A 97330-nucleotide genomic window follows, 5' to 3' on the forward strand; every position below is an offset into this window, starting at 1 on the left:
GTCGTGGTTGATCTTGCCCACCAGCGCCTTCTGTGCCGACACCGGAAACACCTGGCGCGGCTCCAGCGACAGCATGTGCGCCACATTGGCCTGCTGGCGGGCGATCTCGGCGTTGATGTCATCCTCGCTGCGCAGCTCGTCCCACATGCTGTCGATCTTGTTCAGCACCACCAGCCTGCCGGCGCCGGCACCGATATGGTTGCGCCACACTTCGATATCGCTCTTGGTCACGCCGGTGTCGGCGGCCAGGATGAACAGCACCGCGTGCGCGTTCGGGATCAGGTTCAGCGTCAGTTCCGGCTCGGTGCCGATGGCGTTGAGGCCGGGCGTGTCGAGGATCACCAGCCCCTGCTTGAGCAGCGGATGCGGGAAGTTGATGATGGCGTGGCGCCACAGCGAAATCTCCACCCAGCCGTTCTCGTCCAGCGTGGCCGGCATGTCCGGGTCGTCCTCGTCGTACAGGCCGTAGCGCTTGGCTTCTTCCACCGGCACGTAGCGCGTCTTGCTGACCTGCTTGAAGGCTTCGTGCATTTCCGCGCCTTCGTCCAGGTTCAGCGGCAGCACGGTCCAGGCCGCAGGCTGCTCGCGGTAATCGCTGGTCGACAGGTTGTCGGCCCGGGTCTCGATCGGCAGCAGGCGGATCGACGGCGCCAGGCTGGGATTCCACAGCAGCTCGGTCGGGCACATGGTGGTGCGGCCGGCCGCCGACGGCAGGATACGCTGGCCATACTCGGCAAAGAAGATGGCGTTGATCAGCTCCGACTTGCCGCGCGAAAATTCGGCGACGAAGGCCACCGACAGCTGGTCGTCGGCCAGCCGCGCCAGCGTGCGGCTGACGCGCTGGTCGGTAGCGGCGTCGCTCAGGGACGCGCCGGCCACCCACGCCTGATAATTCTTCAGTGCGGTAACCACGCCTTGCCGCCAGGCGCTGTACTGTTCGAAATCCCTGACCATCATTGGTGTGCCCTTATTTATTTTTGGCAATTCACACAATAGAACGTGGAACGCTGGCCCTGCTTGATCTGGCGGATCGGCGCCGCGCAGATGCGGCACGGCACGCCAGTCCGATCATAGACGAAATAGGTCTGCTGAAAATACCCGGACTGCCCGTTGACGCTGATGAAGTCGCGCAGCGTGCTGCCGCCCTGGACGATGGCTTCGGCCAGGATCTCGCGCACCGTCTGCGCCAGCTTCTCGTAGCGCGCCAGGCTGATGCGCCTGGCCGGCGTCTTCGGATTGATGCCGGCACGGAACAAGCTTTCCGACGCATAAATATTGCCGACACCCACCACGATATCGCCGGCCAGCAGCACCTGCTTGACCGGCGCACTGCGCTGCCGGGTCTGATCGTACAGCAATTTGCCGCTGAAGCCCGCTTCCAGCGGCTCCACGCCCAGTTCGCGCAGCAGCACATGGTGTTCCAGCTCGCCGTCGGCGGCGTCGTGCCACAGCACCGCGCCGAAGCGGCGCGGGTCTTTCATACGCAGCACCTGCGGGCCGTTCGGGCCTTCCACCTGCAAATCGAAGTGATCGTGCTTCTCCGGCTCGATGCCGGGGGCCATGATCCGCAGGTGGCCGGACATGCCAAGGTGGATGATCAGCGTGCCATGCTCGAAGTGGATCAGCAAATACTTGCCGCGGCGTCCCGTGCGCAGCACCTTGCGGCCGGCCAGCAGCTGGGGCAGGGCTGCCGGGAACGGCCAGCGCAAACCTTCGCGGCGCAGCACCACCTCGCGCACCACCCGGTCTTCGATATGGGGCGCGACGCCGCGCCGTGTCACTTCGACTTCTGGTAATTCTGGCATCTATCTCAACTGGCTGAGGAAATAATGGGAGGCAACGTCTGGCTGTAACGGAATATTTGGTTACACTAGTCAAACTCCGCCCGTACTGCGAACGGCGTAAAATCTGACCGTACTTTGCTGACTTGCCAGGATCTGCCCTTGAAAAACGCTTTCGCCATTGTAACCCTGTCCGCCTTGCTGTCGGCGTGCGCTGTCGCGCCGCACCAGCAGGACCAGCCCGCCGCCAGGCCGCAGCCCGCCGGGCCCGCTGCTGCGGACGCCGCCGCGCCGGCCGAGGCCGAAGCACCGGCACCAGCGCCGGAAGCGTTGCCCAATAACGATCTGACCAGCGACCTGCTGTTCCGCATCACCAAGGCCGAGCTGGAATTCAAGAAAGGGCAGTGGCAAGGCCCGTACATCACCATGATGGCGCTGGCCCAGCAGACCCGCGATCCGCGCCTGGCGCGCCGCGCGGTGGAAATGGCACTGACCGCCAAGCAGAACGGCGAGGCGATGTCGGCCATCCGCCTGTGGCGCAGCCTGGCGCCGGATTCGGATGAAGCGGCGCAATTCTTCCTCGGCTTTGCCGTCGCCGGCGACGATCTGGGCGAAGCGGAAGCCGTGTTCGAGGAACGCCTGAAAAAAGCCAAGCCGGCCGCGCGCCCGCTGGTGATGTTCCAGATGCAGCAATACCTGCTGCGCGCCAAGGACAAGACCGCCGCCTTCTCCCTGCAGGAACGCGTGCTGCTGCCCTACGACGACACGCTGGAGTCGCACCTGATCCTGTCGCAGGGCGCGTTTGGCCTCAACGACATGGCGCGCGCCCGCGCCGAATCGGCCAAGGCGCTGGCGATCAAGCCGGATTCCGAACTGGCCATCCTGACCAGCGCTCAGGTGTCGGGCGATATCGACACCGCCATGAAAACGCTGACCGGCTTCCTCGACAAGTATCCGAAATCGGCCGAGGTGCGCGCCGCCTACGCCCGCATTCTGGTCGACAACAAACAGTACGACGAGGCGCGCAAGCAATTCCTGATGCTGCTGAAAGACCAGCCGGACAACATCGCCACGCTGTACGCGCTGGGCGTGATGTCGATGCAGGCCGACAATCTGCCGGACGCGGAGAAATACTTCACCCGCTTCGTCAACACCCTGGCCGAGCACCCGAATGACGAGCGCGACCCATCCAAGGTGCTGGTGATCCTGTCCCAGATCGCCGAGCAGCGTGGCGACTTCGACCTCGCCTACAGCTGGCTGGAGAAGGTCGAGGGCAGCGACGAAAAAGTCTACCTGGCCGCGCGCATGAAAATGGCGGTGCTGACCGCCCGCAAAGGCAATATCGACGAGGCCCGCAAGCAACTGGCCGAGCTGACGCCGGCCGACCCCAACGACCAGGCGCAAGTGTTCCAGACCGACGCCCAGCTGCTGCGCGACGCCGGCGACCACCGCGCCGCCTACCAGGTGCTGGAAAACGCCCTCAAGCGCTATCCCGATAATCCCGACCTGCTGTACGACTTTGCGCTGGTGGCGGAAAAAGTCGGCAATACCGTGCTGATGGAAAAAGCGCTGCGCCAGGTGATGATCGCCGCGCCCGACAACCAGCACGCCTACAACGCACTGGGCTATTCGCTGGCCGAGCGCAACGAGCGCCTGCCGGAAGCCTACGCACTGGTCGACAAGGCAATGAAGATGGCGCCGGGCGATCCGTTCATCATGGACAGCATGGGCTGGGTGCAGTTCCGCATGGGTAACCTGGACGAGGCGGAAGCGCTGCTGCGCCGCGCCTACGCGCTGCGCAACGATCCGGAAATCGCCGTCCACCTGGGCGAAGTGCTGTTCGCCAAGGGCGACGTCGGCGCCGCCCAGAAGATGTGGAAAGAAGCGCAAGCCAAAGATCCGAAAAACGACGCGCTCAAGAGTACGCTGGCGCGCCTCAACCAAAGTTTATAAATGACTACACCATCGTTCCTCCGGCCGCTGCTGCTGGCCGTGGCCCTGTCAGCGGCCGTCGCCGGCTGCGCCACCACCGGCCCGCGTTCCACCTCGGTAGTTGCGCCTTACAGCGACAAGACCGAGCTGACCGGCCGCCTGACCATCAACTTCAGCCGTGACGGCAAGAAGGAATCGATGACCGGCAAGTACGACTGGCAGCAGGACAAGGAAAACGTCAACGTCAGCCTGACCTCGCCGCTGGGGCAGATGATCGCCGTGATCAAGGTCACGCCGCACTCGGCCACGCTGACCCAGGGTGACAAGGCGCCGCCGCAGACCGCGCCCAACGTCGATGCGCTGACCCAGAAAGCGCTGGGCTGGACGCTGCCGGTCTCCGGCCTGCGCTACTGGCTGCAAGGCTACGCCACCGACAGCGACGGCAAGCCGTTCACCGCCTCGCCGGCCAACGATACCGTCATCACGCGCGACGGCTGGAAGCTGGAATACGTCGACTGGCAGGATGAAAAGGCCGCCGTGCCCAAGCCCAAGCTGATCTACGCCACCCGCCTCGCCCTGGGGCAGGCGGTGGATGACATGAACATCCGCATTTTCATCGATGCGCCCGACCGGTAAAATGCCGGCATGACCGAATTAAGAAACTGCCCGGCGCCGGCCAAGCTCAATCTGTTCTTGCACGTCAATGGCCGCCGCGCCGACGGCTACCACCTGCTGCAAACCGTGTTTCAGCTGATCGACCACGGCGACACGCTGCACTTCACGCTGCGCGACGACACGGCGCTGCACCGCGTGACCGACTTGCCCGGCGTGCCGGAACAGAGCGATCTGATCATCCGCGCCGCCAGGCTGCTGCAGGCCGAAGTGCTGCGCCGCAGCGGCGCCTTGCCGCGCGGCGTCGATATCGCCATCGACAAGGTGCTGCCGATGGGCGGCGGCGTCGGCGGCGGCTCGTCTGATGCGGCCACCACGTTGATGGCGCTGAACAAGCTGTGGAGCGCCGGCCTGAGCAAGCAGGAACTGATGGATCTGGGCCTGCCGCTGGGCGCTGACATTCCGTTCTTTATCTTTGGAGAAACCGCGTTCGCCGAGGGCGTGGGCGAGGCCTTGCAGCCGGTGGCGGCGCCGCAATGTTGGTATGTGGTTATCGAACCGGGCGTGATGGTGCCGACCGCTGCAATTTTTGGTTCAGAACATTTGACAAGGGACACGCCGCTCGTTAATATATCGGACTTTTCCAGCCACTCCAGAACAGCGGGGTTTGGAAGGAACGACTTGCAACAGGTAGCAACGAAGTTATTCCCGCCGGTAGCAGAAGCGGTAGAATGGCTCGGTGCTTACGGTGATGCCAGGATGACTGGCTCCGGTGCATGTGTGTTCAGTGCGGTAGCAACCGAGGCGGACGCCGACGCGGTACTTGCAAAAGTGCCTGCCAAGTGGAGAGCCTGGAAAGCGCAAGCGCTGCAACAGCATCCAATCATCGCGAAGTTGTGAAGCGGAAAAAAGATTTTGCGAAGCGCGAAAATGGCTGTATAATACTGGCCTGTAGCGACAAGCAGCAAGTTGCGTAGGGGAATCGCCAAGCTGGTTAAGGCACTGGATTTTGATTCCAGCATACCAAGGTTCGAATCCTTGTTCCCCTGCCATTCGTTTGTATCTGGATCCGTCGAGGCACTAGTCTCCGGCCAGGTAGAGCAAAAAGTGAGGCGCACGATGCGCCTCATTCCTTTTAGTTCAGTGCGGCGCGGCTCGCGCTGGCTCTTCAAAGAATCTTCTACAACTTCTCTGGAATCCCAATGGCTTACGAAAACCTGATGGTTTTTACCGGCAACGCTAATCCTGCGTTGGCAGAGGGAGTCGCAAAAAATCTCGGCATCCCCCTCGGCAAAGCAAACGTCTCGAAATTCTCGGACGGTGAAGTCATGGTTGAAATTAACGAGAACGTCCGCGGTAAAGACGTCTTCGTGCTGCAATCGACTTGCCAGCCAACCAACGACAACCTGATGGAACTGATCCTGATGGTTGACGCGTTGAAGCGCGCATCGGCCGGCCGCATCACCGCCGCCATTCCTTACTTTGGTTACGCCCGTCAAGATCGCCGCCCACGTTCGGCGCGCGTGGCGATTTCGGCCAAAGTGGTAGCCAACATGCTGGAAGAAGCCGGCGTCGAGCGCGTCCTGATCATGGATCTGCATGCAGACCAGATCCAGGGCTTCTTCGATATCCCGGTTGACAATATTTACGCTTCGCCAATCCTGCTGGGCGACCTGCAGAAGAAGAACAACGAAGACTTGCTGGTCGTGTCGCCGGACGTCGGCGGTGTGGTCCGTGCCCGCGCCCTGGCCAAACGCCTGGGCTGCGACCTGGCCATCATCGACAAGCGCCGTCCGAAAGCCAACGTGTCCGAAGTGATGAACATCATCGGTGACGTCGAAGGCCGTAACTGCGTGATCATGGATGACATGGTCGATACCGCCGGTACCCTGGTCAAGGCTGCGGAAGTGCTGAAAGAGCGCGGCGCCAAAAAAGTCGTGGCGTATTGCACCCACGCCGTGCTGTCCGGTCCTGCCATCGACCGCATCAACAATTCGTCGCTGGACGAACTGGTGGTGACCGACACGATTCCGCTGTCGGAAGCGGCCAAGCAATGCACCAAGATTCGTCAACTGACCTGCGCACCACTGCTGGCAGAGACCTTCAAACGCATCATCAAGGGCGATTCCGTGATCTCCCTGTTCGTCGACTAAGCGAACAATACAGTATCAGTTTTGAGGCGGCGCCCCCGGTTTTCTACCGGGGGCGCCGTTTTTCCCGAAGCGCGCCTGGTCGCGGGGCGCTTCATCACACAGGGCGCAAGTCCTGGTTATTATTGGAGTTACACATGAAAGTTGTTGCATTCAAACGCGAATTGCAAGGTTCCGGAGCGAGCCGCCGCCTGCGCAATTCGGGCCAAACCCCTGGCATCATCTACGGTGGCACCGAAGCCCCGATCGCTATCTCGCTGGACCACAACGCGCTGTACCACGCGCTGAAAAAAGAAGTGTTCCACTCGTCGATCCTGGACCTGGAAATCGACGGCAAAGCACAAAAAGTGCTGCTGCGCGACTTCCAGATGCACGCGTTCAAACAACTGGTGCTGCACGCTGACTTCCAGCGCGTTGATTCCAGCAAAAAAATCCACGTGAAAGTGGCGCTGCACTTCGCTAACGCTGACGTATCGCCAGCAGTCAAACTGCACGGCGCGACCATCAGCCACGTTGCTAACGAGCTGGACATCGAATGCCTGCCAGGCGACCTGCCAGAGTTCATCACCGTTGACCTGTCGAACGTGGACGTTGGCCACTCGGTTCACGTTGCTGACCTGACCCTGCCAAAAGGCGTGACCGCTGTCACCCACGGCAACAACCTGACCATCGCTACCGCATCGGTACCAGCTGGCCACGTTGCTGCTGAAGCTGCTGCTACCACCGAAGAAGCCAAGAAGTAATTTAGACCGCTTCGCGGAAAAACCCTGTAGCCTGAACGCGCTCAAGATCGCGTTCGGCGCTACAGGGTTTTTTTTCGTCCATAATCACGTATTACCTTTAACGCTACACGTCATGCCTATCCGTCTTATCGTTGGTCTCGGCAATCCCGGCCCTGAATACGAACAAACCCGCCACAACGCCGGCTTCTGGCTGGTGGACAATCTCGCCAACGACGTCGGCGCGCGCCTGCAGCGCGAGAGCAAGTACAACGCCATGGTCGCCAAGGCAGTCATCGCCGGCCAGGAAGTCTATCTGCTGGAACCGCTGACCTATATGAACCGCTCCGGCCAGTCGGTTGGCGCGCTGTGCCGCTTCTTCAAGATCAATGCCGACGAAGTGCTGGTGGTCCACGACGAGCTGGACCTGATGCCCGGCATCGCCCGCTTGAAAAAAGGCGGCTCGGCCGGCGGCCACAACGGCCTGAAAGACATCACCGCCGCCCTCGGTACCCAGGAATACTGGCGGCTGCGCCTCGGCATCGGCCATCCGCGCACGCTGAATCTGGCGCAGCAGGTGGCCGACTTTGTGCTGCACCGCCCGCGCCGCGAAGACCAGGACCTGATCGAACGCGCCATCGACAAATCGCTGCTGGTGATGCCGCTGATCGTCAAAGGGGAATTCCCCAACGCCACCATGAAGTTGCACACCGACTAAAAGGAACCGATGAAACTCTTACCGATCGTTGCACTGCTGGCCGCTGCGGCCGCCCAAGTTCAAGCTCAAACGCAGGATGCCGGCACCCTGATCAATGGCATGTATCCGCAACTGGATGCGATTTACAAGGACTTGCACGCGCATCCGGAGATCGCCTTCCACGAAGAGCGCACCGCCGCCAAGCTGGCGGCCGAAATGCGCAAGATCGGTTTTGAGGTCACGGAAAAAGTCGGCAAGACCGGCGTGGTGGCGATCTACAAGAACGGCCCCGGCCCGATGGTGCTGGTGCGCACCGAGCTGGACGGCTTGCCGATGGATGAGAAATCCGGTCTGCCATACGCCAGCACCAACGGCGCGGCCCACAGCTGCGGCCACGATGTCCACATGACGGCCTGGCTGGGCGCCGCGCGCACGCTGGTGGCGCTCAAGTCGCAGTGGAAGGGCACGCTGATGTTCATCGGCCAGCCGGCCGAGGAAACCGTGGCCGGCGCCAAGGCCATGCTGGACGACGGCCTGTTCAAGCGCTTCGGCAAGCCGGACTATGCGTTCGCGCTGCACAGCTGGCCGCTGGCCTACGGCACCATCGGCTACAACAGCGGCGCGGTGTCGTCGAATTCGGATGCGATCGAGATTACCTTCAAGGGTCGCGGCGGCCACGGCTCGGCGCCGGACAAGGCGCTCGATCCGATCACCATCGCCGCCCGCTTCGTGGTGGACGTGCAGACCGTCATCAGCCGCGAAAAAGATCCGAAGGAATTCGGTGTGGTCACCATCGGCGCCATCAACGGCGGCACGGTCGGCAACATCATTCCGGATACGGTGAAAGTGCGCGGCACCATTCGCAGCTACAGCCCGGCGGTGCGCGAGAAAATCCTGGCCGGCGTGCGGCGCGTCGCCAACGCCTCGTCCGCCATGGCCGACGCGCCGGCGCCGGATGTGCAACTGATCCCCGGCGGCATTGCCATCGACAACAACGACGCGCTGGTAACGCGCACCGAAGGCGTGCTGAAGAAAGCCTTCGGCGACGCCAATGTCTCGCGCATGCCGGCCATGACGGCCAGCGAGGACTTCTCGCAATACGTCAACCAGGGCGTGCCGAGCATGTTCTTCTTCACCGGCGTGTATGACCCGAAAGTCGTAGCTGAAGCCGAGCACGGCGGCAAGCCGGTCGCCTTCAACCATTCGCCGTACTACGCGCCGGTGCCGGAGCCGTCGATCAAGACGGCCGCCCAGGCTATGACGCTGGCGGTGTTGAACGTGATGAGCGCACCAGCCGCCAAACCATAAAGCCCAGCACGCCAACGCCCAGCAGCAGCACGCCCCACAGCACGATCAGGCGGCGCTGGGCGGCGGTGGCCGCTTCCAATGCGCTGCTGGCGTCCTGCACGCCGCTGCCTTGCTGCTGCACGGCCGGGCCGGCGCTGACTTGTTCCAGTTTCTGAACTTCCGCATCCGAGAAACCGGGCGCGACTTGTGACAGGTCGCGCGCCACCGGCGTGGCGCTCGCTCGTCCGACCGCCAGCGTGTACGGTCCGTTGCCGCTGGCGAGGAACACCAGCGTGGCCGGCTGCCAGTTCAGGCGCAGCGCCGGCTTGAGCGGCGACGGTACGCTGGTGCGCAGCACCCATTGCGTGGCATGCACCGGCGGCACGTCGACGTCGCCCGAGCTGCGCACCTGGTCGCCTTGCAGGATGCGATAGAAGGTGGCGCTGACCAGCGGATCGAAACGCCAGGTGGCGCCTTGTCCGGCCTGGCGCGCCGGCAATTCGCGATAGACGCCCAGCGTGCCGGCCAGCACCGCGTTGTTGTCGCTGAACTGCAAGCCGGCCTTGAGCGGGGCGATGGCCGGCGGCGTGGCATACAGCAGGTCCTGCGGCTGCCTGCCGGCGGTCGGCTGGATCAGCAATTGCTCGGCCGGCAGCGTGGTGATGGTCTGCGTCGGCTGCTCGGCGGTGATGCTGGCGAACTGCACCGGCGTGCCGCTGCGCCAGCTCAGGCGCGCGTAGCGGAAGTTGCGGGCGTCGAAGGCCAGGCGGTCGTTGGACAGCGTTTGCGCATCCTTGTTCACCAGCCAGTTCAGTTCGGCCGCGCCGACGGTGTCCCATTGCTTCATGTCGTTGCTGGTTTCCAGCCAGACCTGGGCGCTGTATTCCTGCGTGCCGGCGGGCAGCGTGAAGCGCAGCGCGTCGACTGGCAGGTTGGCGGCATCCTTGCCCAGGTCCAGCACCAGCGCGGCCAATTGCGGCGCGTTCGTCGTGGCGGCGCCAGCTTCGGGCTTCAGCTTGACCGAGACCAGCCGGCCATCGGTGGTGGTGCTGACGTCCAGGTCCAGCCGCGAGGCCGGGCCGGCCGCACTGGTCAGCGGGAAGATCGTCAGCGGCCGGTCGCGGTGGCTGATGCGCGCTTCGGCGCCGGGCGTGCGCAGCGCGAACGGTTGCAGCGCGCCGCTGGCGTCAAACACGCGCAGGTCGTCCAGCATCGGCGAACGCGCGTGCAGGTAGACGTCCTTGGGCAGGCGCAGTTGCAGCACGCCTTGCCTGGCGCTGGTGGTCAGTGGCAGGACGTGGGTGTAGTCCTGCGGCGTGTCGCTGGCGTATGCGGCGGTCATTAGCGTGCCGGCACAGGCGGCGATCAGGATTTTCTTCATGCGGTCTCCGCTTTGGTTTCGGTTTGCGTGGGGTAGGGCGCCAGATAGCCGATGCCGACCATCAGTGCGCCGACGCCGAGGAAAGAGACGATGCGCTCGACACCGCCGACATTCGACAAGTCCACCAGGAACAGCTTGGCCACCACGAATGCCAGCAGCACCGCGCCGACGATCCAGACGCCGCGCAGGCTGCGGCGTGCCGCAAAGCGCATCAGCAGCAGCGCGGTGATGCTCCACACCAGCGACAGCATGGCCTGCACAAATTGCGACGCGAACATGGCGTTGAAATCATACGGGATGTCCATGTAGTTCGATACCGTGCGCAGCAGCGCCAGGTTGAACCAGCCGTAGGCGACCAAGGCGCCGGCCAGCGCCAGTTGCCATTTTTCCAGCAGCGGCTTGCGTTGTGCGTCGGCCGCCGGCCCTTGTTTTAGCAGGCGGTAGCAGCTCCAGGCCAGCAGCAGCGCAAAGCAGGTGGTCAGGTCCAACGGGTTGATCAGCGGGATGTAGGGCAGTGGCGCCATGGCGCCGTTCTGCGACAGATTCCATACCGCCACCAGCAATAGGGCCCACCCGCACGCCAGCGGTATCAGCCAGCGTTGATACCACGCGCTGACCGGCGCGGTGGGCCAGGCGTCGCGGCGGCTGCGCTGCATCAGCCAGCCGATCGCGGCCATCATCAGCCAGGCTGGAATGAAGCGGGCCCAGCTGGCGCTGGTTTCCCATCCGGCTTCGGCTAGCAATTGTGCTTCGGCGCTGTCGGCGCCGTGCAGCCAACGCGTGATCCAGATCGCGGCGACTGGCCAGATCATCAGCCACAGGCCGCCGGTGCGCAAGACGTGCAGCAGGCGCAGCGGCACCGCGCCGAGCGGCCAGCCGTTGGTCGGCCAGGTGCGCAGCATCCATTCGCCGGCCAGCCACAGTGCGGCGTAGGCTAGCCACAGGGAGGCGCGCGGCAGGCGCGTGTCGAGATACAACTTCACCAGCATGCCGGCCGTGATGATGGCCAGGCCGATCCAGGCCGGCGTCGCCAGCACGCGCAGCGATGGCCATTGCAGCCGCTTGGCCAGCAACGTCGGCGGGATGGCGCTGACGGCCACCAGCATGCCGTAGATGGCCATGACCAGTGCATCGGGGCGATACCAGCCAGTATTTTCGGACAGCGAGTAGTTCGCTGCCAGCCAGCCGGCCAGATAGGGCGCGGTCATGATGTACCACCACAGGCCGCCCCATAGCATGGTGATGCGCGACAACGTATGATTGACCGTGCCCGGCGTAGCGCCATCATTGCGCATCAATGCCCAACTGCTGAACAGCGCGCCGGCGCAGATCAGCAGCGCGCCAAGTACCGGCTTGTCGAACAGGTTGGGCGAGGGGTTGCCCCAGTCCCATTGCAGCACTGTCAGCGCGGCCAGCATGACGCCGGCCACGCCTTGCGCCGCCAGTGCCAGCGCGCTGGCCAGCCGCCATTGCATCTTGCGGGCGATGAAGTACAGCACCATGGCTGCCAGCAACGCACTAATCACCAGCAGGTTGGCCTGCGCCACGCCGTCTGTGCGCAGGAAGATTTCCGCCCACGCGCCGGCGATCAGCCACACCGAGGCGAAGGCCAGGAATGCGGACGCCAGAAGAGTGAACAGCTTATTGCTGCGCTCGTCCTGTGCGCGGAAGCGGGTCGCCATCAGGAAGGCAGTGATGGCGAGCAGCAGGAACCCGAGCCACACGTTGGATTCCATCGCCTTTTCCGGCGACAGGCCAGTGACGGTGCCGAAGAACGAAATCCATGCGCCGGCCTGCACCAGCAGGCCGAACATCCACGCCAGTTTCTGTTTCTGGCGCAGGCCGATCCAGACAATGCCAGCGCCTTCCAGTGCCCACGCGGCGGATGTCCAGCGGCCGTCGAGCGCGAACGGAATCGCCAGCGTGCCGAACACCACGCCCAGCGCCAGGAAGGCGTCCGACAGCAGCGCCAGCGTTGGACGGCGGCGCAGCACGGTGGTCAGGCCGATGTAGAACAGGCCGAGCGCCAGCGCCGAGAAGGCGACGCCGAATGGCATGTCCTTCACCAGGCTAAACTGCAAACCGAAGCCCAGCATCGGCGTGCCGAACACCAGTGTGCCGTCAACGTAGCTCTTCAGCTTGACCGCCTGCTGGCGCGCATATGCCTGCGGGATCGAGACGTAGAAGGCAAAGAACAGCAGCAGGAACAACTGCACCGAGAGGTAATTCTCCGGGGTGTAGCGCAGCACGCCCCACGCGGTGGCGATGGCAAAGGTAAAGAAGAAGCCCAGCAGATTGAGCGGTCGCCAAGAGCGGTACAGCGCGAGGTACAGCACGCCGGCATTCAGCAGTGCGTAGTAGCTGAACAGGCCGATGTGGCTGCCGCCGCCACTGGAGGCCATGATCGGCGCTGCAAAACCGCCGACGATGCCGAAGATGGCCAGCCACATGGCGTCTTGCAGCACGGCCAGCAGGCAGGTGAAGACGGTCAGTACCAGCAGCAGCGCGAAGGCCATGCCGCCGGGAATCAGGTGATACAGGCGGAAGGCGCCGAACGTCACCAGCATCAGCACGCCGAGCGCGGCGCCTTGGACCGGCAGGCTGATGGCGGGACGACTCAGGCGAATGCGCCAGCCCCAGGCCAGCAGCGCGATGTCGGCCAGCACGATCCCGGCCAGCCGCAATTCAATCGGCACGCTGACGCGGGCGGCGGTGTACTTGAGCAGGAAGCTGACGCCGATGAACAGGATCAGCAAGCCCAGCTTGGCAACCAGGTTGCCGCCGAATAGCCAGGCCTTGGCGGCCAGCAGCCATTTGGGCGGCTGGCTTGGTGGCGGGGGAGGGCGCGATGGTGAGGTCGAGGATGCGGATGCGTCGGCACCGACGCCGACGCTGGAGCTGGCAGCGCGCGCGGTCGTGCCAGTGTCAGCTTGCGAGTCAGGCAGCGTGGAGCGCAACACTGCCGCCGATTCGACAGTGGCAGTGTCTGTCACGTCGGCAGGTACGGCAGCCACGGCCGGTCGCGTGGCACGCAATGGCGCTGTCGGATCAAAAGCGGCGATATCGGTGGCTGTGGCAGGTGGCGCGGCACGTGGCGGCGCAACTGGCTCGGTCGCTGGCGGCGGTGTCGGCGACTTGGCAGCCCAACTCTGCGCGTAGGACGCGGCAGGCGCCGCGGCGGGCGCAACCGGCGCGCTGGTGTCCGCTCTCGTGGTCTGCGGCCGCAGCACGGACGCCACCACCGTCTCCCGCAACTCGGCCAACTGGCGCTGAAGATCGGCCGCCAGCTTTTTCGCCTGACGCGCCTCGCTGCGCGCCCGCCAGGCCACACTCAGCGTAAAGACGCCAAATACAAACAAAAGGAATTCCATCGACAGGCTCCCTCGTGACAATATTGCAATGTATCATATTGGCAATATTGTCTCAATCGAACCCGTCAATACGCGTGCGCCTATTTTGTGGTGGAAATCCAGCGGTCGACCCGCTGTTCCAGGATCGGCAGCGGCAGCGTGCCATCGCCGATCACCACCTCGTGGAATTTCTGATAGCTGAACTTGTCGCCCAGCGCCTGCTGCGCCCGCGCCCGCAGTTCCAGAATTTTCAGCGAACCGATCTTGTAGCTCAGTGCCTGGCCCGGCCACACCATGTAGCGCTCGATCTGGTTGCGCGCACGCGCCTCGGGCCAGCCCAGCGTCTCGGCCAGGTAGCTGATCGCCTGCTCGCGCGACCAGCCCTTGGCGTGCATGCCGGTATCCACCACCAGCCGCGCGGCGCGCAGCATCTCCGCATTCAGATGGCCGTAGTAGGCCACCGGATCGTCGTACAGGCCCAGCTCCTTGCCCAGCGTTTCCGAGTACAAGGCCCAGCCTTCGGTGTAAGCCGCGCTGTTCTGGTTCTCGGTGCTGAACTTGCGGAAGTCCGGCAGGTCCAACTCCTTCAGCAGCGCGGCGTGCAGATGGTGGCCAGGTATGCCTTCGTGCAGGAACAAGCTGACCATGTCGACGCGGCTGTATTTCTTCGGATCGTTGACCACCGGCCAGAACACGCCGGGATGCGAACCGTCGGCCGCCGGCGGCGTGTAGTGATCGGAGGCGGTGGCGCGCGTCAGCTCGGGCTCCAGATGCAGCTCCAGCTTCGCTTTCGGAATCAGGCTGAAGTAGTTTGGCAGCTTGGCCTGCACCTGCGCGTAGATGGCGCGGTAGGCGTCCAGCACCTGCTCGTCGGTGGTGAAGATATTGAATTTGGTCTGCGCGCCGACCCATTGCGGCAACTGCTTTTCCGGACCCTCATAGCCCAGCTTGGGGCCGAGCAAAGTGAGCTGTTGCTGGATGCGCGCCACTTCCTTCAGGCCCAGCGCGTGCACCTCGTCCGGCGTCAGCGGCAGGTTGGTGCTGTCCTTGATGTGGGCCGCGTACCAGGCTGCGCCGTTCGGCAGCGCGCTCCAGCCGGTGCTGTTGCGGCTGGCGGGTAGATATTCGTTTTGCACGAAGTTGACCAGTCGCGTCAGCGCCGGCGCAATGCCGGTGTTCACCGCCTTCAGGTATGCCGCCGTCAGTTGCTTTTTATCGGCGTCGGAGAAACTGGCCGGGAACCGCGTCACCGGCGAATAGTAGATGCTGGTTTCCGGCGTGGCGGCGCGCAGGTTCTGGAACTGCGGCAGCATGGCGACCGTGATCGCCTTCGGCTGCACCACGCCGCTGCGCATGCCTTCCTTCATGTTGGCGATGGCCTGGTCTATCCACCCCGGCAACTGGTTCAGGCGGCTCAGATACGCCTGGTATTGCTTGACCGTTTCCAGCGGCTGCGAGCCGGTGCCGCCGGCGTAGTTGGCCAGCGTGCTGGGCACGTTGTCGAACTGGTTCAGCGGCAGCAGATGGTCGGGGAACGATTCCAGCTGCAACGCGTTATTGAGCTCATAACTCAGCAGATCGTAGGTCAGCTGATCCTGCGCGCCGAGCTGATCGCGCTGCACGGCCATCAACTGCTTCTGCATCGCCCGGTACAGCGTGAACTGGGCGGCGCGCACCTTGGGCGAAATCGCCAGGCCCAGCTGATCGTCATAGCGGCTGTCGCCGTTGGCGGTGCCGAACAGCAGCGGATCGAATTTGCAGCGCGCCGTATGAAACGCCGCCGCGATCTTCGCCAGCTGCTTCTGCGCCTGGCTGGCCTTGGCCACCGCCGCCGTGCTCTTCGCCTGCACCGGCAAGGTATACACGCCCGTCAGCATCAGGCTGGCAAGCAGAACGGAAGTACGCAGACGAGACATAGTTTTTCCTGAGATGGGTGATGGCGAAAGAGTCTAGCACCAAACAAGGCTCTGCCAATAGCTCTGCGTAAGCACAACAAGGTCACGCGCCACAACAGCTATCTTATGACAGTTTAAAAGTTAAAATGAGATGCGAACTATGGAGCTGATTCTTCGAGCGAAAGCATATTGGCAGAGCTTCAAGAAGGTGCAATTATGAGCCGCAAATTGAACAACGCCGTATCCCACCACGAGCGTGAGATTGATGAATTGAGATTAGATCAGGGGCTTGCAACGGCTTATCTACAAATTGCCATGAAGGCGTTGGATGATGCCGCCGGACGAAGTGGCGGACTCATTATGTTGCGCGCAATTGCGGCAGCATATGACGACGGATTGGATGAGTTGGCCGAGCGCGCAGGCGTTAACCGCGAAGCGCTCCATTGCGCGCTTCTGCCTGAGCAGCAATCAATTAAGTGATGCTCAGATTGGCCAATACCGCACGCACCGGCTCCGGAATCGGCACCGAGCGGTTGCTGGCGCGTTCGACGTAGACGTGGACGAAGTGGCCGGCGGCGGCCGGTAGCGGGTCGTCGTTGCGATACAGCGCGATTTCGTAGCGCACGCTGGAGTTGCCCAGTTTGGCCACGCGGATACCGGCGTGCACCGCGTCCGGGAAGGCAAGCGGCGCAAAATAGGCGCAGCCGCTGTCCACCACGAAACCCACCACCTCGCCCTTGTGGATATCCAGCACGCCAGCCTCGATCAGGAACTGGTTCACCGCCGTATCAAAATAAGAATAATAAACAACGTTGTTCACATGGCCATAGATATCGTTGTCCATCCAGCGGGTCGGGATGGTGAGGAAGTGGCGGAACTGGTCCCGGCCGGCATCGCGCATCGTCATGCTGTCTCCTGTTTTTTGAAGAGTGCGGGCAAGGGAGGTACAATGGACCCTTGAACGCTGTCATCAGCTTAGAAACAGCAAGAATACCCAAAAACGCCCCCTGCGGCTGTTTTCACCAGCCGCTCGCCGGCCATATTGATAATTTAAAGGTTTTTCATGAGTCTCCAATGCGGCATCGTCGGCCTGCCTAACGTCGGCAAGTCCACCCTGTTCAACGCCCTGACCAAGGCCGGCATCCCGGCTGAAAACTATCCGTTCTGCACCATCGAGCCGAACGTCGGCGTGGTCGAAGTGCCGGATCCGCGCATGGCCGCGCTGGCCGAGATCGTCAAGCCGGAACGCATGGTCAACGCCATCGTCGAATTCGTCGACATCGCCGGCCTGGTGGCGGGCGCGTCGCAAGGCGAGGGCCTGGGCAACCAGTTCCTGTCGCACATCCGCGAAACCGACGCCATCGTCAACGTGGTGCGCTGCTTCGAAGACGACAATGTGATCCACGTGGCCGGCAAGGTCAGCCCGCTGGACGACATCGAAGTGATCCAGACCGAGCTGGCGCTGGCCGACCTGGGCACCGTGGAAAAAGCTATCCACCGCGAAAACAAGAAAGCCCGTTCGGGCGACAAGGATGCCGCCAAGCTGCTGGCCATCATGGAGCGCATCGTGCCGCACCTGAACGAAGCCAAGCCCGTCCGCGCGATGGGCCTGGACGCCGACGAGCTGGCCCTGATCAAGCCGCTGTGCCTGATCACCGCCAAGCCGGCCATGTACGTGGCCAACGTGTCCGACACCGGTTTCACCAACAACCCGCTGCTGGACCAGCTGACCGCCTACGCCGCCACCCAGAACGCGCCGATCGTCGCCATCTGCGCGTCGATCGAAGCCGAGATCGCCGATCTGGACGACGCCGACAAGAGCGCTTTCCTGGCCGACATGGGCATGGAAGAGCCGGGCCTGGACCGTCTGATCCGCGCCGCCTACAAGCTGCTGGGTCTGCAAACCTACTTCACCGCCGGTGTGAAGGAAGTGCGTGCCTGGACCATCCACGTGGGCGACACCGCGCCGCAGGCAGCCGGCGTGATCCACACCGACTTCGAACGCGGCTTCATCCGCGCGCAGACCATCGCCTACGACGACTTCATCCAGTACAAGGGTGAGGGCGGCGCCAAGGAAGCCGGCAAGATGCGCGCCGAAGGCAAGGAATATGTAGTAAAAGATGGCGACGTACTGAACTTCCTGTTCAACGTCTAACCGTTTTACTCCGCAGCGGCCGGGCCCAAGCGCCCGGCCGATCCAGACCCACTCTACCTATACTCCCTCATGGCATCCTCCAACGAAAACGTCAGCATGGCGCTGTTCTGCGATTTTGAGAACGTGGCGCTCGGCGTGCGCGACGCTAACTACGACAAGTTCGATATCAAGCCGGTGCTGGAGCGCTTGCTTCTCAAAGGCAGCATCGTGGTCAAGAAAGCTTATTGCGACTGGGACCGTTACAAGGGTTTCAAGGCGCCGATGCACGAAGCCAACTTCGAGCTGATCGAGATCCCGCACGTGCGCCAGTCCGGCAAGAATTCGGCCGACATCCGCATGGTGGTTGACGCGCTGGACTTGTGCTACACCAAGTCGCACGTCGACACCTTTGTCATCATCTCCGGTGACTCCGATTTTTCGCCGCTGGTGTCCAAGCTGCGCGAGAACGCCAAGAAGGTGATTGGCGTCGGCGTCAAGCAATCGACGTCGGACCTGCTGGTGGCCAACTGCGATGAGTTCATCTTCTACGACGACCTGGTGCGCGAGAGCCGCCGCGCCAAGCGCGAAAGCAGCGGCGCCACTGACAGCAAGCCGCAGGTCAAGCGCACGCCGGAAGAGGAGCGCGCGCGCCGCGAGGAGATGGACAAGCGCCGCAACCAGGCGGTGGAAATCGCCGTCAACACCTTCGAGGCGCTGGTGCTGGAGCGTGGCGACAGCGGCAAGATCTGGGCGTCCGTGCTGAAGGAGGCGATCAAGCGTCGCAAGCCGGATTTCAGCGAGTCGTATTACGGTTTCCGCACTTTCGGCAACCTGATCGAGGAATGCAAGGCGCGCGGTTATCTGGAGTTTGGCCGCGATGAGAAATCCGGTGCGTATGTGTATCGCGCCAATGGTGGCTCGCAGCCATCCGTCGAATCGGTGGCATCGGAAGAGGGCACGACGCCAGCCGCCGCGCCAGTCAACGACGGCGGCCAGGAATCGCGTCGCAGCCGCAATCGCGGCCGTACCGCGGCGGAGCGCTTTGCCGAACGTCAGGCCCAGCGCCAGACGCAGCAGCCGCGTCAGAACAATCCGCAGTCGCCAGCCGATGGCGAGGCGATCGTGATTGCCGCCGCGCCGGAAGTAGCGGAGCAGGCCGACATCGCGCCGGTGGTGCTGGAAGCTGCCGTTGAGCTGCCGGCGGCCGAGACTGCCGTGCCGAAGAAACGCAATGGCGCCAAGCCGCCAGCCCGCAAGGTCAAGAACGCGGCCAAAAAAGGCCAGGGCGATGCCGATGGCGACAGCGTGGTGGAAGCGGCGCGGGAAGCTGCGCCAGCGCCAGAGGCCGCACCGGCAGCGCCGGAGCCGGCGCCAGCATCGGTTGACGCCGAGCCGTCGCAGCGTCCGGCAGGCCAGCGCAACCAGGGGCGACAGAATCAGCGCAAGCCGAACCAGGGCAAGCAAAACGCCGCCAGGCCGAAGGCTGCCGCGTCGGTTGCCGTCGCTGAAGCGCCGGTGAGCGCGCCTGTCGCTGCGCCAGCACCAACGCCGGCACCTGCGCCAGCTGAAGCCGCTGGCGAGGCCGCCAAGCCGGCCAAAGCCAAGCCGAAGGCCAAGCCGGCCGCCAAACCGGCAACGGCCCGCAAACCGGCTGCACCGCGCGCACCACGTCCGCCGAAAGCGGCGCCTGCCAGCGAGGAGTAAGCCGATGCCGACGTTGTCCGCCATTACGCTGTACCCGATCAAATCCTGCGCCGGCATAGCGCTGCAGGAAGTTACGTTGACCAGCCTCGGTCTGATGACCGAGCAGATCTACGATCGTGAATGGATGGTGGTGGACAGCCACGGCGCCTGCCTGACCCAGCGCGAATATCCGCGCATGGCGTTAATTACGCCAACCATCAAGGCCACCACGCTGGAGCTGCGCGCGCCCGGCATGCTGCGGCTGGAAATCCCGCTCGGCCTGCCGGATCCTGCCAGCGCGCCGTCGCTGACCACGCACATCTGGGAAGATACCGTGCTGGCCTACGACTGCGACGCGCTGACCGCCGAATGGTTCACCAAGGCGATCGGCGTGCCGTGCCGGCTGGTGCGTTTCCACGCCAACGCCGAACGCGCGGTCAGCACCAAGTGGACCGGCGGCCTGCAGACCAGCACCATGTTCTCCGACGGCTATCCGATCCTGGTGGTCGGCTCGGCCTCGCTGGACGACCTGAACCAGAAACTGGTGGCGGCCGGACGCAACGCGCTGCCGATGAACCGCTTCCGTCCCAACCTGGTCATCGACGGTATCGACGCTTTCGAGGAAGACTACGCCGACAGCTACCAGCTCGGCGAGGTGGTGCTCAAACCGGTCAAACCATGCCCACGCTGCCCGATGCCGTCGGTCGACCAGGCCACCGGCGAATTCGGTCCCGATCCGATGGACATCATGCAAAGCTACCGCGCCAAGCCGGAACTGGAAGGCGCGCTGTGCTTCGGCATGAACGCCATTTTGATTGCCGGAGAGGATCAACTTGTGCGAGTAGGACAAGAAATTGAAGTTCCATTGGCGTTTTGACACTCTGAGGCATTCCCAAGCGCCGCAACTTGGCGTAAGGTGACGGAGTACGCAAAAAAGGCTATTTATGACGCACACCGCAACCGGGAAACTTCAGCCTCAGACAGATCATGCCGCACCGGCACACGATCTGGCGGCCGAAAACCGGGCCCTGCGCGCCCGCATGGCCTATCTGCTCGAGCAGGCTGAACGCAACCATTCGATCATGACGCGCCACCAGGCGTTCGACCTGGAAATCGTTGGCGCCGGCAATTTCCCCGAACTGGTGGGCACCATCTTCCGCGTGCTGCCCGTCATCTCCGAGCTCGACAGCGTGACCTTGACGCTGATCGACGAAGACGCCGACATCCGCACCGTGATGCTGAAGCTGGACGTGGTGTTTGAAGATTTCCCCGACCTGATTTTTGTTGAAACGCTGGACGAGCTGGGCTTCGACCTGGGCCGCCGCACCGCCTATTCGCCGACCCCCAGGCCGGTGCTGGGCATGTACGACAAGCTGCGCCATGCGCCGTCGTTCCCCAATGCGCCGGCCGGCTTGCAAAGCGTGGCGCAGGTGCCGCTGCTGCGCAACAAGCGCATCATTGGCAGCCTTAACCTGGGCAGCTGCGATCCGACCCGCTTCACGCCGAGTTTAGGTACCGACTTCATCGAGCACATGGCGTCGATTATCGCCATCTGCCTGGAAAACGTCATCAGCAACGAGATGCTGAAGTACATCGGGCTGACCGACTCGCTGACCGGCGTCTACAACCGCCGCTACATCGACCGGCGCCTGCTGGAAGAGATCGCCCGTGCGCGCCGCCAGCAGTATCCGATTTCCTTCATGTACATCGACATCGACCACTTCAAGCGCGTCAACGACACGGTCGGCCACGGCGGCGGCGACGAGGTGCTGCGCGAGGTGGCGGCGCGGATCAAGAACGAGCTGCGCACGTCGGACGCGCTGGCGCGGTTCGGCGGCGAGGAATTTGTCGTGCTGCTGATCGACGCCAATCTGGAAAGCGCCGCCTTCGTTGCCGAGCGCATCCGCGCCAGCGTGGCGGGCAGCATGATTACGCTGTCGCCGGAGTTGCAATTGTCGGTGACGGTGTCGGTTGGCGTGGCCTGCCTGGAAGCGGGCGCGGCGGAAGGCGAACCCGACGCCATCGCCCGCGCGCTGATCGAGCGCGCCGATTCGCTGCTGTACGACGCCAAGGAAGGCGGCCGCAACCGCGTGGTCAGCTACCCGGCGGAATGATTGCTAGCTTTACCCCTCACCGCTGCGCTACCGCTGGGGTCTGACCCCGTACGGGGTCAGACCCCGCCTGGCCCTGCGGGGTTTAGCGCAGCAGGCGCTGCTCGGCGCGGTTGACGGCGTCGGCGCCGCCGCGCAGCACCACCACGTCACCCGCTTGCAGCACGGTCTGCGGCGAGACTTCCAGCCCGCCTTTGCCGCGCCGGATGCTGGTCACGACAGCGCCGCAACTTTCCACATCCACCGATCCCAGCGACCGGCCTACCGCGCCGGCGCTGCCGCTCAGCGTGACCGAGTGCAAGCGCTCCGGGTCGGTTTCTTCTTCCACATCCGTCATGCCCGGGAAATAGCCGCGCAGCGACGCATAGCGCTCCTCGCGCGCCGCCTGCACCCGGTGCACCACGCGCCGCAGTGGTACGCCCAGCATCACCAGCGCGTGCGATGCCAGCATCAGGCTGCCTTCCATCACCTCCGGCACCACCTCGGCCGCGCCGGCCGCCTTCAGCCGGTCCAGATCGCTATCGTCATGCGAGCGCACGATCACCGGCAACGAGGGCGTCAGCTCGTTCACCTGGTGCAGCACGCGCAGCGCCGAGGCCGTATCTGCGTACGAAATCACCACCGCGCTGGCGCGGTAGATGCCGGCCGCCACCAGGCTCTCGCGCCGGCCGGCGTCGCCGTAGGAAACGTGGGCGCCGGCGCTCTGCGCTTCCTGCACCCGCTCCGGGTCCATGTCCAGCGCGTGGTAGTCGATTTTTTCTTCGGCCAGCAAGGTCGCCAGGCGCTGGCCGCTGCGGCCGAAGCCGCACACGATCACGTGCTTGTTGGTCGACATGGCCCGGCTGGCGATCTTGGTCAGCTGCAGCGACTGCATCATCCACTCGTTGCTGGAGAACTTCATGACGATCTTGTCGGACTGCGCGATGAGGAACGGCGCAATCAGCATCGACAATACCATCGACGCCAGCACCACCTGCACCAGGTACGAGTCCATCAGATGATGATCGGAGGCCAGGTTGAGCAGCACGAAGCCGAACTCGCCGGCCTGCGCCAGCGCCAGGCCGACCCGCATCGACACGCCATCCGACGAGCCGAACAGCTTGGCCAGGCCGGCGATCAGCGCAAATTTCAGCACCACCGGCGCGCACAGCAGCAACAGCACCAGCCACCAGTTTTCCAGCACCATGCGCAGGTTGAGCAGCATGCCGATGGTGATGAAGAACAGTCCCAGCAGCACGTCGCGGAACGGTTTGATGTCCTCTTCCACCTGGTGCTTGTATTCGGTTTCGGAAATCAGCATGCCGGCCACGAACGCGCCGAGCGCCAGCGACAGGCCGGCGCGCTCGGTGATCCAGGCCGCGCTCAGGGTCACCAGCAGCAGGTTCAGCATGAACAGCTCCTGCGAGCGGCGCTTGACCACGATGGTGAACCAGCCGCGCGTGACCTTGTGGCCGACCACGAACAGCAGGGCCAGCACCACCACCGCCTTCAGGCTGGCCCAGCCCAGCGTTTCCGCCAGCGCTTCGGGCCGCTCGCCCAGCGACGGAATCAGGATCAGCAGCGGCACCACCGCCAGATCCTGGAACAGCAGAATGCCGATGATCTTGCGGCCATGTTCGCTTTCCAGTTCCAGCCGCTCGGTCAGCATCTTGGAGACGATGGCGGTGGACGACATGGCCAGCGCGCCGCCCAGCGCGAACGAGGCCTGCCAGCTGATCTGCAGATGCGGCGGCAGTTGCGTGGCCAGCGTCCAGCCGAAAATCATGGTGGCGATAACGGTCAGCACCACCTGCGCCATGCCCAGCCCGAACACGATGCCGCGCATGGCCTTGAGTTTGGGGAGGGAGAATTCCAGGCCGATCGAGAACATCAGGAACACCACGCCGAATTCGGCCAGGCCATGGGTGGTTTCGCTTTGCTCGGCCAGCCCCAGCGCGTGGGGACCGATCAGGATGCCGACCGTCAGGTAGCCGAGCATCGGCGGCAGGTGCATCATGCGGAAAGCCACCACGCCCAGCACGGCACTTCCCAAAAGCAACAATGTTAATTCGAGGGGTGAAAACGTCATTTCAACATCGCCAGTAAATAAAGTTCGTTGTTTGCAGTGTGCTTTGCGCGTTATGTTGTGACTGGCAAGTTTTTTGCTTTCCCAATTCGGCTATACTTGGGCATGAGTGTAACCCATGAAAAAACAATGCTGAAAGTTTTTGATGCAAAAACGGCACTGCGTCTTGCCCGCGATACCCTGCAAAACGAAGCAGACGCCATCAATGCCCTGAACGCCCGCCTGGCAGATGACGACAGCGTGGTGCAGGCCATTTCCCTGCTGCTGAACTGCACCGGCCGCGTGGTGGTGTCGGGGATCGGCAAGTCCGGCCACATCGCCCGCAAGATCGCCGCCACGCTGGCCTCGACCGGCACGCCGGCGCTGTTCGTGCACCCGGCCGAAGCCGCGCACGGCGACCTCGGCATGGTTACCCGCGACGATGCCTTTATTGCCATTTCGTATTCCGGCGAGAGCTCGGAACTGATGACCATCCTGCCGGTGGTCAAACGCATGGGGAGCAAGGTCATCGCCATGACCGGCAAGCCGGGCTCCAGCCTGGCCACCATCGCCGACGTGCACCTGAACGTGGCGGTGGCCAAGGAAGCCTGCCCGATGAACCTGGCGCCGACCACCTCGACCACCGTCACGCTGGCGCTGGGCGATGCGCTGGCGGTGGCGCTGCTGGACCTGCGCGGCTTCAAGGAAGAAGATTTCGCCCGCTCGCATCCGGGGGGCGCGCTGGGCCGCCGTTTGCTGACCCACGTCAAGGACGTGATGCGCAGCGGCGAGGCCGTGCCGCGCGTGACGGCCGACGTCAAGCTGACCGAGGCGCTGCTGGAAATCACCCAGAAGGGCATGGGCATGACCGCCGTGGTCGATGCCGACGGCAAGCCGGTCGGCGTGTTCACCGACGGCGACCTGCGCCGCATGATTGAAAAAGTGCAAGATTTCACCAAGGTGGTCATCGGCGATGTGATGCACGCCAATCCGCGCAGCATCTCGCCGGAGAAAATGGCGGTGGACGCCGTCGCCGTGATGGAACAGTTCCGCATCAACCAGATGCTGGTGACCGATGCCGACGGCAAGCTGGTCGGCGCGCTGCACATCCACGACCTGACCCGCGCGAAGGTAATCTGATGACGATGACGTATCTGGAACGCGCCGCGCGCGTCAAGCTGATGATCTTCGACGTCGACGGCGTGCTGACCGACGGCAGCCTGCACTACGGCGCCGACGGCGAAGCGCTGAAGACGTTTAACGTGCATGACGGCCTCGGCATCAAGCTGATCCAGGAAGCCGGCATCGACACCGCCATCATCAGCGCGCGGATCTCCTCGCAGGTGAGCAGACGCGCGGCCGATCTCGGCATCAACCACCTGCATCAGGGCGGCCACGACAAGCTGACGCCGTTCAACGCGCTGCTGGAGAAAACCGGCCTTACCGCCGAGCAGGTCGGCTTCATCGGCGACGATGTGGTGGACTTGCCGATCCTCACGCGGGTCGGCTTTGCGGTGGCGGTGCCGAACGGCCGCCAGGAAGTGCTGGAGCGCGCGCATCACACCACCGTGGCCCCTGGCGGCCGCGGCGCGGTGCGCGAAGTGTGCGAACTGTTGATGCATGCGCAAGGCAGTTACGAGCGCGTGATGGCACAATTCCTGGTTTAGACGAGGACAGTCATGCGTAAAAGAACAGCCCATCGCTGGCAGCTGACGGTGATCATGATGGTCGGCGTGTTTGTCGCCTTCGGCAGCTTCTGGCTGGTGCAGGTGGTGGACCAGGCCGGCCAGCAGGCGCAGGCCGACAAGTTCCGCGACGAGCCGGATTACATCATCGACCGGTTCAGCATGGTGCGCATGAATGAGAAGGGCCAGCCGGCCTACATCATTTCCGGCGACAAGCTGACTCACCACCCGACCGACGACTCGTCGCTGATCGACAAGCCGTATGTGCACAGCCTGGGCGGCGAGCAGCCGCCGATGAATATCCATGCCGACACCGCCAATGTCGACCAGGGCAATACGCGCGTCAAGCTGAATGGTAATGTGGACGTGGTGCGGCCGGCCACCCAGCTGGCGCAGGAACTGCGCCTGAAGACCAGTACGCTGACCGTGTATCCGGACGAGGAACGGATGGAGACCGACGCCAAGGTGGACATGCTGTCCGGGCGCTCGACCGCCACCGGTACCGGCATGACGGCCAACAACGCGACCCGCCAGATCACGCTGGGCGGCCGCGGAACGATTACGCTGCCGCCGCGCGCGGCGCATTGAGGGAAACAGAGACATGAACGCAATCAAGATGAATAAACTGATATTGGCCGCCACGCTGCTGCTGGCCGCCGCCGGCGTGGCTCACGCCGAAAAAGCCGACTCCAGCAAGCCGACCCAGATCACCTTCGACCAGCTCGACGCCGATGACGTCAAGCAGATCAAGACCTTCACCGGCAACGTGGTGCTGACCCGCGGCACGCTGCTGATGAAATCGCCCAAGGCAGTGGTAACCGAAGATCCGGAAGGCTACCAGTACGTGGTGCTGACCAGCGGTCCCGGCGTGCAGGCGATCTTCCGCCAGAAGCTCGACGGCGCCGGCGACCAATGGGTCGAAGGCAAGGCCGATCGCATCGAATACGATGGCAAGACCGAGCTGGTCAAGCTGTTCGCCAAGGCCCAGATCAAGAAACTGGAAGGCAGCAAGGTGGCCAGCCAGGTCGATGGCGAATTCATTTCCTACGACAGCCGCAAGGAATTCTTCGCGGTCAAGAATACGCCGGGCGGCGAGGGCAAGGTCGGTGGCGGCCAGAGCACCATGGTGATCCAGCCGGCCAACAAGCAGCCGGTACCGGCTGCGGCGCCGGCGCCCACCACGCAGCCTGCGGCGGGGAAATAAGATGGAATCATCCTGCGGTAGCACCCTGATCGTCAAAGGCCTGCAAAAGACCTACGGCAAGCGCCAGGTGGTGCATGACGTGTCGTTGCAGGTCGAGTGCGGCGAAGTGGTCGGCCTGCTGGGCCCGAACGGCGCCGGCAAGACCACCTCGTTTTACATGATCGTCGGCCTGGTGCCGTCGGACGCCGGCAGCATCGATATCAGCGGTGTCGATATCTCGTCGCTGCCGATCCACCGGCGCGCGGCGATGGGCTTGTCGTACCTGCCGCAGGAAGCGTCGGTGTTCCGCAAGCTGACGGTGGAAGAAAATATTCGCGCTGTCCTCGAAATTCAAAAAGTGGACGGCAAGTCTTTATCCAAGGCTGACATTGAAGAACGGCTGAATACCCTGCTGGCCGATTTGCAAATCGAGAAGTTGCGCGAGAACCAGGCGCTGTCGCTGTCCGGTGGCGAACGCCGCCGGGTGGAGATCGCCCGCGCGCTGGCGACCAACCCGCGCTTCGTGCTGCTCGATGAACCTTTCGCCGGGGTCGACCCGATTGCCGTGATTGAGATCCAGCGCATCGTGCGCTTCCTCAAGGAACGCAATATCGGCGTCCTCATTACCGATCACAATGTGCGCGAGACGCTGGGCATCTGCGACCGCGCATATATCATCAACCAGGGCTCGGTGCTGGCATCAGGCCGTCCGGACGACATCATCGCCAACGAGTCGGTGCGTCGCGTCTACCTGGGTGAACACTTCAGAATGTAAATCCCAGCCTCATGAAACAGTCTCTGCAACTGCGCACGTCGCAGCATCTCGCGTTGACGCCCCAGTTGCAGCAGTCGATCCGGCTGCTGCAACTGTCGACGCTGGAGCTGCACCAGGAATTAGAACAGCTGCTGACCGATAACCCGCTGCTGGAGCGTCTTGACGACCCGCTGGATCACTCGCTGCGCCTGCTGGGCGATGGCGCCATCAACCAACAGGCGCCGGCCGGCGACGCGCCCGCCGAAGGCCCGCCGGGCGACGCCCCTGCGGCCGATGCCGACAATTACGAGGCGCCTGGCGCCGACACCGAAAGCACCACCCCCGACGCCGACATCGACTGGGGCGATGCGGGCCGCAGCAAGAACAGCGACGACGAGGATGCGCGGCCGCAGCTGGAAGCCCATCACTGCACGCTGCGCGACCATCTGATGGAACAGATGCGCGTGACGGTGCTGGAAATGCGCGACCGCGCACTGGTCGAACTGATCATCGACGCCCTCGACGAAAACGGCTACCTGGAAGAATCGCTGGACGACATCCATGCGCGTCTGCCGGAAGAACTGGACGTCGAGATCGAGGAATTGCAGACGGCCTTGAAGCTGCTGCAAAGCTTCGATCCGATGGGGGTCGGCGCGCGCAATGCGGCCGAGTGCCTGGCGATTCAAATCAAGCGCTTGCCCGGCGTGCCGATGGTGACGCGGCGCATGGCGCTGGCGATCGTGGAAAACCACCTGACCTGGTTTGCGCAGCGCGATTTCAACAAGCTGAAAAAAGCCCTGCTGTGCGATGACGAAGACCTGCGCGAGGCGCAGGCCGTGATCCGCCAATGCAATCCGCATCCGGGGGCGGCGTTCGCATCGGACGTGTCCGACTACGTGGTGCCGGACGTGATCGTCAAGAAGTCGCGCAACGGCTGGCAGGTCAGCCTGAACAACGACGTCATGCCGCGCCTGCGCGTCAACGCCATGTACGCCAACCTGCTCAAGCAGGGCAAGGGCGAAGGCGCGATGGGGGCGCAGCTGCAGGAAGCCAAGTGGCTGATCAAGAATATGCGCCAGCGTTTCGACACCATCCTGCGCGTGGCGCAGGCGATAGTAGAAAGACAAAAGAACTTTTTCTCGCACGGCGCGGTCGCCATGCGCCCCCTTGTGCTTCGCGAAATTGCTGATACACTGGGTTTACACGAGAGCACAATTTCTCGCGTAACAACTCAAAAATATATGCTGACCCCGCACGGCATGTTTGAGTTGAAATATTTCTTTGGTAGCCATGTCGCCACCGAAGCTGGCGGGGAAGCAAGTTCGACGGCGATACGCGCTTTGATCGTGCAATTGACAGGAGCTGAAGACCCGAAAAATCCTTTATCCGACAGTAAGATTGCGGACATGCTGGGAGAACAGGGCATGGTGATTGCGCGACGCACTGTTGCCAAATATCGCGAAGCCCTCAAGATCCCGCCAGTCAGTCTCCGCAAGTCTTTGTAGTTACTTGGTTCCTGTGCGCCCGGCAGCAAGGGGCAGCGCACTAACCGTAAGCAGCGACATTATCTTTAGGAGTGTGTATGAATCTCACCATCAGTGGACATCATCTCGAAGTGACCGCAGCGATTCGCGAGTACGTGCAGAACAAGCTGGAGCGGGTCACCCGCCACTTTGATCAAGTGATTGATATTGCTGTCATCCTGACCGTAGATAACCTTAAAGAGAAAGAGAAACGCCAGAAGGCTGAAATCAACCTGCGTATGTCCGGCAAGACCGTCTACGTGGAAAGCCTGTCGCAAGACCTGTACGCCGCCATCGATACGCTGATCGACAAGCTGGATCGGCAGGTCATGAAATACAAAGCCAAAGTCCAGGGCCATGATCGCGATGCGATCAAGCACATGCCCGATCCGGACAGCTACGAACCCGCTGCCGCCGCCTGATTAAGCGACCACAGCATAATCAACAAAGGGCGCCCAGAGCGCCCTTTATTGGAGACATATGGTTAAACGTTTAACTTCATTTTTCGTGCTGGCGCTGGCCGCTCACGCTACCGCGTGCGAGACACCGCCGCCGGCCCGCATCGACATCGATGCCAACAGCTATTACTCGGATGCGCATCACTCGGTGATCGATCCGGTGCTGCGGGCCCGCAATATCGCGAATACCAAACCGATCGAGGACTTCCTGGCGCACGTGGCCAGGGACGCCAATGCTGGCGGCGACGCGGCCTGTGCGCTGTCCTGGCTGGCCAGCTGGGGCGAACAGAAGGCCATGCTGGGCAAGCTGTCCAGCGAGCAGGCCTACTACGTGCGCAAATGGACGCTGGGCGGCCTGGCGCTGAATTACGCGCGCGTGCAGACGCAGGCGACAGCGGCGCAGCGCGCCGTGGTCGAAAGCTGGTTCAAGGCCCTGGCCGACGCTACCATGGCGCATTCGGACGCCAAGAAGGGCGGCCGCAACAATCACTACTACTGGGAAGGACTGGCGGTGACTGCGGTGGGCGGCGTCACCGGCGATACGCGTTATCTGGACTGGGGTCGCAAGGTGTTTGCGCATGCGATGTCGCAGGTGGCGGCGGACGGTTCGCTGCCGGCCGAGATGGAGCGTGCCGGCAAGGCCTTGCACTATCACGTGTTTGCCGTCACGCCGCTGGTGATGATGGCGTCGATCCTGGACCTGCACGATGCGCGGCTGGACAAGGTGGTGAGCTTTACCGTGGCGGCATCGGCCGATCCGTCCGGCATCGCGCGCATCACCGGCGTGGAGCAGGAACCGGTCGGCAGCCGCGAGGTGACGGTGGTGTATAACCGCCATGAGGGCAAGCCGCCTGTGCCCGGCAAGGCGCTGTGGCAGCCGCGCCTCGGTGGCGCGCTGGACGTGCCCAACCCGCTGGAGCATCTGAAGTAGAATAGTTCGCATGAGCGAAACTATCCACACCAGTGTTAGCAACGGCACGGGCTTGATCGTGCTGGACCGGCCCAAGGCCCTCAACTCTTTGTCGCTGGAGATGGTGCGCGCGATCACGCGTGCGCTACGCTGCTGGCGCGACGACGACAGCGTCGCCGCCGTGCTGGTGCGCAGCAGCAGCGAGAAAGCGTTTTGCGCCGGCGGCGACATCCGCTTCTTCCATGACGTCGGCCGGGCGACGCCGCAGGGCGGTAGTGCATTGCTGGAAGATTTCTTTACCGAGGAATATTCGCTAAATCATTTAGTCCATTTCTACCCCAAACCCTACATCGCGCTGATGGACGGCGTGGTGATGGGCGGCGGCATGGGCATCGCGCAGGGCGGCGTGCGCATCGTCACCGACAAGACCAAGATGGCGATGCCGGAAGTGAACATCGGCCTGTTCCCGGACGTGGGCGGCAGCTACTTCCTGTCGCGCGCACCTGGTGCGCTGGGCTACTACCTTGGCGTGACCGGCGTAACGATCACCGCCGCCGACGCGTTGTACGCCGGCCTGGCCGACCACTACGCGCCACTGGCGGACCGGGCCGCGCTGGACAACCTCCTGGCCGCCACGCCGGGCGCGCAATTGCGCGACGCCATCGCCGCCTACGCCGCCGCGCATGAGGCCGGCGCCAGCGCACTGGCTGTCGACCGCGCCGCCATCGACCGGCACTTCAGCGCCGGTTCCGTGCCCGCCATCATCGCTTCATTGCAAGCCGACGCCAGCGAATTTGCCGCGAAGACGCTGCAAGTGATCGCTACCCGCTCGCCGCTGATGATGTCCGTCACGCACGAGCTGATCAAGCGCGGCGCCGCACTGGATGTGGCCGGCTGCCTGCGCATGGAACGCACGCTGGTGCGCCACAATTTTGAAAACGGTGAAGTGATCGAAGGCGTGCGCGCACTGGTCATCGACAAGGACAATGCGCCGCAATGGCAACCCGCCACGCTGGCGGCAGTCAGCGACGAGATGGTGCAGGCGATGTTCCAGCCAGTCTGGCCCGACTACGCCCATCCGCTGCGCCATCTCGACTGAAACAGCTGCGCCGTCACTGCTTGAGTTTGAATTTTTCCTTGATCTTCTGCTCAAGATTATTTTGCTGCTGTTGCTGCCGGGCGAGTTGCTGGGCTGCGTCCTGCTGGCGCTGGGCGTCGGTCTTTCCCCGGTCTGCGCAGGCCGCGCGGAAGCGGGCGTCCGTGGTGCATTTCGCCAGCATCGCCAGTTGCGAGAGACTGTCGCCATTCCGGAAATAAAAGCCTACCATGTCCGGCCAGGTACGCGGCGCCTCGCCAAAATAAGCGTATTGCTCTTGCAGGAATTCCTTGGCAAAGCCTACCTGTTCCGGCGGGACGAGTGCTGCAGCCTGGTACTGCGCCGACCACGCGCGCTCTGGCCAGGTACGGTTGCGCAGCAGGACGGCACGCTGCTGATCCATGCCTGCCCCAGCCTGCCGCATGGCGTCCTGCAGCAACATCACCATGGAGGCATCGCCTGCGGTGGCGCCTGAAGCTGCTTTTTCAGCCAGCTTGACGGCGTCGGCGTGGCGGCCTGACGCCTGCAATTTGCCGATGTCCGCCAGCATGGCATAGTGGGCCAGAACTTCCGCCGTCTCTTTATCCTTGAGCACCGCCTGCCACGATGCCTTGCGGGCCGCAGGTCGCGGGCGCGGCATCAGTGGCAGCATCTTGGCTGTCAGCACTTCTTCCCGTTCTCGCGCCGAGGCATGGGTTTTGCGCTGGGCCTCCGGCGTCGCCGCCACCGCCGGTGCCGACGCTGGCGCGCCGGCGGCAAATGGCTGGCTGTCGAGCTGGCGCTGCTCGACGGCCGCCAGGCGTTCGAGGAAAGTCTTGAAGCCCACCGGATACGAATAGCGCTCACGCAAGGTCAGCGTGGCGGCAAACATGTCAGCCTGTTCCTCCACCTCACGTTGCCAGACCGGCAGCAGCGACTCGTGCATCACGCCATCCACCAGCGAGACGGTGTCAAATGCGCTCCAGCCAGCACTGGCGCCCGGCAGTTTTTTGCCGAAGATGCCGAGCAGTGCTGCCTTGACGCCGAACGCGGCATTTGCTGCGACCTGATGCGCCTCATAGGCGGCCTGGTGGTTGAGGTAAACATGGGCAAATTCATGCGCCATCACACCATAAATTTCATCTTCCGACTCCACTGAGCGGATCAGTCCCATATGCAGGTAGATGTTGCCAGATGCCGAAGCATGGGCGTTCAAGGTGGTGTCGGACGAGATGTACACGGCGCCGGGCCAGTCGGCCACCCCGGCGGCGGTCTTGATGTTTGCGTACAGCTGGTTGAGGTATTTACTCAGAGCCGGCGCCGACACCAGGCCGTTGCCGGCCGTGCGGTTGTCGTTCAGATCGACCGCCAGATCGGACCACTGGTGCGGCGGTACCGGCGGCAGCTCGCCAATTGCGTTCACGGGCGGGATCGGCGGCTCGTCCTTGTCTGCGGCGCGCGCCATGCCTGCGCTGGCCAGCAACGCCGCCGTCAGGACGGCGAATAGCGTTCGCCAGCGCCGTTTCATTTGCACTGGCTGGCTGATACGCCGGGCACGCCGGCGACGATGTCGGCCGCCTTGGCGGTTGCCAGCGCTTTCGGCGGGCATTCCGATTTGACGCTGCGGGCCACATTCACCTGCATGGAATCCACCCATACATCCTTGCCGCCGACGGCGACTTTGAAAAAGGAGTTTTTCTCTTCCTTGATGGACCACGGCAGGCCGCTGACTTCCACCTTGCGTCCCGGTTTGCTGTCGTCGGGAGCGTCGAACAGCTCGATCTGCTTGCTCTTGACGCCGGTGATCTGTTCAGCGGCATAGGCGGCCGGGGCCGGCAACGCCAGCGCAACCAGGGGGGCCAGTGCGATCAGGCGCGCGTTGTTAAGAATGCTCATTTGCATGTCCTTTCTTCGGGAAGAGATACTTACTGAGTTTTTCATTGAATTCAAACCATTCGGCCAGCAGCGTCAATACAATCACGTTGATGATGGACAGGAAGCCCAGGCCCAGCCAGTACTGGCCAATCCACAGCATCAGCGCACCCACCGCCAGCGAAAGCAGCAGCCGCCCCGCGCACCACAGCAGATACAGTCCGGCGCCGGCCCAATCACGACCGGGGACTGCGTCGCGCTTGAAATGATGCTGCAGTTTGTGCATGAGCTGTTTGGGCACCAGCGTCACAAACAGCATGGCCACCAGCAGGAACAGCAGCAGTTTGGGACTGCCCAGCGACAGGTGCATGGCGCGCGCATAGTCGTCACCAAACGTCATCAGATTATCGAGTGCCATCGCATGCAGATAGACGCCGGGAATGCGGCCGTGCAGAGGTGTGAGGATCAAGTCGCTGGTATCGGACAGCGCAGTGCCGATCAGCAGCACTTTTCCTTGAATCAGCTGAAGTAACTGGGCATCCTGTTCCGCCGTCGTTTCAGTCAGCTGGCCAGCCCGGATGGTTTCGTGGAATACGCACAGCGGCTTGGACCCGTCCGCATAGAGGCTGTTGCGTAAGCCCGGCGGCGCCAGCTCAGCCAGCAGGCCATGGGTATCACGGCAATAGGATTCGCCAGCCACTGCGCCTGGCGCGCCGCTGAGCCATGCCACGCCATGCGCGGCCGGCTTGCTGCCCCAGGTCAGCGCCAGCGGGTGGTGCTCCACCTCGACCGTGCGGCCCGTGGTTTCATATAGCGCCAGGGCGGCGCTCTTGATGCCGCTGCCGTGGTCGTCATGGCTGGCGTGCCCCTGGCCTGGCGCCGGCTGCGCCAGGGTGTAATTCCAGGCCAGGCGATCGATGTCGTCCGGGGTGTATTTGACGGCGACTTTCTCGAAGCATTTGCCTGCCAACTGCTCCAGCTCGGGACGCAGGGCGTAGTCATCCTGGCGGTTGCGGTTGGCTGCGAGGAATACCTTGGTACCCTGGTCGTGCAGCGCGCAAATCTGGCGCAGTAGCGACGGCAGGCTATCGTCGTCGCGTTCGGCACTGTAATAGATATCGACAAAAACAGCTTTAGGATGGTACTGGCCCACTGCGCGCAGCAGCCGAGCCGAGTAACTGTAACGCGCCGGCCATTCCTGGCCGGCGGCGGCGATGGCGGCGTCGTCGATGAGCAGCACCCGGATGTCGTCCCGCTTTCCCTCGCCATACGTGCTGCCGGCAATCGGCGCGTAGGCGCGGGCTTGTTGGCGGGTGACGAATTCCTCGCCAAACAGCCACTCGACAAACAAGGTTAGCGCCAGACCGACTGCCAAGGCAATCACGCATTCAACGGCGATACGCTTTAATTCGTCAGAAGATGCTGACATGCAACCAACCTTTCACATCGAGATTAGTTGCCATAATGCCTCATAAAGGCATTTTTGACAATTTCTTCCGAGAAGGTCAGTCGATCATTGTTCGCGGTGGCGCAGGACGACGCGTTCGTTGGCGCTGAAGTAGGCGGCCAGTTTTTCGGCCATGTAGACGGAACGGTGCTGGCCGCCGGTGCAGCCCAGCGCCACCGTCAGGTAGCTGCGGTTGTCGGTCTTGAACGACGGCAGCCATTTTTCCACGAACGCGCGGATATCGTTCAGCATTTCGCCGGCGCTCGGCTGGGCGTCGAGGAAGTCGATCACCGGTGCGTCGCGGCCGGTCAGCGGACGCAGCGCCAGGTCGTAATAGGGATTCGGCAGCGCGCGCACGTCGAAGACAAAATCCGCATCCATCGGTACGCCCAGCTTGAAGGCGAACGATTCAAAGAACAGGGTCAGCGGCGCATGTTCGGTCAGCACCAGGTCCTTGACCCAGGCGCGCAGTTTGTTGGCGCTGAGCTCGGACGTGTCGAGCACATGGCCCAGCTGTTCGATCGCCGACAGCCGCTCGCGCTCTTCCATGATGCATTCGATCAGCGTGCGGCGCGCGGTCGGGTTCTGGCCCGGCCGCAGTTCGTGCGACAGCGGATGGCTGCGGCGCGTTTCGGAAAAGCGCGCCACCAAAGAGTGGGTGTTGGCGGTCAGGAACATGACCTTGACGTCATGGCCGTCCTCGCGCAGGCGCTGCACGTCGCCCGGCAGCGAGGCCAGCGACTCGGCGCTGCGCGCGTCGACCGCCACGGCCAGCGCCTGCAAGCCCTCGTCGGTCAAGGTCTTGACCAGCTGGGACAGCAGGGCGGGCGGCAAGTTGTCGACGCAATAGTGTCCCGTGTCTTCGAGGACGTTGAGGGCCACGGACTTGCCGGAACCGGAGATACCAGTAATGAGGACGATGCGCATAGTCCCCGATGATACCATCGCAGGCTAGTCGCCGCTCATCGCCTGTCGCTGGTGAAGCAGGGAATTCGTGCAGCGCAGCTGCGCGCCTGCGGAACGGCCGCGCCTTGCAAGGCGCGGTTCCTTGGCAACATTAGGGCAATGGGTGGGGCTAGTCCCCGCTCATTGCCTGTCGTTGCCGTTCCATGAATTCTTGCAGGGTATCTATACCGCGTAGTTGCAGGATGGTGTTGCGCACCGCAGCTTCCAGCAGCACCGCGATGTTGCGGCCGGCCGCCACCGGGATCACCACCTTGCGGATCGGCAGGCCCAGCACGTCCTCGGTCGGGAACTGGAACGGCAGGCGCTCGACTTCCTCGTCGGCCGCGCCACGCCGCACCAGGTGGACGATCAGCTTCAGCCGCATCTTGCGGCGCACCGCTGTCTCGCCGAAGATGGCCTTGATGTCCAGCAGGCCCAGCCCGCGCACTTCCAGCAGGTTCTGCAGCAGCGCCGGGCAGCGGCCTTCGATCATGTTGGGTGCGATGCGCGAGAACTCGACCGCATCATCGGCCACCAAGCCGTGCGAACGCGAAATCAGCTCCAGGCCCAGCTCGCTTTTACCGAGGCCGGAATCGCCGGTGATCAGCACGCCCACGCCCAGCACGTCCATGAACACGCCGTGCATGATGATGCGCTGCGCCAGCTTCTTCGACAGGTAGACGCGCAGGAAGTCGATCACTTGCGCCGCCGGCAGCGGCGTCGAGAACAGCGGAATGTTTTTCTCGTCGCAGATGGCGAGAATGTCGGGCGGCGTTTCCAGCCCCTGGGCGATGATCAGCGCCGGCGGACCGCCCGCGATCAGCTCGCCGATAACGTGCGCGCGCGTCAGCGATTTCAGCCGCTGGTAGTAGTTGATTTCCTGGTGCCCGAAGACCTGGATGCGGCCCGGGTGAATGGTGTTCAGGTGGCCGACCTGATCGGCGGCCGAGGCGACGTCGCCGGAGATCAGGCGTTCGCCGCCGGGGAAGCCAGCGAACCAGCCGAGCTGCAAACTTTCGCGATTGTCGTCGTAAAGCCTTTGTATCGTCAGCGGAGTTTGCAGCATGGGGCGTCTTTATCGAATAGGTTGAACTGTCCTTAGTTTAACCTATTGTCCGACGTCAGCCAGCCGCTTGCAGGCTGGGCAGCCAGTTGATGATGCGCGAATGGACCGATTTCGGATCGTTGTCCGTGCTCAGCGCAACGCGGAAGGCGTCGTCCGAGAACATCTCGGCGATTTCGGACAGGATCTCCAGGTGCTGCTGGGTCACGTGATCCGGGATCAGCAGGAAGAACAGCAGGTTGACCGGCTTGCCGTCCGGCGACTCGAATGGAATCGGCTCGGCCAGGCGCACGAACGCGGCCAGCGGCGTCTTCAGGCTCTTCATGCCCTTGATGCGGCCGTGCGGCACGGCCACGCCATGGCCCAGGCCCGTCGAGCCGAGCCGCTCCCGCGCGAACAAGTTGTCCGAGACGGTGGAGCGGGCGATGCCGCAGTTGTTTTCAAAGATCAGGCCAGCTTGCTCGAAAGCGCGCTTTTTACTGGACACTTCCAAATCCAGCAGCACGTTCTCCAGAGAGAGTATTTTGCTCAGGTTATTCATAGTACGAATGTTATGTTGCACCGCACAAGGGTGGCATGCGAGCGGAATTATAGGCTGGTTTCGACGTCATGTAACATGAAATCGATTGCCGCGACGTTGCGTTTGCGCCCGTCGCAGCGCCAGCCGTCCACCGGTAAAAATGCACCAAAGAAATGAATCGCTATTTCTGCTTACAAATCCGGAAAAATGCCGGTTTTTCGCCAGAAGCGGAGGCGTTTTGCCGTTTTTTGTCGTTTTCGCGCCAGAGCAAATTAAACAGCGTGGCAACAGGCGTTGTAGATCACATCATACGCCTGATTTCGCGCCGTTTGTCTGATTACTGGCGGGCGCCGCGCAGGTTGGGCGGCTTCTGCGCGGTGCTGAAGTTGCTGCGCCATGGATTGATGTCCAGCCCGCCGCGACGGGTATAGCGCGCGTACACCGCCAGCTGCTGCGGCTGGCACTGGCGCAGGATGTCGACAAAGATGCGCTCCACGCACTGCTCGTGGAACTCGTTGTGTTCGCGGAAGCCGATCAGGTATTTCAGCAGGCTCTCCTGCTCGATCTGCGGACCGCTGTAGTGGATCTGCACGCTGGCCCAGTCCGGCTGGCCGGTAACCAGGCAGTTTGATTTGAGCAGGTGCGAGACCAGCTTTTCTTCCACCGGTTCTTCGTCCAGCGCAGCCTTCAGCAGTTCCGGCGACGGGCTGTAGTGGTCGACGTCGATGTCGAGCCGGTCCAGCAGCAGGCCGTCCAGTTCGCCCATCGCGATCATGCCGAATTCCTCCGGCTGGGTCAGCGTGACGTGGACGCTGGCGCCGGCCGCGTCCGACAGGTCTTGCTGCAGCAGCACTTTCAGCGCGGCCACGTTGTCCAGCTTGGTCTGGTTGAACGAGTTCAGGTACAGCTTGAACGATTTCGACTCGATGATGTTGGGCGAATCGGACGGGAAGGTGATGCGGGCGATCGCCACCTGCGGCTTGCCGCGCTGGTTCAGCCACGAGATTTCGTAGGCGTTCCAGATATCGACGCCGAAGAAGGGCAGGGTGCCCGACAAGCCCAGTTCGTCACGCTTGCCCTGGCGCGGAATCGGGAACAGCAGCTCCGGCGCGTAATCGGTGCGGTAGGCGGAAGTTTTCCCCAGCGGGGACTGGTCGGCGGAATTGGTCATGGTGCGTGGGATGAAGATGGAGTAAGCCGCATTGTAACGCGCTGTCGCTACGTGTGCTGCTAGGTCTGCCGCTGGCCGCACTCGGTGCAAAACTTGGTGCCGGGTTCCAGCATGGTCGAGCAGTGGCTGCACGCTACCTGCTGCGCAGTCTTGTGGCCGCACTCGGGACAAAACTTAGCGCCGTGGGTTTCGGTGTGGCACTGCGTGCATACCAGCTGCATCGCCTGCGTGACGGGCCGCTGGGCGCCGCGCGTGCGGCCTTCCACGTTGGCGGCTTCACGCGCGGCCTCCACCTCGCCCTGGGCGCGGGCCTGCGTAATGGCGACGTTGACGTTGGGGGCGCAATTGAAGCACAGGCCGTTGGCGCTGTCGAAGCAAGGGCTGCACACGTAGCGATGGCAATCGCCGCAGCGGTTGAAGTGGGCCTTGCCGTCGGCCACAGCCTTGGTGAAAGCATCGTCGCGGGCGCTGTGCCAGCCGGCTTCGGCCACGCCATTGAGCACGCTGCTGGCGCTGCCCAGCAGGCCGCCGAACAGGCCTGCGCCTTTCTGCATCCAGCCGGACGCCTGGCCGCTGCGGTAGGGATCGAATCGGGTGCGCCAGCGGTCGTTGCAGCGCTGGCAGTAAAACTCGAACTGGAAGCCGGCGTCGACGCCGGAGGAATTGCTGAGATCAGCGTAGTTGCTGGAAAACTGCATTTCGGTCGACATGGCTCCCCCGCCATAACATAATGAGATGCAATTATATTAATTTTGCGAGGGAGCCGTGTTCAACCGTGCGCGGCCTTAGCCGAGGAACAGCTGGTACACCGGGTTCGCGCTTTCATCCCAGTAACGATAGCCCAGCGTCGCCAGGAATTGGGCGAAATCGCTCATCTCGTCCGGCGGCACTTGCAGGCCGATGACGATGCGGCCGACGTCGCCGCCCTGGCTGCGGTAATGGCACAGCGAGATATTCCAGTTCGGCGCCATCGAGTCGAGGAAGCGCATCAGCGCGCCCGGACGTTCCGGGAACTCGAAGCGGTACAGCAACTCGTTGTCGGCCAGTGCACTCTTGCCGCCGACCAGGTGGCGCAAGTGGGTCTTGGCCAGCTCGTCGTGGGTCAGGTCCAGCGCCTTGAAGCCGTGCTCTTCGAAGCGGCGGGCCAGCGCACCCGACTCGTTGCGGTCGGCGATCTGCACGCCGCAGAACACGTGCGCATCATCCTTGTCGCTGATGCGGTAGGTGAACTCGGTGACGTTGCGCGCGCCGACCAGCTGGCACAGGCGCTTGAAGCTGCCGCGCTGCTCCGGCAGCGTGACGGCAAACAGCGCCTCGCGCGCTTCGCCCAGCTCGGCGCGCTCGGCGACGAAGCGCAGCCGGTCGAAGTTCATGTTGGCGCCGCAGGCGATGGTGATCAGGGTTTCGTTCTTGATCGGATCCTTGGTCAGGGCGGCGCGCTCGACATAGGCCTTGGCGCCGGCGATGGCCAGCGCGCCGGCCGGCTCCAGGATGCTGCGCGTGTCGGTGAACACATCCTTGATGGCGGCGCTGATGGCGTCGGTGTCGACAATGATGATGTCGTCGACATAGAGCTGGGTCAGGCGGAAGGTTTCCTCGCCCACCAGGCGCACCGCGGTGCCGTCCGAGAACAGGCCGACGTCGGTCAGCGTCACGCGCTCGCCGGCCTTGATGCTGCGCGCCATGGCGTCGGAATCGAGGGTTTGCACGCCGATGATCTTGATGTCTGGGCGGATCGCCTTGACGTAGGCGGCCACGCCGGAAATCAGGCCGCCGCCGCCGATGGCGACGAAGATGGCGTGGATCGGGCCGGAATGCTGGCGCAGGATTTCCATGCCGATGGTGCCCTGGCCGGCGATCACATCAGGATCGTCGAACGGATGGACGAAGGTCAGCGCCTGTTCCTTTTCCAGCGTCAGCGCGTGGTTGTAGGCGTCGGTGTACGACTCGCCGTGCAGCACCACTTCGACGTCGCCGCCGCCTCGCGCCTTGACCGCGTCGATCTTGACCTGCGGCGTGGTGGTCGGCATGACGATCAGCGCGCGGCAGCCGAGCTTGGCGGCCGACAGCGCCACGCCTTGAGCGTGGTTGCCGGCCGAGGCGCAAATCACGCCGCGCTTGCGTTGCGCGTCGCTCAAGTGGGCCATCTTGTTGTAGGCGCCGCGAATCTTGAAGCTGAACACGCTCTGCATGTCCTCGCGCTTGAAGTAAATTCGGTTCTCGAAACGCTGCGACAGGGTCGGCGCGAGTTCCAGCGGGGTTTCATCAGCCACGTCATAGACGCGGGCGGTCAGGATTTTCTTCAGATAGTCGGTCGTCATGGTCTGCAAGCAAAGTGATTCGGAGGGAGGCTGCAATGCTAACTATCCGGCGGGTGACCGGGTGAAGCAGGGGCGCGGGTCCCGGCGGGGTGGGCTGGGACCGGACTGTTCAATCGTGCGGTGTGTGGATCATTATAATGGCACCTTTCCCGTATCCCCAACAAACCGATGATCGAATCTGCAATTGCCTGGCTACTGCACGTGCTGGCCGCACCGGAAGTCGGGCTGACATCGGTGTTCATCATCAGCCTGGTCTCGGCCACGCTGGTGCCGCTGGGCTCGGAGCCGGCGGTGTTTGCCGTCATCAAGGCCAATCCGGAACTGTTCTGGAGCGTGATCGCGGTCGCCACCGTCGGCAACACGCTGGGCGGCGCCATCGATTACTACATCGGCTGGCAGGCCAAGCAGAGTTTTGCAAAAGAACGTAAAAGTCGCTGGTTCCACTGGCTGGAGCGCTACGGCGCCAAGACCATGCTGCTGGCCTGGCTGCCCGGCATCGGCGATCCGCTGTGCACGCTGGCCGGCTGGCTGCGGCTGCCGTTCTGGCCCAGCGTGGCGTATATGGCGGTCGGCAAGCTGCTGCGCTATCTCACCATGACCACGCTGCTGTTGTACGTGCCGGACGGCGTGTGGCACCGGATCGGACAAATGCTGGGCTAATTTGGTGCAAGTTATCCTCTTGCCGCATAAGCTTATGCATAAATTTGATTCAGTTTGATGGGCTGTCGAGGCATTTTATTGCTGCAATAGCGGCAATTTTTCGAATATGTGCCGGGTTTTGACGCTGCCGAGAGTCCCTCGGCCACCTAAGGCTGTTCCCGCGTGGTGCGCCGCAATAGGCTAGAATGATCCTCCCGGTTGCTGTTTACGAGTCACATCGAGCCAAATCGCATAATGAACGCCCCTGCACAAATCCAAGCTTTGCTGGCGGAGACGCCCCACGGTCCAGAGGCTAGCCGCCTCCGGGAAATTCCTTATAACTACACGTCGTTTTCCGATCGCGAGATCGTCATCCGGCTGCTGGGCGAGGAATCGTGGTCGCTGCTGGATGCGCTGCGCGGCGCGCGCCAGACCGGCCGCTCGGCGCGCATGCTGTACGAGGTGCTGGGCGATATCTGGGCGGTGCGCCGCAATCCATATCTGCAAGACGATATGCTGGATAACCCGAAGCGCCGCCAGGAGCTGATCGACGCGTTGCATCACCGCCTGGCCGAGGTCGACAAGCGCCGCCTGACGATGGACGACAGCGAAGCCCAGACCGACGAGGCCGCGCGCCTGCGCAGCGCCAACGTCGCCAGGCTGCTGCGCGCCGCCGGCAAGGCAGTGGCCGATTTCGGCGAAGAATTCAAGCAGGTCTACGATCTGCGCAAGCGTACCTACAAGGTGCTGGGCCGCTACACCGTCAAGCACAACATCTGCTTCGACGGCATGAAGCGCATCAGCCATGTGACCGATGCCACCGACTGGCGCGTCGAGTATCCGTTCGTGGTGCTGACCCCGGACACCGAAGAAGAAATGGCGGGCCTGGTCAAAGGCTGTATCGAGCTGGGGCTGACCATCATCCCGCGCGGCGGCGGCACCGGCTACACCGGCGGCGCGATTCCGCTGACGCCGATGTCGGCCGTCATCAACACCGAGAAGCTGCTCAACATCGGCGCGGTGGAAATGAAAGTGCTGCCGGGCCTGGACAAAGAGTACGCCACCATCTATACCGGCGCCGGCGTCATCACCAATAAAGTCTCCGAAGCGGCCGAGAAGGCCGGCTTTGTGTTCGCGGTCGATCCGACCTCGGCCCACGCGTCCACCATCGGCGGCAACATCGCCATGAACGCAGGCGGCAAGAAAGCCGTGCTGTGGGGGACGGCGCTGGACAATCTGGCCTCGTGGCGCATGGTCGATCCGAATGGCGACTGGCTGGAAGTCACGCGCCTGGATCACAACCTGTCCAAGATTCACGACACGCCGCTGGCCCGTTTCCAGCTGGAGTGGACCCATCCGACCGCGCGCGGCGAAGCCAAAGGCGCGCCGTTCAAGACCGAGATCCTGGAAATCAAGGGCAGCGTGTTCCGCAAGGAAGGCCTGGGCAAGGACGTTACCGACAAATTCCTGGCCGGCCTGCCGGGCATCCAGAAAGAGGGCTGCGACGGGTTGATCACCTCCGGCCGCTGGATTCTGCACAAGATGCCGAAGTTCGCGCGCACCGTCTGCCTGGAGTTCTTCGGCCAGGCGCGCGATGCGATTCCGTCGATCGTCGAAATCAAGGATTACCTGGACGGCCTGCCGGCCAAGGGCGCGGAGTTCGCGACGCTGCGCCTCGCCGGCCTGGAGCACCTGGACGAGCGCTACCTGCGCGCGGTCGGCTACGCCACCAAATCGAAACGCGGCGTGCTGCCGAAGATGGCGCTGTTCGGCGACATCGTCGGCGATGACGAAAACGCCGTGGCGCTGGCCGCGTCGGAAGTGGTGCGCCTGGCCAATACCCGCGTCGGCGAAGGCTTTGTCGCCGTCAGCCCGGAATCGCGCAAGAAGTTCTGGCTGGACCGCGCCCGCACCGCCGCGATCGCCAAGCACACCAACGCCTTCAAGATTAACGAAGACGTGGTGATTCCGCTCAACCGCATGGGCGAGTACACCGACGGCATCGAGCGCATCAACATCGAACTGTCGATCAAGAACAAGCTGCAACTGGTGGATGAACTGCAAGCCTTCTTCGCCGCCGGCAATCTGCCGATCGGCAAGAGCGACGATGCCGACGACAGCGTCGGCGACGCCGAGATGCTGGGCGACCGTCAACAGCAAGCGCAAGCGCTGCTGGCGCAAGTGCACGGACGCTGGACCTATCTGCTGGCCGAGCTGGACAAGCCGCTGGCGGCGATCACCGCCGAACTGGCCGCCCACGGCATGGACCGTCTGCTGCCGGTATTCGAACAACGCCTGACTACCCAGCCGGATGCCACGCTGTTCGACGTGGTACAGGACCGCACCATCCGCGTGACGTGGAAGCAGGAAATCCGCGCGCAGCTGCGCCAGATTTTCAACGGCGCCGCCTATAAGCTGATCCTCGACGAAGCCACCGCCATCCACAAGCGCGTGCTGCGCGGCCGCGTGTTCGTGGCGCTGCACATGCACGCCGGTGACGGCAATGTGCACACCAATTTGCCGGTCAACTCGGATCACTACGAGATGCTGCAACTGGCGCACCAGGCCGTGGCGCGCATCATGATCCTGGCCCGTTCGCTGAACGGCGTCATCTCGGGCGAGCACGGCATCGGCATCACCAAGCTGGAGTTCCTCAACGAGGAAGAAATCGGCCCGTTCCGCGACTACAAGCTGCGCGTCGATCCGGAAGGCCGCTTCAACAAGGGCAAGCTGCTGAACCTGGAAGGCATGGAAGCCGACCTGCGCAACGCCTACACGCCGTCGTTCGGCCTGATGGGCCACGAATCGCTGATCATGCAGCAGAGCGATATCGGCGAGATCGCCAGCAGCATCAAGGACTGCCTGCGCTGCGGCAAGTGCAAGCCGGTGTGCTCGACCCACGTGCCGCGCGCCAACCTGCTGTACTCGCCGCGCGACAAGATCCTGGCGACGTCGTCGCTGATCGAAGCCTTCCTGTACGAAGAGCAAACCCGTCGTGGCATCTCGATCAAGCATTGGGAAGAGTTTGAAGACGTGGCGGATCACTGCACCGTTTGCCATAAATGCGTCACGCCATGTCCGGTCGACATCGACTTCGGTGACGTGTCGATGAATATGCGCAACCTGCTGCGCAAGATGGACAAGAAGACCTTCAATCCGGGCAAGGCGGCGGCGATGTTCTACCTGAACGCCACCGATCCGGCCACCATCAACGCCACCCGCGCGGCGATGATCGGCATCGGTTACAAGGCGCAGCGGCTGGGCAATGATTTGCTGAAGAAGTTTGCCAGGAAGCAGACCAAGGCGCCGCCGCCGACCGTCGGCAAGCCGAAGGTGCGTGAGCAGGTGATCCACTTCATCAACAAGAAGATGCCGGGCAACCTGCCGAAGAAAACCGCGCGCGCGCTGCTGGACATCGAAGACGACAAGGTGATTCCGATCATCCGCAATCCGAAGGCCACCAATGCCGATACGGAAGCGGTGTTCTACTTCCCGGGCTGCGGTTCGGAGCGCCTGTTCTCGCAAGTGGGCCTGGCAACCCAGGCGATGCTGTGGGAAGTGGGCGTGCAGACTGTGCTGCCGCCGGGTTATCTGTGCTGTGGTTATCCGCAGCGCGGCTCGGGCCAGTACGACAAGGCCGACAAGATGATGACCGATAACCGCGTGCTGTTCCACCGCATGGCCAATACGCTCAACTATCTGGATATCAAGACCGTGCTGGTCTCGTGCGGCACCTGCTACGACCAGCTGGCGACCTATGAGTTCGACAAGATTTTCCCTGGCTGCCGCATCATGGACATCCACGAATATCTGAACGAGAAGGGCGTCAAGCTGGAAGGCGTCACCGGCACCCGCTATATGTACCACGAGCCATGCCACACGCCGATGAAGCTGCAGGAAGCGACCAAGACCGTCAATGCGCTGATCCAGACGCACGACAACGTCAAGATCGAGAAGAACGACCGCTGCTGCGGCGACTCGGGCACCTTGATGGTGGCGCGTCCGGATATCTCGACGCAAGTGCGCTTCCGCAAGGAAGAGGAAGTCATCAAGGGCGCCGACAAGCTGCGCGCTGACGGCTTCGACGGTGAAGTCAAGATCCTGACCAGCTGCCCGGCCTGCCTGGGCGGCGTGTCGCGCTACAGCGAAGACGCCGGCACCACTGCCGACTACATCGTGGTGGAAATCGCCAAGCACCTGCTGGGCGAGAACTGGATGGCGGACTATGTGAAACGCGCCAACGACGGCGGCATTGAGCGGGTGCTGGTGTAATGGCCTGCGATCTGTGCAACCTGCTTGCTGCCCCAGATAGCGCGCTGATCTGGGCCGACGACCGCGTATCGGTGGTCGCGGTGGACGAGCCCGAGTATCCGGGCTTTACGCGCGTGGTATGGAATGCGCACGTCAAGGAAATGACCGATCTGCCGGCGGAAGACCGCGTCCACATCATGAACGTGGTGTGGGCGGTGGAATCGGCGCAGCGGCAGGTTTTTGCGCCGGAAAAAATTAATCTGGCCAGTTTTGGTAATATGACGCCGCACGTGCATTGGCACGTTATCCCGCGTTACCGCGACGATGCGCATTTCCCCAACCCGACCTGGGCTGTGGCAGAGCGTGCTTCGCCGGCGGAGGTGCTGGCGGCGCGTCGCGCGCTGTTGCCGGCATTGCACGCGGCTATTGTTGAGAAAGTGAAAGCATCATGAGCAAACCTGTCCCTACCGGCCTGACGGTCCACAACAAATCCCGCGTGCTGGATATTGATTTTGACGATGGCAAATCGTTTGCGATTCCGTTCGAGCTGCTGCGCGTGTATTCGCCGTCGGCCGAGGTGATGGGACATGGTCCCGGCCAGGAAGTGCTGCAAGTCGGCAAACGCGAAGTGAACATCGCCGGCATCGAGCCGGTAGGCAACTACGCGGTGCAGCCGACCTTCTCGGATGGACACAACACCGGCATCTTCACCTGGGACTACCTGTACAAGCTGGGCAACGAGAAAGCCGCCTTGTGGGACGCCTACATGGACCGTCTGCACGCCTCCGGCTTTGAAGGCGACACTGGCCGCGAAACCGGCCTGTCCCTGACCGGCCCATCGAGCGCAGCGAAAAGCAGCGGCGGCGGCTGCGGCAGCGGCAGCTGCGGCTGCAAGTCCTGATCCTTACGGCGTGACCTGATCACGCATCACATACAAAATCCTCGCCCGCGCCCACGGTGACAGCAGCCGCAGCTTTTCGACCTGGAAATTTAGCGGTTTGTTTGCGTCGGGTGGAAGCGGCGCGGTTTTCGTCTTTGCGATGATGTCTGCGATAGGCGATTCCGCAAGGCGCCGCTTTCTTTGCGCTCGTTCGAGAATAATAGACTCATGCAACTCATCAAGTTCTGCCTTGCTCTCAGGGTCAATCTCGGGGATATAGATGTCAGGGGGAATTTCCACGCCACAGAGTTTCATAGCTGTTCTCCATTAATTCAAAAGGCGTTACCAGTTCTGGAAATGTATGCTCGCCGTGTTAAGCAACGTGCGCATCAGCTTAAGTTTGCGGGCGTTTGCAATGTTGGTGCAGTCCCAGGTGAGCAATATCTCGCAGTTGTAGAATGCCGCGCAAGCAACATGTTCTGCTGCTCTTCCTGCCTTTGCGGTTAGACCGCCCCCACCAACCAAAAGTTCCCAGAGACTTTCCATTCTTGCGTGAGCAGGATGTCGAACCAAATGCTGTATTGCCCGAGTTCGCTGGACCACGCGTAGTGGATCACTGGCGTTGATTTCATTGTAGATATAGTCTGAGACAAACGTGTACGCTGGATCGCAACGGGTATACCACCAGAGTCGCGTTAGCTGTTGGCACGCGCGGGTGATGGGATTGGGGCTCGGCGGGTCTGTCAGATGACAGATGATTGATGTTTCGAGATAGACGGTTTGCATGATGCCCTCGCTGGCTGAGCTGTCAGCGTAGACGGCTCAGCGGACGAGGCTTTTAGATGGATCAAACTTACTTCGGCTGCCAAGTCCAGACGCGGCTGGCGATGTTGACGGCTTTGGGGATCAGCTTCTGCTGGTAGAACAGGTCGGCCACGCGCTGCTGGTTGGCGACGATGTCCGGCGTTACCGGCATTGCGCCGAAGCGGGAGCGGCCCATCCACGTTGCTACAATATCGGCCGGCACGCCGGTCTGCTGCGTCAGCAGGGTGCTGACTTCCTTCCGGTGCTCGCTCGCCCATCTGCCGGTTGCCTTCACCTGTTCCAGCAGGGCCGACACCAGTTGCGGCGACTGCTCGGCAAATTTGCGCGAGGCTACATAGAAGCCGTTGGCCAACGGCAGGCCGGTGTAGTCGGCCAGCACGCGCGCCTGGTACGCCTTCTGCGCCGACGCCAGATACGGATCCCACACCACCCACGCATCAATCCCGCCGCCCAAAAACGCCGCCCGCGCATCGGATGGCGACAGGAAGATCGGCGTGATGTCGCTGATCTTCAAGCCTGCCTTCTGGAATGCGGAGGCCAGCAGGAAGTGCGAACCGGAGCCCTTCTGAAATGCCACGCGCTTGCCCTTTAGCTGCGCCACGGTGCGCAGCGTCGACTCCTTCGGCACGATGATCGCCTCGCTGTTGACCGGCGCCGGCTCCGCACCGACATACAGCAAATCCACGCCGCCGGCCTGCGCGAAGATCGGCGGCGGCGCGCCGGTACTGCCGAAATCGATGCTGCCGGCATTCAGCGCCTCCAGCATCTGCGGGCCGGCCGGGAATTCGATCCATTTGATCGTGTGGCCGGACAGCGCCGCGCCTTGCGTCTTCATCATGCTGAGCAAGCCGGCGCTTTTCTGAAAGCCGATCTTGATTTCCGCCGCCTGCGCAAACAGGGGAAGGGCCAGCAACAAGCAAATCCATTTCTTCATTATTTTCCTTATGCGCTCTCGCGCTCTATCAATTCGCAGGCCAGCAGATTCAGACGCGCATCCTGGGCCGAGGAGGGCAGCACGCCCAGTTGTTCCAGTATGCGCAGCGCGGCGATTTCGCCGATCTCGCGTCCCGGCGGACGAATGGTGGTCAGGCTGGGCAGCAGCAGCGGCGAGAAAGCGTAATCGCCAAAGCCGACAATTGCGCACTGCTGCGGAATCTGCAGGCCCGCCCGCTGCCCGGCCAGCAAGCCACCCGCCGCCAGGTTATCGTTGGCGAAGATGATCGCCTCGACCGGCCGCGCGCGGCGTGCCGGCGAAATCACCAGCGCCTCAATGGCTTGCTTGCCGGCGTCGAACGGCGCCTCCGCCGTTGGCGCGTAGATGATCGGCGCCAGCCCATGCTCGCGCATTACCGCCGCGTAGCCATCGCTGCGGTCCACCGCGCTCAAGTCGCCGGCAAGGCTGTTCTGCACAAAGGCGATGCGGCGATAGCCTTTGCCATACAAATAGCGCGCCGCCTGTTCGCCCACCACGTTGTTGGAGTAGCCGACCTGGATCGGCTTGCGGCGCGGCTGGTAGTCCCACGTCTCCACCACCGGAATGCCGGCCGTGGTCAGCAGCTTCTCGGTGGCGCGGTTGTGAAAGCGCCCCACCACCGCCAGCGCGGCTGGATTCCAGCCGAGGAAAGCACGCACCGCGCTCTCTTCCTGCCTGGCCGAAAAGTAGCTGGAGGCCAGCAGCAGCTGGTAGCCGTGGCGGTTCAGCGTATCGCTGAAGGTCTGGATGGTATTGGCGAAAATCGGCCCGGAGATATTCGGGATCACCATGCCGACGATGCGCGCGCGCGACGACGCCAGCCCGCCCGCTGCCAGGTTCGGTACGTAGCCCAGTTCCTTTACTGCCGCCGCAATGCGCGCGCTGCGTTCGGCCGCCACGCGTCCCGGTTCGCTGAAATAACGCGACACCGTAATTGATCCCACTTCCGCCAGCCTGGCCACATCGTGAATGGTGGCGCGGCCAGATCCCCGGCGCTTTCGTGGTGCTGTTGCTTCGCTCATGGATGCATATTCCGAAAAGACATATCGATGATTTTTTTAATTCTTTGACTTCAAGCCGGCTCGCCGTGACACTAAAAAAAGGGTACCGGTACCACTGAATTGTAGCGAAGCAGCTGTCACACACTAAGCTGGTTCTTCACCGATCAAAGCAGGTTTTCCGAATAAGACACAAGCGGCGCAAGGTGCGCTTTCAAATCAAGGGATCACAGCATGAAGAGCAATAAGAAAATTTTTGGCGCGCTGACCATCGGCGCTTTGCTGGTCGCAACGGCCTATGCAGGCGCCGAGGAGGCCGATCCAACCCCGCTCAAGGGCCGCGACGACGGCGCCTCCGTGCCCAGCGTGACGGTCAGCGCCACGCGCCGCAACGCCTCGCTGCAATCGGTGCCGGTAGCGGTCACCGTGCTGGATGGCGATGCACTGAACAATGCCAACCGCACCAGCATCGACACCATCGTGCAGGAAGTGCCGAGCGTAACCTTCCGCCAGCAGGGCGGCAACAAGGATTCCACCATCTTTGTGCGTGGTATCGGTACCATCTCCACGTCGCCGGGCGTCGAGCCGACCGTGTCGACCGTGATCGACGGCGTGGTGTATGCGCGTCCGGGCCAGGCCACGCTGGACCTGCTGGACATCGAACACATTGAAATCCTGCGCGGCCCGCAAGGCACGTTGTTCGGCAAGAACGCTTCGTCCGGTGTGCTGAATGTGATCGGCCGTAAATCGACGCAGGAGACCACCGGCTTTGTCGACGCCTCCTGGTACGAGGGCAATGAGAAGCGCGTGCGCGCCGGCGTGTCCGGCGCTATCCAGCCGGGCGTGGTCAGCGCCTCGGTCACCGGCCTGTATGCGGACTATGACGGCAACATCGACAACGTCCACGCCGGCGGCGGCAAGCTGAATGGCTACGACCGCAAAGGCGTGCGCGCCCGCGTCGACATCACGCCGACCAGGGATCTGGATATCGCGCTGATCGCCGACTACCTGCGTTCGACGTCATCGCCAACCTTTACCGCCTATAAATCGACGGCGGCCGCCTTTAATGCCGGCATCGCGCCGGTGGTGGCAGGCACCGAGAACCGCCAGGTCAACACCGACATCCCGAGCGATATCCGCGACAAGAACAAAGGCCTGTCGGCGCAATTGGACTACCGCTTCAATGGCTATACGCTGACCTCCATCACGGCGGTGCGCGACTGGGACAACACCCAGTACACAAGCACCTCGGCGATCGGCAACGCTGCCGAAGTGGCGCGCATCACGGCGGCTTTCCCGGCCACGCGCGACATCGGCACGGTGGAGTTCAAGCAGGCGTCGCAGGAACTGCGCCTCGCTTCGCCGAAAGAGCAGTTTGCGGAATACGTGGTCGGCGCATACTACCTGCACGGCAAGGACCGCGAGGTGTATCAGCGCATCGTCAACAACGGTTCGGCGGTTAACTCCGGCCGCGCGGATTACGGCGTGAAGAACGACAGCTACTCTCTGTTCGGCGAGAGCACGCTGAACTTTGCCTCCGACTGGCGCGCCATCGCCGGCGCGCGGTGGACCCGCGACGACCTGTCCTACGACCACGCGCGCACCTCGACGCAGACCGTGGCGTTCGCCGGCGTGCAGCCCGCCACGCAAAGCACCGGTTCCACCAGCAAGGATGGCTACTCGGGCCGCGTCGGTCTGCAATACGACATCGCCCGCGACATCAATACCTACGCGACGTACTCGCGCGGCTACAAAGGACCGGCCTACAACGTCTTTTTCAATATGCTGAGCCGCGATACGCTGGCACTGAAACCGGAAACTTCGGATTCGTTTGAACTGGGCCTGAAAGCCAGCGCCTTCGACCGCAAGCTGACCGCCAACATCGCCGTCTTCGACACCAGGTATTCCAACTACCAAGCCAACTTCTACGACACCGTAGCCGGCGCGGTCGTCACGCGTCTGATCAATGCGGGCGATGTCTCGACCAAGGGCGTGGAGCTGGACCTGAATGCGCGTCCCACCCGCGAGCTGACGCTGACCCAGTCGCTGGCATACACCGATGCGAAGATCGACAGCTTCAACTGCCCGGCCGCCGCTGCCGCATCGTGCAACCTGAATGGTCAGCCGTTGCCGTTCTCGCCGAAGTGGAAGTCCTTCACCCGCGCCAGCTACGCGCTGCCGCTGCAGAATGGCTTCATCGTCGACTTCTCGGCCGACTATACGTATCAGGCCAAGACGCAGTACGACTTGTTCCAGTCGGCCGATGCTATCCAGGGCGCGTATGGCATTGTTAACGCCGGTATCGCGCTGTCGTCGCCGGCCGGCGGCTGGCGCATCGCGCTGGTGGGCAAGAACCTGGCCAACAAATCGTACGCCACCAACCTGGTGACATCGACCGGCTATGTCACCCGCGCCGTGCCGCGTGACGATGAACGCTACTTCGGCATCACCGCCCGCAAGGAGTTCTGATGGCTAAGCAGTTGAGTATCGCCGCGTTCATGATGCGTTATGGCCACCACGTCGCGGCGTGGCGGCATCCGGACACCGACCTGGCGTCCAATCCGTTCAAGGTATTTCGCGAGCAGGTGCGCAGCGCGGAACGGGCCTGCCTGGATGCGGTGTTCTTCGCCGACAGCGTGGCGCTGACAGGCGCACCGTCGCTGGAGCCTTTGACGCTGCTGTCGGCATTGGCCGCATCGACCGAGAACATCGGCTTGATCGGCACCGCCACCACCACCTACAACGAGCCGTACACGGTGGCGCGCCAGTTCGCGTCGCTGGACCTGCTGTCGGATGGCCGCGCAGGCTGGAATCTGGTCACCTCGGACAACGCGGCGGAAGCGGCCAACTTCGGCCGCGACCAGCACGTGGCGCATGCTGACCGCTATGCGCGGGCGCGGGAATTTCATCAAGTTGTCACAGGACTGTGGAATAGTTGGGGCCCCGGTGCGTTCGTCAACGATAAAGGCGGCACGCTGCCTTACGATCCGGCCAAGGTGCAGACACTGAATCATCGCGGCGACCATTTCGCCGTGGCGGGGCCGCTGAATGTGGCGCCCAGTCCGCAGGGACGTCCAGTGGTGGTGCAGGCCGGCGGCTCGGAGACCGGACGTGATCTGGCGGCGGGGACGGCGGAGGTGGTGTTCACCGCGCAACCCACGCTGGCCAAGGCGCAGGCGTTCTACCGCGATATCAAGGACCGCGTAATCGCCAAGGGCCGCAGTCCCGATGCGGTCAAGGTCATGCCCGGATTGTTTGCGGTGGTCGGCCGCACGCAGGAAGAGGCGGATGCCAGGTTCGCGCAGTTGCAGTCGCTGATCGAACCGAAGGCCGGACTGGCGCTGCTGGGACGCATGATCGGCAATTTCGATTTGTCCGGATACCCGGTGGATGGTCCGCTGCCGGAGCTGCCGCAGACGCAGGATGGTCAGCGCAGCCGCCAGCAGTTGCTGACGGATCTGGCGCAGGGCGAGAACCTGACGATACGCCAGCTTTACGAGCGCATCGCTGGCGGTCGCGGGCACTTCACCGTGGTCGGCACGCCGCAGCTGGTGGCGGATCGCATGCAGGAGTGGTTTGAGCAGGGCGCGGCCGACGGCTTTAATTTCATGGCGCCGGCGCTGCCTGGCGGGTTGGATGATTTTCTGGAGCTGGTGATTCCTGAGTTGCAGCGGCGCGGCTTGTTCCGCACGTCGTACGCAGGCAGCACCTTGCGTTCGCATTTGGGTTTATAGGAGCAGGCATGAAAGCAGTAAGCAGGATGTTGGTGTTGGCGGTCGCTTTGGCGGCGGCGCAGGTCGGTGCGCAGGAGTACTACGGCGATTTCCGTCCCGATGCGCCGGAGCTGGCGGCACGCGGTCCGCTGCAAGTGGGCGTGCGCACGCTTGTGGCGGAACACAAGGACCAACTCGATATCCTGCATGCGACTGCCGAACAGCCGAACCCGCGCTACGGCCGCAAGCTGACGCTGGAGGTGTGGTATCCGGCGCGGCTGGCGGCCGGCCAGCATGAGCACACCGTCTACACCGACGTGCTGGGCGCCGGCGCCAATGATCCGAAGCGGCCGAATACGCCGTTCCAGTTCAACGGCCGCGCCGCGCGCGATGCGGCACCAGCCGCAGGGCAGGGCGGACGCTACCCGCTGGTGATCGTCTCGCACGGGTATCCCGGCTCGCGGCTGCAAATGAGCTACCTGACGGAAAACCTGGCGTCGAAGGGTTATGTTGTCGTCGCCATCGATCATCTGGAATCCACGCGCGCGGACAAGGCCGGCTTCCCGAGCACGCTGCTGAACCGCCGCCTGGACGATTTGTTCGTGCTGGACACCGTTGCCGCCTGGGCCAAACCGGGCAGCGGCAACTTCCTGGCCGGCGTGGTGGACGCCGACAACACCGCCCTGATCGGCTACTCGATGGGCGGCTACGGCGCGCTGAACGCGGTCGGCGCCGGCATTAGCGCGTCGGCGGTGGCGTACGTGCCGGGCGGCAGCCTGGCCGTCAACCAGCAGGGCAACCAGCAATATGAAGCGCAACGCGACCCGCGCATCAAGGCCGTGGTGGCGTTCGCGCCCTGGGGCGCCGCCAACCAGGTATGGGACGCGGCGGGGCTGGCCGGCGTGCGCACGCCGACGCTGTTCATCAGCGGCGACCAGGACGACGTGGCCGGCTACAGGGACGGTGTGCTCAAACTGTTCGAAGGCACGGTGCATGCGGACCGCTACCTGCTGACCTACGTCGGCGGCCGCCACAACTCGGCGCCGAATCCGCCGTCACCGGCCGCCTGGAGCAATTTCGACGACTTCATGGCCTATTCGGAGCCGGTGTGGGACAGCCGCCGCATCAACAACATCAACCAGCACTTCGTCACGGCTTTCCTCGGCATCCAGCTGAAACAGCAGCCGTTCCAACCCTACCTCGACCTGCCGCCGCTGCAGGCCGACGGTACCGCCAAGCCCGATCCCGGCCTGTGGAAGGGCTTCGCCAAGCGTACCGCGCTGGGTCTGGAATGGCGCCATCTGCCGGCGCAATAGTCCAGTTGTCAGCTTGATCATGTTCTTAAGGCGCCTGTAAGGCTGTCAGCTTGTATAATGCTGGCAAACTAACAGGCCTGCATACCATGACCAATACCACTCACTTCGGTTACAAAACCGTCGCGGAAGAAGATAAAGTCCGCGAAGTTGCCAAGGTTTTCCATTCTGTCGCCGCCAAGTACGACATCATGAACGACGTCATGTCGGCTGGCCTGCACCGCGTCTGGAAGATCTTCACCATCGCTAACGCGGCCGTGCGTCCAGGCTTTAAATGCCTGGATATCGCCGGCGGCACCGGCGACCTGGCCAAGGTGTTCGCCAAGCAGGCCGGCCCCACCGGCGAGGTCTGGCTGACAGACATCAACGAGTCGATGCTGCGCGTGGGACGCGACCGCCTCTTGAATCGCGGCCTGATGACCCCCACATTGTTGTGCGATGCCGAGAAACTGCCTTTCCCGGACAACTATTTCGACCGCGTCAGCGTCGCCTTCGGCCTGCGTAATATGACGCACAAGGACCAGGCGCTGAAGGAAATGCGCCGCGTGCTCAAGCCGGGCGGCAAGCTGCTGGTGCTGGAATTCTCGAAAGTGGCCGAGCCGCTGCAAAAGCCGTACGACATCTACTCGTTCAAGGTGCTGCCGTGGATGGGCCAGAAAATTGCCGGCGATGCGGAAAGCTATCGCTATCTGGCGGAATCGATCCGCATGCACCCGGACCAGGAAACGCTGAAAACCATGATGGAAGAAGCGGGCCTGGAACGGGTAACGTATTACAACTTGACGGCAGGTGTGGCCGCTTTACACACCGGTATCAAAATGTAATGACTGGAGTGACCATGAACTTGAAAAAAATCCTGATCGGCGCGGTAATCGCCGTGTCCGCCATGTCGATGCTGAGCGAGGCGATCGCCCGTCCTGCCGGCGGCGGCCGTTCGTTTGGCCGTCAGTCGCAAAACGTCAACCGCATGCCTGCTCAACCTGCGCCGCAGCAAGCGCCACGCCAGGCCCAGCCTGCGCCGGCGCCGGGCACGCCGCCGGTGGCCGCACCGAAACCTAGCCCATGGAAGGGCATTCTGGGCGGTGCGCTGCTGGGTCTGGGCCTGGGCGCCTTGTTCTCGCACTTCGGTCTGGGTGGTGCGCTGGGTGGCGCAATCGGCTCGATCATCATGCTCGCGCTGCTGGCAGGCGTGGTGTTCTTCATCTTCCGCCTGATCCGCGGCAAATCGCAACCGGCCGCTGCGCCGGCGGCGTTTGGCGGCAACCAGAACGTGTATTCGATGCCGCCGCAAGGCGGTTCGGCGACGCCGGACATCGGGTCGCGTCTGCAACCAGCCGCCGCGCCAGTACCGGTGCAGCCGCATCAGCAGTGGGGCGTGCCGGGCGACTTCGACCAGGCCACCTTCCTGCGCGTGGCCAAGAGCAACTTCATTCGCTTGCAAGCGGCATGGGATAAAGGCGACGTGGCCGATATCCGCGAATTCACCACGCCGGAAGTGTTTGCCGAGATGAAGATGCAGATCAGCGAGCGCACCGTGGCCGACTACACCGACGTGGTCAGCATCGATGCCGAACTGCTGGGCATCGAGACCACCGACACCGAGTATCTGGCGAGCGTCAAGTTCACCGGTATGATCAAGCCGGCGCCGGATGCACTGGCCGAGCCGTACCACGAAGTGTGGAACCTGGCCAAGCCAATCAACGGTTCCAGCGGCTGGCTGCTGGCAGGTATCCAGCAACTGGCGTAAAACCCCGCAGGGCCACAGAGGGGTCGGACCCCGTACGGGGTCCGACCCCGCGACGGCGCACCGGTTTGCGGGTCAAGCCGGCTTAACTGGTAAGATCGAACCGCCCGCACTCCGGGCGGTTTTGTTTTGAACGGCTATCACATGATTTCATTGAATCCAGGCAGTTTCTCCGCAGCGCCCGCCAGCGCCGCCATTAACCACTTGCTGGCGCAGGAGCCATGGGCGCGCCAGGAGTTGCTGCGTCACGCCGGCAAGACCGCCAGCATCGACGCCGGCAGCGTTGCGCTGCGCCTGCGGGTGACCGCCGACGGCTATCTGGAACCGGCGCCTGCCGACGAGCCGGCCCGCGTCACCATCCGCGTCAAACTGTCCGACCTGCCGCTGATCGCGCAAAACCGCGAGCGCGCCTTCTCTTACGTGCAAATCGAAGGCGACGCCGAATTCGCCAACGCCATCTCCAGCCTCAGCAAATCGCTGCGCTGGGAAGCCGAGCATGACCTGGAAAAAGTGGTTGGCCCGATCATCGCCGTGCGCGCCGTCTCCGGCGCCAGGGCCGCGTTGGAAGCGGTCAAGGCCGGCCACCAGAAGCTGGCCGAAAACGTCGCCGAATTCCTGCTCGACGAAAAACAGGTGCTGGTGCGGCCGCACACGGTAGAAGCTTTCTCGGCCGAGGTCAGCCGCCTGCGCGACGATGTCGAACGCACCGCCAAGCGCCTCGCCAAACTGGAACAGAAACTGGGATCACAATAATGCAGAAATTCTTGCGCCTGCTGAAAATTCTGCGGGTATCGGTACGCTACGGCCTCGACGAAATCGCCATCTCCGGCTTGAAAAAACCGCGCATCGCCAAATTCATCGACACCGCGTTTTTCTGGCGCGACCTGTCCACGCCGCGCGGCGTGCGGCTGCGCATGGCGCTGGAAGAACTGGGTCCAATCTTCGTCAAGTTCGGCCAGGTGCTGTCGACCCGCAGCGACCTGATTCCGGCCGACCTGGTGATCGAACTGTCGCGCCTGCAGGACCGGGTGCCGCCGTTCGATTCCGACCTGGCCGTGGCGCAAATCCAGAAATCGCTGGGCGCCCATCCGGACCAGCTGTTTGCCACCTTTGAACGCACGCCGGTAGCCTCGGCCTCGATCGCGCAGGTGCACTTCGCCACGCTCAAGGATGGCCGCCAGGTGGCGGTCAAGGTGCTGCGTCCGGGCATGAAAAAGTCCATCGACGAGGACGTGGCGCTGATGCACATCGCCGCCGAGTGGATCGGCAACGTCTGGGCCGACAGCAAGCGCCTGAAGCCGAAAGAGGTGGTGGCCGAATTCGACAAATACCTGCACGACGAGCTGGACCTGATGCGCGAAGCCGCCAACGCCAGCCAGCTGCGCCGCAATTTCGCCGATTCGCAACTGCTGCTGGTGCCGGAAATGCACTGGGATTACTGCTCGCCGAGCGTGATCGTGATGGAGCGCATGCACGGCATTCCGGTGTCGCAGATCGACCGCCTGGCCGCTGCCGGCGTCGACCTGAAAAAGCTGTCCAGCGACGGCGTGGAAATCTTCTTCACGCAGGTGTTCCGCGACGGCTTCTTCCACGCGGATATGCATCCGGGGAACATCCTGGTGTCGATCGAGCCGGAGACGTTCGGCCGCTACATTGCGCTGGACTTCGGCATCGTCGGCACGCTGACCGATTACGACAAGGATTACCTGTCGCAGAATTTCCTGGCGTTCTTCCGCCGCGACTACAAGCGGGTGGCCGAGGCCCACATTGAGTCCGGCTGGGCGCCGAAGGAAACCCGCGTCGATGAGCTGGAATCGGCGGTGCGCGCCTGCTGCGAGCCGATCTTCGACCGGCCGCTGAAGGATATTTCCTTCGGCCAAATCCTGCTGCGCCTGTTCCAGACCTCGCGCCGCTTCAACGTCGAAGTGCAGCCGCAACTGGTGCTGCTGCAAAAGACGCTGCTGAATATCGAAGGCCTCGGCCGCCAGCTCGATCCGGACCTGGACTTGTGGAAGACCGCCAAGCCCTACCTGGAAAACTGGATGGGTGAGCAGGTCGGCTGGAAAGGCTTCTTGCAGCGCCTGAAAGCCGAGGCACCGCGCTACGCCCACATCTTCCCGCAGCTGCCGCGCCTGGCGCATCAGGCGCTGGAGCGGCATGCCGAACGGCCCAACGACAACACTGAGCTGATCAAGGTGCTGATCAACGAACAGCAGCGCACCAACCGGCTGCTGAGCTTGGTGGTCTACTTCGCCGGTGCGTTTGCGCTGGGCGTGGCCGGCTTCAATCTTTATCAGCGCTTCCACCATCTGCTGTAAGCGCCATGGCGGATTTCCAGCAACGTGATCCTTTGTCGCCGGCGTTCTGGGATGAGCGCTTCGAGCGCCATTTCACGCCGTGGGACAAGGGCGGCGTGCCGCAAGCCTTGCAGGATTTCGTCGCTGGCCATTCGCCGCTGACCACGCTGATTCCCGGCTGCGGCTCGGCCTATGAACTGGCCTTTCTGGCAGGGCAGGGCTGGGACGCCACCGCGATCGATTTTTCGCCCGCTGCGGTAGCGCAGGGCAAGCGGGCGGCCGGCGAGCATGCGGCACGAGTAGTGGAGGCGGATTTCTTTGCATGGCAGCCGGCGGCGCCGCTGCAATTGATCTACGAACGGGCTTTTCTGTGCGCGATGCCGCGCGCCATGTGGCCGCAGGTGGCTGCGCGCTGGGCACAGCTGCTGGCGCCGGGGGCGCTGCTGGCAGGGTATTTCTTCTTTGATGACGCGGCCAAGGGGCCGCCGTTCGGCATCCAGCGCGCGCAACTGGAGCAGCTGCTGCGCGCGGATTTCGCGTGCATTGCCGACGACGCCGTCAGCGACTCCATCCCGGTGTTCGCCGGCAAGGAGCGCTGGATGGTGTGGCGCCGTCGCTAGCGCCAGTTAGTCGCGGCGTGGGTTGTTGGGATGGTCGTCGCGGCCGTTCGGCACGCCGTCATGATCGTTGTCGCCACGGGCCCAGTTGCCGCGGCTCATTTCCCAATGGCCGTTACGCTCGACCCAGGTTGGCTGATGATAGACATAGCCGCGGCGCTCGCGCTCCCAGTGGCCTTTGGTCCATACGTGACGGTTGTTGCGCCAATCCCAGTAGCCTGGGGCCCACACATAGCCGTGGCGTGGCGGCGGCACCACCTCATGACGCGGCGCTGGCGGCGCGGTTTGCACCACGATCACGGCAGCGGAGGCGGGCAGGGTAAATGTACCGGCGGAAGCCACAATGGCGGCAGCAAGCAAAAGTTTCTTCATCATGTTGAGCTCCTCTTTTAAGGTGTAGTTACCGTTATAAAGAGGTGTGCCGGGCGTGTCTGTGCGAGCGCCCGCATAGCAGCGTAACGGGGGCCACGACCTTCGTCAGTTAGCCGTGGCCACGTGACGGCGAGCCGGCAATTGCGGCCGGTAGCGCAGGGCTTGCAGTCCCATCAGCACTGCGACGCACAACAGCACGGCGCGGCGATGCATTGGTTCATCCGGCGTCTGGGCGACGAATTTGTTGGAAGCGGCGAAAGCAGGGGCGGAAAGGCAGGCGGCCAAGAGGCCGGCATACAGCGCTTTTTTCATGGTATTTCCCACAGAATCAAAGAGTTGGAGCGTCGTAAGTCCGGGACGGCTAACGAGGCGACGATTCAGGGATTGGGAAATCAGCGCTTGTAGGCCAGTATTAAAACATGCTCACAGCCAATAAGCGAATAGTTTTTTGCTATGAAATCGATTACCGATAGGAGCTTGGCGACAGGAAACAGTCAGATGGCGGGCAAAAGGCTTTATAATTCAGGGTTTTGATGATTTTTGCGGAGTAAGAGATGCCGATCTACGCGTACCGCTGCGAAGCCTGCGGTTTTGCCAAGGACGTCTTGCAGAAGATTTCCGACCCGCAACTGACGGTTTGCCCGTCGTGCGGTAAAGAGTCGTTTAAAAAGCAAGTCACCGCTGCCGGTTTCCAGTTGAAAGGGTCCGGCTGGTATGTGACCGATTTCCGCGGCGGCACGCCGCCGGCCACCGGCACCGCGCCGGCGTCGACGCCGGACAGCGCACCGGCTGCGGCCCCGGCGCCCGCGCCGGCCAAGACGGGCGGCACCGGCGACACCTGAAGCTCTCCCATCCACACAGAAGGACCTCGATGCGTAAATATTTCATTACCGGCCTGCTGATCCTGGTGCCACTGGCAATTACCGCCTGGGTGCTGAACCTGGTGATCAGCACCATGGACCAGTCGCTGCTGTTCGTGCCGGAACGCTGGCAGCCGCGCACCCTGGTCGGCTTCGACATTCCTGGCCTGGGCACCTTGCTGACCATCGTCATCGTGTTCCTGACCGGCCTGCTGACCAACAACCTGGTCGGCAACTACGTGGTCAGGCTGTGGGAAAAACTGCTGACCCGCATTCCCGTGGTCAGCTCGCTGTATTCAAGCGTCAAGCAGGTGTCGGACACGCTGTTCTCGTCGTCCGGCAACGCCTTCCGCAAGGCGGTGCTGATTCCGTATCCGCACCAGAATTCGTGGACCATCGCCTTCCTGACCGGCACCCCGGGCGGGGACGTCAAGAACCACCTGGTGGGCGAGTACGTCAGCGTGTACATCCCGACCACGCCGAATCCGACCTCGGGTTTTTTCCTGATGATGGCCAAGAAGGATGTGGTCGAACTGGACATGAGCGTCGATGCGGCCCTGAAGTACATCGTTTCGATGGGCGTGGTGGCGCCGGAAGACGCGCCGAAAACCATCGTCCTGCCAGACACTGACACCAAGATTAACTGAGTAACTTAACCTGAACCGAGAAATAAACATGTCCTCAATGCGTACTCACTACTGCGGCCTCACCACTGAAGCGCTGCTTGGCCAAACCGTCAGCCTGTGCGGCTGGGTACACCGTCGCCGCGACCACGGCGGGGTGATCTTCATCGACCTGCGCGACCGCGAAGGCCTGGTGCAGATCGTATGCAATCCGGAACAGGCTGAAGTATTCAAGGCCGCCGAATCCGTGCGCAACGAGTTCTGCCTGCGCGTCACCGGCGTGGTCAAGGACCGCCTGGCCGGCACCGTCAATGCCAACCTGAAATCGGGCAAGATCGAAGTGGTCTGCTCGCAACTGGAAGTACTGAACGCCTCCGTGGCCGTGCCGTTCCAGCTGGACGACGACAACCTGTCGGAAACCACCCGCCTGACCCACCGCGTGCTGGACCTGCGCCGTCCACAGATGCAGAACAACCTGCGCCTGCGCTACAAGGTGACGATGGAAGTGCGCAAGTACCTGGACGAGCTGGGCTTCATCGACATCGAAACCCCGATGCTGACCAAGTCGACCCCGGAAGGCGCGCGCGACTACCTGGTGCCGTCGCGTGTCAACGCCGGCAGCTTCTTCGCGCTGCCGCAGTCGCCGCAGCTGTTCAAGCAGCTGCTGATGGTGGCCAACTTCGACCGCTACTACCAGATCACCAAGTGCTTCCGCGACGAAGACCTGCGCGCCGACCGCCAGCCGGAATTCACCCAGATCGACTGCGAAACCTCGTTCCTGAACGAACAGGAAATCCGCGACCTGTTCGAGGACATGATCCGCAAAACGTTCAAGAACACCATGGACGTCGACCTGCCGAACCCGTTCCCGGTGATGGACTTCGCCGAAGCCATGGGCAGCTACGGTTCGGACAAGCCGGACATGCGCGTCAAGCTGAAGTTCACCGAACTGACCGAGGTCGTCAAGAACGTCGAATTCAAGATCTTCAACAGCGCCGCCAACCTGCCGAACGGCCGCGTGGTCGGCCTGCGCGTGCCGAAAGGCGGTTCGATGCCGCGTTCGGAAATCGACGCCTACACCCAGTTCGTGGCCATCTATGGCGCGCGCGGCCTGGCGTACATCAAGGTCAACGAGAAAGCCAAAGGCCGTGACGGCCTGCAATCGCCGATCGTCAAGTCGATCGACGACGCTACCCTGGCGACCATCCTGGAACTGACCGGCGCCGAAGACGGCGACCTGATCTTCTTCGGCGCGGACAAGGCCAAGGTGGTGAACGACGCCATCGGCGCGCTGCGCGTCAAGATCGGCCACTCGGAATTCGGCAAGGCCGCCGGCCTGTTCGACGACGTCTGGTCGCCGCTGTGGGTGATCGACTTCCCGATGTTCGAATACGACGAAGAAGGCGACCGCTGGACTGCCACCCACCACCCGTTCACCGCGCCGAAAGATGGCCACGAAGACTGGCTGGAAACCAATCCGGGCGCCTGCATCGCCAAGGCCTACGACATGGTGCTGAACGGCTGGGAACTGGGCGGCGGTTCGATCCGTATCCACCGCGAAGACGTGCAGTCGAAAGTGTTCCGCGCCTTGAAGATCGACGCCGACGAAGCGCGCCTGAAGTTCGGCTTCCTGCTCGACGCGCTGCAATACGGCGCGCCGCCGCACGGCGGCCTGGCATTCGGTCTGGACCGTATCGTGACGCTGATGACCAAGTCGGACTCGATCCGCGACGTCATCGCCTTCCCGAAAACCCAGCGCGCGCAGGATCTGCTGACCCATGCGCCGTCGGAAGTGGACGAGAAGCAGCTCAAAGAGCTGCATATCCGTCTGCGCGCCGTCGAGCCGAAAGTGGCTGGCTAATCTGTCCCATCTGGAAAAGGCGCTGCGGCGCCTTTTCTTTTAGCGCGTTTATGATGCCTTACAAGATACCCGAATCCGTGCTGGTGGTGATCCACACCGCCGACCTGCACGTGCTGCTGATCGAGCGCGCCGACAAGCCGGGTTACTGGCAGTCGGTGACCGGTTCGCTGGACGCGCCGGACGAGCCGCTGCTGCAGACCGCCGCGCGCGAACTGTTCGAGGAAACCGGCATCGTCGCCGACGGCGAGCGTATCGCGCTGCGCGACTGGCGGCTGTCGAATGTGTACGAGATTTATCCGGTGTGGCGCCACCGCTATGCGCCGGGCGTGACGCAGAACACCGAGCACGTCTTTAGCGTCGAAGTGCCGCGCCCTATTGCCATCACGCTCAGTCCGCGCGAGCACCTGAATTACGTCTGGCTGCCGCACCTGGAGGCGGCCGACAAATGCTTCTCGTCCTCCAACGCCGAAGCCATTCTGCAGCTGCCCCGCCAGATCTGACGCTGGATGGCGCTATGTGCGGCCGCGTACATGCCGAGTTGCGATCTCGGGAGTAAAATGCTTTGCATGAAAATCCGAGTCGCTACCTACAACATCCACAAGGGCGTTTCCAGCATCCGCGCCGAACCGCGCGTAATGGCCTTGAAACAAGCCATCGGCATGTTCGATGCCGATGTGGTTTTTTTGCAGGAGGTGCAGGGCAAGCACGACCTCAAAGCCGCCAAATACGGCGCCGAACACCTGGGCCACAAGCATTGGCCCGCTGCGGCGCAGCATGAGTATTTTGCCGGCGAATCGCGCCACCTGCACGCCGCCTACGGCATGAACGCCATCTACGACCACGGCCACCACGGCAACGCGCTGCTGAGCGCCTTCCCGATCGCCAGCCAGGCCAACCGCGACGTCTCCGACCACGCCTACGAACAGCGCGGCATCCTGCACTGCATGCTGGACACGCCGCGCGGCCCGGTTCATTGCTACGTGGTTCATCTGGGCTTGTTTGAAAGCGGCCGCCGGCGCCAGACCCAGGCGCTGATCGCGGCGGTCCAGGAAACCGCGCCGCACGGCGAACCGGTGGTCATCGCCGGCGACTTCAACGACTGGCGCAACACCCTCAGCACCGAACTGCGCAACGCGCTGGGCGTGGTCGAGGCGTTCGACGAGATCGAAGGCGCCAACTCCGCGCTGGGCGACATCATGCGCAAGCTGCGCCGCAAGAGCAGCGTCAATCCGGCCCGCACCTTCCCGGCCGCGCTGCCGTTTTTCCGCCTCGACCGCATCTACGTGCGCGGCTTCAAGGTGGAGACGGCCGAGGTCATGCATGGTAGTCTGTGGGCCAAGCTCTCGGACCACGCTCCCATCGTCGCGTCGCTGACGCTGGCGTGAGCGCACATTATGCGCCCTGTAAATTTCATCGCCGATAACGAGGTTACGCTGCTGCATACCGGCACCGATTTTTTCCCGGCGCTGATCGGCGCCATCGACGCCGCGCAGTACGAGGTCTATTTCGAAACCTACATCTTTGCCGGCGACGACACCGGCCAGCGCGTGCAGGCGGCGCTGGTGCGCGCCGCCCAGCGCGGGGTGCAGGTGCGCATGATTACCGACTGGTGGGGCACTGGCCGGCGCCAGGTCAACAGCATGCATGAACACCTGCTGGCGCAGGGCGTTGAGCACCGCATGTTCAATCCCTGGTTCAAGCGCGGCGTCACCCGCACCCACCGCAAGATCTGCGTGGTCGACCGCCAGGTGGCCTATGTCGGCGGCATCAACATCAACGACGATATGTTCTGCGACTACGATCACAGCAAGGCGCTGTCGGCGCCGCGCTGGGATTTCGCGGTGCAGGTGCGCGGCCCGCTGGTGGCCGATATTCAGGCCGAGGCGGTGACGCAATGGCGCCGCCTGGGCAAGCTGGGCTTGATCAAGCGCATCGGCCTGTACCGCGACATGCGCAAGGTCGAAAAAGTCGCCGCTGAACATGCCGTGCAGGCCGGCTTTGTGGTGCGCGACAACCTGCGCAACCGCCACACCATCCAGCGCGCTTACCTGAAGGCGCTGGGGCAGGCGCGCAAGAGCGTACTGCTGGCCAACCCGTACTTCGCGCCGAGCCGCAAGCTGCGCCGCGCCCTGACCTCGGCCGCCGAACGCGGGGTCGAAGTGGTGTTGCTGATCGGCGTAGGCGAGATCTGGCTGCAGGATGCGGTGGCGCATTCGTTCTACCCGAAGCTGCTTGCAGCCGGCGTCAAAGTGGTGGAATATCACAAGACGCAGTTGCACGCCAAGGTCGCCGTCATCGATGACGACTGGGCCACGGTCGGTTCCAGCAATGTGGACGGGTTGAGCCTGTTCCTGAACCAGGAAGCCAATGTGGTGATCAAGGATGCGGTGTTTGCGCAGACGCTGCGCCAGCGCATCGAGGATGCGATTGCCGACGGCAAGGTCATCACCTATGATGACTTCGCGCACGTCGGCCATGTCAAGCGGATCGGCTACGAGGTGGCGTTTGTGTTCTACAAATTGATTATGCGGGTGTTCGCTGTGGGGAAATACGCGTGAGTGAAGGTGTACGACTGGATAAATGGCTGTGGGCGGCGCGCTTTTTCAAGACCCGCTCGCTGGCGTGCGATGCGGTGGACCGCAACAAGGTGACCGTCAACGGCGACCGCGTCAAGCCGGCGCGCACCGTCAAGCTGGGTGACGTGCTGGAAATCGACAACGGCTCGGATCAGTGGGAAGTCGATGTGATGGGCCTGTCCGACGTGCGCGGCCCGGCCACCGTGGCGCGCAACCTGTATGAAGAAACCGAAGTCAGCGTCGCGCGCCGCGCGGCGGTGGCCGAAAATCGCCGCCTGTTCCGCGAGCCGACCGCTGGTTTCAAAGGCCGTCCGACCAAGCGCGACCGCCGCCAGCAGGGTAAAGTTGGCGAATCGCAATAACTTCTTTCCCCGCCCGCGCGACCCGGCTTCGCGCGCGGCCATTGCTGCACTGCAGTAATAGAACCCCACCTCTAAAGGTACTGTTTGACATTCACCCCCAAGTGGATAATAGTACGAGCGTTCGCAATTCTTTTCACACAGAGTAAATTTAAGTAGAGCAGAATATTCGTTTCTCTCAAACGCCTTTTTTACCCTGGGATGCAATCTTATTAATACCTCAACTAAATTTATGCGCAAAGGCGAGTTAACCCGCGCGGCAATCCTGGACGTGGCGCTCGACCTGGCCAGCCGCGATGGTCTGGAAGGTCTGACCATCGGATTGTTGGCGGATAAGATGAACATGAGCAAGTCCGGCGTGTTCGCGCATTTCGGCTCGCGTGAAGATTTGCAGTTGGAAGTGCTGAAGCTGTATCACCACCGTTTCGAACAGGAAGTGTTCTTCCCGAGCGTGAAAGAGCCACGCGGCATCCAGCGCCTGCAGGCGATGTTCGCGCGCTGGGTCAAGCGGGTCAGCGTTGAAGTGGCGTCGGGCTGCATCTACATCAGCGGCGCGGTCGAGTATGACGACCGGCCCGGCCCGATCCGCGAAGAGCTGATGGCCATGGTTGGCGCCTGGCAGGGCGCGCTGCTGCGCTGCGTGAAGCAGTGCATCGAGACCGGCGACCTGCAAGAGGGCATCGACCCGCAGCAGCTGGTCTACGAGATGTACGGCCTGATCCTGGCCCTGCACCACGACGGCCGCTTCCTGCGCATTCCAGGCAGCCTGGAACGCGCGGGCAGGGGCTTCGAGCGCCTGATCGAAACGTATCGCAATCCGCAGTCGCCGGCAGCGGTGGTTGCAAACGCCAAGTAACTAATTCAAACACTACAGTAGTCATCAGGAGAAAAAAATGGGTCAATACGTCGCGCCAATCCGGGATATGCAATTCGTTCTGCACGAGTTCCTGAAAGTGGAAGATGAACTGAAAGCATTGCCGGACTACAGCGAAGTCGATGCCGACATCATCAACCAGGTGCTGGAAGAAGGCGGCAAGTTCACCGCCGGCGTGCTGTTCCCGCTGAACCACTCCGGCGACCGCGAAGGCTGCAAGCACGACGCCGCCACCCACACCGTGACCACCCCGAAAGGCTTCAAGGAAGCGTACAAGCAGTACGTGGAAGGCGGCTGGGCGGCACTGGCCTGCGATCCTGAATACGGCGGCCAGGGCCTGCCAGTGGTGCTGAACAATTCGTTCTACGAAATGCTGAACTCGGCCAACCAGGCCTGGACCATGTACCCGGGCCTGTCGCACGGCGCCTACGAGTGCCTGAAAGAACACGGCACCGCGCATCAGAAAGAAGTCTACCTGCCGAAACTGGTCTCGGGCGAGTGGACCGGCACGATGTGCCTGACCGAACCGCACTGCGGCACCGACCTGGGCATGCTGCGCTCGAAAGCGCTGCCACAGGAAGACGGCTCGTGGCTGATCACCGGCAACAAGATCTTCATCTCGGCCGGCGAGCACGACATGTCGGAAAACATCCTGCACCTGGTGCTGGCCCGCGTGCCGGACGCACCGGAAGGCTCGAAAGGCATTTCGCTGTTCCTGGTGCCGAAGTTCCTGCCGAAGGAAGACGGCTCGGTGGGCGAACGCAATCCGATCACCTGCGGCGCCATCGAAGAAAAAATGGGCATCCACGGCAACTCGACCTGCCAGATGAACCTGGACGGCGCCAAGGGCTGGATCATCGGCCAGCCGAACAAAGGCCTGAACGCCATGTTCGTGTTCATGAACGCCGCCCGCCTGGGCGTCGGCATGCAGTCGCTGGGCCTGACCGAAGTGGCTTACCAGAACGCCGTGATCTACGCCAAGGACCGCATTCAGATGCGCTCGCTGACCGGCGCCAAGCGTCCGGACATGCCGGCCGACCCGATCATCGTCCACGCCGACGTGCGCCGCATGCTGCTGACCGGCCGTGCCTACGCGGAAGGCGCGCGCGCCTTCACCTCGTACGTGGCGCTGCAGATCGACCGCGAACTGCACCACCCGGACGAAGAAGTGCGCAAGGAAGCCGCCGACGAAGTCGCGCTGCTGACCCCGATCGTCAAGGCCTTCATCACCGACAATGCCTGGATCGCCACCTCGGAAGCGATGCAGGTGTTCGGCGGCCACGGCTACATCGCCGAATGGGGCATGGAGCAATACGTGCGCGACGCCCGTATCAACCTGATCTACGAAGGCACCAACACCATCCAGTCGCTGGACCTGCTGGGCCGCAAGATCCTGGGCGACAACGGCGCCAAGCTGCGCAAGTTCGGTGAGAAAATCAAGGCGTTCGTGGAAGAAAACGGCCTGGACGAAAACCTGAGCGAATTCATCACCCCACTGGGCGAGCTGGGCGACAAAGTCACCAAGCTGACCATGGAAATCGGCATGAAAGCATTCCAGAACGCCGACGAAGTGGGCGCCGCCGCCGTGCCGTACCTGCGCGTGGTCGGTCACCTGGTGTATAGCTACTTCTTCGCGCAGATGGCGAAGATCGCGCTGGAAAAACAAGACAGCACCGATACCTTCTACAAAGCCAAGCTGGCGACCGCGCGCTTCTACTTCGCCCGCCTGCAACCAGAAACCGCAACCCTGATCCGTCAGGCGCGTTCGGGCTCCGCCAACCTGATGGCACTCGACGCCGACCTGTTCTAAGAGGAAACGACAATGACCAATTTCATCGTTAAAAAAGTAGCCGTGCTGGGCGCCGGCGTGATGGGCGCGCAAATCGCTGCCCATTGCATCAACGCCAAAGTGCCAGTGGTGCTGTTTGATCTGCCAGGGAAAGAGGGCACGCCGAAGAACGGCATCGTGCTGAAAGCCATCGAAGGCCTGAAAAAACTGTCGCCGGCTCCGCTGGGCAACAAGGACCACGCGGCGCTGATCGAAGTGGCCAACTACGAAGACGACCTGGCCAAGCTGGCCGAGTGCGACCTGATTATCGAAGCCATCGCCGAGCGCATGGACTGGAAGCACGACCTGTACAAAAAGGTCGCGCCGCACATCGCGCCTAACGCCATCTTCGCCTCGAACACCTCGGGCCTGTCGATCACCAAGCTGTCGGAAGGTTTCGACGCGGATCTGAAATCGCGCTACTGCGGCGTGCACTTCTTCAACCCGCCGCGCTATATGCACCTGGTGGAAATCATCCCAACCGAGTTCACCAAGCCGGAAATCAGCGACCAGCTGGAAGGCTTCCTGACCTCGACCCTGGGCAAGGGCGTGGTCCGCGCCAAGGACACCCCGAACTTCATCGCCAACCGCGTCGGCGTGTTCGGCATCCTGGCCATCGTCCACGAAGCTGAAAAATTCGGCCTGTCGGTGGACGTGGTCGATGACCTGACCGGCGCCAAGCTGGGCCGCGCCAAGTCGGGCACCTTCCGCACCGCGGACGTGGTCGGCCTGGACACCATGGGTCATGTGATCAAAACCATGCAGGACTACCTGCCGAACGATCCGTTCGCAGCCGTGTACAAAACCCCGGCCGTGCTGGCCAAGCTGGTGGAAAAAGGCGCGCTGGGTCAGAAGACCGGCGCCGGCTTCTACAAAAAAGTAGGCAAGGAAATCCAACGCCTGGACTTCGCCACCGGTGAATATGTCGCCGGCGGCGCCAAGGCAGCCGACATCGTGGCCCGCATCCTGAAGGAAAAAGATCCGGTCAAGAAAATGAAAGCGATGCGCGAATCGACCAATCCACAGGCGCAGTTCCTGTGGGCGATCTTCCGCGACGCCTTCCACTACATCGCCGTGCATCTGGAAAGCATCGCCGACAACGCGCGCGACATCGACTTCGCCATGCGCTGGGGCTTCGGCTGGACCGTCGGTCCGTTCGAAACCTGGCAAGCCTCCGGCTGGACCCAGGTGGCCCAGTGGGTGAAAGAAGACATCGATGCCGGCCACGCACTGTGCAACGCACCGCTGCCAGCCTGGGTATTCGAAGGCCCGGTCGCTGAAAAAGGCGGCGTTCACACCCCTGAGGGTTCGTGGTCGGCAGTGTCGAAATCGTTCGTGCCGCGTTCGGAACTGGCGGTCTACAAGCGCCAGGAATTCCGCGCACCAGTTTTGGGTTCGGGCGAAATCGACGGCCGCAAAGCCGGCACCACCGTGTTCGAGGACGACGACGTGCGCCTGTGGCACTCGGGCGACGAAGTGCTGGTCATCTCGCTGAAAACCAAGCTGCACGTGATCAGCCCAGGCGTGATCGCAGGCTTCAAGAAAGCACTGGCGGAAGCCGAGAAGAACTTCAAGGGCCTGGTGATCTGGAGCGCGGATGCCGCCGACGGCGGCGCGTTCTCGGCTGGCGCCGACCTGCAATCGGCACTGCCAGCCTTCATGAGCGGCGGCGCCAAGGCAGTCGACCCGATCATCAAGGAACTGCAAGACACCTTCATGGCGATGAAATACTCGAACGTGCCAGTGGTGGCGGCGGTAGCCGGCATCGCGCTGGGCGGCGGCTGCGAAATGGCGCTGCACGCATCGAAACGCGTGGCGTCGATCGAGTCGTACATCGGCCTGGTGGAAGTGGGCGTGGGCCTGATCCCGGCCGGCGGCGGCCTGAAAGAGGCGGCGGCGCGCGCCTACAAGGAAGCCAAGGGCACCGACATCCTGCAATTCCTGAAAACCGGCTTCACCAATGCGGCCACCGCCAACGTGTCGAAATCGGCACTGGAAGCGCAGGCGATGGGCTACCTGAAAGAAGACGACGTCATCGTGTTCAACCCGTACGAACTGCTGTACGTGGCCAAGACCGAAGCGCGCGCCATGTTCGACAAGGGCTACCGCGCGCCGCTGAAGGCGCCGATCCAGGTGACCGGCCGCTACGGCTGGGGCACCATCAAGGCGCAACTGGTCAACATGCGTGACGGCGGCTTCATCTCCGCGCACGACTTCAAGCTGGGCGACATGATCGCGCAAATCGTCAGTGGTGGCGATATCGATCAGGGTTCGTTCGTGAACGAACAGTGGCTGCTGGACATGGAACGCAAAGCCTTCCTGGAGCTGCTGAACCATCCGAAAACCCAAGAGCGCATCATGGGCATGCTGCAAACCGGCAAGCCAGTCCGCAACTAAGGAATAAGACAATGAGCAAACAAGTTCAAGACGCATACATCGTCGCCGCGACCCGCACCCCGATCGGCAAAGCGCCGCGCGGCATGTTCAACAAAACCCGCCCGGACGACCTGCTGGTGCGCGTGATCCAGTCGGCACTGGCGCAGGCGCCTGGCCTGGACCCGGCGCTGATTACCGACGCCATCATCGGCTGTTCGTTCCCGGAAGCGGAGCAGGGCTTCAACATCGCCCGTCAATCGGTGCTGCTGGCCGGCCTGCCGAAAACTGTCGGCGGCGTCACCATCAACCGTTACTGCGCGTCGGGCATCACCGCCCTGGCCATGGCGGCTGACCGCATCCGCGTGGGCGAATGCGATGTCATGCTGGCTGGCGGCGTCGAGTCGATGTCGATGGTGCCGATGATGGGTCACCACCCGTCGATGAACCTGAATATGTTCACCGACGAAAACGTCGGCATGGCCTACGGCATGGGCCTGACCGCTGAAAAAGTGGCAGAGCAATGGAAAGTGTCGCGCGAAGACCAGGACGCGTTCTCGGTGGAATCGCACCGCCGTGCCGTCGCCGCGCAGCAGGCTGGCTTCTTCAAGGATGAGACCACCCCGGTGGAAATCATCACCCGCACGCCAGACCTGGCCACCGGTGAAATCAAGGTCAAGACCCGCACCGTCGATACCGACGAAGGCGCGCGTCCAGAGACCAGCATGGAAACCCTGGGCAAGCTGAAGCCAGTGTTTGCCGCCAAAGGTTCGGTTACCGCCGGTAACAGCTCGCAGATGTCGGACGGCGCCGGTGCGCTGCTGGTGGTCTCCGAGAAGATCCTGCGCGAGCACAATCTGACCCCGCTGGCCAAGTTCTCGTCGTTCGCTGTCAAAGGCGTGCCCCCGGAAATCATGGGTATCGGTCCTAAATTTGCGATTCCGGATGCACTGAAGGCCGCCGGCATCACCCAGGACCAACTGGACTGGATCGAGCTGAATGAAGCGTTCGCCGCGCAAGCGCTGGCCGTGATCCGCGATCTGGGCCTGGACCCATCCAAGGTCAACCCGATGGGCGGCGCGATTGCGCTGGGCCACCCGCTGGGCGCGACCGGTGCGATCCGCGCCGCCACCGTGGTGCACGCACTGCGCCGCAACAACCTGAAATACGGCATGGTCACCATGTGCGTAGGCGCGGGCATGGGCGCAGCCGGCATCATCGAACGCGTGTAACACAAACACAGCCCACGAATCGTCATTCCGGCGAAGGCCGGAATCCATACTGCGCTTGCGTTTCTGCGTTCTATGGGTTCCGGCCTTCGCCGGAACGACATCAGGCTACGGAGACAGATATGGAAATTTTAAGCAGCATCGACAACGGCATCCTGACGCTGGAATTCAACCGTCCCGAGCGCAAGAACGCCATCACCGCCGCCATGTATCAAACCATGGCCGACGCGCTGACCGCCGCCGAAACCGACACCGCCGTACGCGCCATCCTGCTGACCGGCAAAGCCGAGATTTTCACCGCCGGCAACGACCTGGAAGACTTCATGAAAACCGCCCCAGCCGGCGGCGCGATTGAAGACCGTTCCGTCTACAAATTCATGATGGCGCTGAGTGGCGCCACCAAGCCAGTGGTGGCAGCGGTGGCCGGCAACGCGGTCGGCATCGGCACCACGCTGCTGATGCATTGCGACCTGGTCTACGCGGCCGACAACGCCAAGTTCTCGATGCCGTTCGTACAGCTGGGCCTGTGCCCGGAATTCGGCTCCAGCCTGCTGTTGACGCAAATCGCCGGCTACCCGCGCGCAGCTGAAAAGCTGATGCTGGGCGAAGCCTTCGGCGCGCAGGAAGCGCTGGAGATGGGCCTGATTTCGAAAGTGCTGCCGGTGGCCGAACTGCGCGCGTTTGCCGAAGGCCAGGCCGCCAAATTGGTGGCATTGCCAGCCAGCTCGATCCGCGTCACCAAGGAACTGATGAAAGCTGCCCGCAAAGCGCCGGTGAGCGACGCCATCGCCGCCGAAAACACCCACTTCGGCGCCATGCTGTCCGCTCCGGAAGCCAAAGAAGCTTTCATGGCCTTCTTCCAGAAACGCAAACCGGACTTCACTCAGTTTGCTTAATGTGGCAAGTAGCGCAGGGCAGCGATAATCAAGCTGGTCTGCGCGATACACAGCGTGATGTACCACTTCAGCATGTCGACCTTAAGTGACTGAATCTGCTCCCCCACATAGAGCGATACCCATTCTTTCACCCATTCCTTTAGCCTGACTTCGAGCGCGTCCAAATCATCTTTGGTAGCAACTTGGGCCACTACCTCGGCCAGCATCTGAGCGTGCACCTCCGCCTGCTCGCGCGGTACACCGACCGTCTCCAGTCGTTTGCAATAGCCAAGAGTGTCGAGGGAGTTCATGCGGAACAGTATGCGCTTCGCCCCTGCAATTTCAAGCACCGCACGTTTGATGCGTGTCAGGACGAACGGCGGCGTGACAGGATGAATTGTTCAAGATCCTTGCAGGCGTGTTCGATGTGGCGCTTCAGCAGCGCGGCGGCGCCTCGGACGTCGCCGGTGCGGCAGAGCCCGACCAGTTGTTCGTGTTCCTGCTGTGCTTGCTTGATGCTGTCGGCGCTCAGCGATAATTGCATGCGCGTGTAGCGGTCGGTCTGTTGCAGCAGTGTGGCGACGATGGCCGCCGTGCGCGGCTGTTGCGCGCGCGACAGCAGCACCTCGTGCAAACGCGTGTTGAGTTCGCCCCAGCGGGTGGTGTGCTGGGCATGCAGTTCCACCTTGTATTCGGCCAGGATGGCGTCGAGCTGGGCGTAATCTTCCGCCGTCAACTTGGGCGCGGACTTCTTCAGCAGCAGCGGCTCCAGCAGGCTGCGCAACATGAACAGCTCGCTGATTTCATCAATCGACAGGCCAGACACCACGGCGCCCTTGTGCGGCACGATGGTGACCAGCCCTTCGCCTTCCAGCTGCACCAGCGCCTCGCGCACCGGAATCCGGCTGATGCCGAACTCGGTCGCGAGCGCGTCCTGCCGCAGCGAAAAGCCTTCCGGCAGTTCGCCCGACATGATCTTGCGGCGCAGCGCGTCAGCAGCCTGCTCCGCTACCGTGGTGACGGCGAATCCCTTCACGCGGCCACTTCCTTCGACCACGCGGCGTACCAGGTGCGGAACAGCGCGTACTGGGTGTCGGCGTAGCGGCGCTGGCTGGCGCTCAGCGCATCGGTTTCGTTAAAGTGCAGCGTGTATTCCGTGTCGCCGTTCAGCACCATCAGGTATTTGTAGAACAGCACCAGGTCGGTGCCTTCGTCAAACGACGACAGCACCAGCAGCGCAGCTTCCAGTTCGCGTGCCTGACGGCGCGCCACGGCATCGCCGGCGGCCGCCTTGCGCGACAGGGCGACCAGGTGCAGCACCTCACGCGGCAGCGCATTGCCGATGCCGGTGATGGCGCCGGTCGCACCGCAGTTGACGAAGCCATGGAACACCTGGGTATCGACACCGACCATCAGCGTGACGTTGTCGTCCTGGCTGGTGATGTGTTCGGCCGCGTAACGCAGGTCGGCGGCGCCGCCGAATTCCTTGAAGCCGATCAGGTTAGGATGCCTGGCGCGCAGTTCGAAGAACAGGTCGGCGCGGGTGGCGAAGCCGTAGTAAGGGCTGTTGTAGATCACGGCCGGCAGGTCAGGCGCCGCTGCCAGGATGGCCGAGAAGTGCGCCTTCTGCGCCGCCGGCGAGGAGCCGCGCGACAGCAGACGAGGAATCACCATCAGGCCCTTGGCGCCGACCTTGGCCGCATGCGCCGCATGCGACACCGCTTCCCTGGAGTTGACCGCGCCGGTGCCGACGATCACCGGCACGCCGGCGGCCGTCAGGCGTGCCACGCCTTCCTGGCGCTGCGCTTCGGTCAGTAGCGGCCAGTCGCCCATCGAGCCGCAATACACCACCGCGCTCATGCCGGCGGCTATCAGTTCGCGTGCCTTGTGCACCAGCGCGTCGTAGTCGGGCAGGCGGTCGGCGGTGCAAGGTGTCATCAGGGCCGGGATGGTGCCGGTGAAAATATTGTCGCTCATGGTGTTTCCTTCAACAGAGTCATGGGAAAGGGGATGGGCGAAATCATACTTCGATTTTGGATATTTTATACAATCAAAAGGCGTAGTATGCAGATTTAGTCATCTAATGTGCTGATTTCTAACGCCTGCGCCGCCGGGCGCTTAGCCGGCGGTAAGCGCCATCAGCGCCTTGCGGTAGCTGCGGCTGACGCGCAGGCGCGCGCCGCTGGTCAGCACGGCTTCGTGTTCGCCGTCTTCGCCCAGTTCAATCGACTGCAACTTGGCCAGGTTGATGATGGTGGAGCGATGGATGCGGCAGAAGGTGGCCGGGTCCAGATCCTGCGCCAGTTCGGCGATGCTGCGGCGGAGCAGATGCGTTTGGGCGCCGACGTGCAGCGAGGCGTAGTAGTCGGCCGCGCCGATCCAGTCGATATCGGCGACCGGCAGGAACAGCACCTGGCCGGAGTGCTTGAGCACCAAGCGCTCCGCCTGCGTCTGCGCGCGTGGCAGGCGTTCCCGCGCGCGCAGCAGCGCCGTGCTGAAGCGCTCATCGCTGAAAGGCTTGAGCAGGTAGTCGAGCGCACCTACGTCAAACGCACGCAGCGCGTGCTGGTCGTAGGCGGTGACGAAGATGACGGCTGGAGGCAACTCGCCGCCCAGCATCTCCAGCACATCGAAGCCGTCGCATTCCGGCATCTGGATGTCGAGGAACAGCAGGTCCGGCCGCATGCTGCGGACCGCGTCCAGCGCGGCGCTGCCGGATTCGCATTCGGCCACCAGTTCGATGTCGGCCTGCTTGCGCAGCAGCGCCTTGAGGTTGGCGCGGGCCGGCGCTTCGTCGTCGACAATAATGGCGCGTAGCTTCATGCGGTCACGCCGCTGAGTGGAAGCGCAATGCGGACTTCGACGCCGCCATCGCGGTTGTGCATCTCCAGCGTATGGCGTTCGCCATACAAGCCGCGCAGGCGCTCGCGGACGTTGCTCCAGCCGATGCCTGCGCGCGCCGGCGCCGCATCGGCTGGCATTGAGGGACCGTCGTTGTAGATGACGATGTCCAGCATCCCGCCGGCGGCGCTGACGGACAGCCGTATCGCGCCGCCTTGTGCGCGGTGCGCCAGGCCGTGCTTGAAGCCATTTTCCACCAGCGGTTGCAGCAGCAGGCTCGGTATGCTGGCGGACATCAGCGACGGCGGCGCCTGCACGCTGTATTGCAGGCGCTCGCCAAAGCGCATCTTCTGGATGGTGAAGTATTTGTCGAGGAAGGCCAGTTCTTCTCCCAGCGAGATCAGGTTGCGGTCGGAGTCGTCCAGCATGCGGCGCAGCAGTTCGCTGAGGCCGGCGAGGGTGTCGACGGCGGCATCGTTGCGCTGTTCGCGTACCAGGCCGGTGACGGTGTTCAGGGTATTGAACAGGAAGTGCGGCTCGATTTGCCGGCGCAAGCCATCCAGCTGCGCCTTGACGCGCTCCGCCTGTTCCAGCAGCAGCCGCTCACGCGCATGCAGGCCGTAGCCGATGGCGAACACGGTGGCGTAGATCACCACGTCCGCCAGCAGGCCGCCGACGAAGTGCTGGTACCACAGGACCAGCCATGGCGGCGTGTCCGGCACCATCCATGGATTCAGCGTGGATTCCAGCGTCGCCGTCCACACGGCGCTGATCACGCCGATCATCAGGCATGCGGCAAGATGAATAATCCATGTGCGCCAGCCGGCACGATGGCGGCTGGCAAAGCGTATGCCTTGTTGAAGCACGGCTGGCGTCACCAGCGCCAACACCAGCCAGTAGAAAAAGCGGAAGAAGAATAGCGCCGTCCACGCGTGATGCATGCCGGCGGTGCGCATCAGGAAGACGTTCTGCGTGGCGTCGAATAGCGCCAGACCAAACCAGACCGCCGCGATCCAGGCGCGTGTAGGGAGAGTATTCATGCGCTCACGATAAACGAGAATGGCGCGTCCGGGCAAACAATGCAGCGAAATGCCGGCGCCGTGCAGCCGGCGTGCTGGCCGGAGGCGGACCTCAGCGGCGACACTGAGGCTCTCTTCACATCTCTGGGAAAATGCAATGAAATATCTGATCGCCTGTCTGCTGGCCATGCTGGCGCTGGCCAACGCCGACGCCACAACCATCAAGGTAGCTTTTGTGCTGAGCGAAGGCGCCAATGTGATGGACATCGCCGGACCATGGGAAGTGTTCCAGGATACGATGCTGGACAATAGCACCGGCGCGATGCCGTTCGTGCTGTACACGGTGGCCGCGTCCAGGACGCCGTTGCGCACCAGCGGCAGCGGCGCGCCCGGCCTGCTGATTACGCCCGACTACAGCTTCGACGACGCTCCTGCGCCGGACATCGTGGTGGTCGGCGCACAGGCCGGCGGCCCGGAACTGCGCGAATGGCTCAAGCGGCAGCACGCCGCGCAGAAGACCATGCTGTCTATCTGCACCGGCGCGTTCGAGCTGGCGCATGCTGGTCTATTGCACGGCAAATCGGCCACCACGCACCACGACTATGCGGACATCTTCCACAAAACCTATCCAGACGTCCGGCTGGTGCGGGAAGTGCGCTTTGTGCAGGCCGACGCGCATACCTACACGGCCGGTGGCCTGACCGCCGGCATCGACCTGGCGCTGCATATCGTCGCCCAATATTTTGGCGACCAGCAGGCACAGCGCACGGCGAAGTTTCTCGAGTATGCGGGGCATTAGGCCAGCGTGTGGCACACCACAGACGCGCGCTGCGGCAGGGCGGATGATAGCGGTAGCCAACAGCCGAGGAACACCATGGATTTCCCTACCCGTCATTTGCAGCAACCCTTGCCCTATGATCCGTCCTATGAAGTGCCGGAGGAGGGCGAGGCCGACACCATCGCCGGTCTCACCGATGCCATGCATGGCATCGCCGACACGGTCGACAAGGATGTGGGCCACGCGCCACGCGGCGTGCACGCCAAGAGCCACGGCCTGTTGCGCGGCGAGTTGCGCGTGCTCGACAACCTGCCGCCCGATTACGCCCAGGGCCTGTTTGCTCATCCGGGCGGCGCCTGGCCGGTGGTGATGCGGCTGTCGACCACGCCTGGCGACTTTTTGGACGACAAGGTCTCGACGCCGCGCGGCATGGCGGTCAAGGTGATCGGCGTGCCGGGCGCCCGCTTGCAGGACGGCGTCGGCGATGCCACGCAGGATTTCGTCATGGTCAACGGCCCGACCTTCCAGTCGGCCACCGCCAGGCAGTTCCTCGGCAGCGTCAAGCTGCTGGCCGCCACTACCGATAAAGCGCCGGGTCTGAAGAAAGCGCTGTCGGCCGCCTTGCGCGGCGTCGAGAAAGTGGTCGAGGCGGTCGGCGGCGAGAGCGCCGCGCTCAAGGGCCTCGGGGGCCATCCGGAAACCAACATTCTCGGCGAGACCTTCTTCACCGGCGCCCCTGTCCTGTACGGCCGCCATATGGCCAAGCTGTCGCTGGCGCCGGTGTCGCCGGAGTTGCAGGCGCTGAAGGACCAGCCGGTTGACCTGGACCACAAACCCAACGGCCTGCGCGCGGCGGTGGTCGACTTCATGACCGAACACAGCGCCGAATGGGAGTTGCGCGTGCAGCTGTGCACCGACCTGGCCACCATGCCGATCGAGGATTCCACCGTGGAGTGGGAGGCGCCGTGGGTGCCGGTGGCGCGCATCAAGGCCGAGCCGCAAGCCGGCTGGACGCACGGGCTGTCGGTGCTGGTCGATGACGGCATGCAGTTCAATCCGTGGCACTGCATCGCCGACCACCGGCCGCTCGGTTCCATCATGCGCGTGCGGCGCGCCGTGTATGCCGCTTCGGCCCGCTTCCGCGCCGAACGCAACGGCGCCGTGGTGGCAGAACCACGTAACCTCGACAACTGGCGCGAACACTGAGCGGCGCTGACCTTACTGCCGACGCTTGCCGGCGCGCGTCAGCGAAAAAATCAGCATGCCGAACAGCGTGCTGATCAATAGTGCCGGCACCAGGAAAAACAGCGCCGGGACCAGTCCGTAGACGGCGGCGCCGGCCAGCTGGTCGATGTTGGTGATGTCGCCGGCAAACGCCACCATCCACGCATAGGCCAGCAGCAGGCTGGCCGGCATTGTCTTCCAGATCTTTGACCCGCCAGCGATCAGCCAGGCGTTGGCCAGCAGGATGACTGCTATAAAGTAATAAGCCGTGGGCATAGTGCGCTTTCCGTCAGCCGCGCAGCCGACATAGTGAGACCTGAATTGTACCCAGCGCCTATTGTGCGCCACCGTACCGTACAGTTGCTACTATCTTACTTTCTGGTTCGGAATTCACTATGCTGGCGCAATCCCTCACGTCGTTACCTGATCCGCAGGAGCCCCTGCCGCGCTTTGTCGGCGCCGGCACGCCCATGCGCGACCTGGTGCGCGCGCATCGCTGGGAAGAGACGCCGCTGGGTCCCATCGCCGGCTGGCCGGGTTCGCTCCGCACCGCCGCCAGCGTGGTGCTGCATTCGGTCACGCCCATGTTCCTGTGGTGGGGCGAGCAGCTGACGCAGATCTACAACGACGCCTACGTGCCGTGCTTCGGCGCCGGCAAGCATCCGGCCGCCCTGGGGCAGGCCGGCCGCCACTGCTGGCCGGAGATCTGGCACATCATCGGGCCGCAGATCGAGGCCGTACGCCAAGGCGGCGAAGCGCGCTGGTATACCGACAACCTGGTGCCGATCTGGCGCAACGGCCACATCGAGGATGTGTTCTGGAGCTATACCTACACGCCGGTGTTCGACGAGCAGGACCAGGTGGGCGGCGTGCTGGTGGTGTGTACCGAGACCACCGCGCAGGTGCTGGCCGAGCGCCGCCGCCACGCGCTGGACCTGCTGGCACGCCGCCTGCTGGCCTGCCGCAGCGATGACGATGTGCACGCCGCCGTCACCCAGGCGGCGAGCGACAATCCGGGCGACCTGCTGGACGTCACGCTGTTGTCCGGCGCGGCCGCCGACGCCTTCCGCGGCAGCCACGAGCTGGTGGTGATCCGCGCCGCCGAATTGCAGCTGTGCGACGAGCTGGCGCTGGCGTTCCAGGTGTCGCCGCGGCTGCCGATGGACAGCGCCTACCGCCAGTTCCTGGAACAGTTCACCGCCACCGTGTGCGCCACGCTGAGCCGCCTGCAAAGCGACCGCGCGCTGGCCCACGCCATGGCCGAGAGCGACCGCCTGAACAGCGACCTCAATCTGTCCTCGCGCATCAAGGATGAATTCCTGGCGATGCTGGGCCACGAGCTGCGCAATCCGCTGGCGCCGATTGTCACCGCGCTCAAGCTGATGAAGCTGCGCGGCCAGGCCGGCGACACCGGGCAGGAGCAGGCAGTGATCCAGCGCCAGGTCGACCATCTGGTGCGGCTGGTGGATGATTTGCTGGACGTGTCGCGCATCGCCAGCGGCAAGGTCGAATTGCGCAAGGAGACGGTGCCGCTGGCCGATGTGCTGAACAAGGCGATCGAAATGGCCAGCCCGCTGCTGGAACAACGCCAGCACCGGCTGCTGGTCGATGTGCCGACGGTACGCTGGCACGGCGATCCGGCGCGGCTGGCGCAGGTAGTGTCCAACCTGCTGAGCAACGCGGCGCGCTACACGCCGGCCGGCGGCCATGTCACGCTGGCCACCCGCATCAAGGGCGGCACGGTGCAGCTCCAGGTGACCGACGACGGCAACGGCATCCCGCCGCAGCTGTTGCCGCATATCTTCGACCTGTTCGTGCAGGGCAACCGCCAGCTGGACCGCGCCAAGGGCGGGCTCGGCATCGGGCTGGCGCTGGTGCGCAACCTGGTGCAGATGCATGGCGGCGACGTCAGCGCCTACAGCGCCGGCGAGGGACGCGGCAGCACCTTCACCATCACGCTGCCCGATTCGGTGGTGGCCGAAAGCACCGCGCCGATGGCCGAGGGCAACAACGCAGTCGAGCCGGCGGCAGTGTCGGAACAGAGCACCGGTCTGCGGGTGCTGGTGGTGGACGACAACCAGGACGCCGCCGATTCGCTGGCCGAGCTGCTGGGCGCGCTGGGCTACCGGCCGAGCGTGGCCTACGATCCGGCGCAGGCGATCGCGCTGGCGGCGGCCAGCATGCCGCAGGTGGCCATTCTTGACATCGGCCTGCCGGGCATGGACGGCTTCGAGCTGGCCGGCCACCTGCGTCGTTTGCCCGACGGCGATGGCCTGAAGCTGCTGGCGCTGTCCGGCTATGGCCAGGAAAACGACAAGACGCGCAGTCGCCAGGCCGGTTTCGCCGCCCACCTGGTCAAGCCGATCAATATCGCCGAATTGCAGCTCTCATTGGCCTGAGGCGCTTGCGTTCCCAGCCAGGCTGGACGAGAATGGCTGCGCCCCCTCAACGCTGCAAGGAGTGCTGTTGATCTCACCGCTGGAAATCGCCGCCAACGCCGTCATGGCCGTTTACATCGTGCTATCGGGGCGCAACAATATTCATTCGTGGTGGCTGGGCGTGCTCGGCTGCGTCATGTTTGCCGTGCTGTTCTACAGCGTCAACCTGTACGCCGACGTGGCGCTGCAACTGTTCTTCATCGTCACCTGCGTGATCGGCTGGCTGCAATGGCTGCGCGGCGCCGGCGGCGCGCCGCTGCCGATTGCCCATACGGGCGCCCGCGCGCTCGGCTGGATGGCGGCAATCAGCCTGCTGGCCACCGCCGCCTATGGCCTGATGTTGCAGGCTTATACCAATGCCTATGCTCCCTTCATCGATTCGGCGGTGCTGATGTTCAGCGTGGTGGCGCAGCTGTTGCTGATGGGCCGGCGGATCGAGACCTGGCCGGTGTGGCTGCTGGTCAATACCGTGTCGGTGCCGCTGTACGCCAGCCGCGGCCTGTACCTGACGGCGGTGCTGTACGCCGGCTACTGGATCAATGCGCTGGCGTCGTGGTTTTTCTGGCGTCGCCAGATGCGGGCGCAGCTGGCCTGAGTTTGGCTCAACTACTTCTTGTGGATCGCCTGGCGATAGGCAGTCGGCGTCACGCCCATGCGCTCACGGAAGGCGGTGGCGAAATTGCCGGCGTTGTTAAAACCGATCAGCAGGGCGATGTCCTGCACGTCGATATCGGTCTCTTTCAATAATTCCTCGCCGCGGCGGATGCGTTCCTCGCGGATAAAGCCGAATACCGTCATGCCGGTCTGTTCGCGGAACACCTGCGACAGCTTTTCGCGGTAGGTGCCGACGCTGCGGGCGATTTCGGCCAGCCCCGGCAGCGCCGCCAGGTTGTCGGCGATCAGGCGCTTGACGGCGTTGACCAGTACCGCATCCGGGTCGCTTTCCGGTTCCGGCGCGGCTTCCTGCGTGCCGGGCGCGGGCGCCGGCGTCTGCTGGCGCCGGGCCAGGTTCAGGTGCACCTGGATGCGGGCCGCCAGCTCGCCCGGCGAAAACGGCTTGGAAACGAAATCGACGCCGCCGATCGACAGGCCGAGGATGCGGTCGTCGTCGGCGTCGGCACCGCTGAGGAAAATCACTGGAATGTCCTGCGTGACCGGATTGGCCTTGAGCAGCCGGCAGGCGGTGTAGCCGTCCATATTCGGCATGCGCACGTCGAGCAGGATCAGGTCGGGCCGATTGGCCAGCGCCAGCTGATAGCCCTGCAAGCCATTGAAAGCCACCGAGACCTTGTACGGCAGTTCGCTCAGTAAATCCGCCAGCATGCGCTGCTCAAACGCGGAGTCGTCCACGATGAGGATCTTGCTGCGGCTGCTTTCGAGGGTGCTCTGCATTGCGGGCCTCGGACATTTGGTTGATAAAGTTTTATCACTCCCTGTTGCGTATTATGCCTATCTTTTAAATATTTTTGATAGTTTTCTACGCTTGCAAAACACTTGTCGCGTCCAACAAAAGCAGGTTTTTTTTAGATACCCAATAATTGGAACCAGAGTTGATAGTAAGCAACCGGAGGTGGGATGACTGGGACGCGCGCACGGATACTGGGATGGATCACTGCTGGCCTGCTGGCGTTGCCGGTGGCGGCGGCCAATCTGCAAATTTCGCCGGTCATGATCAATCTGCGCGTGGGCCAGGGCGCCACCGGCATCAATTTGCAGAATCTGGGCGAGGCGCCGGTGTACGGCCAGGTGCGCGTCTATCTGTGGGAACAAAAAGACGGCGACGATGTGCTGACCCCGACGCAGGACGTGGTGGCCAGCCCGCCCATTATCCAGATCGGACCGAAAAGCAGCCAGATTATCCGGCTGGTCCGGCGCAGCGAGCAATTGCCAGCCAGCGAGCTGACTTACCGCATCCTGATCGACGAGATTCCCAAGGACGATGGCCCGGCCAGCGGGGTCGACATCCGCCTGCGCTATTCGGTGCCGCTGTTCGTGCTGCCGGCCGATGAGCGCGCGGCGCCGGTGCTGGCCTGGAGCGTGTTCAAGAAGGACGGTTTTTGGATGTTGCGAGTGCGCAACAGCGGCACCCAGCGCGCACAGATCGGCGCGCTGGAACTGAGCAACGCGGCCGGCAAGCAGTTCGAGATTGCCTCCGGCCTGTTCGGGTATGTGCTGGCGGGCCGGGTGCGCGAGTGGCGCCTCCCCACGTCTGGCGATGCCGATCTGAACGGGACGTTGGCGGTCAAGGCCAACATCAATTCCCGTCCGACCAGCGCCAGTACCGTGGCCAGGGTGGACTGACCCGGGATGCGGCGCCGGCTGGCCTGGTGGTGGCTGTGGACATGGTGGCTGGTCATGAGCAGCGTGGCGGCGCAGACGCTGCCGGCGCCGCCGCCGCAGGATGAAGAGCTTTTTCTGGAGGTAAGTTTGAACGGTGAAGCGACCGGACTGGTACTGCGTTTTACCCGGGGCAACAACTCGGGCCTGCGCAGCAGCGTGCAGAATCTGCGCGACCTGGAACTCGACCCCGCCCTGTTTGGGGTGGCGGGCCGGGACGAGTTCGACCTCGACCAGGTCAAGGGCCTGAGCTATACCTATGACGCCGCGCGCCAGGCGCTGGCGCTGCGTGTCGACGATGTGCTGCGGGCGCCGGTCGCGGTTTCGGCGCGCACCGTGCGCAAGCCGGGCGTGGCCACGGTAACGCCGGGCGCGGTGATCAATTACGACGCCTACACCCAGCTGGGCCAGAACCGCAGCACCTCGGTCAGCCACGAGCTGCGCTACTTCAACGCCAACGGCGTGTTGAGCAGCACCGGCGTGGTCAACTACAGCAACCAGCTGCGCCAGTACGTGCGCTTCGATACCGCCTGGGTGCATTCCGATCCGCAGACGCTGGCAACCTGGCAGGCGGGCGACTTCATTTCGTCGTCGCTCAACTGGTCGCGCTCGCTGCGCATGGGCGGCCTGCAATGGCGCCGCAGTTTCGACCTGCGGCCGGATCTGCTGACCTTCCCGTCGGCCTCGCTGGGCGGCTCGGCGGTGGTGCCGAGTGCGGTCAGCCTGTATGTGGACGGGGTGCGCCAGGTCGACACCGCCGTGCCGTCCGGCCCGTTCATCATCAACCAGGTGGCCGGCATCAACGGCGCCGGCCAGGCCACGCTGATCACGCGCGACGCCGCCGGCCGCGCCATCAGCACCACCGTGCCGCTGTACGTCGACACCCGCATGCTGGCCGAGGACCTGACCGATTACTCGGTCGAGCTGGGGCTGATACGGCGCGGTTACGGTTCGCGCTCGTTCGACTACGCGCGCACGCCGGCCGTCAGCGGCTCGCTCCGGCGCGGGCTGAGCAACAATGTGACGCTGGAAGCGCATGGCGAGGCCGGGCGCGGCGTGCTCAACGGCGGCGCCGGCGTGCTGTGGCGCGCCGGTCAGGCCGGCGTGGTCAGCGGCTCGCTGGCAGCCAGCGCCGGCGGCAGCGGCGACAGCAGCCGGCGCGGCGCCCAGGCCACGCTGGGCTACCAATATCTGAGTCCGCGCTTCAGTGTGGACCTGCAATCGCAGCGGGCGTTGGCGCAGTACGGCGACCTCGGCACGGTGGAGGGCGCGCCGGTGGTGCGCGCCGCCGACCGCGTCAATTTCACCCTGGCGCTGTTCGGCGGCCAGGGCGTCGGCCTGAGCGTGGTCAATGTGCGGGCGCCGCTGGCGCCGCCGGCGCGGATTGCCGCGCTCAACTATTCGGCCGCGCTGGGCTGGGGCATGTATTTGAGCGTCAGTGCGTTTCGCGATTTCCGCGACGACAAGTCACGCGGCGTGTTCTTCAGCCTGAGCGGCAGCTTTGCCGACCGCATCTCGGCCACCGTCAGCCGCAGCCGCCAGAACGGCGTGCGCGGCACCACCACCACGCTGTCGCGCTCGGCCGATTACAGCGGCGGTTTCGGCTGGGGCCTGCAATCGGTTAACAACAACGGCACCGGGGTGCGGCAGGCGCAAGGCACTTACCTCGGCAATTACGGCCAGCTCACCGCCTACACGCTGGAGACCGGCGGCAACCGCAGCACCTCGCTGGACGCGGCCGGGGCGGTGGTGCTGATGGACGGCAGCGTGCATGCGGCGCGCCAGGTCGGCGCCGGCTTCGGACTGGTCTCGACCGACGGTGTCGGCGGCGTGCCGGTCTTGCAGGAAAACCAGGTGATCGGCAAGACCAGCAGCAGCGGCTACATGCTGGTGCCCAACCTGACGCCGTATCTGCAAAACCAGGTCGGCATCGACACCACCCGTTTGCCGCTGGACGCGCGCGTGGCCAGCACCACCCAGACCGTGGTGCCGGCGCGCCTGTCCGGGGTGCTGGTGCGCTTCCCGGTTGAAACCTATGAAGCGGCCAGCGTGGTCCTGCACGATGCGGCCGGCAAGCCGCTGCCGGCCGGCACCACGGTGCTGCATGTGGAAAGCGGCGTCAGCACGCTGGTCGGCTTTGACGGCGTGGCCTTCATCGACCATCTGCAACCGGTGAACCACCTGCAAACCACGCTGGACGGGGTGCGCTGCGTGGCCCAGTTCAGTTACGCGCCGGTCAAGGGTAATGCGCTCTCGACCATGGGGCCGTTTGTCTGCCGGAGCGTGCAATGAAGTCCGCGCGCCGTTGCCTGCTGGGGCTGGGATTGCTGCTAATGCTGTGCTGCGGCCAGGCCCGCGCTGATGGCTGCACCGTGGCCCAGACCAATATCGTGTTCCCGTCGGTCAGCTCGATCACCAGCGCCGACGCCTATGCCAATGCCAACTTCAAGGTCACCTGCACCTGGACCAGCTTCCTCGGAGGACTCCTGTTTCCCAACGCCACCGTCTGCCTGTATCTGGGCGATGGCTCGGGCAATACCAGCCCCACAGTCACGGTGCCGCGCCAGCTGGCCAACGGCACCAAGCGCATCAACTACAACCTGTACACCGATACCAGCTATTCGGCAGCCAAGATCTGGGGCGGCTGGGCCGGCACTGACACGGCGGCCAATGTGATCCAGTTTACCCTGACCAAGAGCGACAACGTGGTCGGCGCGCTGACGCAGGACGTCAATCTGTATGGCAAGCTGAATGCGGACGCCACGCTGGCGGCCATGGATGTCGGGCCGGACAACCTGAGCTTGGTTTCCAACTTCAGCGGCAGCAATGTGCTGATGCGCTACATCTTTTTCCTGACCGGCACCGGCAACTGTCTGCTGGGCACGTCGGTGGCGATGCCGTTTCAGGTCAGCGCGAATGTCATCAACGATTGCGATATCAACGTCGGCAACCTGGTCTTCCCCAACAGCAGCCTGTTGACCAGTGCGATCCGCACCACCTCGACGCTGACGGCGCGCTGCAGCAAGAACACGGCGTACCGCGTGACGTTTTCGGCCGGCACCACGCCTGGCAACACCACCAGTGCGCGCAAGATGATCAAGACCTCAGCCAGTGATGTGGTGTCGTATCAGATTTCCAACGTGCTCGATGGCGCCAGCCTGGGCGACGGCAGCGGCGGGACAGTGGTGATGGGGGGAACGGGCGATGGCACAACCAAAAGTCTGACAGTGTTCGGACTGGTGCCGGCGCAGACCACGCCGTCGCCGGGGGATTACAAGGATACGGTGGTGGCGACTGTGTGGTTCTGACGGTCGCGCAGGCGGGGACGATCAGAAGGTGATGGTCCATTCGCCGGCGCCGGACTCCTGGCGGAGGGCGGTGGCTGGCGCGGCGCTGCTGTTGACGCTGGCGGCTTGCGCGGTGTTGCGGGTCATCTGGTACGGGGTTTTCAGCTGGCAGGCGACGGCTGGCGTGGCTTTGGCGCTGTTAGGAATGGCATTGGTGGCATTGGTGGCAGCGGCGCTGGTGTGCACGGTGCAGGCTTCTTTTACCTCAAAGCTCACTGCCATGCTGGCGGTCGCGGTTTTGCCGGCAGCGCTGGCGATCACTGGCAGGCTGAACAGAACGATGGCGAGAGCTTTAGTAAAAGTTTTCATTTGTCACACACGTTGTTGGGGTGCGCAGCCTTGGTCGATGGCTACGGTATCGGGTAGCCAACAAGGTTGAGATGTTGATCTACAGGAAGAATTTTATCCTGAAAGAACAATCTCTCTAATGTTCACATTCTAGCGGAAAATTTACTTGTGGAAATAAAGTGATTTTTGGAGAGTTTTGAGTGTGGTTTTTCGGCCGCTCTTGGAGGGATAAAAACAGGTAGGAAAACCGGAGTTTTCATAGGGGAAAGTAGTTAAAAACCAAGGTAGAAAAGGAGACGAAATTGAAGCGCAAAAATACACACATTGTCACAGCAGTAGCATCACCTAAAAAAGTCACACTTTCTTGCATCCAACATGCAAGTCGCTCAGTCTGAAGGCGTCCTCGTTGGCGCATTTTGTTGATCACCTGACATAGAGGAGTAGCAAACATGAAACATACCGACTTTGGCAGCATGCCTTGCCCGATCGCCCGCAGCCTCGGCAAAGTAGGGGAGTGGTGGAGCATCCTGATCCTGCGTGACGCGTTCTACGGCTTGACCCGTTTTGACGAATTTGAGAAGAGCCTGAAAATTGCGCCGAATATGCTGACTCGCCGTCTGGCCGGCCTGGTCGAGGGCGGACTGATGGAGCGTCGCCAGTACAGCGCGCGGCCGCCGCGCTATGAATATGTGCTGACCAAGGCCGGCCGCGACTTCAAACCGGTGCTGCTGGCGTTCGTTGCTTGGGGCAACGATCACCTGGCGCCGGAAGGGGCCAGCCTGCTGGTGGTGAGCCGCGAAACCGGCAAACCGGCCGACCAGGTGCTGGTGGACGCCAACAGCGGCCTGGCCATCAATGACGAGGACTATATGTTCGCGCCCGGTCCGGCCGCCACCGACGTCATGCGCTCGCGGCTGATCCAGATTAACCAGCCCGGCCGCGCTTAGGCGGCGCCGGCAAGGCCACCCAGCGGCGCTGCGGCGCCGCTTTTTTTACGCCGAAATTATGTTGCTTTCACTAAATTAGTTTCCAATCGGAACCAAAAAGGCTTAGATATCAGGGACTTAACAGGGGGCTGCGGGAGGCTCCGCAAACTGTGGAATAATGCGGTAATCAGCGTAACGGCGCGCTGCCGCAACACAGTAGAGGAAAGTTAATTTGGTGGACATGTTTGCGCTCGACGACGAGCTGGCGCAGTGGGAAACGGCCTTGCCCGATGCGCAAGGCCCGGAACGGCTGAAGCTGCTAATGGCGCTGGCCTGGCATATGCGCCAGCGGGATCCCGCGCGCGCGCAGCAACTGGCCACCGAGCTTGTCCCCCTGCTGGCGCTGCTGGCGCCGGACGCCGCCCTGGTGCAGCGGGCGCGGCTGCACCTGATCACTGCCGAGCCGGCCTGGCTGCGCGGAGACCTGGACACCGCCGTCGATGCTGCCGAACAGGCATTATTGCTCTGTGACCGGGCGGCCGACAGCGTGCCGGCCGCCGCCGCCGCCTGCCGCGCCGACGCCTGCTGGGTGCTGGCCTGGTCCAGCAACGACCGGGGCCTGAGCGCCGATGGCGACGGCTGGCTGCGCCAGGCTGCAGCCGCCGCCCGCGTGGCGGCCGATCCCTTGCGCATCGACATCGTCGACGCCGCCTCCGGCATTTGCGACGCCTTCAGCGACGGCCCGGCCGCGCAGCAGCGCTGGCACGACCGCTTCAGCACCGACCTGCACGGCGTGCCCCCGATCGCGGCCGGCTGGATCAGCGACTTCTTCGGCACCTGCGCTTTCCAGCGCAGCGAATACGGGCGCGCCATCGGCCACCTGATGCTGAGTTTTGAGACCGCGCTGGCCAGCGGCCAGATCCGCCGCGCCATCATCGTCGCTACCAATATCGGCAACGGTTTTACCAGCCTCAACGCGCACGAGTCGGCGCTGGAATGGATGCAGCGCGGGCTCGACCTGGCGCGTCCGGCCGGCTGGCCGCTGAGCATCGGCATGTGCCTGATGCAGACCGCCGAAACGCTGCGCCAGCTGGGCCAGCGCGACGCCGCCCAGAACCTGCTGCGCGAAGCGCTGAGCACGCTGGCGCCGCTGTCCGGCTCGCGCGCCTACGCGGTGGCGCTGGAATACCAGGGCGACCTGGCGCTCGACCTCGGCAACTATGCCGCCGCGCTGGAAAGTTTCACCCGCCTGGCCGCGCGCGGCGACGCGCTGCGCCAGAACGATTTCCAGAGCAGCGCGCGGCGCGGCCAGGCGCATGCGCTGTCGCATCTGGCGCGCGCCGACGATGCGCTGGCCGCCGCCCAGGCCGCGCTGGCGCTGGCGCGCGACCATGACGACGCCTCGAGCCAGATCGCCGCCCTGAATGTGCTGGCCGACATCCATGCCCGCCATTCGCTGCCGAGCCCGGAACGGATGGCGGCGCCCAACGCCGTGCTGCACTATCTGCAGCTGGCGCTGGAGATCGCCGCCACCATCGACGGCTACACGGTGCCCGGCGCGTTGCTGGACGCGGCGGCGCGCGAGTATGCCGCCATTGGCGATTACCAGCGCGCCTACACCATCGCGCTGCGCGCCAACAGCGCGCGCGACCAGACCCACAGCAAGGAAGCCACCCACCGCGCCATCGCCATGCAGGTGCAGTACCAGACTGAACGCGCGCAGACCGAGGGCGAGCATCATCGCCAGCTGGCGGCGGCCGAGGCGCAGCGCGCCGAAGTGCTGCAACAGACCAGCGCCACGCTGGAACACCTGAGCGCCGTCGGCCAGGAAATCACCGCCCATCTGGATGCGGCGGCGGTGTTCCGCGCGCTGGACCGCCATGTCCATGGCTTGCTGGATGCGACCCACTTCTCGATCTTCCTGCTGCAGCCGGACGGCGCCTCGCTGGTGTGCGAATTCGGCATCGAAGCCGGCCAGCCGCTGCCGCGGGTGCGCATCGCTGCCAATGATCCCAGCGCCAACACCGCGCGCTGCCTGCGCGAACGGCGCGAGATCCTGGTCGAGCTGGACGACGAAGATGTCACCCCCAACCTGATTCCCGGCACGCTGCCGACCCAGAGCCTGCTGTTTGCGCCGCTGCGCGTGGGCGAGCGGGTGCTGGGCGTGATGACGGTGCAGTCGCTGCTGGCGCGCGCGTACGGCGAACGCGAACGGCTGATCTTCCGCACGCTGTGCGCCTACGGCGCCATCGCGCTCGACAACGCCAGCGCCTACCGCCAGGTGGCCGCCACCCAGCAACAGCTGCTGGATAAAAACCTGGAACTGGAGCAGGCCTACCGGGCGCTGGAGGAAGTCAGCCTGACCGACCAGCTGACCGGACTGCGCAACCGCCGCTTCTTCCTGCAAAACGTCGACGCCGACGTCGCCATGAGCCTGCGCGGCTACGACGCCGGCCTGCACCGCGAACTGAACGAGTGCGACCTGCACGCGGCCAAGGACCTGGTGTTCTTCATGGTCGACCTCGACCACTTCAAGGAAGTCAACGACCGCTACGGCCACGCGGCGGGCGACTCAATCCTGGTGCAGATGCAGGAACGGCTGCGCGAAGTGTTCCGCGAATCGGATTATGTGATCCGCTGGGGCGGCGAGGAATTCCTGGTGCTGGCGCGCGCCACCCACCGCGACGAGGCGCCCGGCGTGGCCGAGCGCATGCGGCGCGTGGTCGCCGAGCGCGACTTCATCTTGCCGGACGGCGTGCGCTTGTCCAGGACCTGCTCGATCGGCTTTGCCTGCTTCCCGTTCCTGCCCTCGCAGCCGCGTTTGCTGTCGTGGTCGCAGGTGGTCGAACTGGCCGACCAGGGCCTGTACATCGCCAAGCGCTCCGGCCGCAACGCCTGGGCCGCGCTGTACAGCACCGACGCCACGCGCGCCGACGGCGTGTTCCCGCGCCTGATGCAGCGGCTGGACCAGGCCGTGGGCGACGGCGAGGTGCGGCTGGTGTCCAACCTGACCGGGCCGCTGGTGCTGGGCGGCGAGCGCCGCCGCATCGGCCTGTCGAGCGATCTGGAGTTGAACTAGGCATGGATAAACAACGCTGCAGCTGGGCCAATCCGGCCAATCCCCTGTATCTGGCATATCACGACACCGAGTGGGGCGTGCCGTGCCACGACGAGCGGCGCTTGTTCGAGATGCTGAACCTGGAAGGCGCGCAGGCGGGCTTGAGCTGGGAGACCATTCTCAACAAGCGCGAGAACTATCGCGCCGCGTTTGACCAGTGGGATGCGCGCAAGATCGCCGTGTATGGCCCGGACAAGGTGGCGGAGCTGCTGGGCAATGCCGGCATCGTGCGCAACCGGTTGAAGGTGGCGGCCGCCATCACCAATGCGCAGGCGTATCTGCGCTTGCTCGACAGCGGCAGCAGCCTGGATAAGCTGCTGTGGTCTTACGTCGGCGGCAAGCCGATGGTGCGTGGCGAGGGACCGCGTCCGGCCAAGACCGAGCTGTCGGATCGTCTTTCCAAGGATCTGGCCAAGCTGGGTTTCAAGTTTGTCGGTTCGACGATTATGTATGCCTATATGCAGGGCATCGGCATGGTCGATGACCATGCGCCGGATTGCTTCTGTCGCAAGGCGCGCAAGTGAGCATGCAGGTCGTGCTGGACACCGGGTTTGGCAGTGGCGAGCGGTTTGCTGCGGCCCGCGCGCAGGGCGGGCGTTTGCATTACATCGCGATCGCCGCCGCGCTGCCGCCGGCTGCTGCGGTGGACGATGCGCAGCTGCGCGCTGCATGGCCGTTGAATGTGCCGGGCTTTCATCGCGTGATCCTGAATGATGAGGTGACGCTCGATTTGCTGGTGGGCGCGGTGGATGCCGTGCTGCCGCAGATTAGGGCGCGCGTGAACGTGTTTTATCTGTCGCCGGATGTTGCGCCGGCATGCGCGCGCACGCTGGCGAAACTGGCCGTGCAAGGCGCCACGCTGCACGCCCGCGCCGCCGATGACGCGCTGGTGTGGGCGCTGACGGCGGCGGGCTTCGTGTGCCGCATCGCTGGCGATGCTGATGCTCATGCCTCGGCCAACGACGATGCGCACGCCGCCGCGCCGGATATCGCGGCGGTCTACCTTGGCCGCAAACCGCAGCCTGCTGCGCAATCCGTTCCGGTGCGGCGCGCGGTGGTGATCGGCGCCGGGCTGGCCGGTTCGTCGGCCGCGCAGCGTTTGTGTGCGCGCGGCTGGCAGGTGACGCTGATCGAACGCCACGCGCAGCCGGCGCAGGAGGCGTCCGGCAACCTGGCCGGCATCTTCATGCCGCTGCTTTCCAAAGATGACAACCTCCCAACGCGCCTGAGCCGCGCCGCCTATCTGTTTGCGCTGCGCGAGTGGCGCCGCATGGGCGGCGTCGGCACAGCATTCCTGGGCGCTGATTGCGGCGTGCTGCAACTGGCGCGCGATGACCGGCACGCCAAGGTGCAGCAGGACGCGCTGGCCCAGTGGAACTATCCGCCACAATACGCCCGCTGGGCGGATGCGCAGGAAGCCAGCGCCTTGATCGGCGCGCCGACGCCGCATGGCGGCTGGCTGTTTGCGCAAGGCGGCTGGGCGCGGCCGCGGTCGCTGTGCGAAGCGATGCTGGCGGCGTGTGGCGCGCGCCTGCAACGCGTGTTCCACACCGAAGCGCTGGACCTGCTGCGGGTGGACGACGACTGGCAGGTGCGCGGCGCGGACGGCGCGCTGATTGCGCAAGCGCCCACCGTCGTTCTGGCCAGCGGCGCCGGCGCCGACCAGATCGCACAGGCGACGGAACTGCCGCTGGCCAAGCTGCGCGGCCAGGTCACGCACCTGCCGGTCGATGCCGCCGCCGCGCCGCCGCTGCTGCCACTGGTGGTATGCCGCGAGGCGTATGTGACGCCGCCGTCGGATGGCATTGTGTGCGCCGGCGCCACCTACGACAACGACGACGATCCGGCGCTGCGCGCCAGCAGCCAGCAGGAGAATCTGGCCCGATTGGCGAAGATTATCCCTGGCGACGCCGTTGCGGCATTGGCGCACACCGCGCCGCTGGCCGGCCGGGTGGGCTTCCGCGTGGCCGCGCCGGACCGCCTGCCGCTGGCCGGCGCGCTGCCCGACTACCCGAACGCCGGCCGGCTGGAATTTCTGTCCGACGTGCCGCGCCATCCCGGCCTGCATTGCCTGCTTGGCTACGCGTCGCGCGGCCTGATCTGGGCCCCGCTGATGGCGGAACTGCTGGTCTCTCAACTGGAAAACACACCGCTGCCGCTGGAGGCGGCGCTGGTTGAAGCACTGGACCCGGGCCGCTTCCTGCTCAAGCAGCGCCGCCGCGCGCAGTAGCTGGGGCACTACGTTGTTGCGCTTACGCAAACCTCCTGCGTTGGCGGCCTTGCTGGCGGCAGGCTATAATCGGCCCCTGAACACCGCCGTCCATGGAGATCCTGCAAATGGATGAACAAGCATCGCAGCAGCAAGAAGGCTCACCGGAGCTGTTCATGTTCCTCGCGTCCACCGTGCATGACATGAAAAATTCGATCAGCGTCCTCAGTGGCACGCTGGAGAACCTGCTGTCCGCACACCAGTCCAGCGCCGCGCCGGAGTACGGCCAGATGGCGCAGATGCTGTACCAGACCAAGCGCCTCAACGATAACCTGATCCAGTTACTGGCGTTGTACAAGGATGTCGGCAAGCCTGGCTATCCGTTCGATCCGGCGCCGCGCAGCGTGCGCGAGCTGGTGGAGCTGGTGGCCGGCCAGGCGCACATGCTGCTGCAATCGCGCGGCATCGCCTTTGAGGTCGACTATCCGCAGGACGCCATCTGGACGCTGGATGAAGAACTGGTCATCGGGGTGCTGGTCCACGCCATCAACAACGCCGTGCGCTACACGCGCGACCGCATCCGCCTGTCGATCGCCGTCGATGGCGACTATCTGGAACTGCGTGTGGAAGACAACGGCGCCGGCTTCCCGGCCAATATGCTGGAATCGGGCGCCAGCGCCAAGGCGGCGATTAACTTTCTAAGCAATAGCAGCGGCCTGGGTCTGTACTTTTCCAGCGAAGTGGCGAAGATGCACAAGCACCGCCAGCGCAGCGGCAGCATCGCACTGGAAAACGGCGGCGCCATGGGCGGCGGCTGTTTCGTGTTGCGGTTGCCATGATGAGCAGCGAAGTCTTTAGCGCCAACACCGGCGCCGACGGCGGCATCGGCTGGGCGGATAAGCGTTACCTGATCATCGACGATTTCGTCGGCATCCGCCAGCTGCTGCGCGAGTCGTTGCGCAACCTCGGCGCCAAGCATATCGACCAGGCGTCCAGCGGCGGCGAGGCCATGGTGCTGCTGTCGAAAACCCGCTATGACGTGGTGCTGTGCGACTATAATCTGGGCGATGGCAAGAACGGCCAGCAGGTGCTGGAAGAGGCGCGCATCCGCAACCTGATGCTGCCGTCCAGCGTGTGGCTGATGGTGTCGGCCGAAAAAAGCGTGGAGTCGGTGATGGGCGCCGCCGAGCACCAGCCGGACGCCTACATCATCAAGCCGATCACCGAGGGCGTGCTGCTGACGCGCCTGAACCGGGTGTGGATCAAGAAGCAGGTCTTCCACGAAATCGACCAGGCCTTTGCGGACAAGGATTACCTGCGCGCGGCCAAGCTTTGCCAGGACCAGGTGGCGCATCACCCGCTGCACGCCATCGACTTGCTGCGTATGAAGGCCACGCTGCTGTTGAAGGCCGGCGAGACCGAACAGGCGGGCGTGGTGTACGAGCAGGTGTTGCAAGATCGGGACTACAACTGGGCGCGTTGCGGCCTGGGGAAAATCCGCATGGCCGCCGGCGACCTGGAAGCGGCGCGCATGATGTTCCAGGCGGTGATTGCCGATAACCGTTTTTACATCGATGCCTTCGACCAGCTGGCGCAGTCGTTCCAGCTGCAGGGCAAAACCGAAGAGTCGTTCGACGTGCTGCAAAAGGCGGCCAAGCTGTCGCCCAATTCGGTGCCGCGTCAGCGTTCGCTGGGGCAGACGGCGCTCAAGCTGGGCAATATTCCCGTGGCGGAGAAGGCCTTCCGCAAGTGCATCGAGATCGGCGAGTTCTCGGTGCGGAAGACGGTCGATGCCTATCTCGGCCTGGCGCGCGTGTGCGGCCAGAAGAACGATACCAAGGAGGCCATCCGCCTGCTCAACGCGGCGGTCCACCAGTTCGGCGGCGACCAGGTGACGCTGCGCGCCAAGATCACAGAGGGACTGGTGTATCACGAGAGCGGCGATTTCCGGCGCGCGCGCAAGTCCGGCGACGAGCTGGAAGCGATGCTGGCCGACGATGTGCGCCAGCGGCCGGACACCGAGACCTGCCTGGATATGGCGACCTTGCTGTTTGCGGTCGGCGTCAAGGAGGCGCCGGTCCACCTGCTGCAATATGTCACCCGCAATAACCACGACAACGCGGTGCTGCTGGACGATGTGCAGAAAATCTTCGACCGCGCGCGCATGAGCGACGAGGGCGCGGAACTGATCAGGGAAGCGCGCCTGGAAGCGGCGGAGATGATGAACCGCGGCGTGCTGCTGTGGAAGACCGGCAAACTGGCGGAAGCCATCGACTGGATGCGCGTGGCGCGCCGCTCGCTGCCGCACAATATGCGCATCCTGTTCAACTCCGCACAGATCATCATCTCGACGTTGCAGCAGAATGGCTACGAGCGCGGGCTGGCCGATGAGGCGATCGGCGTGTTGATGCACGTTGACGCCATCGCGCCGGGGCAGCAGCGTTTCGCGCAGCTGATGGAGCAGCTGGCGCTGCTGGCGCCGGTGTCTGGCGTGGTGGCTGCGGCGGCGGCCAGCGAGTACGAAGCCGCCAATGGACCGGTGCCGGAGAGCACCCGATTTACCAGTAGTTAAACCAACATGACACTCAATTTTGAGAGCAAATAAAGGGCACAAAAAATATGCGCGACATCGCCAAAGAAGTTTATAAAAAAATGAAGGTAGGCAGTGTGGCCTGGGTTCGCCCGGTAGCCGCCAAGGGCGATACCCTGGAGAGCTTTCAGGCTGCCCACGACAGCGCCAAGCTGCTCGAAGAGGAAGGCCTGATCGATATCGAGAAAGTGGAACGTCAGGCCGATGGCCTGATCGACGCCATCCGCATCCAGCGGCTGGCGTAATTTGCCTTACCGCGGTTCGCCGCCCGGCTTGGCGACGGCTTTTTTCGCGGCGGGCTTTTTCGCGGCAGTTTTTTTCACCGCAGCCGGTTTGACCGGCGCTGCCGATGCCGCGCTGGCGGCTGGCTTGTTGTCCGCCGGCTTGGCGCCTGCCGCCGCCGCAGCGGCAAATTTGACGGCGGCATCGGTCATCATCGATTCCGACGCCATGGCCGTGGATACGGCTTGCTTGAACTGATCCTGTAACAGATTCCACCAGGCGTTGGGCTGGGACGCGGCAGCGCCAGCCGGCTTGGGTTCCGCCCTGGCTTCCGGCGCCGGCGCCGGCGCCGGTGCGGGTGGAGGCGATGGCTGCGTCGCTTGCGCCTTGTCGGCTTCGCGCGCGTGGTGGAAGAAGGCGGAGGCGTACGGATTGGCGTCAAAGATTGATTTGTCGCTGACGCCCGTATTGACGGCGGAGGCCAGGCTGGCGCCGACCGACTTGAGCGTGGCGATGGTGTCGCGCTGGACTTCCAGCGCCTGGATGCTCCCGCGCAGCATGCTCAGATTCAGATTGAGCCAGCTCTCGACGGCTTTCAGGTCGTTGACTTTCTTGTCCAGTTCTTCGACCGACAGCGTGGGTGCGGTCAGACCCGGCACGCTCATGCTGCCCCACAGGTTTTTGACAAAATCCAGCGTATCGTTCATGACGCCGGCGCCGGGGATGTTCGGCATTTGCGGGTGGACCATGGCTATCCTCCTGTAGGTTGAGCGGCTAGCGTAGCAGATATTGCCTGGGCATTCAAAAGGTTTTGGCAACATTTCTGCGCCAGCACTGCCGAGAACTGCGATCCCGTTTAAACTAGCGGACATGACGATCGTTTCCTCCCTTGCCCGACACCGGCGCGTACTGGTTTTGTGTGCGGCCACCGTGGCGCTGCACTATGCCGCCATTAACTGGGTGGGAGGACGCTTGAGCGCACAGACGCACCGGGCCTCGGAGCTGAAGCCGTCGCTGATGACCGCGCAACTGCGGCTGGCGCTGCCCAAGCGGGTGGAGACGCCGCCGCCCGAGATCACGCCGCTGGCGCACAAGGCGCCCAAGCCGGCGCTGCCGAAGCCGAGACCACGGCCGGCCGCCGAGCCGTTGCCGGAACCGGCGCCGCTGGCGGCCAGCGCGCCCGCTGAGCCGGACGTGGCGTCACTGCTGG

The 97330-nt window shown here is 63.4% G+C and carries 90 protein-coding genes, 1 tRNA gene and 1 pseudogene (1 of these 92 only partly in view); 61 read left to right on the plus strand and 31 right to left on the minus strand.

Going from position 1 to position 97330, the window contains the following annotated elements:
- Both GTP55_RS14555 and mutM read right to left on the minus strand, forming a co-directional pair.
- Nucleotides 1-954 carry the 5' end (the start) of a dynamin family protein gene (locus GTP55_RS14555; RefSeq protein WP_161045696.1) on the minus strand. 975 nt of this gene lie to the left of the window's left edge, so 954 of the gene's 1929 nt are visible here — the first part of the coding sequence; its start codon is at nucleotides 952-954; the stop codon falls past the left edge of the window.
- Nucleotides 955-971: 17 nt separating this feature from the next.
- The gene (gene mutM, locus GTP55_RS14560; RefSeq protein WP_161045609.1) at nucleotides 972-1805 is read right to left on the minus strand and encodes a bifunctional DNA-formamidopyrimidine glycosylase/DNA-(apurinic or apyrimidinic site) lyase; all 834 of its coding nucleotides are present in this window, start codon (nucleotides 1803-1805) and stop codon (nucleotides 972-974) included.
- 138 nt (nucleotides 1806-1943) lie between these two features.
- On the opposite strand from mutM, the gene GTP55_RS14565 reads away from it, so the two are divergent.
- The 8 genes from GTP55_RS14565 to GTP55_RS14600 all read left to right on the plus strand — a co-directional run bounded on the left by GTP55_RS14565 (nucleotide 1944) and on the right by GTP55_RS14600 (nucleotide 9199).
- Nucleotides 1944-3734 (plus strand): tetratricopeptide repeat protein, encoded by a 1791-nt coding sequence (locus GTP55_RS14565; protein ID WP_161045610.1) that lies wholly within the window; start codon nucleotides 1944-1946, stop codon nucleotides 3732-3734.
- Nucleotides 3735-4349, plus strand: coding sequence for an outer membrane lipoprotein LolB (locus GTP55_RS14570; RefSeq protein ID WP_161045611.1), 615 nt, complete (start codon nucleotides 3735-3737; stop codon nucleotides 4347-4349). It begins immediately after the preceding gene.
- A 9-nt stretch (nucleotides 4350-4358) separates the two neighbouring features.
- Nucleotides 4359-5225, plus strand: a complete 867-nt coding sequence (ispE, locus tag GTP55_RS14575) for a 4-(cytidine 5'-diphospho)-2-C-methyl-D-erythritol kinase (RefSeq protein ID WP_161045612.1) — start codon at nucleotides 4359-4361, stop codon at nucleotides 5223-5225.
- 75 nt (nucleotides 5226-5300) lie between these two features.
- Nucleotides 5301-5377: transfer RNA gene (locus GTP55_RS14580), tRNA-Gln, on the plus strand.
- Between the two features lie 150 nt (nucleotides 5378-5527).
- Nucleotides 5528-6478 carry a ribose-phosphate pyrophosphokinase gene (locus GTP55_RS14585; protein ID WP_110846436.1) on the plus strand — a complete coding sequence of 317 codons (951 nt, stop codon included), beginning with the start codon at nucleotides 5528-5530 and terminating at the stop codon, nucleotides 6476-6478.
- A 134-nt stretch (nucleotides 6479-6612) separates the two neighbouring features.
- On the plus strand, nucleotides 6613-7218 hold the full coding sequence (locus GTP55_RS14590; RefSeq protein WP_110846437.1) for a 50S ribosomal protein L25/general stress protein Ctc: 606 nt from the start codon (nucleotides 6613-6615) through the stop codon (nucleotides 7216-7218).
- A 112-nt stretch (nucleotides 7219-7330) separates the two neighbouring features.
- The gene (gene pth / locus GTP55_RS14595) at nucleotides 7331-7912 is read left to right on the plus strand and encodes an aminoacyl-tRNA hydrolase (RefSeq protein ID WP_161045613.1); all 582 of its coding nucleotides are present in this window, start codon (nucleotides 7331-7333) and stop codon (nucleotides 7910-7912) included.
- Between the two features lie 9 nt (nucleotides 7913-7921).
- Nucleotides 7922-9199: an amidohydrolase gene (locus tag GTP55_RS14600; RefSeq protein ID WP_161045614.1), complete on the plus strand. Its 1278-nt coding sequence runs from the start codon at nucleotides 7922-7924 to the stop codon at nucleotides 9197-9199.
- Here GTP55_RS14600 and GTP55_RS14605 read toward each other — a convergent pair.
- The 3 genes from GTP55_RS14605 to GTP55_RS14615 form a co-directional block, all read right to left on the minus strand.
- Entirely contained in the window at nucleotides 9147-10559 is a 1413-nt protein-coding gene (locus GTP55_RS14605; protein ID WP_161045615.1) for a DUF3999 family protein, read from the minus strand. The two genes, GTP55_RS14600 and GTP55_RS14605, sit on opposite strands and share 53 nt — an antisense overlap.
- Nucleotides 10556-13930 (minus strand): DUF2339 domain-containing protein, encoded by a 3375-nt coding sequence (locus GTP55_RS14610; protein WP_161045616.1) that lies wholly within the window; start codon nucleotides 13928-13930, stop codon nucleotides 10556-10558. Before GTP55_RS14610 ends, GTP55_RS14605 begins: the two co-directional genes overlap by 4 nt.
- 80 nt (nucleotides 13931-14010) lie before the next feature.
- The gene (locus GTP55_RS14615) at nucleotides 14011-15825 is read right to left on the minus strand and encodes a DUF885 domain-containing protein (protein ID WP_161045617.1); all 1815 of its coding nucleotides are present in this window, start codon (nucleotides 15823-15825) and stop codon (nucleotides 14011-14013) included.
- 195 nt (nucleotides 15826-16020) lie between these two features.
- Here GTP55_RS14615 and GTP55_RS14620 point away from each other — a divergent pair, with 195 nt between their 5' ends.
- Nucleotides 16021-16284 (plus strand): transcriptional regulator, encoded by a 264-nt coding sequence (locus GTP55_RS14620; protein ID WP_161045618.1) that lies wholly within the window; start codon nucleotides 16021-16023, stop codon nucleotides 16282-16284.
- Here GTP55_RS14620 and GTP55_RS14625 read toward each other — a convergent pair.
- The gene (locus tag GTP55_RS14625; protein WP_229257940.1) at nucleotides 16277-16705 is read right to left on the minus strand and encodes an acyl-CoA thioesterase; all 429 of its coding nucleotides are present in this window, start codon (nucleotides 16703-16705) and stop codon (nucleotides 16277-16279) included. The two genes, GTP55_RS14620 and GTP55_RS14625, sit on opposite strands and share 8 nt — an antisense overlap.
- A gap of 162 nt (nucleotides 16706-16867) precedes the next feature.
- Here GTP55_RS14625 and ychF point away from each other — a divergent pair, with 162 nt between their 5' ends.
- The 4 genes from ychF (at nucleotide 16868) to GTP55_RS14645 (ending at nucleotide 21735) form a co-directional block, all read left to right on the plus strand.
- A complete protein-coding gene (gene ychF, locus GTP55_RS14630) occupies nucleotides 16868-17959 on the plus strand; it encodes a redox-regulated ATPase YchF (protein ID WP_161045619.1) in 1092 nt (363 codons plus the stop codon).
- 69 nt (nucleotides 17960-18028) lie between these two features.
- On the plus strand, nucleotides 18029-19642 hold the full coding sequence (locus GTP55_RS14635) for an NYN domain-containing protein (RefSeq protein ID WP_161045620.1): 1614 nt from the start codon (nucleotides 18029-18031) through the stop codon (nucleotides 19640-19642).
- 4 nt (nucleotides 19643-19646) lie between these two features.
- Nucleotides 19647-20498: an MOSC domain-containing protein gene (locus GTP55_RS14640; RefSeq protein ID WP_161045621.1), complete on the plus strand. Its 852-nt coding sequence runs from the start codon at nucleotides 19647-19649 to the stop codon at nucleotides 20496-20498.
- Between the two features lie 67 nt (nucleotides 20499-20565).
- Nucleotides 20566-21735, plus strand: a complete 1170-nt coding sequence (locus GTP55_RS14645; protein ID WP_161045622.1) for a GGDEF domain-containing protein — start codon at nucleotides 20566-20568, stop codon at nucleotides 21733-21735.
- 82 nt (nucleotides 21736-21817) lie between these two features.
- On the opposite strand, the gene GTP55_RS14650 is transcribed toward GTP55_RS14645, so the two are convergent.
- The gene (locus GTP55_RS14650) at nucleotides 21818-23800 is read right to left on the minus strand and encodes a monovalent cation:proton antiporter family protein (protein WP_161045623.1); all 1983 of its coding nucleotides are present in this window, start codon (nucleotides 23798-23800) and stop codon (nucleotides 21818-21820) included.
- A gap of 126 nt (nucleotides 23801-23926) precedes the next feature.
- Here GTP55_RS14650 and GTP55_RS14655 point away from each other — a divergent pair, with 126 nt between their 5' ends.
- From GTP55_RS14655 to GTP55_RS14695, 9 genes are all read left to right on the plus strand, one after another.
- Nucleotides 23927-24916, plus strand: a complete 990-nt coding sequence (locus GTP55_RS14655) for a KpsF/GutQ family sugar-phosphate isomerase (protein WP_161045624.1) — start codon at nucleotides 23927-23929, stop codon at nucleotides 24914-24916.
- A complete protein-coding gene (locus tag GTP55_RS14660) occupies nucleotides 24916-25443 on the plus strand; it encodes a KdsC family phosphatase (RefSeq protein ID WP_371868353.1) in 528 nt (175 codons plus the stop codon). The genes GTP55_RS14655 and GTP55_RS14660 overlap by 1 nt, the downstream gene beginning before the upstream one ends.
- A 12-nt stretch (nucleotides 25444-25455) precedes the next feature.
- Nucleotides 25456-26049, plus strand: coding sequence for an LPS export ABC transporter periplasmic protein LptC (gene lptC / locus GTP55_RS14665; RefSeq protein ID WP_161045625.1), 594 nt, complete (start codon nucleotides 25456-25458; stop codon nucleotides 26047-26049).
- A gap of 13 nt (nucleotides 26050-26062) precedes the next feature.
- Entirely contained in the window at nucleotides 26063-26665 is a 603-nt protein-coding gene (gene lptA, locus GTP55_RS14670) for a lipopolysaccharide transport periplasmic protein LptA (protein WP_229257935.1), read from the plus strand.
- A 1-nt stretch (nucleotide 26666) separates the two neighbouring features.
- Nucleotides 26667-27419: an LPS export ABC transporter ATP-binding protein gene (lptB, locus tag GTP55_RS14675; RefSeq protein WP_161045626.1), complete on the plus strand. Its 753-nt coding sequence runs from the start codon at nucleotides 26667-26669 to the stop codon at nucleotides 27417-27419.
- 11 nt (nucleotides 27420-27430) lie between these two features.
- Nucleotides 27431-28903: an RNA polymerase factor sigma-54 gene (locus GTP55_RS14680; RefSeq protein ID WP_161045627.1), complete on the plus strand. Its 1473-nt coding sequence runs from the start codon at nucleotides 27431-27433 to the stop codon at nucleotides 28901-28903.
- A 77-nt stretch (nucleotides 28904-28980) separates the two neighbouring features.
- Entirely contained in the window at nucleotides 28981-29343 is a 363-nt protein-coding gene (hpf, locus tag GTP55_RS14685) for a ribosome hibernation-promoting factor, HPF/YfiA family (protein WP_161045628.1), read from the plus strand.
- Nucleotides 29344-29401: 58 nt separating this feature from the next.
- Entirely contained in the window at nucleotides 29402-30310 is a 909-nt protein-coding gene (locus GTP55_RS14690) for an alginate lyase family protein (RefSeq protein WP_161045629.1), read from the plus strand.
- Nucleotides 30311-30320: 10 nt separating this feature from the next.
- Entirely contained in the window at nucleotides 30321-31388 is a 1068-nt protein-coding gene (locus tag GTP55_RS14695) for an enoyl-CoA hydratase/isomerase family protein (RefSeq protein WP_161045630.1), read from the plus strand.
- Nucleotides 31389-31401: 13 nt separating this feature from the next.
- Here GTP55_RS14695 and GTP55_RS14700 read toward each other — a convergent pair whose 3' ends face one another.
- The 9 genes from GTP55_RS14700 to ilvA form a co-directional block, all read right to left on the minus strand.
- The gene (locus GTP55_RS14700) at nucleotides 31402-32892 is read right to left on the minus strand and encodes a M48 family metalloprotease (protein WP_161045631.1); all 1491 of its coding nucleotides are present in this window, start codon (nucleotides 32890-32892) and stop codon (nucleotides 31402-31404) included.
- Complete coding sequence (locus GTP55_RS14705) at nucleotides 32889-33260, minus strand: hypothetical protein (RefSeq protein WP_161045632.1); 372 nt, start codon at nucleotides 33258-33260, stop codon at nucleotides 32889-32891. Before GTP55_RS14705 ends, GTP55_RS14700 begins: the two co-directional genes overlap by 4 nt.
- A complete protein-coding gene (locus GTP55_RS14710; RefSeq protein WP_161045633.1) occupies nucleotides 33247-34665 on the minus strand; it encodes a CHASE2 domain-containing protein in 1419 nt (472 codons plus the stop codon). Before GTP55_RS14710 ends, GTP55_RS14705 begins: the two co-directional genes overlap by 14 nt.
- Nucleotides 34666-34749: 84 nt before the next feature.
- Nucleotides 34750-35610, minus strand: coding sequence for an RNase adapter RapZ (gene rapZ, locus GTP55_RS14715; protein ID WP_161045634.1), 861 nt, complete (start codon nucleotides 35608-35610; stop codon nucleotides 34750-34752).
- 148 nt (nucleotides 35611-35758) lie between these two features.
- Nucleotides 35759-36694 (minus strand): HPr(Ser) kinase/phosphatase, encoded by a 936-nt coding sequence (gene hprK / locus GTP55_RS14720; protein WP_008444515.1) that lies wholly within the window; start codon nucleotides 36692-36694, stop codon nucleotides 35759-35761.
- Between the two features lie 55 nt (nucleotides 36695-36749).
- Nucleotides 36750-37232, minus strand: coding sequence for a PTS sugar transporter subunit IIA (locus GTP55_RS14725; RefSeq protein ID WP_110846460.1), 483 nt, complete (start codon nucleotides 37230-37232; stop codon nucleotides 36750-36752).
- A 316-nt stretch (nucleotides 37233-37548) separates the two neighbouring features.
- Nucleotides 37549-38382 carry an NADPH-dependent 7-cyano-7-deazaguanine reductase QueF gene (queF, locus tag GTP55_RS14730; RefSeq protein ID WP_161045635.1) on the minus strand — a complete coding sequence of 278 codons (834 nt, stop codon included), beginning with the start codon at nucleotides 38380-38382 and terminating at the stop codon, nucleotides 37549-37551.
- A 59-nt stretch (nucleotides 38383-38441) separates the two neighbouring features.
- The gene (locus GTP55_RS14735; RefSeq protein ID WP_161045636.1) at nucleotides 38442-39092 is read right to left on the minus strand and encodes a zinc ribbon domain-containing protein; all 651 of its coding nucleotides are present in this window, start codon (nucleotides 39090-39092) and stop codon (nucleotides 38442-38444) included.
- 75 nt (nucleotides 39093-39167) lie between these two features.
- Nucleotides 39168-40703 (minus strand): threonine ammonia-lyase, biosynthetic, encoded by a 1536-nt coding sequence (ilvA, locus tag GTP55_RS14740; protein WP_161045637.1) that lies wholly within the window; start codon nucleotides 40701-40703, stop codon nucleotides 39168-39170.
- 168 nt (nucleotides 40704-40871) lie between these two features.
- Between ilvA and GTP55_RS14745 the strand changes: the two genes are divergently transcribed.
- From GTP55_RS14745 to GTP55_RS14760, 4 genes are all read left to right on the plus strand, one after another.
- On the plus strand, nucleotides 40872-41363 hold the full coding sequence (locus GTP55_RS14745) for a YqaA family protein (protein WP_161045638.1): 492 nt from the start codon (nucleotides 40872-40874) through the stop codon (nucleotides 41361-41363).
- Between the two features lie 234 nt (nucleotides 41364-41597).
- Nucleotides 41598-45614 (plus strand): DUF3683 domain-containing protein, encoded by a 4017-nt coding sequence (locus tag GTP55_RS14750; protein WP_161045639.1) that lies wholly within the window; start codon nucleotides 41598-41600, stop codon nucleotides 45612-45614.
- Complete coding sequence (locus GTP55_RS14755; protein ID WP_161045640.1) at nucleotides 45614-46045, plus strand: HIT family protein; 432 nt, start codon at nucleotides 45614-45616, stop codon at nucleotides 46043-46045. The genes GTP55_RS14750 and GTP55_RS14755 overlap by 1 nt, the downstream gene beginning before the upstream one ends.
- Nucleotides 46042-46494, plus strand: coding sequence for a gamma-butyrobetaine hydroxylase family protein (locus GTP55_RS14760; RefSeq protein WP_161045641.1), 453 nt, complete (start codon nucleotides 46042-46044; stop codon nucleotides 46492-46494). Before GTP55_RS14755 ends, GTP55_RS14760 begins: the two co-directional genes overlap by 4 nt.
- 3 nt (nucleotides 46495-46497) lie before the next feature.
- Here the strand turns inward: GTP55_RS14760 and GTP55_RS14765 are convergent, their stop codons facing one another.
- The 4 genes from GTP55_RS14765 to GTP55_RS14780 all read right to left on the minus strand — a co-directional run bounded on the left by GTP55_RS14765 (nucleotide 46498) and on the right by GTP55_RS14780 (nucleotide 49293).
- Nucleotides 46498-46788, minus strand: coding sequence for a hypothetical protein (locus tag GTP55_RS14765; RefSeq protein WP_161045642.1), 291 nt, complete (start codon nucleotides 46786-46788; stop codon nucleotides 46498-46500).
- Between the two features lie 27 nt (nucleotides 46789-46815).
- A complete protein-coding gene (locus tag GTP55_RS14770; RefSeq protein ID WP_161045643.1) occupies nucleotides 46816-47259 on the minus strand; it encodes a PIN domain-containing protein in 444 nt (147 codons plus the stop codon).
- Nucleotides 47260-47326: 67 nt separating this feature from the next.
- On the minus strand, nucleotides 47327-48232 hold the full coding sequence (locus GTP55_RS14775) for an aliphatic sulfonate ABC transporter substrate-binding protein (RefSeq protein ID WP_161045644.1): 906 nt from the start codon (nucleotides 48230-48232) through the stop codon (nucleotides 47327-47329).
- Between the two features lie 8 nt (nucleotides 48233-48240).
- Complete coding sequence (locus GTP55_RS14780; protein WP_161045645.1) at nucleotides 48241-49293, minus strand: LacI family DNA-binding transcriptional regulator; 1053 nt, start codon at nucleotides 49291-49293, stop codon at nucleotides 48241-48243.
- 210 nt (nucleotides 49294-49503) lie between these two features.
- Between GTP55_RS14780 and GTP55_RS14785 the strand changes: the two genes are divergently transcribed.
- The 8 genes from GTP55_RS14785 to GTP55_RS14820 all read left to right on the plus strand — a co-directional run bounded on the left by GTP55_RS14785 (nucleotide 49504) and on the right by GTP55_RS14820 (nucleotide 58956).
- The gene (locus tag GTP55_RS14785) at nucleotides 49504-51738 is read left to right on the plus strand and encodes a TonB-dependent receptor (protein ID WP_161045646.1); all 2235 of its coding nucleotides are present in this window, start codon (nucleotides 49504-49506) and stop codon (nucleotides 51736-51738) included.
- Nucleotides 51738-53003 carry an LLM class flavin-dependent oxidoreductase gene (locus GTP55_RS14790; protein WP_161045647.1) on the plus strand — a complete coding sequence of 422 codons (1266 nt, stop codon included), beginning with the start codon at nucleotides 51738-51740 and terminating at the stop codon, nucleotides 53001-53003. The genes GTP55_RS14785 and GTP55_RS14790 overlap by 1 nt, the downstream gene beginning before the upstream one ends.
- Before the next feature lie 8 nt (nucleotides 53004-53011).
- Entirely contained in the window at nucleotides 53012-54298 is a 1287-nt protein-coding gene (locus tag GTP55_RS14795) for an alpha/beta hydrolase family protein (RefSeq protein WP_161045648.1), read from the plus strand.
- Nucleotides 54299-54384: 86 nt separating this feature from the next.
- Nucleotides 54385-55119: a bifunctional demethylmenaquinone methyltransferase/2-methoxy-6-polyprenyl-1,4-benzoquinol methylase UbiE gene (ubiE, locus tag GTP55_RS14800; RefSeq protein ID WP_110846474.1), complete on the plus strand. Its 735-nt coding sequence runs from the start codon at nucleotides 54385-54387 to the stop codon at nucleotides 55117-55119.
- A gap of 14 nt (nucleotides 55120-55133) precedes the next feature.
- The gene (locus GTP55_RS14805) at nucleotides 55134-56042 is read left to right on the plus strand and encodes a Tim44 domain-containing protein (RefSeq protein WP_161045649.1); all 909 of its coding nucleotides are present in this window, start codon (nucleotides 55134-55136) and stop codon (nucleotides 56040-56042) included.
- Between the two features lie 141 nt (nucleotides 56043-56183).
- Entirely contained in the window at nucleotides 56184-56792 is a 609-nt protein-coding gene (locus GTP55_RS14810) for a ubiquinone biosynthesis accessory factor UbiJ (protein WP_161045650.1), read from the plus strand.
- Entirely contained in the window at nucleotides 56789-58357 is a 1569-nt protein-coding gene (ubiB, locus tag GTP55_RS14815; protein ID WP_161045700.1) for a ubiquinone biosynthesis regulatory protein kinase UbiB, read from the plus strand. The genes GTP55_RS14810 and ubiB overlap by 4 nt, the downstream gene beginning before the upstream one ends.
- Before the next feature lie 5 nt (nucleotides 58358-58362).
- Nucleotides 58363-58956: a methyltransferase domain-containing protein gene (locus GTP55_RS14820; protein ID WP_161045651.1), complete on the plus strand. Its 594-nt coding sequence runs from the start codon at nucleotides 58363-58365 to the stop codon at nucleotides 58954-58956.
- A 6-nt stretch (nucleotides 58957-58962) separates the two neighbouring features.
- Here GTP55_RS14820 and GTP55_RS14825 read toward each other — a convergent pair whose 3' ends face one another.
- Together GTP55_RS14825 and GTP55_RS14830 are read right to left on the minus strand one after the other, a co-directional pair.
- Nucleotides 58963-59328, minus strand: coding sequence for a YXWGXW repeat-containing protein (locus GTP55_RS14825; protein ID WP_308494733.1), 366 nt, complete (start codon nucleotides 59326-59328; stop codon nucleotides 58963-58965).
- A gap of 102 nt (nucleotides 59329-59430) precedes the next feature.
- The gene (locus GTP55_RS14830) at nucleotides 59431-59637 is read right to left on the minus strand and encodes a hypothetical protein (RefSeq protein WP_161045652.1); all 207 of its coding nucleotides are present in this window, start codon (nucleotides 59635-59637) and stop codon (nucleotides 59431-59433) included.
- Nucleotides 59638-59879: 242 nt separating this feature from the next.
- Here GTP55_RS14830 and GTP55_RS14835 point away from each other — a divergent pair, with 242 nt between their 5' ends.
- The 12 genes from GTP55_RS14835 to GTP55_RS14890 all read left to right on the plus strand — a co-directional run bounded on the left by GTP55_RS14835 (nucleotide 59880) and on the right by GTP55_RS14890 (nucleotide 72804).
- Complete coding sequence (locus tag GTP55_RS14835; protein ID WP_161045653.1) at nucleotides 59880-60167, plus strand: FmdB family zinc ribbon protein; 288 nt, start codon at nucleotides 59880-59882, stop codon at nucleotides 60165-60167.
- A gap of 29 nt (nucleotides 60168-60196) precedes the next feature.
- Nucleotides 60197-60832 (plus strand): DUF502 domain-containing protein, encoded by a 636-nt coding sequence (locus GTP55_RS14840; RefSeq protein ID WP_161045654.1) that lies wholly within the window; start codon nucleotides 60197-60199, stop codon nucleotides 60830-60832.
- A gap of 37 nt (nucleotides 60833-60869) precedes the next feature.
- Nucleotides 60870-62669: an aspartate--tRNA ligase gene (gene aspS / locus GTP55_RS14845; protein WP_202423716.1), complete on the plus strand. Its 1800-nt coding sequence runs from the start codon at nucleotides 60870-60872 to the stop codon at nucleotides 62667-62669.
- Nucleotides 62670-62719: 50 nt separating this feature from the next.
- Nucleotides 62720-63169, plus strand: coding sequence for a dihydroneopterin triphosphate diphosphatase (gene nudB, locus GTP55_RS14850; protein WP_161045656.1), 450 nt, complete (start codon nucleotides 62720-62722; stop codon nucleotides 63167-63169).
- Between the two features lie 66 nt (nucleotides 63170-63235).
- On the plus strand, nucleotides 63236-64054 hold the full coding sequence (locus GTP55_RS14855; protein ID WP_161045657.1) for an endonuclease/exonuclease/phosphatase family protein: 819 nt from the start codon (nucleotides 63236-63238) through the stop codon (nucleotides 64052-64054).
- Between the two features lie 9 nt (nucleotides 64055-64063).
- Nucleotides 64064-65227, plus strand: a complete 1164-nt coding sequence (gene clsB, locus GTP55_RS14860) for a cardiolipin synthase ClsB (protein WP_161045658.1) — start codon at nucleotides 64064-64066, stop codon at nucleotides 65225-65227.
- Entirely contained in the window at nucleotides 65224-65607 is a 384-nt protein-coding gene (locus tag GTP55_RS14865) for an RNA-binding S4 domain-containing protein (protein ID WP_161045659.1), read from the plus strand. The genes clsB and GTP55_RS14865 overlap by 4 nt, the downstream gene beginning before the upstream one ends.
- 229 nt (nucleotides 65608-65836) lie before the next feature.
- Nucleotides 65837-66460 (plus strand): TetR/AcrR family transcriptional regulator, encoded by a 624-nt coding sequence (locus GTP55_RS14870; RefSeq protein WP_161045660.1) that lies wholly within the window; start codon nucleotides 65837-65839, stop codon nucleotides 66458-66460.
- Between the two features lie 37 nt (nucleotides 66461-66497).
- Complete coding sequence (locus GTP55_RS14875) at nucleotides 66498-68288, plus strand: acyl-CoA dehydrogenase C-terminal domain-containing protein (RefSeq protein ID WP_161045661.1); 1791 nt, start codon at nucleotides 66498-66500, stop codon at nucleotides 68286-68288.
- A 12-nt stretch (nucleotides 68289-68300) separates the two neighbouring features.
- On the plus strand, nucleotides 68301-70703 hold the full coding sequence (locus GTP55_RS14880; RefSeq protein WP_161045662.1) for a 3-hydroxyacyl-CoA dehydrogenase/enoyl-CoA hydratase family protein: 2403 nt from the start codon (nucleotides 68301-68303) through the stop codon (nucleotides 70701-70703).
- A gap of 11 nt (nucleotides 70704-70714) precedes the next feature.
- Nucleotides 70715-71911, plus strand: a complete 1197-nt coding sequence (locus tag GTP55_RS14885) for an acetyl-CoA C-acyltransferase (RefSeq protein WP_161045663.1) — start codon at nucleotides 70715-70717, stop codon at nucleotides 71909-71911.
- Between the two features lie 119 nt (nucleotides 71912-72030).
- Nucleotides 72031-72804: an enoyl-CoA hydratase gene (locus tag GTP55_RS14890; protein ID WP_161045664.1), complete on the plus strand. Its 774-nt coding sequence runs from the start codon at nucleotides 72031-72033 to the stop codon at nucleotides 72802-72804.
- On the opposite strand, the gene GTP55_RS14895 is transcribed toward GTP55_RS14890, so the two are convergent.
- The 5 genes from GTP55_RS14895 to GTP55_RS14915 form a co-directional block, all read right to left on the minus strand.
- A complete protein-coding gene (locus GTP55_RS14895; RefSeq protein WP_161045665.1) occupies nucleotides 72801-73094 on the minus strand; it encodes a hypothetical protein in 294 nt (97 codons plus the stop codon). The two genes, GTP55_RS14890 and GTP55_RS14895, sit on opposite strands and share 4 nt — an antisense overlap.
- Before the next feature lie 56 nt (nucleotides 73095-73150).
- Nucleotides 73151-73819, minus strand: a complete 669-nt coding sequence (locus tag GTP55_RS14900) for a GntR family transcriptional regulator (protein WP_371868354.1) — start codon at nucleotides 73817-73819, stop codon at nucleotides 73151-73153.
- Nucleotides 73816-74760: a dihydrodipicolinate synthase family protein gene (locus GTP55_RS14905; protein WP_161045666.1), complete on the minus strand. Its 945-nt coding sequence runs from the start codon at nucleotides 74758-74760 to the stop codon at nucleotides 73816-73818. Before GTP55_RS14905 ends, GTP55_RS14900 begins: the two co-directional genes overlap by 4 nt.
- Nucleotides 74761-74901: 141 nt before the next feature.
- Nucleotides 74902-75606, minus strand: a complete 705-nt coding sequence (locus GTP55_RS14910; protein ID WP_161045667.1) for a LytR/AlgR family response regulator transcription factor — start codon at nucleotides 75604-75606, stop codon at nucleotides 74902-74904.
- Complete coding sequence (locus GTP55_RS14915) at nucleotides 75603-76664, minus strand: sensor histidine kinase (protein WP_161045668.1); 1062 nt, start codon at nucleotides 76662-76664, stop codon at nucleotides 75603-75605. Before GTP55_RS14915 ends, GTP55_RS14910 begins: the two co-directional genes overlap by 4 nt.
- Nucleotides 76665-76800: 136 nt before the next feature.
- Here GTP55_RS14915 and GTP55_RS14920 point away from each other — a divergent pair, with 136 nt between their 5' ends.
- Both GTP55_RS14920 and GTP55_RS14925 read left to right on the plus strand, forming a co-directional pair.
- On the plus strand, nucleotides 76801-77442 hold the full coding sequence (locus GTP55_RS14920) for a DJ-1/PfpI family protein (protein WP_161045669.1): 642 nt from the start codon (nucleotides 76801-76803) through the stop codon (nucleotides 77440-77442).
- Between the two features lie 75 nt (nucleotides 77443-77517).
- Nucleotides 77518-78627 carry a catalase family protein gene (locus GTP55_RS14925; RefSeq protein ID WP_161045670.1) on the plus strand — a complete coding sequence of 370 codons (1110 nt, stop codon included), beginning with the start codon at nucleotides 77518-77520 and terminating at the stop codon, nucleotides 78625-78627.
- 12 nt (nucleotides 78628-78639) lie between these two features.
- Here GTP55_RS14925 and GTP55_RS14930 read toward each other — a convergent pair whose 3' ends face one another.
- Entirely contained in the window at nucleotides 78640-78921 is a 282-nt protein-coding gene (locus GTP55_RS14930) for a hypothetical protein (protein ID WP_161045671.1), read from the minus strand.
- A 119-nt stretch (nucleotides 78922-79040) separates the two neighbouring features.
- On the opposite strand from GTP55_RS14930, the gene GTP55_RS14935 reads away from it, so the two are divergent.
- Nucleotides 79041-81044 (plus strand): hybrid sensor histidine kinase/response regulator, encoded by a 2004-nt coding sequence (locus GTP55_RS14935; protein WP_161045672.1) that lies wholly within the window; start codon nucleotides 79041-79043, stop codon nucleotides 81042-81044.
- Between the two features lie 67 nt (nucleotides 81045-81111).
- Entirely contained in the window at nucleotides 81112-81678 is a 567-nt protein-coding gene (pnuC, locus tag GTP55_RS14940) for a nicotinamide riboside transporter PnuC (protein WP_202423711.1), read from the plus strand.
- A gap of 11 nt (nucleotides 81679-81689) precedes the next feature.
- Here pnuC and GTP55_RS14945 read toward each other — a convergent pair whose 3' ends face one another.
- Nucleotides 81690-82475, minus strand: a complete 786-nt coding sequence (locus GTP55_RS14945) for a response regulator transcription factor (protein WP_161045674.1) — start codon at nucleotides 82473-82475, stop codon at nucleotides 81690-81692.
- Nucleotides 82476-82658: 183 nt separating this feature from the next.
- On the opposite strand from GTP55_RS14945, the gene GTP55_RS14950 reads away from it, so the two are divergent.
- From GTP55_RS14950 to GTP55_RS14960, 3 genes are read left to right on the plus strand one after another with little or no spacing between them, the layout of a single operon-like run.
- Nucleotides 82659-83384 (plus strand): fimbrial biogenesis chaperone, encoded by a 726-nt coding sequence (locus GTP55_RS14950; protein ID WP_161045675.1) that lies wholly within the window; start codon nucleotides 82659-82661, stop codon nucleotides 83382-83384.
- Between the two features lie 6 nt (nucleotides 83385-83390).
- Nucleotides 83391-85712 (plus strand): fimbria/pilus outer membrane usher protein, encoded by a 2322-nt coding sequence (locus GTP55_RS14955; protein WP_161045676.1) that lies wholly within the window; start codon nucleotides 83391-83393, stop codon nucleotides 85710-85712.
- The gene (locus GTP55_RS14960) at nucleotides 85709-86728 is read left to right on the plus strand and encodes a Csu type fimbrial protein (RefSeq protein WP_161045677.1); all 1020 of its coding nucleotides are present in this window, start codon (nucleotides 85709-85711) and stop codon (nucleotides 86726-86728) included. Before GTP55_RS14955 ends, GTP55_RS14960 begins: the two co-directional genes overlap by 4 nt.
- 21 nt (nucleotides 86729-86749) lie before the next feature.
- Here GTP55_RS14960 and GTP55_RS14965 read toward each other — a convergent pair whose 3' ends face one another.
- Entirely contained in the window at nucleotides 86750-87076 is a 327-nt protein-coding gene (locus tag GTP55_RS14965) for a hypothetical protein (RefSeq protein ID WP_161045678.1), read from the minus strand.
- A gap of 428 nt (nucleotides 87077-87504) precedes the next feature.
- Here GTP55_RS14965 and GTP55_RS14970 point away from each other — a divergent pair, with 428 nt between their 5' ends.
- The 7 genes from GTP55_RS14970 (at nucleotide 87505) to GTP55_RS15000 (ending at nucleotide 96143) form a co-directional block, all read left to right on the plus strand.
- Nucleotides 87505-88002, plus strand: coding sequence for a winged helix-turn-helix transcriptional regulator (locus GTP55_RS14970; protein ID WP_161045679.1), 498 nt, complete (start codon nucleotides 87505-87507; stop codon nucleotides 88000-88002).
- Nucleotides 88003-88222: 220 nt separating this feature from the next.
- The gene (locus GTP55_RS14975) at nucleotides 88223-91060 is read left to right on the plus strand and encodes a GGDEF domain-containing protein (protein WP_161045703.1); all 2838 of its coding nucleotides are present in this window, start codon (nucleotides 88223-88225) and stop codon (nucleotides 91058-91060) included.
- 2 nt (nucleotides 91061-91062) lie between these two features.
- Entirely contained in the window at nucleotides 91063-91623 is a 561-nt protein-coding gene (locus tag GTP55_RS14980) for a DNA-3-methyladenine glycosylase I (protein WP_161045680.1), read from the plus strand.
- Nucleotides 91624-91625: 2 nt separating this feature from the next.
- Nucleotides 91626-93329 (plus strand): FAD-dependent 5-carboxymethylaminomethyl-2-thiouridine(34) oxidoreductase MnmC1, encoded by a 1704-nt coding sequence (gene mnmC1 / locus GTP55_RS14985; RefSeq protein ID WP_202423718.1) that lies wholly within the window; start codon nucleotides 91626-91628, stop codon nucleotides 93327-93329.
- 107 nt (nucleotides 93330-93436) lie between these two features.
- Nucleotides 93437-94147 carry a sensor histidine kinase gene (locus GTP55_RS14990; protein WP_161045682.1) on the plus strand — a complete coding sequence of 237 codons (711 nt, stop codon included), beginning with the start codon at nucleotides 93437-93439 and terminating at the stop codon, nucleotides 94145-94147.
- Nucleotides 94144-95880, plus strand: coding sequence for a response regulator (locus tag GTP55_RS14995; RefSeq protein WP_371868355.1), 1737 nt, complete (start codon nucleotides 94144-94146; stop codon nucleotides 95878-95880). Before GTP55_RS14990 ends, GTP55_RS14995 begins: the two co-directional genes overlap by 4 nt.
- A gap of 80 nt (nucleotides 95881-95960) precedes the next feature.
- Complete coding sequence (locus tag GTP55_RS15000) at nucleotides 95961-96143, plus strand: hypothetical protein (protein ID WP_229257936.1); 183 nt, start codon at nucleotides 95961-95963, stop codon at nucleotides 96141-96143.
- Between the two features lie 6 nt (nucleotides 96144-96149).
- Here GTP55_RS15000 and GTP55_RS15005 read toward each other — a convergent pair whose 3' ends face one another.
- The gene (locus tag GTP55_RS15005) at nucleotides 96150-96869 is read right to left on the minus strand and encodes a PhaM family polyhydroxyalkanoate granule multifunctional regulatory protein (protein ID WP_161045683.1); all 720 of its coding nucleotides are present in this window, start codon (nucleotides 96867-96869) and stop codon (nucleotides 96150-96152) included.
- Between the two features lie 223 nt (nucleotides 96870-97092).
- Here GTP55_RS15005 and GTP55_RS15010 point away from each other — a divergent pair.
- Nucleotides 97093-97330, plus strand: a pseudogene (locus GTP55_RS15010) (DUF3108 domain-containing protein); the annotation flags it as partial.

It is taken from the genome of Duganella margarita (genome assembly GCF_009857535.1).
GTDB lineage: Bacteria > Pseudomonadota > Gammaproteobacteria > Burkholderiales > Burkholderiaceae_D > Rugamonas > Rugamonas margarita.

What these genes read in the sequence shown, in the direction of transcription:
- mutM (WP_161045609.1), bottom strand. Translation starts at nt 1,805, where the DNA reads ATGCCAGAATTACCAGAAGTCGAAGTGACACGGCGCGGCGTCGCGCCC.
- GTP55_RS14570 (WP_161045611.1), top strand. Translation starts at nt 3,735, where the DNA reads ATGACTACACCATCGTTCCTCCGGCCGCTGCTGCTGGCCGTGGCCCTG.
- ispE (WP_161045612.1), top strand. Translation starts at nt 4,359, where the DNA reads ATGACCGAATTAAGAAACTGCCCGGCGCCGGCCAAGCTCAATCTGTTC.
- GTP55_RS14585 (WP_110846436.1), top strand. Translation starts at nt 5,528, where the DNA reads ATGGCTTACGAAAACCTGATGGTTTTTACCGGCAACGCTAATCCTGCG.
- GTP55_RS14590 (WP_110846437.1), top strand. Translation starts at nt 6,613, where the DNA reads ATGAAAGTTGTTGCATTCAAACGCGAATTGCAAGGTTCCGGAGCGAGC.
- pth (WP_161045613.1), top strand. Translation starts at nt 7,331, where the DNA reads ATGCCTATCCGTCTTATCGTTGGTCTCGGCAATCCCGGCCCTGAATAC.
- GTP55_RS14600 (WP_161045614.1), top strand. Translation starts at nt 7,922, where the DNA reads ATGAAACTCTTACCGATCGTTGCACTGCTGGCCGCTGCGGCCGCCCAA.
- GTP55_RS14605 (WP_161045615.1), bottom strand. Translation starts at nt 10,559, where the DNA reads ATGAAGAAAATCCTGATCGCCGCCTGTGCCGGCACGCTAATGACCGCC.
- GTP55_RS14610 (WP_161045616.1), bottom strand. Translation starts at nt 13,930, where the DNA reads ATGGAATTCCTTTTGTTTGTATTTGGCGTCTTTACGCTGAGTGTGGCC.
- GTP55_RS14615 (WP_161045617.1), bottom strand. Translation starts at nt 15,825, where the DNA reads ATGTCTCGTCTGCGTACTTCCGTTCTGCTTGCCAGCCTGATGCTGACG.
- GTP55_RS14620 (WP_161045618.1), top strand. Translation starts at nt 16,021, where the DNA reads ATGAGCCGCAAATTGAACAACGCCGTATCCCACCACGAGCGTGAGATT.
- GTP55_RS14625 (WP_229257940.1), bottom strand. Translation starts at nt 16,705, where the DNA reads ATGCGCGATGCCGGCCGGGACCAGTTCCGCCACTTCCTCACCATCCCG.
- ychF (WP_161045619.1), top strand. Translation starts at nt 16,868, where the DNA reads ATGAGTCTCCAATGCGGCATCGTCGGCCTGCCTAACGTCGGCAAGTCC.
- GTP55_RS14635 (WP_161045620.1), top strand. Translation starts at nt 18,029, where the DNA reads ATGGCATCCTCCAACGAAAACGTCAGCATGGCGCTGTTCTGCGATTTT.
- GTP55_RS14640 (WP_161045621.1), top strand. Translation starts at nt 19,647, where the DNA reads ATGCCGACGTTGTCCGCCATTACGCTGTACCCGATCAAATCCTGCGCC.
- GTP55_RS14645 (WP_161045622.1), top strand. Translation starts at nt 20,566, where the DNA reads ATGACGCACACCGCAACCGGGAAACTTCAGCCTCAGACAGATCATGCC.
- GTP55_RS14650 (WP_161045623.1), bottom strand. Translation starts at nt 23,800, where the DNA reads ATGACGTTTTCACCCCTCGAATTAACATTGTTGCTTTTGGGAAGTGCC.
- GTP55_RS14655 (WP_161045624.1), top strand. Translation starts at nt 23,927, where the DNA reads ATGCTGAAAGTTTTTGATGCAAAAACGGCACTGCGTCTTGCCCGCGAT.
- GTP55_RS14660 (WP_371868353.1), top strand. Translation starts at nt 24,916, where the DNA reads ATGACGATGACGTATCTGGAACGCGCCGCGCGCGTCAAGCTGATGATC.
- lptC (WP_161045625.1), top strand. Translation starts at nt 25,456, where the DNA reads ATGCGTAAAAGAACAGCCCATCGCTGGCAGCTGACGGTGATCATGATG.
- lptA (WP_229257935.1), top strand. Translation starts at nt 26,063, where the DNA reads ATGAACGCAATCAAGATGAATAAACTGATATTGGCCGCCACGCTGCTG.
- lptB (WP_161045626.1), top strand. Translation starts at nt 26,667, where the DNA reads ATGGAATCATCCTGCGGTAGCACCCTGATCGTCAAAGGCCTGCAAAAG.
- GTP55_RS14680 (WP_161045627.1), top strand. Translation starts at nt 27,431, where the DNA reads ATGAAACAGTCTCTGCAACTGCGCACGTCGCAGCATCTCGCGTTGACG.
- hpf (WP_161045628.1), top strand. Translation starts at nt 28,981, where the DNA reads ATGAATCTCACCATCAGTGGACATCATCTCGAAGTGACCGCAGCGATT.
- GTP55_RS14690 (WP_161045629.1), top strand. Translation starts at nt 29,402, where the DNA reads ATGGTTAAACGTTTAACTTCATTTTTCGTGCTGGCGCTGGCCGCTCAC.
- GTP55_RS14695 (WP_161045630.1), top strand. Translation starts at nt 30,321, where the DNA reads ATGAGCGAAACTATCCACACCAGTGTTAGCAACGGCACGGGCTTGATC.
- GTP55_RS14700 (WP_161045631.1), bottom strand. Translation starts at nt 32,892, where the DNA reads ATGAAACGGCGCTGGCGAACGCTATTCGCCGTCCTGACGGCGGCGTTG.
- GTP55_RS14705 (WP_161045632.1), bottom strand. Translation starts at nt 33,260, where the DNA reads ATGAGCATTCTTAACAACGCGCGCCTGATCGCACTGGCCCCCCTGGTT.
- GTP55_RS14710 (WP_161045633.1), bottom strand. Translation starts at nt 34,665, where the DNA reads ATGTCAGCATCTTCTGACGAATTAAAGCGTATCGCCGTTGAATGCGTG.
- rapZ (WP_161045634.1), bottom strand. Translation starts at nt 35,610, where the DNA reads ATGCGCATCGTCCTCATTACTGGTATCTCCGGTTCCGGCAAGTCCGTG.
- hprK (WP_008444515.1), bottom strand. Translation starts at nt 36,694, where the DNA reads ATGCTGCAAACTCCGCTGACGATACAAAGGCTTTACGACGACAATCGC.
- GTP55_RS14725 (WP_110846460.1), bottom strand. Translation starts at nt 37,232, where the DNA reads ATGAATAACCTGAGCAAAATACTCTCTCTGGAGAACGTGCTGCTGGAT.
- queF (WP_161045635.1), bottom strand. Translation starts at nt 38,382, where the DNA reads ATGACCAATTCCGCCGACCAGTCCCCGCTGGGGAAAACTTCCGCCTAC.
- GTP55_RS14735 (WP_161045636.1), bottom strand. Translation starts at nt 39,092, where the DNA reads ATGTCGACCGAAATGCAGTTTTCCAGCAACTACGCTGATCTCAGCAAT.
- ilvA (WP_161045637.1), bottom strand. Translation starts at nt 40,703, where the DNA reads ATGACGACCGACTATCTGAAGAAAATCCTGACCGCCCGCGTCTATGAC.
- GTP55_RS14745 (WP_161045638.1), top strand. Translation starts at nt 40,872, where the DNA reads ATGATCGAATCTGCAATTGCCTGGCTACTGCACGTGCTGGCCGCACCG.
- GTP55_RS14750 (WP_161045639.1), top strand. Translation starts at nt 41,598, where the DNA reads ATGAACGCCCCTGCACAAATCCAAGCTTTGCTGGCGGAGACGCCCCAC.
- GTP55_RS14755 (WP_161045640.1), top strand. Translation starts at nt 45,614, where the DNA reads ATGGCCTGCGATCTGTGCAACCTGCTTGCTGCCCCAGATAGCGCGCTG.
- GTP55_RS14760 (WP_161045641.1), top strand. Translation starts at nt 46,042, where the DNA reads ATGAGCAAACCTGTCCCTACCGGCCTGACGGTCCACAACAAATCCCGC.
- GTP55_RS14765 (WP_161045642.1), bottom strand. Translation starts at nt 46,788, where the DNA reads ATGAAACTCTGTGGCGTGGAAATTCCCCCTGACATCTATATCCCCGAG.
- GTP55_RS14770 (WP_161045643.1), bottom strand. Translation starts at nt 47,259, where the DNA reads ATGCAAACCGTCTATCTCGAAACATCAATCATCTGTCATCTGACAGAC.
- GTP55_RS14775 (WP_161045644.1), bottom strand. Translation starts at nt 48,232, where the DNA reads ATGAAGAAATGGATTTGCTTGTTGCTGGCCCTTCCCCTGTTTGCGCAG.
- GTP55_RS14780 (WP_161045645.1), bottom strand. Translation starts at nt 49,293, where the DNA reads ATGAGCGAAGCAACAGCACCACGAAAGCGCCGGGGATCTGGCCGCGCC.
- GTP55_RS14785 (WP_161045646.1), top strand. Translation starts at nt 49,504, where the DNA reads ATGAAGAGCAATAAGAAAATTTTTGGCGCGCTGACCATCGGCGCTTTG.
- GTP55_RS14790 (WP_161045647.1), top strand. Translation starts at nt 51,738, where the DNA reads ATGGCTAAGCAGTTGAGTATCGCCGCGTTCATGATGCGTTATGGCCAC.
- GTP55_RS14795 (WP_161045648.1), top strand. Translation starts at nt 53,012, where the DNA reads ATGAAAGCAGTAAGCAGGATGTTGGTGTTGGCGGTCGCTTTGGCGGCG.
- ubiE (WP_110846474.1), top strand. Translation starts at nt 54,385, where the DNA reads ATGACCAATACCACTCACTTCGGTTACAAAACCGTCGCGGAAGAAGAT.
- GTP55_RS14805 (WP_161045649.1), top strand. Translation starts at nt 55,134, where the DNA reads ATGAACTTGAAAAAAATCCTGATCGGCGCGGTAATCGCCGTGTCCGCC.
- GTP55_RS14810 (WP_161045650.1), top strand. Translation starts at nt 56,184, where the DNA reads ATGATTTCATTGAATCCAGGCAGTTTCTCCGCAGCGCCCGCCAGCGCC.
- GTP55_RS14820 (WP_161045651.1), top strand. Translation starts at nt 58,363, where the DNA reads ATGGCGGATTTCCAGCAACGTGATCCTTTGTCGCCGGCGTTCTGGGAT.
- GTP55_RS14825 (WP_308494733.1), bottom strand. Translation starts at nt 59,328, where the DNA reads ATGATGAAGAAACTTTTGCTTGCTGCCGCCATTGTGGCTTCCGCCGGT.
- GTP55_RS14830 (WP_161045652.1), bottom strand. Translation starts at nt 59,637, where the DNA reads ATGAAAAAAGCGCTGTATGCCGGCCTCTTGGCCGCCTGCCTTTCCGCC.
- GTP55_RS14835 (WP_161045653.1), top strand. Translation starts at nt 59,880, where the DNA reads ATGCCGATCTACGCGTACCGCTGCGAAGCCTGCGGTTTTGCCAAGGAC.
- GTP55_RS14840 (WP_161045654.1), top strand. Translation starts at nt 60,197, where the DNA reads ATGCGTAAATATTTCATTACCGGCCTGCTGATCCTGGTGCCACTGGCA.
- aspS (WP_202423716.1), top strand. Translation starts at nt 60,870, where the DNA reads ATGCGTACTCACTACTGCGGCCTCACCACTGAAGCGCTGCTTGGCCAA.
- nudB (WP_161045656.1), top strand. Translation starts at nt 62,720, where the DNA reads ATGATGCCTTACAAGATACCCGAATCCGTGCTGGTGGTGATCCACACC.
- GTP55_RS14855 (WP_161045657.1), top strand. Translation starts at nt 63,236, where the DNA reads ATGAAAATCCGAGTCGCTACCTACAACATCCACAAGGGCGTTTCCAGC.
- clsB (WP_161045658.1), top strand. Translation starts at nt 64,064, where the DNA reads ATGCGCCCTGTAAATTTCATCGCCGATAACGAGGTTACGCTGCTGCAT.
- GTP55_RS14870 (WP_161045660.1), top strand. Translation starts at nt 65,837, where the DNA reads ATGCGCAAAGGCGAGTTAACCCGCGCGGCAATCCTGGACGTGGCGCTC.
- GTP55_RS14875 (WP_161045661.1), top strand. Translation starts at nt 66,498, where the DNA reads ATGGGTCAATACGTCGCGCCAATCCGGGATATGCAATTCGTTCTGCAC.
- GTP55_RS14880 (WP_161045662.1), top strand. Translation starts at nt 68,301, where the DNA reads ATGACCAATTTCATCGTTAAAAAAGTAGCCGTGCTGGGCGCCGGCGTG.
- GTP55_RS14885 (WP_161045663.1), top strand. Translation starts at nt 70,715, where the DNA reads ATGAGCAAACAAGTTCAAGACGCATACATCGTCGCCGCGACCCGCACC.
- GTP55_RS14890 (WP_161045664.1), top strand. Translation starts at nt 72,031, where the DNA reads ATGGAAATTTTAAGCAGCATCGACAACGGCATCCTGACGCTGGAATTC.
- GTP55_RS14895 (WP_161045665.1), bottom strand. Translation starts at nt 73,094, where the DNA reads ATGAACTCCCTCGACACTCTTGGCTATTGCAAACGACTGGAGACGGTC.
- GTP55_RS14905 (WP_161045666.1), bottom strand. Translation starts at nt 74,760, where the DNA reads ATGAGCGACAATATTTTCACCGGCACCATCCCGGCCCTGATGACACCT.
- GTP55_RS14910 (WP_161045667.1), bottom strand. Translation starts at nt 75,606, where the DNA reads ATGAAGCTACGCGCCATTATTGTCGACGACGAAGCGCCGGCCCGCGCC.
- GTP55_RS14915 (WP_161045668.1), bottom strand. Translation starts at nt 76,664, where the DNA reads ATGAATACTCTCCCTACACGCGCCTGGATCGCGGCGGTCTGGTTTGGT.
- GTP55_RS14920 (WP_161045669.1), top strand. Translation starts at nt 76,801, where the DNA reads ATGAAATATCTGATCGCCTGTCTGCTGGCCATGCTGGCGCTGGCCAAC.
- GTP55_RS14925 (WP_161045670.1), top strand. Translation starts at nt 77,518, where the DNA reads ATGGATTTCCCTACCCGTCATTTGCAGCAACCCTTGCCCTATGATCCG.
- GTP55_RS14930 (WP_161045671.1), bottom strand. Translation starts at nt 78,921, where the DNA reads ATGCCCACGGCTTATTACTTTATAGCAGTCATCCTGCTGGCCAACGCC.
- GTP55_RS14935 (WP_161045672.1), top strand. Translation starts at nt 79,041, where the DNA reads ATGCTGGCGCAATCCCTCACGTCGTTACCTGATCCGCAGGAGCCCCTG.
- GTP55_RS14945 (WP_161045674.1), bottom strand. Translation starts at nt 82,475, where the DNA reads ATGCAGAGCACCCTCGAAAGCAGCCGCAGCAAGATCCTCATCGTGGAC.
- GTP55_RS14950 (WP_161045675.1), top strand. Translation starts at nt 82,659, where the DNA reads ATGACTGGGACGCGCGCACGGATACTGGGATGGATCACTGCTGGCCTG.
- GTP55_RS14955 (WP_161045676.1), top strand. Translation starts at nt 83,391, where the DNA reads ATGCGGCGCCGGCTGGCCTGGTGGTGGCTGTGGACATGGTGGCTGGTC.
- GTP55_RS14960 (WP_161045677.1), top strand. Translation starts at nt 85,709, where the DNA reads ATGAAGTCCGCGCGCCGTTGCCTGCTGGGGCTGGGATTGCTGCTAATG.
- GTP55_RS14965 (WP_161045678.1), bottom strand. Translation starts at nt 87,076, where the DNA reads ATGAAAACTTTTACTAAAGCTCTCGCCATCGTTCTGTTCAGCCTGCCA.
- GTP55_RS14970 (WP_161045679.1), top strand. Translation starts at nt 87,505, where the DNA reads ATGAAACATACCGACTTTGGCAGCATGCCTTGCCCGATCGCCCGCAGC.
- GTP55_RS14975 (WP_161045703.1), top strand. Translation starts at nt 88,223, where the DNA reads ATGTTTGCGCTCGACGACGAGCTGGCGCAGTGGGAAACGGCCTTGCCC.
- GTP55_RS14980 (WP_161045680.1), top strand. Translation starts at nt 91,063, where the DNA reads ATGGATAAACAACGCTGCAGCTGGGCCAATCCGGCCAATCCCCTGTAT.
- mnmC1 (WP_202423718.1), top strand. Translation starts at nt 91,626, where the DNA reads ATGCAGGTCGTGCTGGACACCGGGTTTGGCAGTGGCGAGCGGTTTGCT.
- GTP55_RS14990 (WP_161045682.1), top strand. Translation starts at nt 93,437, where the DNA reads ATGGATGAACAAGCATCGCAGCAGCAAGAAGGCTCACCGGAGCTGTTC.
- GTP55_RS14995 (WP_371868355.1), top strand. Translation starts at nt 94,144, where the DNA reads ATGATGAGCAGCGAAGTCTTTAGCGCCAACACCGGCGCCGACGGCGGC.
- GTP55_RS15000 (WP_229257936.1), top strand. Translation starts at nt 95,961, where the DNA reads ATGAAGGTAGGCAGTGTGGCCTGGGTTCGCCCGGTAGCCGCCAAGGGC.
- GTP55_RS15005 (WP_161045683.1), bottom strand. Translation starts at nt 96,869, where the DNA reads ATGGTCCACCCGCAAATGCCGAACATCCCCGGCGCCGGCGTCATGAAC.